Source organism: Mesorhizobium sp. C120A, from assembly GCF_030323105.1.
Lineage (GTDB): Bacteria > Pseudomonadota > Alphaproteobacteria > Rhizobiales > Rhizobiaceae > Mesorhizobium.
Window position 1 is genome coordinate 1,014,247 of sequence record NZ_CP100476.1, and the last position, 115,343, is coordinate 1,129,589.

99 protein-coding genes, 1 tRNA gene and 3 pseudogenes (2 of these 103 only partly in view) are annotated in these 115,343 nt (G+C 63.7%); 69 read left to right on the top strand and 34 right to left on the bottom strand.

Annotation, left to right across the window (positions count from 1 at the left end):
* The 5 genes and pseudogenes from NL532_RS05015 to ppa all read left to right on the top strand — a co-directional run.
* A pseudogene (locus NL532_RS05015) lies at positions 1-283 on the top strand (TPM domain-containing protein); its annotated part reaches 173 nt to the left of the window's first position; the annotation flags it as partial.
* Positions 284-318: 35 nt separating this feature from the next.
* Positions 319-1,182, top strand: coding sequence for a TPM domain-containing protein (locus NL532_RS05020; protein ID WP_023827113.1), 864 nt, complete (start codon positions 319-321; stop codon positions 1,180-1,182).
* 6 nt (positions 1,183-1,188) lie between these two features.
* A complete protein-coding gene (locus NL532_RS05025) occupies positions 1,189-1,827 on the top strand; it encodes a TPM domain-containing protein (RefSeq protein WP_023668621.1) in 639 nt (212 codons plus the stop codon).
* Between the two features lie 168 nt (positions 1,828-1,995).
* Positions 1,996-2,502: a GNAT family N-acetyltransferase gene (locus NL532_RS05030; RefSeq protein ID WP_023668622.1), complete on the top strand. Its 507-nt coding sequence runs from the start codon at positions 1,996-1,998 to the stop codon at positions 2,500-2,502.
* Between the two features lie 123 nt (positions 2,503-2,625).
* On the top strand, positions 2,626-3,159 hold the full coding sequence (gene ppa / locus NL532_RS05035; protein ID WP_023668623.1) for an inorganic diphosphatase: 534 nt from the start codon (positions 2,626-2,628) through the stop codon (positions 3,157-3,159).
* Between the two features lie 225 nt (positions 3,160-3,384).
* Here the strand turns inward: ppa and NL532_RS05040 are convergent, their stop codons facing one another.
* The 3 genes from NL532_RS05040 to NL532_RS05050 all read right to left on the bottom strand — a co-directional run bounded on the left by NL532_RS05040 (position 3,385) and on the right by NL532_RS05050 (position 5,142).
* Positions 3,385-3,978, bottom strand: coding sequence for a hypothetical protein (locus tag NL532_RS05040; protein WP_023681429.1), 594 nt, complete (start codon positions 3,976-3,978; stop codon positions 3,385-3,387).
* A gap of 26 nt (positions 3,979-4,004) precedes the next feature.
* Positions 4,005-4,448, bottom strand: coding sequence for a hypothetical protein (locus NL532_RS05045; protein ID WP_023681428.1), 444 nt, complete (start codon positions 4,446-4,448; stop codon positions 4,005-4,007).
* A 76-nt stretch (positions 4,449-4,524) separates the two neighbouring features.
* On the bottom strand, positions 4,525-5,142 hold the full coding sequence (locus NL532_RS05050) for a TetR/AcrR family transcriptional regulator (protein WP_023681427.1): 618 nt from the start codon (positions 5,140-5,142) through the stop codon (positions 4,525-4,527).
* 73 nt (positions 5,143-5,215) lie between these two features.
* Between NL532_RS05050 and NL532_RS05055 the strand changes: the two genes are divergently transcribed.
* Together NL532_RS05055 and NL532_RS05060 are read left to right on the top strand one after the other, a co-directional pair.
* Complete coding sequence (locus tag NL532_RS05055) at positions 5,216-6,499, top strand: MFS transporter (protein WP_031199478.1); 1,284 nt, start codon at positions 5,216-5,218, stop codon at positions 6,497-6,499.
* 262 nt (positions 6,500-6,761) lie between these two features.
* Positions 6,762-8,336: an alkaline phosphatase D family protein gene (locus NL532_RS05060; protein ID WP_023830139.1), complete on the top strand. Its 1,575-nt coding sequence runs from the start codon at positions 6,762-6,764 to the stop codon at positions 8,334-8,336.
* A gap of 47 nt (positions 8,337-8,383) precedes the next feature.
* Here the strand turns inward: NL532_RS05060 and NL532_RS05065 are convergent, their stop codons facing one another.
* On the bottom strand, positions 8,384-8,662 hold the full coding sequence (locus tag NL532_RS05065; RefSeq protein ID WP_023753187.1) for a hypothetical protein: 279 nt from the start codon (positions 8,660-8,662) through the stop codon (positions 8,384-8,386).
* Positions 8,663-8,859: 197 nt separating this feature from the next.
* On the opposite strand from NL532_RS05065, the gene typA reads away from it, so the two are divergent.
* The 3 genes from typA to NL532_RS05080 all read left to right on the top strand — a co-directional run bounded on the left by typA (position 8,860) and on the right by NL532_RS05080 (position 11,938).
* Complete coding sequence (gene typA / locus NL532_RS05070) at positions 8,860-10,689, top strand: translational GTPase TypA (protein ID WP_023681424.1); 1,830 nt, start codon at positions 8,860-8,862, stop codon at positions 10,687-10,689.
* A gap of 243 nt (positions 10,690-10,932) precedes the next feature.
* The gene (locus NL532_RS05075) at positions 10,933-11,679 is read left to right on the top strand and encodes a M48 family metalloprotease (protein WP_023704967.1); all 747 of its coding nucleotides are present in this window, start codon (positions 10,933-10,935) and stop codon (positions 11,677-11,679) included.
* Between the two features lie 52 nt (positions 11,680-11,731).
* Positions 11,732-11,938, top strand: coding sequence for a hypothetical protein (locus NL532_RS05080; RefSeq protein ID WP_023688850.1), 207 nt, complete (start codon positions 11,732-11,734; stop codon positions 11,936-11,938).
* Between the two features lie 17 nt (positions 11,939-11,955).
* On the opposite strand, the gene NL532_RS05085 is transcribed toward NL532_RS05080, so the two are convergent.
* Together NL532_RS05085 and NL532_RS05090 are read right to left on the bottom strand one after the other, a co-directional pair.
* On the bottom strand, positions 11,956-12,582 hold the full coding sequence (locus NL532_RS05085; RefSeq protein ID WP_023830138.1) for a DUF1062 domain-containing protein: 627 nt from the start codon (positions 12,580-12,582) through the stop codon (positions 11,956-11,958).
* 342 nt (positions 12,583-12,924) lie between these two features.
* Positions 12,925-13,959, bottom strand: a complete 1,035-nt coding sequence (locus NL532_RS05090) for an L-idonate 5-dehydrogenase (RefSeq protein WP_023830137.1) — start codon at positions 13,957-13,959, stop codon at positions 12,925-12,927.
* A gap of 141 nt (positions 13,960-14,100) precedes the next feature.
* Here NL532_RS05090 and NL532_RS05095 point away from each other — a divergent pair, with 141 nt between their 5' ends.
* Entirely contained in the window at positions 14,101-14,712 is a 612-nt protein-coding gene (locus tag NL532_RS05095; protein WP_023830136.1) for a LysE family translocator, read from the top strand.
* A 26-nt stretch (positions 14,713-14,738) separates the two neighbouring features.
* Here NL532_RS05095 and NL532_RS05100 read toward each other — a convergent pair whose 3' ends face one another.
* Positions 14,739-15,302: a peroxidase-related enzyme gene (locus NL532_RS05100; protein WP_023681420.1), complete on the bottom strand. Its 564-nt coding sequence runs from the start codon at positions 15,300-15,302 to the stop codon at positions 14,739-14,741.
* A gap of 131 nt (positions 15,303-15,433) precedes the next feature.
* Here NL532_RS05100 and NL532_RS05105 point away from each other — a divergent pair, with 131 nt between their 5' ends.
* Positions 15,434-20,224 carry an NAD-glutamate dehydrogenase gene (locus NL532_RS05105; protein WP_286487919.1) on the top strand — a complete coding sequence of 1,597 codons (4,791 nt, stop codon included), beginning with the start codon at positions 15,434-15,436 and terminating at the stop codon, positions 20,222-20,224.
* A 62-nt stretch (positions 20,225-20,286) separates the two neighbouring features.
* Here the strand turns inward: NL532_RS05105 and NL532_RS05110 are convergent, their stop codons facing one another.
* A complete protein-coding gene (locus NL532_RS05110; protein WP_023826017.1) occupies positions 20,287-21,477 on the bottom strand; it encodes an integrase core domain-containing protein in 1,191 nt (396 codons plus the stop codon).
* A gap of 341 nt (positions 21,478-21,818) precedes the next feature.
* Here NL532_RS05110 and NL532_RS05115 point away from each other — a divergent pair, with 341 nt between their 5' ends.
* Positions 21,819-23,198, top strand: a complete 1,380-nt coding sequence (locus NL532_RS05115) for an MFS transporter (RefSeq protein ID WP_031203244.1) — start codon at positions 21,819-21,821, stop codon at positions 23,196-23,198.
* Between the two features lie 44 nt (positions 23,199-23,242).
* Here the strand turns inward: NL532_RS05115 and purH are convergent, their stop codons facing one another.
* From purH to NL532_RS05130, 3 genes are all read right to left on the bottom strand, one after another.
* Entirely contained in the window at positions 23,243-24,859 is a 1,617-nt protein-coding gene (gene purH, locus NL532_RS05120) for a bifunctional phosphoribosylaminoimidazolecarboxamide formyltransferase/IMP cyclohydrolase (RefSeq protein WP_023755501.1), read from the bottom strand.
* 106 nt (positions 24,860-24,965) lie between these two features.
* The gene (locus NL532_RS05125) at positions 24,966-26,690 is read right to left on the bottom strand and encodes a heparinase II/III family protein (RefSeq protein WP_023829325.1); all 1,725 of its coding nucleotides are present in this window, start codon (positions 26,688-26,690) and stop codon (positions 24,966-24,968) included.
* A 217-nt stretch (positions 26,691-26,907) separates the two neighbouring features.
* Positions 26,908-27,765 (bottom strand): helix-turn-helix transcriptional regulator, encoded by an 858-nt coding sequence (locus NL532_RS05130; RefSeq protein WP_502882001.1) that lies wholly within the window; start codon positions 27,763-27,765, stop codon positions 26,908-26,910.
* A gap of 99 nt (positions 27,766-27,864) precedes the next feature.
* Between NL532_RS05130 and NL532_RS05135 the strand changes: the two genes are divergently transcribed.
* A complete protein-coding gene (locus NL532_RS05135; protein ID WP_245270306.1) occupies positions 27,865-28,782 on the top strand; it encodes a phytanoyl-CoA dioxygenase family protein in 918 nt (305 codons plus the stop codon).
* A 19-nt stretch (positions 28,783-28,801) separates the two neighbouring features.
* Here the strand turns inward: NL532_RS05135 and NL532_RS05140 are convergent, their stop codons facing one another.
* Together NL532_RS05140 and htpX are read right to left on the bottom strand one after the other, a co-directional pair.
* The gene (locus NL532_RS05140) at positions 28,802-30,187 is read right to left on the bottom strand and encodes an RsmB/NOP family class I SAM-dependent RNA methyltransferase (RefSeq protein WP_023829322.1); all 1,386 of its coding nucleotides are present in this window, start codon (positions 30,185-30,187) and stop codon (positions 28,802-28,804) included.
* Positions 30,178-31,203: a zinc metalloprotease HtpX gene (htpX, locus tag NL532_RS05145; protein ID WP_023726115.1), complete on the bottom strand. Its 1,026-nt coding sequence runs from the start codon at positions 31,201-31,203 to the stop codon at positions 30,178-30,180. The genes NL532_RS05140 and htpX overlap by 10 nt, the downstream gene beginning before the upstream one ends.
* 105 nt (positions 31,204-31,308) lie before the next feature.
* On the opposite strand from htpX, the gene NL532_RS05150 reads away from it, so the two are divergent.
* Positions 31,309-31,515 carry a DUF1674 domain-containing protein gene (locus tag NL532_RS05150; protein ID WP_023688862.1) on the top strand — a complete coding sequence of 69 codons (207 nt, stop codon included), beginning with the start codon at positions 31,309-31,311 and terminating at the stop codon, positions 31,513-31,515.
* Between the two features lie 109 nt (positions 31,516-31,624).
* On the opposite strand, the gene NL532_RS05155 is transcribed toward NL532_RS05150, so the two are convergent.
* Entirely contained in the window at positions 31,625-32,290 is a 666-nt protein-coding gene (locus NL532_RS05155; protein WP_023684076.1) for an HAD-IA family hydrolase, read from the bottom strand.
* 180 nt (positions 32,291-32,470) lie between these two features.
* Here NL532_RS05155 and NL532_RS05160 point away from each other — a divergent pair, with 180 nt between their 5' ends.
* Both NL532_RS05160 and NL532_RS05165 read left to right on the top strand, forming a co-directional pair.
* Positions 32,471-33,340 (top strand): transglutaminase-like domain-containing protein, encoded by an 870-nt coding sequence (locus tag NL532_RS05160; RefSeq protein WP_023726116.1) that lies wholly within the window; start codon positions 32,471-32,473, stop codon positions 33,338-33,340.
* Positions 33,341-33,727: 387 nt separating this feature from the next.
* A complete protein-coding gene (locus tag NL532_RS05165) occupies positions 33,728-34,996 on the top strand; it encodes a class I SAM-dependent methyltransferase (protein ID WP_023726117.1) in 1,269 nt (422 codons plus the stop codon).
* A gap of 66 nt (positions 34,997-35,062) precedes the next feature.
* Here NL532_RS05165 and NL532_RS05170 read toward each other — a convergent pair whose 3' ends face one another.
* The gene (locus NL532_RS05170) at positions 35,063-35,800 is read right to left on the bottom strand and encodes an MOSC domain-containing protein (protein ID WP_023726118.1); all 738 of its coding nucleotides are present in this window, start codon (positions 35,798-35,800) and stop codon (positions 35,063-35,065) included.
* Between the two features lie 9 nt (positions 35,801-35,809).
* Positions 35,810-37,765: an acetate--CoA ligase gene (gene acs / locus NL532_RS05175; RefSeq protein ID WP_023693191.1), complete on the bottom strand. Its 1,956-nt coding sequence runs from the start codon at positions 37,763-37,765 to the stop codon at positions 35,810-35,812.
* 305 nt (positions 37,766-38,070) lie between these two features.
* On the opposite strand from acs, the gene NL532_RS05180 reads away from it, so the two are divergent.
* Positions 38,071-38,343: an usg protein gene (locus tag NL532_RS05180; protein WP_023668649.1), complete on the top strand. Its 273-nt coding sequence runs from the start codon at positions 38,071-38,073 to the stop codon at positions 38,341-38,343.
* Positions 38,344-38,403: 60 nt separating this feature from the next.
* Here the strand turns inward: NL532_RS05180 and NL532_RS05185 are convergent, their stop codons facing one another.
* Both NL532_RS05185 and NL532_RS05190 read right to left on the bottom strand, forming a co-directional pair.
* Positions 38,404-39,438: an aldo/keto reductase gene (locus NL532_RS05185; protein WP_023736831.1), complete on the bottom strand. Its 1,035-nt coding sequence runs from the start codon at positions 39,436-39,438 to the stop codon at positions 38,404-38,406.
* Between the two features lie 43 nt (positions 39,439-39,481).
* The gene (locus NL532_RS05190) at positions 39,482-40,663 is read right to left on the bottom strand and encodes an MFS transporter (protein WP_023749346.1); all 1,182 of its coding nucleotides are present in this window, start codon (positions 40,661-40,663) and stop codon (positions 39,482-39,484) included.
* Between the two features lie 127 nt (positions 40,664-40,790).
* Between NL532_RS05190 and NL532_RS05195 the strand changes: the two genes are divergently transcribed.
* Positions 40,791-41,699 (top strand): LysR family transcriptional regulator, encoded by a 909-nt coding sequence (locus NL532_RS05195; protein WP_023829321.1) that lies wholly within the window; start codon positions 40,791-40,793, stop codon positions 41,697-41,699.
* 50 nt (positions 41,700-41,749) lie between these two features.
* On the opposite strand, the gene NL532_RS05200 is transcribed toward NL532_RS05195, so the two are convergent.
* The 4 genes from NL532_RS05200 to NL532_RS05215 all read right to left on the bottom strand — a co-directional run bounded on the left by NL532_RS05200 (position 41,750) and on the right by NL532_RS05215 (position 44,340).
* Positions 41,750-42,799, bottom strand: a complete 1,050-nt coding sequence (locus NL532_RS05200) for an aldo/keto reductase (protein ID WP_286487925.1) — start codon at positions 42,797-42,799, stop codon at positions 41,750-41,752.
* A 132-nt stretch (positions 42,800-42,931) separates the two neighbouring features.
* Positions 42,932-43,333: a type II toxin-antitoxin system VapC family toxin gene (locus NL532_RS05205; protein ID WP_023827099.1), complete on the bottom strand. Its 402-nt coding sequence runs from the start codon at positions 43,331-43,333 to the stop codon at positions 42,932-42,934.
* Complete coding sequence (locus tag NL532_RS05210; RefSeq protein ID WP_023684084.1) at positions 43,333-43,587, bottom strand: type II toxin-antitoxin system Phd/YefM family antitoxin; 255 nt, start codon at positions 43,585-43,587, stop codon at positions 43,333-43,335. Before NL532_RS05210 ends, NL532_RS05205 begins: the two co-directional genes overlap by 1 nt.
* A 90-nt stretch (positions 43,588-43,677) precedes the next feature.
* Positions 43,678-44,340, bottom strand: a complete 663-nt coding sequence (locus tag NL532_RS05215; RefSeq protein ID WP_023829320.1) for a YggS family pyridoxal phosphate-dependent enzyme — start codon at positions 44,338-44,340, stop codon at positions 43,678-43,680.
* A 148-nt stretch (positions 44,341-44,488) separates the two neighbouring features.
* On the opposite strand from NL532_RS05215, the gene leuS reads away from it, so the two are divergent.
* Positions 44,489-47,110: a leucine--tRNA ligase gene (gene leuS, locus NL532_RS05220; protein ID WP_023829319.1), complete on the top strand. Its 2,622-nt coding sequence runs from the start codon at positions 44,489-44,491 to the stop codon at positions 47,108-47,110.
* Positions 47,097-47,693, top strand: coding sequence for an LPS assembly lipoprotein LptE (locus NL532_RS05225; RefSeq protein WP_023698237.1), 597 nt, complete (start codon positions 47,097-47,099; stop codon positions 47,691-47,693). Before leuS ends, NL532_RS05225 begins: the two co-directional genes overlap by 14 nt.
* 83 nt (positions 47,694-47,776) lie before the next feature.
* Here the strand turns inward: NL532_RS05225 and fsa are convergent, their stop codons facing one another.
* Positions 47,777-48,433, bottom strand: coding sequence for a fructose-6-phosphate aldolase (fsa, locus tag NL532_RS05230; protein ID WP_023688874.1), 657 nt, complete (start codon positions 48,431-48,433; stop codon positions 47,777-47,779).
* Between the two features lie 90 nt (positions 48,434-48,523).
* On the opposite strand from fsa, the gene NL532_RS05235 reads away from it, so the two are divergent.
* The 4 genes from NL532_RS05235 (at position 48,524) to NL532_RS05250 (ending at position 54,864) form a co-directional block, all read left to right on the top strand.
* Positions 48,524-50,707: a primosomal protein N' gene (locus NL532_RS05235; protein ID WP_023829318.1), complete on the top strand. Its 2,184-nt coding sequence runs from the start codon at positions 48,524-48,526 to the stop codon at positions 50,705-50,707.
* A 225-nt stretch (positions 50,708-50,932) separates the two neighbouring features.
* Positions 50,933-53,191 carry a TonB-dependent receptor gene (locus tag NL532_RS05240; protein ID WP_023829317.1) on the top strand — a complete coding sequence of 753 codons (2,259 nt, stop codon included), beginning with the start codon at positions 50,933-50,935 and terminating at the stop codon, positions 53,189-53,191.
* A gap of 15 nt (positions 53,192-53,206) precedes the next feature.
* Entirely contained in the window at positions 53,207-53,581 is a 375-nt protein-coding gene (locus tag NL532_RS05245; RefSeq protein WP_155923829.1) for a hypothetical protein, read from the top strand.
* On the top strand, positions 53,578-54,864 hold the full coding sequence (locus tag NL532_RS05250) for a RhtX/FptX family siderophore transporter (protein WP_023829316.1): 1,287 nt from the start codon (positions 53,578-53,580) through the stop codon (positions 54,862-54,864). The genes NL532_RS05245 and NL532_RS05250 overlap by 4 nt, the downstream gene beginning before the upstream one ends.
* An 11-nt stretch (positions 54,865-54,875) precedes the next feature.
* Here the strand turns inward: NL532_RS05250 and NL532_RS05255 are convergent, their stop codons facing one another.
* The gene (locus NL532_RS05255) at positions 54,876-56,048 is read right to left on the bottom strand and encodes an MFS transporter (RefSeq protein ID WP_031203239.1); all 1,173 of its coding nucleotides are present in this window, start codon (positions 56,046-56,048) and stop codon (positions 54,876-54,878) included.
* 118 nt (positions 56,049-56,166) lie between these two features.
* On the opposite strand from NL532_RS05255, the gene NL532_RS05260 reads away from it, so the two are divergent.
* The 12 genes from NL532_RS05260 (at position 56,167) to lepB (ending at position 70,394) form a co-directional block, all read left to right on the top strand.
* Positions 56,167-57,954, top strand: coding sequence for an IucA/IucC family protein (locus NL532_RS05260; protein ID WP_286487931.1), 1,788 nt, complete (start codon positions 56,167-56,169; stop codon positions 57,952-57,954).
* The gene (locus NL532_RS05265) at positions 57,951-59,015 is read left to right on the top strand and encodes a GNAT family N-acetyltransferase (RefSeq protein ID WP_023829314.1); all 1,065 of its coding nucleotides are present in this window, start codon (positions 57,951-57,953) and stop codon (positions 59,013-59,015) included. The genes NL532_RS05260 and NL532_RS05265 overlap by 4 nt, the downstream gene beginning before the upstream one ends.
* Positions 59,012-60,832, top strand: coding sequence for an IucA/IucC family protein (locus tag NL532_RS05270; protein ID WP_050590974.1), 1,821 nt, complete (start codon positions 59,012-59,014; stop codon positions 60,830-60,832). Before NL532_RS05265 ends, NL532_RS05270 begins: the two co-directional genes overlap by 4 nt.
* Complete coding sequence (locus tag NL532_RS05275) at positions 60,829-62,163, top strand: lysine N(6)-hydroxylase/L-ornithine N(5)-oxygenase family protein (RefSeq protein WP_023829312.1); 1,335 nt, start codon at positions 60,829-60,831, stop codon at positions 62,161-62,163. Before NL532_RS05270 ends, NL532_RS05275 begins: the two co-directional genes overlap by 4 nt.
* A gap of 110 nt (positions 62,164-62,273) precedes the next feature.
* Complete coding sequence (locus NL532_RS05280) at positions 62,274-62,969, top strand: aspartate/glutamate racemase family protein (protein ID WP_023829311.1); 696 nt, start codon at positions 62,274-62,276, stop codon at positions 62,967-62,969.
* Between the two features lie 343 nt (positions 62,970-63,312).
* A complete protein-coding gene (locus tag NL532_RS05285) occupies positions 63,313-63,708 on the top strand; it encodes an AGROH133_08824 family phage infection protein (RefSeq protein WP_023684099.1) in 396 nt (131 codons plus the stop codon).
* Positions 63,709-63,954: 246 nt separating this feature from the next.
* Positions 63,955-64,515, top strand: a complete 561-nt coding sequence (locus NL532_RS05290) for a F0F1 ATP synthase subunit delta (protein ID WP_023688887.1) — start codon at positions 63,955-63,957, stop codon at positions 64,513-64,515.
* The gene (atpA, locus tag NL532_RS05295; protein WP_023684101.1) at positions 64,515-66,044 is read left to right on the top strand and encodes a F0F1 ATP synthase subunit alpha; all 1,530 of its coding nucleotides are present in this window, start codon (positions 64,515-64,517) and stop codon (positions 66,042-66,044) included. The genes NL532_RS05290 and atpA overlap by 1 nt, the downstream gene beginning before the upstream one ends.
* A gap of 34 nt (positions 66,045-66,078) precedes the next feature.
* Positions 66,079-66,963 (top strand): F0F1 ATP synthase subunit gamma, encoded by an 885-nt coding sequence (locus NL532_RS05300; protein ID WP_023668672.1) that lies wholly within the window; start codon positions 66,079-66,081, stop codon positions 66,961-66,963.
* Positions 66,964-67,033: 70 nt separating this feature from the next.
* A complete protein-coding gene (atpD, locus tag NL532_RS05305) occupies positions 67,034-68,605 on the top strand; it encodes a F0F1 ATP synthase subunit beta (protein ID WP_023668673.1) in 1,572 nt (523 codons plus the stop codon).
* Positions 68,606-68,714: 109 nt separating this feature from the next.
* Complete coding sequence (locus NL532_RS05310; protein WP_023668674.1) at positions 68,715-69,122, top strand: F0F1 ATP synthase subunit epsilon; 408 nt, start codon at positions 68,715-68,717, stop codon at positions 69,120-69,122.
* Positions 69,123-69,647: 525 nt separating this feature from the next.
* Entirely contained in the window at positions 69,648-70,394 is a 747-nt protein-coding gene (lepB, locus tag NL532_RS05315; RefSeq protein WP_032892998.1) for a signal peptidase I, read from the top strand.
* 28 nt (positions 70,395-70,422) lie between these two features.
* Here the strand turns inward: lepB and NL532_RS05320 are convergent, their stop codons facing one another.
* The gene (locus NL532_RS05320; RefSeq protein WP_023688888.1) at positions 70,423-71,931 is read right to left on the bottom strand and encodes a mannitol dehydrogenase family protein; all 1,509 of its coding nucleotides are present in this window, start codon (positions 71,929-71,931) and stop codon (positions 70,423-70,425) included.
* Between the two features lie 189 nt (positions 71,932-72,120).
* On the opposite strand from NL532_RS05320, the gene uxaC reads away from it, so the two are divergent.
* The 10 genes from uxaC (at position 72,121) to NL532_RS05370 (ending at position 81,907) form a co-directional block, all read left to right on the top strand.
* On the top strand, positions 72,121-73,530 hold the full coding sequence (gene uxaC / locus NL532_RS05325) for a glucuronate isomerase (RefSeq protein ID WP_023829309.1): 1,410 nt from the start codon (positions 72,121-72,123) through the stop codon (positions 73,528-73,530).
* 38 nt (positions 73,531-73,568) lie between these two features.
* On the top strand, positions 73,569-74,546 hold the full coding sequence (locus NL532_RS05330; RefSeq protein WP_023684104.1) for a TRAP transporter substrate-binding protein: 978 nt from the start codon (positions 73,569-73,571) through the stop codon (positions 74,544-74,546).
* 70 nt (positions 74,547-74,616) lie between these two features.
* Entirely contained in the window at positions 74,617-75,180 is a 564-nt protein-coding gene (locus NL532_RS05335; RefSeq protein ID WP_023668678.1) for a TRAP transporter small permease, read from the top strand.
* Positions 75,181-76,461 (top strand): TRAP transporter large permease, encoded by a 1,281-nt coding sequence (locus NL532_RS05340; RefSeq protein WP_023684106.1) that lies wholly within the window; start codon positions 75,181-75,183, stop codon positions 76,459-76,461.
* 23 nt (positions 76,462-76,484) lie between these two features.
* Positions 76,485-77,261, top strand: coding sequence for a FadR/GntR family transcriptional regulator (locus NL532_RS05345; RefSeq protein WP_023700229.1), 777 nt, complete (start codon positions 76,485-76,487; stop codon positions 77,259-77,261).
* A gap of 23 nt (positions 77,262-77,284) precedes the next feature.
* Positions 77,285-78,142, top strand: coding sequence for a 5-dehydro-4-deoxy-D-glucuronate isomerase (gene kduI, locus NL532_RS05350; protein WP_023688891.1), 858 nt, complete (start codon positions 77,285-77,287; stop codon positions 78,140-78,142).
* On the top strand, positions 78,139-78,906 hold the full coding sequence (gene kduD, locus NL532_RS05355) for a 2-dehydro-3-deoxy-D-gluconate 5-dehydrogenase KduD (RefSeq protein WP_023688892.1): 768 nt from the start codon (positions 78,139-78,141) through the stop codon (positions 78,904-78,906). The genes kduI and kduD overlap by 4 nt, the downstream gene beginning before the upstream one ends.
* 10 nt (positions 78,907-78,916) lie before the next feature.
* Positions 78,917-79,255, top strand: coding sequence for a cupin domain-containing protein (locus NL532_RS05360; RefSeq protein WP_023684110.1), 339 nt, complete (start codon positions 78,917-78,919; stop codon positions 79,253-79,255).
* Positions 79,256-79,519: 264 nt separating this feature from the next.
* A complete protein-coding gene (recQ, locus tag NL532_RS05365) occupies positions 79,520-81,358 on the top strand; it encodes a DNA helicase RecQ (RefSeq protein ID WP_023829308.1) in 1,839 nt (612 codons plus the stop codon).
* A gap of 366 nt (positions 81,359-81,724) precedes the next feature.
* The gene (locus NL532_RS05370) at positions 81,725-81,907 is read left to right on the top strand and encodes a hypothetical protein (protein ID WP_023829307.1); all 183 of its coding nucleotides are present in this window, start codon (positions 81,725-81,727) and stop codon (positions 81,905-81,907) included.
* 770 nt (positions 81,908-82,677) lie between these two features.
* On the opposite strand, the gene NL532_RS05375 is transcribed toward NL532_RS05370, so the two are convergent.
* Positions 82,678-83,616, bottom strand: coding sequence for an AraC family transcriptional regulator (locus NL532_RS05375; RefSeq protein ID WP_023693170.1), 939 nt, complete (start codon positions 83,614-83,616; stop codon positions 82,678-82,680).
* Positions 83,617-83,743: 127 nt separating this feature from the next.
* Between NL532_RS05375 and NL532_RS05380 the strand changes: the two genes are divergently transcribed.
* Positions 83,744-84,637 carry an SDR family oxidoreductase gene (locus NL532_RS05380; protein WP_023755530.1) on the top strand — a complete coding sequence of 298 codons (894 nt, stop codon included), beginning with the start codon at positions 83,744-83,746 and terminating at the stop codon, positions 84,635-84,637.
* A gap of 276 nt (positions 84,638-84,913) precedes the next feature.
* Here the strand turns inward: NL532_RS05380 and NL532_RS05385 are convergent, their stop codons facing one another.
* On the bottom strand, positions 84,914-85,960 hold the full coding sequence (locus tag NL532_RS05385; RefSeq protein WP_023829306.1) for a class I SAM-dependent methyltransferase: 1,047 nt from the start codon (positions 85,958-85,960) through the stop codon (positions 84,914-84,916).
* Between the two features lie 267 nt (positions 85,961-86,227).
* Between NL532_RS05385 and NL532_RS05390 the strand changes: the two genes are divergently transcribed.
* The gene (locus NL532_RS05390) at positions 86,228-88,207 is read left to right on the top strand and encodes a putative bifunctional diguanylate cyclase/phosphodiesterase (RefSeq protein WP_023829305.1); all 1,980 of its coding nucleotides are present in this window, start codon (positions 86,228-86,230) and stop codon (positions 88,205-88,207) included.
* 140 nt (positions 88,208-88,347) lie between these two features.
* Here the strand turns inward: NL532_RS05390 and NL532_RS05395 are convergent.
* Positions 88,348-88,437 (bottom strand) — tRNA-Ser (locus tag NL532_RS05395).
* Positions 88,438-88,806: 369 nt separating this feature from the next.
* Here NL532_RS05395 and NL532_RS05400 point away from each other — a divergent pair.
* From NL532_RS05400 to NL532_RS05410, 3 genes are all read left to right on the top strand, one after another.
* Positions 88,807-89,514 (top strand): 50S ribosomal protein L21, encoded by a 708-nt coding sequence (locus tag NL532_RS05400; protein WP_023693165.1) that lies wholly within the window; start codon positions 88,807-88,809, stop codon positions 89,512-89,514.
* Positions 89,515-89,613: 99 nt separating this feature from the next.
* Positions 89,614-89,883 (top strand): 50S ribosomal protein L27, encoded by a 270-nt coding sequence (rpmA, locus tag NL532_RS05405; RefSeq protein ID WP_015315190.1) that lies wholly within the window; start codon positions 89,614-89,616, stop codon positions 89,881-89,883.
* A 131-nt stretch (positions 89,884-90,014) separates the two neighbouring features.
* Complete coding sequence (locus NL532_RS05410) at positions 90,015-90,602, top strand: GNAT family N-acetyltransferase (RefSeq protein ID WP_023700237.1); 588 nt, start codon at positions 90,015-90,017, stop codon at positions 90,600-90,602.
* Between the two features lie 192 nt (positions 90,603-90,794).
* Here NL532_RS05410 and NL532_RS05415 read toward each other — a convergent pair whose 3' ends face one another.
* Positions 90,795-91,658, bottom strand: a complete 864-nt coding sequence (locus NL532_RS05415; RefSeq protein ID WP_023829304.1) for an endonuclease/exonuclease/phosphatase family protein — start codon at positions 91,656-91,658, stop codon at positions 90,795-90,797.
* Between the two features lie 167 nt (positions 91,659-91,825).
* On the opposite strand from NL532_RS05415, the gene obgE reads away from it, so the two are divergent.
* The 5 genes from obgE (at position 91,826) to NL532_RS05440 (ending at position 97,433) form a co-directional block, all read left to right on the top strand.
* Positions 91,826-92,857: a GTPase ObgE gene (obgE, locus tag NL532_RS05420; RefSeq protein WP_023668691.1), complete on the top strand. Its 1,032-nt coding sequence runs from the start codon at positions 91,826-91,828 to the stop codon at positions 92,855-92,857.
* Positions 92,858-92,859: 2 nt separating this feature from the next.
* Positions 92,860-94,038 (top strand): glutamate 5-kinase, encoded by a 1,179-nt coding sequence (gene proB, locus NL532_RS05425; protein ID WP_023829303.1) that lies wholly within the window; start codon positions 92,860-92,862, stop codon positions 94,036-94,038.
* A 3-nt stretch (positions 94,039-94,041) separates the two neighbouring features.
* Positions 94,042-95,328, top strand: coding sequence for a glutamate-5-semialdehyde dehydrogenase (locus NL532_RS05430; protein WP_286487937.1), 1,287 nt, complete (start codon positions 94,042-94,044; stop codon positions 95,326-95,328).
* 162 nt (positions 95,329-95,490) lie between these two features.
* The gene (locus NL532_RS05435) at positions 95,491-96,078 is read left to right on the top strand and encodes a nicotinate-nucleotide adenylyltransferase (protein ID WP_023815254.1); all 588 of its coding nucleotides are present in this window, start codon (positions 95,491-95,493) and stop codon (positions 96,076-96,078) included.
* Positions 96,079-96,152: 74 nt separating this feature from the next.
* Positions 96,153-97,433, top strand: coding sequence for an MFS transporter (locus tag NL532_RS05440; protein ID WP_023818237.1), 1,281 nt, complete (start codon positions 96,153-96,155; stop codon positions 97,431-97,433).
* A gap of 15 nt (positions 97,434-97,448) precedes the next feature.
* Here the strand turns inward: NL532_RS05440 and NL532_RS05445 are convergent, their stop codons facing one another.
* Positions 97,449-98,303: a mechanosensitive ion channel family protein gene (locus NL532_RS05445; protein ID WP_023736854.1), complete on the bottom strand. Its 855-nt coding sequence runs from the start codon at positions 98,301-98,303 to the stop codon at positions 97,449-97,451.
* A gap of 241 nt (positions 98,304-98,544) precedes the next feature.
* Here NL532_RS05445 and rsfS point away from each other — a divergent pair, with 241 nt between their 5' ends.
* The 8 genes and pseudogenes from rsfS to NL532_RS05485 all read left to right on the top strand — a co-directional run bounded on the left by rsfS (position 98,545) and on the right by NL532_RS05485 (position 106,887).
* Positions 98,545-98,922, top strand: coding sequence for a ribosome silencing factor (gene rsfS, locus NL532_RS05450; RefSeq protein WP_023668698.1), 378 nt, complete (start codon positions 98,545-98,547; stop codon positions 98,920-98,922).
* 62 nt (positions 98,923-98,984) lie between these two features.
* Positions 98,985-99,466: pseudogene (rlmH, locus tag NL532_RS05455) on the top strand (23S rRNA (pseudouridine(1915)-N(3))-methyltransferase RlmH).
* A 122-nt stretch (positions 99,467-99,588) separates the two neighbouring features.
* Positions 99,589-100,946 (top strand): annotated as a pseudogene (locus NL532_RS05460) (murein hydrolase activator EnvC family protein).
* 1 nt (position 100,947) lies between these two features.
* On the top strand, positions 100,948-102,273 hold the full coding sequence (locus tag NL532_RS05465) for a S41 family peptidase (protein ID WP_023668701.1): 1,326 nt from the start codon (positions 100,948-100,950) through the stop codon (positions 102,271-102,273).
* A 183-nt stretch (positions 102,274-102,456) separates the two neighbouring features.
* A complete protein-coding gene (locus NL532_RS05470) occupies positions 102,457-103,638 on the top strand; it encodes a divergent polysaccharide deacetylase family protein (RefSeq protein WP_023829300.1) in 1,182 nt (393 codons plus the stop codon).
* A gap of 2 nt (positions 103,639-103,640) precedes the next feature.
* Positions 103,641-104,156: an RNA pyrophosphohydrolase gene (locus NL532_RS05475; protein WP_023829299.1), complete on the top strand. Its 516-nt coding sequence runs from the start codon at positions 103,641-103,643 to the stop codon at positions 104,154-104,156.
* Positions 104,157-104,427: 271 nt separating this feature from the next.
* Positions 104,428-105,537, top strand: coding sequence for an alanine racemase (alr, locus tag NL532_RS05480; RefSeq protein ID WP_031203235.1), 1,110 nt, complete (start codon positions 104,428-104,430; stop codon positions 105,535-105,537).
* A 93-nt stretch (positions 105,538-105,630) separates the two neighbouring features.
* Positions 105,631-106,887 carry a D-amino acid dehydrogenase gene (locus NL532_RS05485; RefSeq protein WP_023668705.1) on the top strand — a complete coding sequence of 419 codons (1,257 nt, stop codon included), beginning with the start codon at positions 105,631-105,633 and terminating at the stop codon, positions 106,885-106,887.
* A gap of 104 nt (positions 106,888-106,991) precedes the next feature.
* Here NL532_RS05485 and NL532_RS05490 read toward each other — a convergent pair whose 3' ends face one another.
* The 3 genes from NL532_RS05490 to NL532_RS05500 all read right to left on the bottom strand — a co-directional run bounded on the left by NL532_RS05490 (position 106,992) and on the right by NL532_RS05500 (position 110,584).
* The gene (locus NL532_RS05490) at positions 106,992-109,142 is read right to left on the bottom strand and encodes a phospholipase D-like domain-containing protein (protein ID WP_023829297.1); all 2,151 of its coding nucleotides are present in this window, start codon (positions 109,140-109,142) and stop codon (positions 106,992-106,994) included.
* On the bottom strand, positions 109,139-109,579 hold the full coding sequence (locus tag NL532_RS05495) for a phospholipase A2 family protein (protein WP_023693154.1): 441 nt from the start codon (positions 109,577-109,579) through the stop codon (positions 109,139-109,141). The genes NL532_RS05490 and NL532_RS05495 overlap by 4 nt, the downstream gene beginning before the upstream one ends.
* 123 nt (positions 109,580-109,702) lie before the next feature.
* Positions 109,703-110,584: a LysR family transcriptional regulator gene (locus tag NL532_RS05500; RefSeq protein WP_023693153.1), complete on the bottom strand. Its 882-nt coding sequence runs from the start codon at positions 110,582-110,584 to the stop codon at positions 109,703-109,705.
* 364 nt (positions 110,585-110,948) lie between these two features.
* Here NL532_RS05500 and NL532_RS05505 point away from each other — a divergent pair, with 364 nt between their 5' ends.
* Together NL532_RS05505 and NL532_RS05510 are read left to right on the top strand one after the other, a co-directional pair.
* Positions 110,949-112,445: a CoA-acylating methylmalonate-semialdehyde dehydrogenase gene (locus tag NL532_RS05505; protein ID WP_023684131.1), complete on the top strand. Its 1,497-nt coding sequence runs from the start codon at positions 110,949-110,951 to the stop codon at positions 112,443-112,445.
* Positions 112,446-112,648: 203 nt separating this feature from the next.
* Positions 112,649-112,948 (top strand): hypothetical protein, encoded by a 300-nt coding sequence (locus NL532_RS05510; RefSeq protein WP_023728657.1) that lies wholly within the window; start codon positions 112,649-112,651, stop codon positions 112,946-112,948.
* Positions 112,949-112,984: 36 nt separating this feature from the next.
* Here the strand turns inward: NL532_RS05510 and NL532_RS05515 are convergent, their stop codons facing one another.
* On the bottom strand, positions 112,985-113,674 hold the full coding sequence (locus tag NL532_RS05515) for a GntR family transcriptional regulator (protein WP_196813863.1): 690 nt from the start codon (positions 113,672-113,674) through the stop codon (positions 112,985-112,987).
* A gap of 69 nt (positions 113,675-113,743) precedes the next feature.
* Between NL532_RS05515 and NL532_RS05520 the strand changes: the two genes are divergently transcribed.
* Together NL532_RS05520 and NL532_RS05525 are read left to right on the top strand one after the other, a co-directional pair.
* A complete protein-coding gene (locus tag NL532_RS05520) occupies positions 113,744-114,637 on the top strand; it encodes a dihydrodipicolinate synthase family protein (protein ID WP_023698414.1) in 894 nt (297 codons plus the stop codon).
* A 51-nt stretch (positions 114,638-114,688) separates the two neighbouring features.
* Positions 114,689-115,343: the beginning of an NAD(P)/FAD-dependent oxidoreductase gene (locus NL532_RS05525; RefSeq protein ID WP_031197165.1), read on the top strand. It continues 683 nt past the right edge of the window; only the first 655 of its 1,338 coding nucleotides appear in the window; the start codon lies at positions 114,689-114,691; its stop codon lies beyond the right edge, outside the window.

Genomic DNA, 115,343 nt, shown 5'->3' on the forward strand with positions numbered 1-115,343 from the left:
CGTCGCGACGGTTCCCAGCCTCGACGGCGAGGAGATCGAGCCTTACGCCACCCGGCTGTTCAACGCTTGGAAGCTCGGCCAGAAGGCCAAGAACAATGGCGTGCTTCTGCTGGTGGCCGTGAACGACCGCAAGATGCGCATCGAGGTCGGCTACGGGCTGGAAGCCACGCTCACCAACCAGCACGCCACACGGATCATTGAAGGCATGGTGCCGGCCTTCCGCGCCGGGGATTTCTCCGGCGGTATTTCCAAAGCGGTCGACGACATGATCATGGTGATTGAGGACAGTCATGGTGGTTGAGGGGAACTGGTGACGGCATGACAGTACGCGTCTTCAATCCGCCAAGACCTGGCCGCGCAGCCGCGACGATCGGCATCGCGCTGTTGACGATGCTCACCATGCTGTTTGTAGCTTTGGCGGCAGACCTGCCGGCACTCACCGGGCGGGTGGTCGACAATGCCGGTATTATCGACGCCGCGACCAAGGCGGCACTGACGCAGAAGCTCGCGGATTTCGAGACCAAAGGCTCCGACCAGATCGTCGTCGCCACGATCAACAGCCTCGACGGCGAGGAGATCGAACCCTACGCCAACCGGCTGTTCCGCTTTTGGAAACTCGGGCAGGCCGGCGAAAACAACGGCGTGCTTCTGCTGGTGGCCAAGAACGACCACAAGATGCGCATCGAGGTCGGCTACGGGCTGGAAGGCACGCTGACCGACCTGCACACCAAACTGATCATCGAAAACGACATGGTGCCGGCGTTCCGCGCCGGTGATTTCTCCGGCGGCATTTCCAAGGCCGTCGACGACATGGTCATGGTGCTGGAAGGCAACCCGGAAGAGCTGGAGGCGCGCGGCAAGCGCAACCCGGCCGACCGCAGCACGCCCATCGATCCCGTCGTCGCGGTCTTCCTGATCCTGTGGGCGGCGATGTTCTTCGGCGGCCTGGCGATGGCCTTCCTGCCGCCGATCTTCGGCACCAAGCTGTCGCCGGGCGTGTATAAATGGCTGGGCATGACCTTTCGCTACGGCCAGGGGCCGAGCGGATCGTCCTCGGGCTCCAGCAGCTGGACAACAAGTTCGTCGTCGGGCAGCAGCTGGTCTTCGGGCTCAAGCAGCGGCGGCGGGTTTTCAGGCGGCGGCGGTTCGTCTGGCGGTGGCGGGTCTTCAGGGAGCTGGTGAGAGAAGATGGCAACACGACCGATCAGCCCACAGGACCATGAGCGCATCGCCACCGCGATCCGCGCGGCCGAGGCCAAAACCGACGGCGAGATCTACTGCGTCGTTGCGCATGCCAGCGACGGCTATTTCTTTCCCGCCGCCTTCATGGCGACATCAGGCATGCTGATTGCCAGCCTCGCCGTCGCTTATGGGCTGGAAGCCTGGTGGCTGTCCATCCGGCTGCCGCATTTCGTCATTGTCCAACTGCTGGCACTGGCCTCGGTGTTGGTGCTTTTGTGGGCGCTGCCCGGCTTGCGCATCCATCTGGTGCCGCGCCGGCAGCGTTATCAGGCGGCACATCACAATGCGCTCAGGCAGTTCCTCGCCCGCAATGTCCACCGCACCACGGCGCGCACCGGCGTGTTGGTCTTCGTGTCGATCGCCGAGCGTTATGCCGAAGTGGTCGCCGATTCGGGCATCGACAGCAAGGTCGGCCAGCATGTCTGGGACGGCGTGGTGCGCGATCTCCTGCAGCATGCCGGTGACGACCGGCTCGCCGACGGCTTCGTCAAGGCGATCGGGCAGGTCGGCGCGGTGCTGGCCGAGCATTTCCCGGTGACGTCGGGCGATGCCAATGAACTGGACGATCATCTCGTCGAGATCTGAAAAGCCAGCACGCGCTACCCGGACGGACGCCTGACCGCGCCGGCTGGGTGCGTTTTCCAGGCAGGCTTTGCCCATTGTCAGCAGTGTCGCGATCGGCTGTGAGAAAGCGGTCGGCGGGCTGACCTCGACTCTTGCAAATGGCCGATGCGGGTTTATGGTTAACAAATCATGAATACGCTGAGCATCGACATCAGGAAAGCCGAACCGCGCGACGCTGGCGCCATTGCGGACGTGCACCAGCAGGCTTGGGAGGGCGCCTATTCCGGCATCATCCCGCATCGCTCGCTGACCTCGATGATCAACCGCCGCGGCGCCGACTGGTGGGCCAACGCCATCCGCCGCGCCGCCACCGTTCTGGTGGTCGAGATCGGCGGCACCATCGCCGGCTATGCCACGATCGGCAAGAACCGCGCCCGCGAGCTGAAGCAACAGGGCGAAATCTACGAACTTTACCTGCGTCCGGAATATCAAGGCATCGGGCTCGGCAGCCGGCTGTTCAAGGCGGCGCGGGCGCGGCTTGCCGACCACGGGCTGAAGGGAATGGTGGTGTGGGCGCTGGAAGACAACCAGAACGCACTTTCCTTCTATGCCGGCGCGGGTGGCCGTGACGTCGCCGAAGGCGTCGAGATTTTCGAGCAGAGGGCGCTCAAGAAGGTCGCCTTCGTCTGGGAATGACCGGCCTCGGTTACAAATCATCATAAACCGTGCGCTTCCGTTAGCGCTTCGCACCAATCGCCGCATTGCACCATGCCGCGCCGCCCGCTATCGATCTTGGACATCGAGAGAGGGATTTAAGCCATGCGAATCGAAGCCATTGCCATCGGAAAGAACCCGCCCGAGGACATCAACGTCATCATCGAGGTGCCGATCGGCGGCGAGCCGATCAAGTACGAGATGGACAAGGAGGCCGGCACGCTGTTCGTCGACCGTTTCCTGCACACCTCGATGCGCTACCCCGGCAATTACGGTTTCGTGCCGCACACGCTCTCGGGCGACGGCGACCCGATCGACGTTCTGGTCTGCAACACGCGCGCCTTGGTGCCGGGATGCGTCATCAATGTGCGGCCGATCGGCGTGCTGGTGATGGAAGACAATGCCGGCCAGGACGAGAAGGTCATTGCCGTGCCGTCGCCGAAGCTGACGCTGCGCTACGAAAACGTCACCGAATACACGCAGCTGCCCGAGATCACCCGCGACCAGGTCCAGCACTTTTTCGAGCACTACAAGGATCTCGAGCCCGGCAAATGGGTCAAGATCGAAGGCTGGCACGATTCCAAATACGCCAAGAAGATGATCGTCGACGCGATCGCACGGGCGAAGGCGGCGAAGTAGCGCCGAGAGAGGCCTGCGTCTCGTTCAAGTAAGCGGCAAACGCCAGCGCGAGGCACCCCCCTGGCCTGCCGGCCATCTCCCCCTCAAGGGGGGAGATCGGATGTCGCAACGGCTTTCGTCAATTTTCAGCGCCGAAAGAAAAGCGCCGCCAGCGAAGCTGCCAATCTCCCCCCTTGAGGGGGAGATGCCCGGCAGGGCAGAGAGGGGTGCCTTGCACCCACGTGGCTAGTTATCCACCCTGCCAAAAGCCGGGACGTTGCCGATGACGGTGTGCTTGTCCTTGCCACAGGCGAAACTCTTCGCCTTTTCGTCCGCCAGCTTGCGCGCCTGGTCGTTGGCCTGAGGGTTGCCGGTGGCGAGCACGAGGCCGATGGTGCAGCCGTCGCGGGCTTCCATCTGGGCGACCTTGGCGACGAGCAGCACTTCGGTCGGCTTGTTCTCGTCCTCGGGATTGCTGATCGAGCGGCGGTGGATGACGGCAAAGGGAACGGCAACGTCGCCCTTGGTCTCGATGCGCCATTCGACCCTGGCGCCGGACGAGTTGAAGCCGGAAAAGCTCTCCCAGACCGAGGTCATCTCGCCGCCGGGCGGAAACCCGTAGAACAGCGATTCACGCGCATCGTCATAGGCGATCAGCACGGGATAGCCGCGATAGCCGGAGCAGGCGAGTTCGGCCCAGTCGCCGTCACCTTCCTCGGCCTGCGCATAGGTGACGCAATCCTTTTGCGAGTCGAGGTCGGTGTAGACGCTGGATATTCCGTCGGCATGGGCGACCTGGCAGAGGCCGGCAAGGGCAAGCGAGAGCAGAAGAGCGCGCATGGCGAATAATCCCTGTGGTTATTTCGCTATCGGGCTCTGAGCCTCGCAAAAAAATATAGCGCGTACAAAGCGGAAAACGAAGCGGCTGCAACGAACGCCTGGTAGTCCATCCAGCAGATTGCGAGGAGTGACGCGCAGGCGGCAAGCAGGACGACGGGAACAAAAACATCCAGGTATAAAAATACCAAAGCGACTGCGCTTATCGACGCGATCAGAATGCGCGCCGTTTGGGTAATGCCGTGTGCCTTGCCGTCGAAATACATCCCAACATACATCGCAACCGATGCGACCAAAAACAGAAAAAGCACTCTGCGCAGAACGGCCTCCTTGACCCTGTGCTCGTTCAGGTCGAAGACCGTGGCAATATCCCTCTTTTCCTCGTGCGAGATCAACGCCAGGTCGCCCCGCTTCATGTAATTGATCCCGAACATTTTTTTGAGATCGTCCAAAATCGTCTGAGCAATGTTCAAGTCGTTACCTGCGATTCTGTTTTGATCGCTGACATGACGGCGATATTGCTTGCGGTTGGAATGGATCGCAAGAGGTCTATTTCTTCAAGCTCGCCTCGATCAGCAGGTCGGCGTTGCGGGCGACCGCTGCCGCCGGGCCGCCGAGGCCGAAGAGCTGGCCACTGATATAGGCGCCTTCGATCAACAGCAGCAGGCCGTCGCCGAGCGTCTCAGGGTCTTTAGCGCCCATCGCTGCGGCCATCGCGCGCAGGCGGTGGCGCAACTCCTGCTTGTTGGCCTCGCTGACGACGCGCGCCGGATGGCCATGTTCGGGATATTCCACCGCCGCGTTGGTCATGCCGCAGCCGCGATAGTCCGGCCTTTGCGTGCGCTTGCCGACGCGAGTCAGGAAAGCCCTGAGCTGTGCCCGCGGGTCGCCGGGATGGGCAGCCACGGCTTCGTCGAAACGCTCCCAATACTCACGGTCATATTGCCTGAGATAGGAAGCGGCGAGCTCGTCCTTGGAGGGAAAGCTGCGGTAGAGGCTGGGCTTGGTGACGCCGGCGCGCTTGACGATCTCGTCGACGCCGATCGCCCGGATGCCGCGGCGGTAGAACAGGTCGTACGCCACGTCGAGGATTTTCTTGGCAGCCTTGGGCGGTGCGGCTGCATGACCGTCCTTGATGGTCAGTTCAATATTTTTGTCCGTTGGCATGGTATGACTCGATTGACGTGTTACCGATCGGTACGTATACATGTCCTCACCCTGCAACGTACCGGTCAGTAACATGATAGCTCAATCTCGTCCCTTTGGCCAGCGCTACGCTTTCGTCGTGGTTGGCGTCATCTTCCTCTGCTTGTTGATCGCGGCCGGGCTTCGTTCCGCACCCTCGGTGATGATGCTGCCGTTGGATAAAAGCTTCGGCTGGGGGCGCGATACGGTTTCGATTGCCGCCGCGATCGGCATCTTCCTTTACGGCCTGACCGGGCCGTTTGCCGCCGCATTGATGGAGCGTATCGGCTTGCGCCGCACGCTGCTTGCCTCGCTTGTGATCATGTCGGGCTCGACCGCGCTCAGCCTGCTGATGACCGAGCCATGGCATCTGTTCCTCACCTGGGGCGTGTTTTCAGGTATCGGCTCCGGCGCGGTCGCCACCGTGCTCGGCGCCACCATCGTCAACCGCTGGTTCAAGACCAATCGCGGCTTGGTGATGGGGCTGATGTCGGCCTCCAGCGCCACCGGCCTCTTGGTGTTCCTGCCGCTGCTGGCATCGCTCGCCCAGTCGGGCGGCTGGCAGCCCGTCGCTACCGCCGTCTCGATCGCCACTGCCTGTCTTCTGCCGCTGGTCTGGCTGTTGGTTCCGGAGCGTCCCGCTTCGATCGGCATGGTGCGCTATGGCGCCGGGGCGGATGACGTGCCGCCGGTGTCGCCGGCATCGCAAGGCAATTTCCTGGCGCATACGCTCAACACGCTGCGCCGCGCTGCCGGCACCCGCGTCTTCTGGTATCTGTTCGCCACGTTCTTCATCTGCGGTTTCACCACCAACGGGCTGGTCGGCACGCATCTGATCTCCTTCTGCGGCGACATGGGCATCCCCGAGGTGCAGGCCGCGGGCCTGTTGTCGCTGATGGGCATTTTCGACCTGATCGGCACGACTTTGTCGGGTTGGCTCACCGACCGTTTCGACCCGCGCAAGCTGCTCGGCGTCTACTACGGCATTCGCGGCCTGGCGCTGATCTATCTGCCCTATTCCGGCTTCTCGGCGACCAGCCTGATCATCTTCGCCGTGCTCTACGGTCTGGACTGGATCGCCACCGTGCCGCCGACGCTCAGGCTCGCCAACGAGGCCTTCGGCGACCGCAGCGGCCCGATCGTGTTCGGCTGGATCGTCGCCGGCCACCAGGTGGGGGCCGCCACCGCCGCTGCCTTCGGCGGCACCATGCGCGAATTGCAGGGCAATTACGAACTGGCCTTCCTGATCGCCGGCTTGACGGCGATCGTGGCTGCGTGTCTGTCGCTGCTGATCAATACGAGCAGGCCGGCTTTCGATCCGGAGCCGCAAGCGGCGTAAGGCGCGGTACTAATCTCCCCCCTCAGGGGGGAGATGGCCGCGAAGCGGCCAGAGGGGTCCGTGCGACCGGACTCAGCCTCTTGCGCATAGGAGGTCGGCGCTCCAAGCGAGGCGACCCCCTTCTGTCGCCTTCGGCGACATCTCCCCCCTCAAGGGCGGAGATCACCTGTCGATTGTTATCAAAGTTTCATCTTCCCGAGATGTGGCTGAAGCATTGAAGCTGGAGCTTGCTGGCACCGTTCGAAGCCATCAGGAGACAGCCATGAACAAGATCTCGTTGACCCGCCGCGCTTTCGTCACCTCTGCCAGCGCCGCCGGTCTGCTCGGCGCATCGGGGCTCGCTTTGCCCTATTATTCGCGCGCCAGCCAGCGCCCGGCCTTCACCCATGGCGTCCAGTCCGGCGATGTCGATGCCTCGAGCGGCATGGTGTGGACGCGCACCGACCGGCCTTCGCGCGTCATGTTCGAAGTGTCGTCGACGGAAAACTTCGCCAATGCGACGCGGCTGGCGCCGCTCGATACCTCGCCGGCCAGCGACTTCACGGTCAAGCGCCTGCTCACCGACCTCGCCTCCGACCAGGATATCTTCTACCGGATGACTGCCGCCGACCTGTCGGATATCAACGCCGTTTCCGAACCGATCGTCGGCCGTTTCCGCACAGCACCCGCCTCGAAGCGCGACATAAAATTCGCCTGGTCGGGCGACACGGCCGGCCAGGGCTGGGGAATCGATGAGACCGGCATGAAAACCTACGCCACCATCGCCAGGCACACGCCGGATTTCTTCCTGCATTCCGGCGACACCATCTATGCCGATGGCGCCATGAAGGACGAGGTAGACCTGCCTGGCGGCGGCAAGTGGAAAAACGTCGTCCTGATCGACGGCAAGCGCAAGGTGGCCGAGACGCTGGATGAGTACCGCGACCAGTGGAAATACAACATGATGGACAAAAACGTTCTGGCCTTGAGCGCCATCTGCCCGACCTTCTACCAGTGGGACGATCACGAGGTGCTGAACAACTGGTCGGATTCGAAGAATCTCGGCGCCGACAGCCGCTACACCGAAAAATCCGTCCATGTGCTCGCGGCGCGTGCGGCGCGCGCCTTCCATGAGATGACGACGATCCGCTACGAGCCGTCCGAGCCCGGCCGCGTCTACCGCAAGATCGCGCATGGGCCGCTGCTCGACGTGTTCTTCCTCGACATGCGCTCCTATCGCGGCCCGAACGGCCCCGACATGCAGGAGGACATGACGCCGCAGTCACGCATGCTGGGCGAACAGCAGACGAAATGGCTGAAGCGCGAGCTGACGAATTCCAGGGCGACCTGGAAGATCATTGCCGCCGACATGCCGCTCGGCCTCGTCGTCTGGGACGACGGCGCCAAGAAGGTCGGCGCGGAAGCCATCAGCAATGGCGACAATGGCCTGCCCAAAGGCCGCGAGCTCGAGATCGCCGACCTGTTGCGCTACATCAAGACTGCCGGCATCACCAACACGGTCTGGTTGACCGCCGATGTCCACTACACGGCGGCGCACTATTACAACCCCGACAAGGCGCGGTTCCAGGATTTCAATCCTTTCTGGGAATTCGTCTCGGGCCCGATCCACGCCGGTACCTTCGGTCCCAATGATTTCGACATGACCTTCGGCCCGGAGCTGAAATTCATCAAGGCGCCGACCACCGAACAGGGCCAGAACCTGCCACCCTCGGCCGGCCTGCAGTTCTTTGGCCTGGTGGACATTTCAGGGGCGACAGAGCAGCTGACCGTGCGGCTGATGGATCGCGACGACATCGAGCTTTACAAGGTGACGCTCGATCCGGTGCGGTCGGCGTAAGCCTTTGGGTCGGTGCGAAGGATCGCTATGCCTGGAATGGGCAGCCGTCAGTCCGGGTAGCAAACCGTCGGAATCTTCGGCCACACCGCGCTGTCGCAGCCTGCAACCTGCTGCCTCTGCTTGAAAGAGGCGCTGACCGGGCCGGTGACCACGGGGTCGACGCCATCAGGGGCGTCGGCAAACATCTGCTCGGCCGTCCGGTCGGACGACGAAGCCGGATTGGCTTCCTTCACCGTGGCGGCCGATTGAGCGGCATTGGCCGCCAGCACGGCAGCGAATGCGACCGAAGCGATGAGGGGCCAAAATCGGTTGAGTTTGTCGGTCATGAATTTCGAACTACCCGGGCCCAGAAAGGTTCCCGCCTTGGTTAACAAAACCATCTCACACCGAGATGCTTAAGATTTGATGAGTATTTGGTGGTGCGCCTCCTCTTTCGCAATTGCGAAAAACCCTGTATGAGCCGCGCAACCGAAAGAGGCGGCGCCTTTTGGCCTGCTGCCTGCAACGCTCCCGAGACCACAAAATGAAAATTCGTAATATCGCGATCATCGCGCACGTCGACCATGGAAAAACCACCCTCGTCGACCAATTGCTGCGGCAATCCGGTTCCTTCCGCGACAATCAGCGCGTCGCCGAGCGCGCCATGGATTCCAACGACCTCGAAAAGGAACGCGGCATCACCATCCTGGCCAAGGCGACCTCGGTCGACTGGAAGGACACCCGCATCAACATCGTAGACACCCCCGGCCACGCCGATTTCGGAGGTGAGGTCGAGCGCATCCTGTCGATGGTGGATTCGGCGATCGTGCTGGTCGACGCGGCCGAAGGCCCGATGCCGCAGACCAAGTTCGTCGTCGGCAAGGCGCTCAAGGTCGGCCTGAAGCCGATCGTCGTCATCAACAAGATCGACCGTCCGGACGCCCGCCACGTCGAAGTGGTCAACGAGGTGTTCGACCTGTTTGCAGCGCTTGACGCCACCGACGAGCAGCTCGACTTCCCGATCCTCTACGGTTCTGGCCGCGATGGCTGGGTCTCGGAAAATCCGGAAGGCCCGAAGGACCAGGGCCTGGCGCCGCTGTTCGACCTCGTCATCAAGCATGTGCCGGAGCCGACCGTTCATCCCGGCCCGTTCCGCATGATCGGCACCATCCTGGAAGCCAATCCGTTCCTCGGCCGCATCATTACCGGCCGTATCGAGAGCGGCACGCTGAAGTCCAACCAGGCGGTCAAGGTGCTCCACCATGACGGCACGCAGATCGAAACCGGGCGCATCTCCAAGATCCTCGCGTTCCGTGGCCTCGAGCGCCAGCCGATCGAAGAGGCGCAGGCGGGTGACATCGTCGCCATTGCCGGCCTGTCCAAAGGCACCGTCGCCGACACGTTCTGCGACCTGGCGGTGACCGAGGCGTTGCATGCGCAACCGATCGATCCGCCAACCGTGACCATGTCTTTCCTGGTCAACGATTCGCCGCTCGCCGGCACTGAAGGCGACAAGGTGACCAGCCGCGTCATCCGCGACCGCCTGCTGCGCGAAGCCGAAGGCAATGTCGCGCTCAAGATCGAGGAATCGCCCGACAAGGATTCGTTCTTCGTTTCCGGCCGCGGCGAATTGCAGCTGGCCGTGCTGATCGAGACGATGCGCCGCGAAGGCTTTGAAATCGCCGTGTCGCGTCCGCGCGTCGTCATGCAGAAGGGCGAGAACGGTGAATTGCTGGAGCCGGTCGAGGAAGTCGTCATCGACGTCGACGAGGAGCACGCCGGCATCGTCGTGCAGAAGATGTCGGAGCGCAAGGCCGAGATGGTCGAGCTGCGGCCTTCGGGCGGCAACCGTCAGCGCATCGTCTTCCACGCGCCGACGCGCGGACTGATCGGCTACCAGTCGGAACTGTTGACCGACACGCGCGGCACCGCCGTGATGAACCGGCTGTTCCACGCCTACCAGCCCTACAAGGGCGAACTGCCGGGCCGCACCAACGGCGTGCTGATCTCCAACGAACAGGGCGAGGCAGTGGCCTATGCCATGTGGAACCTCGAAGACCGCGGCCCGATGGTCATCGACCCGGGCGTCAAGGTCTATCAGGGCATGATCATCGGCATCCATAGCCGTGACAACGACCTCGAAGTGAACGTGCTGAAGGGCAAGAAGCTGACCAACATCCGCGCCGCCGGCAAGGACGAGGCGGTGAAGCTGACGCCGCCGATCCGCATGACGCTGGAGCGCGCGCTGGCCTGGATCCAGGACGACGAGCTGGTCGAGGTGACGCCGAAGACCATCCGCCTGCGCAAGCTCTATCTCGACCCGAACGAGCGCAAGCGCTTCGAGAAGTCGGCCAAAGTGGTCGGCGCGGCGTAACGGTTTTTGTTTTGGCGAGATGGGGACGACCCAACCCATCGTCTCGCCGAATGGGACAGGCTTCCCACTGGGAGCAGCCTGGCGCCCAGCCAGCCCAGCGGTGTCTCTTCAAAGGACCACAGCGGAAGCTCACAGTGTCATGATATTCTCGTTCCTCTCACTCCTCCGCACGGTATGCTAGCTGTGGGTGGAGGCGAGGAAACGGGTGTGCGAAATGCCGTTCGGGATTTCGTGCGGAGTCTTATGCAAGACGACACGCGGCGAAGGCTCGCAGCCCACAAAAAGCTTGTTGGATTTGGCAACGCGGCACTGCCGGCGATCGAGTATGAGCTGGCAAAGATCGATCTGGGTAAGGTTTCCCATCGCGAAGTTTCAACGGTTGTGGCGGGCCTCGCTACTGCCCTGCACGATATTAACGAAGATGCATCTCGACGATATATTTCGGATTCGCTTGCAGGACCGATAACTCCCCTTATGCGCGCTGCGCTCCGCAGCATCGTTCGCTTTGCGATGGACGACTGGCTGCGGTCTTCAGTTGGCGACATCACTGTTCTGGAGCATGGCAAGCTCGACAGTGGTTTGGAGGCGGCGCGGCACATTGGCCACTGGCTTGCAAATGTACCTGCAGCCGATCTGATTGGCATTTCGCGAATCTATATAATCCCGGAAATCCCCGAACCCGAGTTCGCCGGCACTTACCTCCAGACAGTATCGGTCATCGAGATTGTCTGGCGACGCCCATCCAAACATTGGATTGGCAACGCATTTCGCAGATTCATGATCGAGAAAACGCTCTATCACGAAATAGGCCACCATGCGCTGCAGCATGTCGAAATGGGACAAGACCCCGATCAGGAAAAGCAGGCAGACCGCTACGCATGGAAAATGATGCGCAGGGCACATCCCAATCTATGGATGCTTACTTTTCCTCTGCGGTTCCTTGGCGCGTCTGAACGACGGAAAAATGCCAAGGAGTTGGAAGCCGTATAGGATGCGTTTCGAAAGGTCGGCCAAGGTGGTCGGTGCAGCTTAAGGGCGCGCAATGAGCGACAAACTGGTCACGGCTGCGGTATTCGACAATCGGCCCGAGGCCGCGGTCTGCATATCGATGCTTCAAGCCTACGGGATTTATGCATTTTCGGCGCATCTCGATACGAGCGGGCAAAGCCTGACCCATGTGCAGGTCGCCGACAGCGATCTCGAAGCGGCCAAGGGTTTGATCGCTTCGACCTCTGAAGAGAGCGATTAACCCCTGGCCGCAGCGGCTCATCCTCCGGCCGCCGAGATGATGACTTCGCGATCCGCTTCGCCGGCTAGGTCGATGCGGATGGTCGTCCCCTCGCGAGCCGGCTTGCGCAAAGCCTTGGCTCCCTCCGGAAAGACGGTCAACACCAGCTTCTCCTCCAGTGCCTGAAGCCGCGACCGCGAGATGCCGAGTTCGCCGGCGAGCAGACGGTCGAGCCGCAGCGATGTCGGCATTTCCAGCCCAAGCCTGATTTCAAGCGCGGCTGCGGGTCGGCCTTCGCCGCCGAGCCGGTGTTTGTGAACGGCGACATCGGGAAACTCCTCGACGCGGCCGACCCGGTTTCGCAAAGCCACGACATCGAAGGCATGGCGGCGGGCGAGGGCCGGATCGTTGCTTTCGAGCGCTGCCAGCAGCGCGGGTTCGATGTCGCGGCGGTTGCAGCGTTCGAAAATGCCGAAATTCCACGAATTGTCGCAGTCGATGCAGCGATAGATCAGCCAGACATCAATGCGTTTGCCATTGGCGTTGACGCGGAATTTGTCGCTGCAGCGATAGGCTTTCACGGCGCCGCAGCGGTTGCAGTGGATCAGGGGTCGAGGTGCGATTTCGGGCGCGATTGCCCAGTGGATAGCGAGATGTTGGGACAAGCCGGAAGACCTTCCAGTGTGGAAGTTCTTCAGGTCGGCAATGGCGAGATGCCCATGCGGGCACGGCGTGGCGAGAGCTAGCTATGTCGGAAATCAGCTGTCACGGGCGGCAAAGCGCGCGACAACGGTTCAGCAGTGCCAAACCGGTCTCGAACCGCCGCCTGAGGAACACGTGAAATGGAGCAGGCACCGCTTAATGCGGCGCCCTGCCAAGCGTGATCAGGGGAGTTGGCGAGACCGGCGGTTACTGAGGCAAAATGAAGCTCGAAATGGATGTCGGGACGGCTCTTCTAGCGGCAAGATGCCGAGCGGGCAAGGTTAATAGCGGGTGTCTCGCCATGCTCAGGCGAAGGCGATCTGTACCTTCATCGATTTGTTGCGGTCGCCGGCGATCTCGAAGGCCGCAACCGCCTCGTCCATCGGATAGATGCCGGTCAGCAGCGGCTTGACGTCGACGCGACGGTTGTTGATCAGATCGACGGCCAGCGCGAACTCGTCGTGGAAACGGAAGGAGCCGCGCATTTCGATCTCCTTGGCGACGATGAGATTCTGAGGCAGCGACATGTCGCCGCCTAGGCCGAGCTGCACGAGCACCCCGCGCGGCTTCAGCACATCGAGCCCGGCTCGCACCGCGCGCTCATTGCCGGAGCATTCGAACATGACGTCGAAACTGCCCTTCTCGACATTGTAGCCAGCGAGCTTGTCGGCATCTGTGGCGACATTGATGGTGCGGTCGGCGCCGATCTCGTTGGCCTTGGCCAGAACCGCGTCCATGACATCGGTGACGACGATCTCACGCGCGCCGTGGACACGTGCGGCAAGGATGCTGAGCGCACCGATCGGCCCGCAGCCCGTGACCAAGACCCGCTTGCCGAGCAGCGAGCCGGCGCGGTTGACGGCATGCAGCGTTACCGCGAACGGCTCGGCAAAGGCGGCTTCGTTGATGGAGACATAGTCGGCGATCTTGTGGCACTGCCAAGCCTCGGCGACGAGGCGCTGGCGGAAGGCCCCCTGTATGTGCGGCATCGGCATGGCGCTGCCGTAGAATCGCATGTCGAGGCATTGGTTCTGCACGCCCTGCAGGCAGTAGCGGCACGCATTGCAGGGCCGGCTGGGCGAAATCGCGACGCGGTCGCCGACCACGAGGCTGGAGACGCCGGCGCCAAGCGCCTTCACCGTGCCGGCGACCTCATGTCCGAGGATCATCGGCTCGCGCAGGCGCACCACGCCGAAGCCGCCATGGTTGTAGTAGTGCAGGTCCGAGCCGCAGATGCCGCCGGCCTCGACCGATATTTCGACCTGTCCGGCGCCAGGCGCGCCCGAATCGGTCTCTTCGATGCGCAGGTCTTTTGCGGCGTGGATGACGATTGATTTCACGGCCGCGATCCTTTCTCAAACCGCTGGCACGGGCAAGTCCGATCTCCGAAATGTGTCGCGTTCGTTGGCCCATCAGGCAGAGGGGTGCCAAATTGACGCCGACCGGATATCATTTGCCATCCAACGCTCGAAGGCTCCGCCATGCACCTCACCTCGCTGCTGATCTTCGCCGCCGCTCTCTTCGTTGCCGCCGGCTCGCCCGGCCCATCGATCGCCGCACTGGTTGCCCGCGTCATCTCGAAGGGCTTTCGTGACGTGTTTCCGTTCCTGCTCGCCATGTGGATCGGCGAGGCCATCTGGCTGTCGCTGGCGGTGTTCGGGCTGGCGGTCGTGGCGCAGGCGTTTCATTTCGCCTTCGTCGTCGTGAAATGGGTGGGCGTCGCCTACCTCGCTTACCTCGCCTGGAAGATGTGGACGGCGCCGGTCGAGGCCAGGGAAGGCGAGATGCCGCGTGAGGATTCGCCGCTCAAGCTCTTCTTCGCCGGCATGGCGGTGACGCTCGGCAATCCCAAGATCATGATGTTCTATCTGGCGCTGCTGCCTACGATCATCGACCTCGCTTCGGTGAGTGTCATCGGCTGGGTCGAACTGACGGCGACGATGGCGGTGGTTCTGATCGCCATCGATCTCGCCTGGGTCGTCGCGGCCTCACAGGCGCGCAAGCTGCTCAAAAGCAGGCGCGCCATGAAGATCGCCAACCGAATCAGCGCCACGACGATGGCCGGCGCTGCCGGGGCCATCGCGGCGCGTTGACCTCTCCTACGAGGAGAAGGAAACTTTCACCTCGCCATGGCGTGGTATTCGTCGTTCGGCCGCATGTCGATGGCCGCCGCCACGCGGTTCGACATGTTGAAGAAGGCGGCGGTCGAGGCGATGTCCCAGATGTCGCGGTTGGTGAAGCCGGCGTTGCGCAGTGCTTCCCTGTCCGCCTCGACGATCTTTGCCGGCTCTTCCGTCAGCTTGACGGCGAATTCGAGCATCGCCGTCTGTTTCGGTGAAAGATTGGCAGCGCGGAAGTTCATCACCATCATCTCGCCGAGAGCCGGGTCGCCGGAGAGCTGGCGCACCGCCGCGCCATGCGCGGTCAGGCAATAATAGCAGTGATTGATCGAGGAAACGACGACCGCGATCATCTCCCGTTCCAGCTTCGACAGGCCGGATTCACCCAGCATCAGATCATTGTAGGTGTCGGTAAAGGCGCGCAGCTTCTTCTCGTCGAAGGCATAGGCAAGAAGCACGTTGGGAACCAAGCCGAGCTTTTCCTCGCATTTGGCGAAATAGGCTTTTGTCGCCTCGCTCAGTTCCGCGATACCGAGGTCAAGTGCGCTGATTTTGCCGGACATGGGGTCTCCCTCCAGGTTCACCGCCGCCTGACCGTCGAATTCCTGTAATTCTTATCGAGCCGTCAAACCTTTGTCGCCAAACAGCGGTCATCTGCTACCATAGTCGTAAAAGCATGTGACGGGAGGACAACATGGCGAGCGTGAAATCCGCAGCTAAGCCGAAGAAAACAGCCACTGCCGGGGTGAAACCCGACGGGAAGCCGGCCAGGCTCGCCGACTATCTGCTGGCCCGCGCGCCGGCCGAAGACATTGCCGCCTATGACGCCGCCGACCTGGAGCGCGCCGCCGACCTGGCAGGACGTGCGGTCGCCGCCCACAAGAAGGGCCAAAGTGTCGTCGCCGTCGATGCCGGGTCGGGCGTCTCCCGCGAGGGCCGCCCGATGACGATCATCACCGTCGTCAACGACAACATGCCGTTCCTGTTCGATTCGATCCTCGGCGAGATCACAGAAACTGCCGGCGAACCGACTTTGGTCACCCATCCGGTCATCGTCGTGCGTCACGGCAAGGCCGGCGTCGACGAGATCCTCGGCGACGGCAGCGCCCTCAAGGACGATGGCAATCACGACCGCCTGAGCGTCGTCCATGTCCATATTCCGCGCCTGACGGCGGAGCAGGCCGACGCGCTGGCCGACCGCCTGCGCAAGATGCTCAACCAGGTGCGCGCCGCCGTCAGCGACTGGAAGCCGATGCTCGCCCGTCTCGATCAGGCGATTTCCGAATTCCGCTATTCCGCCGTGCCGCTCGACAAGAAGAGCGTTGCCGAGGCCATCGCCTTCCTTGAATGGCTGCGCGACGACAATTTCACTTTCCTTGGCATGCGCGAGTTCAAATATTCCGGCGGCGCGGAGAGCGGCAATCTGGAGCGCGCCGACAAGCCCGGTCTCGGCATCCTCGCCGACCCGGATGTGCTGGTGCTCCGGCGCGGCACCGAGGCGGTGACGACGACGCCCGAAATCCGCGCCTTCCTGCATGGGCCGGAGCCGCTGATCGTTACCAAGGCCAACGCCAAGTCGCTGGTGCACCGCCGCATTTATCTCGATTATATCGGCGTCAAAACCTACACCGCCAAGGGCACGCTTGCCGGCGAGTTGCGCATGGTCGGCCTGTTCACCTCGACTGCCTACACGCGCTCGGTGATGAAAATCCCGTATCTGAGATCAAAGGCCGAGACCATCATCGCCAAGTCCGGCTTCGACCGGCACGACCATTCCGGCAAGGCACTGATCAACGTTCTGGAGAGCTATCCGCGCGACGAACTGTTCCAGGTGCCGGTGCCGATCCTGAAGAAGCACGCCGCGGCCATTCTCGGCCTGGTCGAGCGGCCGCGGGTGCGGGCGCTGGTGCGCGCCGACCAGTTCGACCGCTTCGTCTCGATCCTCGTCTTCGTGCCGCGCGACCGCTATGACAGCGTCGTGCGCGAGAAGATCGGCACCTATCTCAAGACCGTCTTCGAGGGCCGTTTGTCGGCTTATTATCCGGCGTTTCCGGAGGGCGGGCTGGCGCGTGTGCATTTCATCATCGGCCGCTCGGGCGGCAAGACGCCGAAGGTCGAGCAGGCGGCGATCGAAGCGGCGATCCGCGATATCGTGCGAACCTGGGACGACGCGCTGGCCGAAGCCGCGGAAGCCGTCGGCGGCGATCCATCGCTGAAGGCGATCGCCGCGCGTCTGCCTGAGAGCTATCGCGATTCCTTCAGCGCGGCCATCGCGCTGAAGGATGCGGGGCGCATCGCCGGCATCAGCACCGCCAACCCGATCGCCATCGACTATTACCGCCATGCCGAGCAGAAACCGCATCAGGCAGCGCTGAAGATCTACCACCACGGCAGCCCGGTAGCGCTGTCGCGTCGCGTGCCGGTGCTGGAAAACATCGGCTTCCGCGTCATCAGCGAGCGCACCTTCGAGGTTGGCGAGGACGGCGGCGACACCGTCTTCGTCCACGACATGGAGCTGGAGAACAGCTACGGCAAGCCGATCGACCTCAGCGATGGCGGCGCGCTGTTCGAGGACGCGTTCCTGTCGGTCTGGCGCGGCGACATCGACAATGACAGCTATAACGGGCTTGCCCAGACCGCCGGCCTGTGGTCGGGCGAAGTCAGCATTCTGCGCGCCTATGGCCGCTACCTGCAGCAAGCCGGTATCCCGCAGAGCCAGGATTTCATCGCGGCCGCGCTCAACCGCTATCCCGACATTGCGCGCGGCCTGCATGCACTGTTCGTCGCTCGTCTCGGCCCGACCGCCGAGACGGAAGGCGTCATCGCCGCCAAGCACCTCAAGGCCAAGATCAAGGACGCGCTGGAGGAAGTCCCTAACATTGATGACGACACCATCATCCGCCGCTATCTCAACCTGATCGAAGCCTCGTTGCGCACCAATCATTTCGTTGCGGGAACGAAGGCGCGGGGCCAGTCACTGGCGATCAAGCTGGACTCGCAAGCGGTCGAAGGATTGCCGGCGCCGCGGCCGTGGCGCGAGATCTTCGTCTACGGTTCCGAGGTCGAAGGCGTGCATCTGCGCTTCGGCCCGGTTGCGCGCGGCGGCCTGCGCTGGTCGGACCGCGCCCAGGATTACCGCACCGAGGTGCTCGGCCTGGTCAAGGCGCAGCAGGTCAAGAACGCCGTCATCGTGCCGGTCGGCGCCAAGGGCGGCTTCTATCCGAAGAAGCTGCCGATGAGCGCCGTCCGCGACGCCATCTTCGAGGCCGGCACCTCGGCCTACAAGAATTTCGTTTCCAGCCTGTTGTCGATTACCGACAATATCGGGCTGGACGGTGTCATCCCGCCGGCCGGCGTTGTCAGGCGCGACCCCGACGATCCCTATTTCGTCGTCGCCGCCGACAAGGGCACGGCGACCTTTTCCGACACCGCCAACGCCATCAGCGAAAGCCACGGCTTCTGGCTCGACGACGCCTTCGCCAGCGGCGGCTCGGCCGGTTACGACCACAAGAAGATGGGCATCACCGCCAAAGGCGCCTGGGAAGCGGTCAAGCGGCATTTCCGCGAGATCAACTGCGACATCCAGGCCACCCCCTTCACCGTCGTCGGCGTCGGCGACATGTCGGGCGACGTGTTCGGCAACGGCATGCTGCTGTCGCCGCAGACCAGGCTGATCGCCGCCTTCGACCATCGCGACATCTTCATCGATCCCGATCCAGACAGAGTGGCGTCGATGGCCGAGCGCGAGCGCATGTTCGCGCTGCCGCGTTCGTCCTGGCAGGACTATGACAAGACCAAACTGTCGGAAGGCGGCGTCATCGTCTCGCGCAGCCAGAAGTCGATCACGCTGCCTGCGGCAGCGGCGGCGGCGATTGGCCTCGCCAAGACCACCGCGACACCGGCCGAGATCATGACCGCCATCCTCAAGGCGAACGTCGACCTTCTGTGGTTCGGCGGCATCGGCACGTATTTACGGGCCTCGGGCGAAACCAATGCCGAAGTCGGCGACCGCGCCAATGACGCCATCCGCATCACCGCGCTCGATTTGCGGGCCAAAGTGATCGGTGAGGGCGCCAATCTCGGCGTCACGCAGCGTGCCCGCATCGAATTCGGCATGAATGGCGGTCGCTGCAACTCCGATGCCATCGACAATTCCGGCGGCGTCAACTGCTCCGACGTCGAGGTCAACATCAAGATCGCGCTGGCGTCCGCCATGCGCAAGGGATCGCTGACCCGGCCGGCGCGCAACAAGCTGCTGGCCGAGATGACCGACGAGGTCGCCGGCCTCGTGCTGTCCAACAATTACGAACAGACGCTGGCGCTTTCCATCGCCCGCAAGCGCGGCCTTGCCGACATCGCGCACCAGAGCCGGTTCATGGCGGCGCTGGAGGCTCGGGGCCTGCTCGACCGCGCTGTCGAGACGCTGCCGTCGCCGGCCGCCCTTGCCGAGCGCGAGGCGCGTGGCGAGCCGCTGACCCGGGCGGAGCTTGGCGTGCTGCTCGCCTATGCCAAGATCGTGCTGTTTTCCGACATCGTCGCCAGCGACGTGCCTGACGACGCGCATTTCGACCGCGATCTGATGGGCTATTTCCCTGACCGGATGGCGAAGAAATATGCGGCCGAGATCCATGGCCACCGGCTGCGCCGCGAAATCATCGCCCGCGTCGTCGCCAACGATCTCGTCAATCGCGGCGGACCGTCATTCGTCAACCGGCTGCAGGAAGCCACGGGGCGCAGCGCGGCCGACGTGGTGCGCACCTTCGCCGTGGTGCGCGACGGCTTCGCGTTGCCGGCGCTCTATCGGGAGATCGATGCGCTGGACAGCCACATCGACGGCCAGGCGCAGCTCGATCTCTACCAGTCCGTTAGCCGGCTTATCTTCGTGACCAGCGGCTGGTATCTGAAGAACGATGCCGGCACCGCAGCGCTCGGCCAGCGCATTGCCGAACTGCAAGAGGCGCGCATGGCGCTGGAGCCGAAGCTGCTCTCGCTGCTACCGGCCTTCTCGCGCGAGCGGGTCGAGGAGCAGCGGCACGGCCTCTTCAAGGCCGGCGCCCCGGAAAAGCTCGCCGGGCAGCTGGCAATGGCCGATGTGGCGGGACTGATCCCCGACATCGCACTGACGGCGCGCACGGCCAATGCCGACGTCGTCGCCTCGGCCAAGGCGTTCTTCGCCGTCAGCGATGCCTTCCGCATTCCGCGCGTCGAAGAGGCGGCGCGTTCTATCACGCCGTCGGACTATTACGACCAGCTGGCGCTGTCGCGCGCCACCGACACGATCGGCGCGGCGCGGCGCGGCATCGCGGTGGCGGCTCTCGCCGGCCATGCCGGGACGGCGGATCCTGTGGCGGCCTGGCTGGAAGCCGGCGGCGAGCGCGTGGCGCGCATTCGCGAGCGGCTGCAGGCGCTGACCGAAGGCGGGGATATCACCGTGTCCAGGCTGTCGGTGGCTTCGGGGCTGATGAGCGATCTGACGGGGATGTGAGGCTGTCCAGCCGATAGATGGGTAACACTTTGAACCGGATACATAGGTGACACTTCTCTCCCCTATGCGTCCGCCGCAGCGCCAAGCGGATTGGTTGGCGCGGCGCTGCGGCGGACAAGCTTCATGTGCCGTGTGTCGATGATGCCGAGCGGGTGGGCATGGAATGAGAGTGTCCATTGTCCGTCTTCGGTCTCCAACGCAGCGACCGGTTCGCCCGCCAGCGCTTGCGAGACATATATGAAGCCGCCATTCCATCGGATCTCGCCATTGTGGCGCACGCGGCGGACCGAGGCCTCGGCCGGATAGACGGGCTCGGGTGGTGTCCTGGGCATGGCGCGCTGTGAGGACCGGTAGTGCTGGGCGGGCGTATCCATGCCCAGCGCCTCATGGGGACGTTCCTCATTGTAGCTGTGGCGGAAGGTCTCGAAGGCCTGGCCCTGTGCCGTTCGGTCGGCTTCCGGTGCCTCGGCCATCGGCAGCATGGTCAGGTGAAAGCGCTCGTGACGTCCGTTCTGCTGTGGCCTGCCGGGTGCGATCCGCTCCAGGGTGATGCCGAGCTTGATGAAGCGCACGACAAGCGGCGTCAGCCCGGTGACGCCGGCCGATGCGAAGGGCGGGCCATTGTCGCTTCTGAAGCGATCCGGCAGGCCATGCTCTTCAAACAGCCGTTCGAACACCGGCCAGGCTTCGCTATCGGCCGTCGACCCCGTCGCTTCGAGCGCCAGAAGATAGCGGCTCGACGCATCCATCACCGTCAAGGGTTCGCAACGCCAGCCGTCGCGGGTCCGGAACCAGCCCTTGTGATCGCCAGTCCACACCGCGTTCGGTTCTTGCGGCTGTGGCCAGGGTCCATTGCCGCAGGCCCGCAGGCGGGGTCGCTTGCGGGCGCGGACAAGCCCATGCCGCGCAAGGATCGCGCCGACCGTCGAGGCTGAAGGCCACATGAACTCGGGAGCCGTGCGCCTGAGCCGTGCCACGATCTTCTTTGGACCCCAGAGCGGATGCAGCTCCTTGGCCGCCACAATCCGCTCAACCAGATCCTGAGCTGTCGCACGGCCATGATTGAGCGGGGCTCGCGGCAGGTCGTGCAAACCCTCAGGCCCAAACGTCCGATAGCGTCCTAGCCATTTGTAGCCGTTCTTGCGTGAGATCCCGTAGGCCGCACAAAGCGCAACCATCGTCTCATCCCCAGAAAGACACTCCACAACAAACCGTAGCCGCTCGTCCATGATGCCAGTCTCTCGCCAAACCATCGCCGGTCCTCCGGCGGACAAGAAAACTGTCACCCATGCTATCGGTCCATTCTGTTACCTATCTATCCGGTTCGGACAAGGCTCGGGACTTACCCTCCCCCTTGTGGGGAGGGTCGCTGCGAAGCAGCGGGGTGGGGGTGCGGCACCGACCCCCACCCGGACCTTCGGTCCGACCTCCCCACAAGGGGGAGGTAGGGGCGCGGCGCCTTTCTTCGCGTCTCTATGCAGGTAGACAGCGGCGACATCCAGGTGAGGGGCAGCGCGAATCTTTGGCGGTTTGCATGAGCATTCGAAACATGCAGACATGGCGTCCGACAAGCGCGGTGTCCGAGGGAATCATCATGGCGGCAGTAGAAACAGCGCAGCGGGCATCCGGGCGTGGCATCTGGGGGTGGATGTTCTTCGACTGGGCGGCGCAGCCGTTTTTCACCGTCGTCACCACCTTCATCTTCGGGCCTTATTTCGTCTCGCGCATGGCGAGCGATCCGGTCTCAGGCCAGGCGGCCTGGGGCTACGGCATCGCTGTTGCGGGCCTGGTCATTGCCGTGCTGTCTCCCATCCTCGGCTCGATTGCCGACCAGACCGGGCCGCGCAAACCGTGGATTGCGTTCTTCGCCTCGATCAAGATCATCAGCCTTTGCCTGCTATGGTTCGCCGCTCCCGGCTCGAACCTTTTCCTGGTGGTGCTGTTCTTTTCTCTCGCTTCGGTCGCGGCGGAATTCTCGACCGTGTTCAACGATTCGATGATGCCGCGCCTGGTGCCGAAGAGCGAGATCGGCCACGTCTCCAACATTGCCTGGGGACTTGGTTATCTCGGCGGCATGATCGCGCTGATCTTTGTTGTCGCCTGTCTTGCGGGTTCGCCGGAGACCGGCAAGACGATCATCGGCATCGACCCGCTCTTTGGACTCGACCCGAAACTCGGCGAGGACGCGCGCGCCACCGGGCCGCTGTCGGCTGGCTGGTATTTCCTGTTCATCCTGCCGATGTTCTTCTTTACGCCGGACGCCATCAAGGGGATTCCGATCGGGCCCGCGGTGCGCGAGGGGCTGTCGGAACTGAAGTCGACGCTGACTGAAGTGCGCCGGCGCAAAGGCATCTTCCGCTTCCTTGTCGCCCGCATGATTTATCAGGACGGCGTCAATGCGCTGCTCGCTTTGGGCGGCACATTTGCGGCAGCGATGTTCCACTGGTCGATCACCGAGATCGGCATGTTCGGCATTATTCTCAACGTCGTCGCCATCGTCGGCTGCCTGGTTGCCGCATGGCTGGACACCGCGCTTGGCTCCAAGACCATCGTGATGATTTCGCTCGTCCTGCTCAGCATCGCCACCATCGGCATCGTTTCGACCGGGCCAGGCTACACGCTGTTCGGCGCCTGGATGATACCGGGAGCCGATAGTGGCGGCCTGTTCGGCACGGCGGCGGAAAAGGCCTACATTTTCTATGGCCTGTTGATCGGGCTGGCGTTCGGACCGGTGCAGGCGTCGTCACGCTCCTACATGGCGCGCAGCGTGACCGCGGCCGAATCCGGCCGCTATTTCGGCATCTATGCGCTGGCCGGAAGGGCGACGAGTTTCCTGGCGCCGTTCATGGTGGCGTCGATCACGCTCGCCAGCGGCTCGGCGCGGCTCGGCATGGCGGCCATCGTGCTGTTCCTGGGCGTTGGGATCGCGATATTGACCTGGACGCCGTACCCGGCGGATCAGCCGGTGGAATAGCGACGCACTTTTCCTTCTCCCCTTGTGGGAAAAGGCAGAGGCGCTCAATGCCTGAAATGCCTCACGCCGGTAAACAACATGGCGATGCCATGCGCGTCGGCAGCGGCGATAACGTCGTCGTCGCGCATCGAGCCGCCGGGCTGGATCACCGCCGTGGCGCCGGCTTCGATCGCGGATATGAGCCCGTCGGCGAAAGGGAAGAAAGCGTCGGAGGCGACCACCGAGCCCTTGGTCAACGGCTCCGCGAGGCCAGCTGCTTCCGCCGCGTCGAGCGCCTTGCGTGCGGCGATGCGCGAGGAATCGACGCGGCTCATCTGGCCGGCGCCGATGCCGACCGTGGCGCCGTCCTTGGCGTAAACGATGGCGTTCGACTTGACGTGCTTGGCGATGCGGAAAGCGAATTTGAGGTCGGCCATCTCGGCCGCCGTCGGCGCGCGCCTGGTCACCACCTTCAGTTCGAAATCGTCGACCACCGCGTTGTCGCGGCCTTGGACGAGCATGCCGCCAGCGACGGATTTCACAGTGATGCCGCCGGCGTGCGGATCGGGCAGACCGCCGGTGACCAGCAGTCGCAAATTCTTTTTGGCGGCGATGATGCGGACAGCGTCCTCCGAAGCGTTCGGCGCGATGATCACCTCGGTGAAGGTTTTTACGATCTCCTGCGCCGCTTCGGCATCGAGGATGCGGTTCATGGCAACGATACCGCCAAAGGCCGAAACCGGGTCGCAGGCCAGCGCTCTCGCATAGGCAGCAGCCAGCGAAGCGTCCTCGGCGACGCCGCACGGGTTGGCGTGCTTGATGATGGCAACGGCGGCGCAGCGGTTGGGATCGAACTCGCCCACCAGCTCGAAGGCGGCATCGGTGTCGTTGATGTTGTTGTAGGACAGCTGCTTGCCCTGCAACTGGCGAGCCGTGGCGACCCCCGGCCGCTTGTCGCCATTGACATAGAAGCCGGCGCTCTGATGCGGGTTCTCGCCATATCGCATGACACTTTCCAGCCTGCCCCCGAAGGCGCGCCAGGTCGGATGCTCGATCTCCAGCGTTTCGGCGAACCAGCCGGAGATCGCCGCATCGTAGCTGGCGGTGCGGGCAAAGGCCTTTGCCGCCAGCTTCTGGCGGAAATCCAGCGACAGCGAGCCGATGTTCATCTCCAGCGCGTTCAGCACCGAGGCATAATCGCCGGGATCGGTGACGATGGCGACATAGGCATGGTTCTTGGCCGAGGCGCGGATCATCGCCGGGCCGCCAATGTCGATGTTCTCGACAACAGCGGCATAGTCGGCGCCGGAGCGGCGGACCTCCTCGAACGGGTAGAGATTGCAGACGAGCAGATCGATCGACTCGATACCGTGATCGTGCATCGCCTTGGCGTGTTCGGGATCGTCGCGCACGCCGAGCAGCGCGCCGTGCACCGACGGGTGCAGCGTCTTGACGCGGCCGTCCATGATCTCGGGAAAGCCGGTCAGTTCCGAGACGTCACGCACCGCCAGCCCCGCCTCGGCGATCGCCTTTGCCGTGCCTCCGGTCGAGACCAGCTCGACGCCGGCCGCGACCAGCCCTTTGGCGAAGTCGATCAGGCCGGTCTTGTCGAAGACGGAAAGCAGGGCGCGGCGGACCGGAACGAGGTCGGGTGCCGGAATGTTCTTGGCGGAGACGGCCATGGGCTGGCGGCCTTTCAGGGCTGATTGGAGAGCGTTGCCGGGCCGTAGCACATGAGGTCAGGAAATCAAGCCGGAAGCTCGATCAAGCCGGCGCCGGCAACGACGCTCAGCTGTTCTCGGGATAGCCGGCGATGCCGGTGCGCGTGAGCTGCCAATGCACCTCGGCGATCTCCGAGGCCTTGAAGGCGAGCACGATCTGGCGGCTGCGGCGCGGGCCGCCAAGGCCGGCGAAATAGATCGATTCCTCGACCTCCGGCACCACTTCGGTGCAGGTGAACACCCAGGTGTCGGCTTGGTCGGCGGTCAGCACCAGGCGGTCATGCTCGTCCTGCAAAAGGTTGATGTCAGGGTGGATGTGGAAGCGCACCACGACGAAGTCGCGGCCATTGTTGCGGATCGCCGCACCGCCCGGACGGAGGAAGCGATCCCTGCCGGCGAGCACATTGCCCTCGCTCGACAGTTTCAGCTCGCGCTCATGCAGGAAGCCGAAGCGCTGCACATAGCCGTCATGGCGGGCGATGAAGCCTTGCGCGCCCTTCTGGTCGATGCGCTTGCAAGGCACATGCTGCGGGCCGCCGAGCAAGGGTGAGCCGAGCAGGTCGTTGACGCGCAGCGAATGGGAAAACCGCGCCGACGAGGTGTCGTTGATGGTGGCGGTCGAATGCGCCGCAGTGGCACGGGCCAGCGGCCGGAACTCGGCAGCGCCATAGGTGTCGATGCCGGCATTGACGATATAATGCTGGCGACCGGACGAGAGTTCGAAGGCCAGGCACCCGGCATGCGCGGCGTTGGACACATCGACGGCCGGCGACGGGCCGGTATCGGCAATCACCGTGACGCCGCCCATACACAGCCGCTCATAGCCGGAATGCGGCGCGTGCAGCAGCGGCGCGCCGGCGGTGTCGTCGTGGCGCAAGATGGTGGCAATGCGGTCGTGGATGGTGGCGCCCATGCCGTTGAAGCGGGCCAGGCTGCCATCCTGATGGCGGAAGAAGCGCAGCGCCGGCAGCATGCGGTCGATGGCGCCCATCAGGGCTGCCGGTGGCGTTTCGGCCTGATTGGCATAGGTCTGGCGCAGCGGCAGGAGATCGGCGAGCAGTTCGAGAACCGCCATCGGGTTGCGCGAAATATGGCCGCCGTCGGGAAGGATCTGGCGGTCGAGTTCTTCCGCCAGGTTGCGGGTGGCGCCGCGCAGTGCCGAGGCCGGCGCCGGCAGCGACAGCGCGGCGAAGGCAAGCGCGATACGAGCGCGCAGCCTGTCCTTGCCGTCCGGCATCTCGCGCGCCATCGAGCGGAGATAGCGGATCTGCACGGCGAGCGATTTCAGGAAGGCGCGATAGAACGGAAATTCGGCCCCTTGTAGGACAACCGAGGAGTGTTGCAACCAGGCAATGACTCGCTTGGCTGTGGTGCCGGGCTCCCAGGCTATGCCGGAAATCTGGTTGCCATGCATGGCGATCCAGTCGGAGACAAGCGCGCGTGCATTGGCGGCGGCCAGCTCGGTGCCGGCGGCGCGCATATGGCGCAGCCAACGGAAACCGTGCAGCGTCTTCACCCAGCCGCGATTGGCGACATCGATCTGGAATGGCGATTTGCCGCCGGTCTCGACGAGGTGTCCCGACAGCGGATAGCGGCCATAATAGATCTCGAGCGCGATCTGCGGATCGGCGAGCCTGAGGTCGGGCGGTGCAATCAGGACGCGTTCGGGCGTGCGCCCGGAATAGCGCCAGCGATAGACTGGCCCTGCGCGAAGGCGCCGGCGCGTCTTGCGCCAAAACTCCTTAGCGACAAGCGTCCACAGACGTGTCGTGTTGCCGGCAGCCAGTGCCAAAACCCCTCCTCGTCGCCTGGAGATAGAGCATGCTGTCGTCCGAAAACCGCGTCGCAGGTTTCGGCATCATGTTCCGGTACCCCAGCACAAGCTTATATGATTCAAGAACTTATGCGAAGTCGAATTCCGCCGACGTGAAGCGCCTCACGCTGCCGGCCACCGACCCGCCCCGAAAAAAGTCAAGCGCTTCGCGGGTTTAAGCCCGGCAATCCGGCACTCACTTGCGGTTGTGGCGAGACCGAAATTCGCTGGGCGAACAGTTTTCCCGGTCGCGAAACAGACGGGAGAAATAGAAGGCGTCGTGGATGCCGACGGCGGCCGCAATGGACTCGATGGGCGAATCGGAGGCGGCCAGCATCTGTTTGGCGCGGTCGAGCCTCGTGCGCAGTTGGAAGGCCTTGGGCGACATGCCGGCTGCCCGCGCAAATCTGCGCCGCAAGGTTGCCGGCGACATCGAGAATTTCGCGGCGAAGGCATCGAGATCCACCGAGTCGCACGCGCAGCGGCGCAATTCGTCGACGATGGGCTGCATGTCGGCGGCATCCTGGAGGCTGGGGTTTCGTTGACGGTTGTTCCAATCGATTGCCTGGCGGGCAGCACGCACGACGATGCGATGCATCGTGGCGGCGGCTTCTGCCTGGCTCAGCATCGTATCGAGCGACAGCTCACCATGCAGCCTGTCGAACAGCCGCTGCATTTTGCCGAGGTCGCGCAAGGGGACGACAGGGGCGTCCTCGGCGATGAGCCGCAGCCGGGTGAAATCGCGTATCAAGGCCCCGTCGAAGAGTGCCCAGCGTTCGAGCCAGCCCGATGCGTCCGGGCCGTAGGAATGCATCCTCCCGGGAAGCAGCCAGAACAGGGCCGGCGCTTGGATCGTCTGCATGCCGGCAGTCCTGGTTTCAAGCCAGCCTTGACCGTTCTCAATCAGCACCACGGCGAATTCCGGCAATTTGCGCGCTTGGATCGCCTGCGTGACGCGATGCCGACCAATCCCTGTAACCGACAGGCCGCCGGCCGCGGCCGGTGCGGATCTGTAGAGTGCGTAAGAGAGATCGTTCATGAGCGAAAAGTCCATGGCTTCGTTCCGTCCATGGGCGAGTGTGCAAACAGTATGGCATTTCCAGCTAAGGATGGAAAATCGCAGGTGGCTGAAATGTCAAGCTCAACAGGTGGCATGCAACGACGGAGTCCTGTTGCGTCAATCGATCTGAACGCCAACGGCAAGACATTATCGATGGCGCCGAACCGGTTGGGTCATCTCGTGCCAACCGACGCCGGGATCGGCATCGATGCCATTCGCGGCCTCCTTGCCGAGCAAGGCTATGTCTGGCTGAAAAGTATGCTGCCGCGCCGCGACGTCATCGATTTTCGCGGCTGGGTGTTTTCATATCTGGCCGACACCGGCTTGCTGCAGCCCGGGTCCGATCCCGCGCTTGGCCTGGCGGCGGCCGCCGGCACGTTCGACCGTCAGCTCGCCGATCGCCGGTTGATGGCGCTGGTTCGCTCCACCGCCTATGAAGGGTTCTGCGCACAGCCCCTGATGGCGCGGCTGATGGATGCGTTCGTCGGCGGGCTGTCCTATTTGCACAAGCGCAAGATCATGCGTTTCACCCAACCGGGCACCACAGTGGCGACGCCGGCGCATTACGATCTCGTCTATCTGCGCGGCGGCACCAGCCGCATCGTCACTGCCTGGATCCCGATCGGCGACGTTCCCGTCGACATGGGCGGCCTGGTCTATCTCGAGGGATCGCACGCCATCGGCCTCGACATGGAGGCCCGGTTCGCTAGGGACAATGCCGGGCTGAGCCCGCAGGAGCGCATCAGCGCCTACAACCGGAACATGAGCGAGGGCGGCTGGGTGTCGAAGGACCTGCCCGACATGGCGGAGCGGTTCGATACACGCTGGCTGATCGCGGATTTCGAGGCCGGCGATGTCGTCCTCCACTCGCCCTACATGATCCACGCCTCGACAACCAACCAGAGTGCGGAGGGGCGTATCCGGCTCTCCACCGATATCCGCTACCAGAATGTCGATGATGAGATCGATGCAAGGTGGGGGAAGCACTGGTCCTTGGACGACATGCTTTAGGCATGTCGTCGCGTCGGAGTCAGGCCAGACGTCGCATGCGGGCGGCAAAGAAGCCGTCCAGGCCGGAAACCCCTGGCGAACCACGGTCAAGATCGGCGGGTGTGGTGCGCAGCGTGCCTTGCGGGGTCAGGAAGGCGTCGATGCCGGCGATTTCGCCGGGCTGCAGTGGATCGTCGGCGACGGTTTTGTTGCCGGCCAGAAAGACGCGATACAGATCCTCGCCTTCGATCGGGTCCAGCGAACAGTTGGAAAAAACAATCCGACCGCCCGGTTTGACCAAAGTGACGGCGCGGGGGAGCAGCTTTGCTTGCAGATCGGCTAGCTTTTCGACGTCGGCTGCCGTCTTGGTCCATGGCACGTCGGGGTGGCGCCGAACCGTGCCTGTGGAAGAGCAGGGCGCGTCGAGCAGGACGGCGTCGAAAAGCTCCGCCGGCTGGTATTTCAGCAGATCGGCCTGCACGATCTCGGCGGACAGCCCAAGCCGTTCGAGGTTCTGCGTCAGCCGCGCCAGCCGGTTCTTCGAGGTGTCCAAGGCGGTGACTTTGGCGCCGGCAAGGATAAGCTGAGCGGTCTTGCCGCCGGGGGCGGCGCAGAGGTCGGCGACGCGTAATCCTTTGACATCGCCGAACAGCCGGGCCGGAAAACTGGCGGCGGCGTCCTGGACCCACCATGCGCCTTCGCTGAAGCCCGGCAGTTCGGTGACGGAGGCGCTGAGCTTTTCCACTCGCACCGTGCCGGTCGGCAGCACGATGCCGCCGAGCTTTTCGGCCCACAATTCGGGATCGGCCTTGACCGTGAAATCCACCGGCGCCTCAACGCGATGCGCCGCCAGGATCTGTCTGGTCATCTCGGCGCCATAGGCAGCCTTCAGCCGGTCGGAGAACCATTTTGGCGCCTCATCGGTGGCGGCAAGAGCGGCAGGCAGTTCGGTCTCCTTGGCGCGCGCCAAAGTGCGCAGCACGCCGTTGACGAGGCCGGAAAAGCGCTGCGTGCGTGGGTCCGACTTGGCGTGGGTCACAGCCAAATCGACGGCGGCGCTGTCGGGGATGTCGAGGAACAGGATCTGCGCCGCCGCAACATGCAGGATGTGCGACAGCGCTGTGGCGTTGGGCGGCAGCGGCTTTTCAAGGCGGCGGGCGAGGAGCCCGGCAATGGTCATGCGGTAGCGCAGCGCGGTCACCAGTATGGCGCGCACCAGGCCGCGGTCGCGCAGGTCGAGCACCTTGTATTGCGGATGGCCGTTCTCGTGGTCCGTCAGCCCGTCGAGCGGCGTTTTGGCGTCGATAACGGCGGCCAGGAGCCGCGCCGCTGCCTTGCGCGCGGCGAGGCCGGCGACGAATTCGTCCGAGCTGTTTTCGCGAACGCCTGAATGTGCGGGCCGGGGTCTGGCGCCGCTCACGACCACGGACCTTTGGGTCCGGTCGGATTGCGGCCCCACGGATTGGCTTTCGGCTTGGCCGGTTTGGTCGGCTGCGTGGGGCGTGCTGCCTTACCCCACGGACCTTGCTCGGCATCGGCCGGCAATTCTTCGATCGGCTCTGGCGTCGGCGCCTGGCGCGGCGCCGGCTGGCGGCCTGCCATGTCGCGCGCCATCGCCTGCAGCGCGGCGATGCGGTTGTCGGTGTTCGGGTGGGTCGAAAACAGGCTGTCCATTCGCTCGCCGTGAAGAGGATTGATGATGAAGAGATGCGCGGTCGCGGGATTGCGTTCGGCATCCGGGTTGCGGATGCGTTCGGCGCCGCGGGCGATCTTGTCAAGCGCTGATGCCAGCCAAAGCGGATTTCCAACGATTTCGGCGCCGCGCCGGTCGGCCTCGTATTCGCGGGTGCGGCTGACCGCCATCTGCACGATCATGGCGGCGAAGGGCGCGACCAGCATCGCCACCAGCACGCCGACAAAGCCGAACGGGTTGTTGTTGTCGCGGCTGCCGCCGAAGAAGAAGGCGAAATTGCCGAGCATCGAGATGGCGCCGGCGAGTGTCGCGACAATGGTCATGGTCAGCGTGTCTCGATGCTGGATGTGGGCCAGCTCATGCGCCATGACTGCCGCCACCTCCTCATGCGACAGGCGCTCCAGCAGCCCGGTCGAGGCCGCGACCGCGGCGTTCTCGGGATTGCGGCCGGTGGCGAAGGCGTTCGGCTGCGGATTGTCGATCAGATAGGTCTTGGGCATCGGCAGGCCGGCCTGCTTGGCCAACGCCTCGACGATGGCGTGGAATTCGGGCGCGTTCCTGGCATCGACCTCGACGGCGTGGTTCATCGACAGCACCATCTTGTCGGCATTCCAGTAGCTGAACAGATTGGTGCCCGCGGCGACCAGGAAGGCGATCATCATGCCGCCGGTGCCGCCGATCAGAAAACCGACGCCCATGAACAGCGCCGTCATCGCGGCCAGAAGCATGGTGGTGCGTAGCGTGCTCATCATCTGCTCCCTGTGCGGCCGTGGCAAAAAAAGGTCGATCGGGGTGAACTCATGGCTATATGATGGGAAACGCCGCCCTTGGTTTCAATCCGCCCGGACTATCGCATGACCGACCAACCCAGCAAAGCTGATGCCGACCGGGAGAAGGACCTGACGCCGGCGGCCAGCCGAGCGCTGGCTGAAGCCGAGGCGCGCCGTGAAGCGTATCGCCAGAAGGAAGCTGCGTTGCCGAAGGAAATCGGCGGCCGCGGCGGCAAGGAACCCGGCCGCTACGGCGACTGGGAAGTGAAGGGACTGGCTAGCGATTTCTAGGGGTTCAGGAACGGAAGAACTGGGGAACTGGTGAACTGAAGCGTTGAAGAAAAAGGCGCACAGCCGTTCTCCAGTTCTCCAGTTCTCCAGTTCTCCAGTTCTCCAGTTCTCAGGCCGCGCTGCGCTGTGCCCCCAGCGTCATCCAGCCGCTGTCATCGATGGCGATGGAGACGGTTTCATAGCCACCAATCGAGTTGTGCTGAGTCGTCATTGGATGCTGGTGAGTGGCGCTGATCACCATCACCGACGCTCCCGCTGCTTCCGCGGCGGCGATGCCGGCCGGCGCATCCTCGAAGACCAGGCAATCGCCGATGTCGACGCCGAGCCGTTTTGCCGCCAGCAGGAAACAGTCTGGCGCCGGTTTGCCGTGAGACACATCCTCGGCCGCGACCACCAAGGCGGGAACCGGGATGCCGGCGGCCCGCATGCGCAGCAGCGCCAACGGGCGCGGCGCCGAGGTGACGATCGCCCAGCGCTCTGGCGGCAAAGCGTTGAGGAACGGCACGGCGCCGGCGATCGGCAGCACGCCTTCGACATCGTCCGACTCGGCCTGCAACAGCACAAACGCCTCATGAACAGGGTCGACGCCGGGAAGCGCCAGCCTGGTGATGGTCTCGACCGCCCGCACGCCATGGATCGTCGGCAGGAAGGCTTCGACGTCGAGACCGTGCTTAAGCGCCCACGCCGCCCAGACGCGCTCGGCCGAGGCGATCGAATTGAGCACCGTACCATCCATATCGAACAGGAACGCGGCGAATTTTCTGCCTGCAAACATCAGATTTTCCACGGGGTTAGGGATCGTTTCGGGAGGGTCAAAACATGTCGTGCGACCGTAACGTCGCCACGCCTGCCTGGGAAGCCGCGGGAGAGCCTTTTCGATAGTTCCAGGGAACCATGGTCCCGCCTCTGGCGTTTTGAGCATACTGTTTTCCACGGGATCGAAGGGGCAATCATTGTGCTGATCCGGCTCGGCTACGAAATCGCCATTGAATGCGTCGGCGCCACGCCGGTCATCTCGCTGCTTGATATCCACAGGGATCGTCAGGCCGACATCAAACGGCAGACGCGCGTGCTGACGTCGCCTTCAGTGCCGAGCAAGGTCTATCACGATCTGTTCGGCAATACCTGCCGCCGCTTCACCGTACCCGCCGGCAGTTTCCGCATTCTCTATGACGCAGCCGTCGAGGACAGCGGCGAGCCTGACGCGGTCAACACGCTGGCCAGGGAAGTGCCGGTGGCGGAACTGCCGGACGATGTGCTCGGCTACCTCCTCGGCAGCCGCTATTGCGAGACCGATCATCTGAGCAGTCTGGCCTGGCAGCTTTTCGGCCATGTTCCCTCCGGCTGGGCGCGGGTGCAGGCGATCGTCGACTATGTCCACAACCGGCTGTCCTTCGGCTATGGCTATGCGCGGTCGACGCGCACCGCAGCCCAAGCGCATGAGGAGCAGGTTGGTGTATGCCGCGACTTCGCCCATCTGGCGATCACGCTCTGCCGCTGCATGAACATCCCGGCCCGCTATGTGAACGGTTATCTCGGCGACATCGGCGTACCGGCCGACCCGGCGCCGATGGACTTTTCGGCCTGGATGGAAGTGTTCCTCGACGGCAAATGGTACACGTTCGACCCCCGTCATAATCGTCCGAGGATAGGCCGCGTCGTCATCGCGCGCGGTCGTGATGCCACGGATGTGCCGCTGCTGCACAGCTTCGGCCCACACCAACTCTCGCTGTTCAAGGTCTGGACCTATGAGCAGGAGGGCAAGCTGTTCAATCCGCCCTATCACGGCGTCGACAAGACGGTCAGCGCGCGGATGCTGGCGTGACCGGATTCTGATCCGCTTCGACACACAATCCGGAAATGGAAAAGGCCGCCGCTTCTTGACGAAGCCGGCGGCCTTCCGTGTTTCCGTCCGTGGCGCGGCCAATGGCGGCGACCGAGGTCACCCGCCGCGCTTATCGCGCCTTAACGGGAAGACTGCTTCCCGAAAGTGCAATCCGCTGAGGCCACGTTCTGGAAAACGAAATCACTCGACATCGGATCACCTCCTTTCGATTTGTTGAACACGTACAGATGATGGGGTGCGTTGCAGCAAAAAACAAGATGCCGGTTTGAAATAGCTGGCGAGCCGCCTTTTGCGCCGGGTTGCGAAGAGCCGCGCGGGCGGGCAAAATCCATGCAAGGTGGATTGTCAGGACTCGGGAGGATGGCCATGGAGGCAGCCGAGAAGGCCGCGCGCATCGTGCGAACGGTGATCGAAACGCTGAAGCCGGGTTTTGCGGTCAAGCTGTGGACCGGCGAGCGGATCGGTCCCGCCACCGGGCCCGTGCTCACCATCAACGACCAGGACATCGTCTGGCAGGTGGTGAAGCGGCCATCGTTGTCGACGCTGATCGAGATGTGGATTTCCAAGACGATAGACATCGAAGACGGGACGATTTTCGATTTTTATGCACTGCCGTCGCAAGGCAAGCTCAGGACCAAGCTCAAGTCGCTGCCGAAGCTGGCGATCCTGCGCGACTTGCCGGCGGTGCTCCTGTCACGCAAGCAGATGAGTGCACGCACCGATCTGTCGGGTCGCAACCCCTATGTCAGCGGGTCGAGCCAGGAGGCGATCCAGCATCACTACGACATTTCGAATGCCTTTTACCGGCTCTTCCTCGACGAGCGCATGGTCTACAGCTGCGGCTACTTTAAGGATTTCGCCGATGGCATCGACCAGGCGCAGGCCGACAAGCTCGACCATATCTGCCGCAAGCTCAGGCTGAAGCCGGGCGAAAAGCTGCTGGACATCGGCTGCGGCTGGGGTGCCATGCTGATCCATGCGGCCAAAAATTACGGCGTCGTCGGCCATGGCGTGTCGCTGTCGCAGGCGCAGACCGATCTCGCCCGCGAGCGCATCCGCGCCGAAGGGCTGCAGGACCGCATCACCATCGAAATCAAATCCTATACGGAGCTCAAAGGCTCCTTCGACAAGATATCGTCGATCGGCATGTTCGAGCATCTCGGCCTCGCCAACCACGCCACCTATTTCAAGACCATCCATCGCTTGCTGAAGCCCGGCGGCATCTATCTGCACCACGCCATCACCAGGCGCAGCAAGGGCGACTTGAAGAAAACCTTGCGCAAGGGGCCGGAGTTCAAGGCGCTGCTCAAATACATTTTCCCAGGCGGCGAACTCGACACGATCGGCATGACGCTGGGCAATCTGGAGGCGCATGGCTTCCTGGTCTACGACGTCGAGAATCTGCGCGAGCACTATGCGCGCACCTGCCGGCTGTGGGCCGAGCGGCTACAGGCTCGCTTCGACGAGGCGGTCGCCGAAGTCGGCGAGGCCAAGGCACGGCTGTGGCTGCTTTATCTCACCGGCTGCTCGATCACCTTCGAGCGCGCCTCGGCGCAGATTTTTCAGACCGTCGTCACCAAACGCGCACGCGGGCCGAGCGGGCTGCCGCCGACACGGGCGGATCTGTATCGGTAGGGATAGGATTCGGGGCCGAACCCCACGCTTTCCAAGGTCTGCGATTCGCTGCCTCGCGGTAGAGGCCTACACGAACCGCATCGGCGCGCCGATCTCGACACGGGCAGGCCTGTCCACAGTGCAATAGACGCCAAGATTATGGGCGTTGTGGCGGACCAGATTGCGCAGGATGCCGGGATCGTGGTCAAAGCCGTCCTGGCTGATGATGGTGAAGCCGCAGCGGCGGCACGGCTCCGAGACGGTCACCAGCAGGTCGCCGATGGCAAGCTTGCGGCCAATCCATTCGGTCTCGGGAAACGAGCCTTCGACCGCCGCCATGTCGACGACGATGTTGGGGCGGAAGCGGCGCGGATCGGGAATGCCTTCGGGGTGCAGCGCCTTGAGCCGGGCCAGCGATGCGGTGGTCAAGAGATGGATCGGCGCTTTGCGGTAGCGCGCCGCGGTCAGCGGGCCGGTGTAGCCGGGAGCGTTGTCCTGGCTGAACGGCCGGATCGAGGCGGCGAAGCCGAGATAGGTCGAGACGGCGCTGTCGCATTCAGCGCCCGGCGCTACCAGCCAGTCGCCGTCGGGAACGGCGATCTCCAGCTTGCGGTCCTTGCTCAGCCGGGTGCGGATGCGCGGCACCTTGTGCCACTTGGCGTCGCGGTCGGGCCGCGCGATCTCATTGTCCGAGACATCGACAAGGCCGAACAGCCGGTCGCCGTCGATGGTTTCAAGGCCGACCGAAATGGCGTCCTGGCGTTCGCCGGCAAGCGAACTAGCGGGGTAACGCCAGAGCTCCGTGACTGCGCCCAGTGCAGCCATCAAATCCCCTCAGCCCTTCTTGTTCTGGCGGTTGGCGATCAGATCATCGACCACGGCCGGATCGGCCAGTGTCGAGGTATCGCCGAGCGCGGAAAAATCGTCCTCGGCGATCTTGCGCAGGATACGGCGCATGATCTTGCCGGAGCGGGTTTTCGGCAGTCCGGGCGCGAACTGCAGCTTGTCGGGCGAGGCGATTGCGCCGATCTCCTTGCGGACATGGGCGACAAGCTCCTTGCGCAGTTCCTCGCTCGGCTCCACGCCTTTCATCAAGGTAACGTAGCTGTAGATGCCCTGGCCCTTGATGTCGTGGGGATAGCCGACGACAGCTGCTTCCGACACCTTCTCATGGCTGACGAGCGCCGATTCGACCTCGGCCGTTCCCATGCGGTGGCCGGAAACGTTGATGACGTCGTCGACGCGGCCAGTGATCCAGTAATAGCCATCGGCGTCGCGGCGACAGCCGTCACCGGTGAAGTATTTGCCCTTGTAGGTGGAGAAATAGGTCTGCACGAAGCGGTCATGATCGCCATAGACGGTGCGCATCTGGCCGGGCCAGGAATCGGCGATGCAGAGATTGCCGTCGGCCGCCCCTTCCAGCACCCTACCTTCGCCGTCGACCAGCTGCGGCCTGATGCCGAAGAAGGGCCGCGTCGCCGAACCAGCCTTGAGGTCGGTGGCGCCGGGCAGCGGCGTGATCAGGATGCCGCCGGTCTCGGTCTGCCACCATGTGTCGACGATCGGCACCTTGCCGTTGCCGACGATGTTGAAATACCACTCCCAGGCTTCCGGATTGATCGGTTCGCCGACTGAGCCCAGCACGCGCAGCGACTTGCGCGAGGTCTTCTTCACCGGTTCGTCGCCGGCGCCCATCAGCGCGCGCAGTGCCGTCGGCGCAGTGTAGAAGATGTTGACCTTGTGCTTGTCGATGACTTCCCAGAAGCGCGACTGCGAGGGGTAATTCGGCACGCCCTCGAACATCAGCGTGGTGGCGCCGTTGGCGAGCGGGCCATAGACGATGTAGCTGTGGCCGGTGACCCAACCGACATCGGCGGTGCACCAGTAGATATCACCATCATGGTAGTCGAAGACATATTGGTGGGTCATCGAGACATAGACGAGATAGCCGGCGGTGGTGTGCAGCACGCCCTTCGGCTTGCCGGTCGAGCCTGAGGTATAGAGGATGAACAGCGGATCCTCGGCCTTCATCTTCTCCGGCTTGCAGTCGCCTTTCACCGTGGCGATCTCGTCATGGTACCAGATGTCGCGTCCCTGAACCCAGCCGGTCTTGCCGCCGGTGCGGCGCACGACGACCACCTTATCGACCTTGGTGCCGGCCTTGGCGGCGATTTCGATCGCTCTGTCGGTGTTTTCCTTCAGCGGGATCGGCTTGCCGCCGCGCAGGCCCTCGTCGGCCGTGATGACGAAGGTCGACTTGCAGTCATCGATGCGGCCGGCCAGCGCGTCCGGTGAAAAGCCGCCGAAGACGATCGAGTGGATGGCGCCGATGCGGGTGCAAGCCAGCATCGCGTAGGCCGCTTCCGGGATCATCGGCATGTAGATGGTGACGCGGTCGCCCTTCCTGACGCCGTGCTTCTTCATCACATTGGCGAGCCGGCAGACATGCTCGTAGAGCTCGTTATAGGTGATCTTCTTGTCGTCGTAGGGATTGTCGCCTTCCCAGATGATGGCTGTCTGGTTGCCGCGCTTCTTCAAATGGCGGTCGATGCAGTTGTAGGAGACGTTGGTTTCGCCGTCCTCAAACCATTTGATCGAGACCTTGCCCTCGAAGGAGGTGTTCTTGACCTTGCTGAACGGCTTGAACCAGTCGATGCGCTTGCCGTGCTTGCCCCAGAACTTGTCCGGATTCTTCACGCTGTCGGCATACCATTTGAGGTAGGTGTCGTTGTCGATCAGCGCATTCTTCTTCCACGCCGGCTGGACGCGGTGGATCTTCACCTCGGACATGTCTTCACTTTCCTCCCAAACCACCCCGCCGGCTTGACCTCAGCCAGGATCACGGCGACGCAGCCGCGAATTCGGCGGCATTATTAACAGTTCCGCGCTGACGGCAACATTAGACGTTGGATTCGCGTGGCGGGATGCCGCAGCTCCCGTTTCGGTTGCATCAGCACTCGGCAGCGGTCGCTGCTAACTGCATGTTTTCGTGCATAAAACCCGACTGGGATCAGGAAAATCATAGACAGTTAAGGAACGGCGCGCACAATTCGGTGTTGGGAGGAATGGAGAATCAACTAGGCCAAGGGGCTGTCATGCGCGATCATTCCGAAATGGACCTGATGCTCAAGGGGTATGGCCTGACCACGGCCAAGATTCTGTACCATTTTCCCGACCACCCGCATCTGCTGCAGAGCTTCATCTGGCAGGATTACGATCTGGCGCCGAAGTTTCCGGTGCTGATCAAGTTCATCGAGTTCTGGAAGGCCAGGCTCGACGGGCCGCTGCATTCGATCAGCTACACGCACCAGAAGCTGATCGCGCCGAACGAATGGCGGAAGGTGGATGGGGAGTTCGTGCTGCACTGAGCGGCAGTATAGCTGATCTCCCCCGCAAGGGGGGAGATTGGCAGCTTCAACGTCGTGTGATCACACCGCAGGCGGGTTCAGCCGGGCGAAACCTTCCTGGCGGAGATAGGGGAAGTACGGGTAGGGCGCGGTCACTTCGCTTGCCATGTCGAGCTTTTTGACCTGCTCCGGCGTCAACGCCCAGCCGACGGCGCCGAGGTTCTGGCGCAGCTGTTCCTCGTTGCGGGCGCCGATGATGACGGAGGACACGGTCGGGCGCCGCAACAGCCAGTTGATGGCGATCTGCGGCACGGTCTTGCCGGTCTCTTCAGCCATCGCATCAAGCGCATCCATGACCCGGTAGAGATGTTCGTCCGCGACCGGCGGGCCGAAATCGGCGGTGTCGTGCAGCCGGCTCTTTTCCGGCAGGGGCTGGCCGCGGCGGATCTCGCCGGTCAGGCGGCCCCAGCCGAGCGGGCTCCACACCAGCGCGCCGATGCCCTGGTCGATACCGAGCGGCATCAGCTCCCATTCATAGTCGCGACCGACCAGCGAGTAGTAGACCTGATGCGCGGCGTAGCGCGGGTAGCCATGCTTGTCGGCTTCCGCCAGCGATTTCATCACCTGCCAGCCGGAGAAGTTGGAGACGCCGACATAGCGCAGCTTGCCGGCGCGCACGAGGTCGTCCAGCGTCGACAACACCTCCTCGATCGGCGTGCCGGCATCGAAGGCGTGCAGCTGCAACAGGTCGATGTAATCGGTGCCCATGCGCTTCAGGGCGGCGTCGACGGCTTTGATCAGCCGCGAGCGCGACGAGCCGTAGTCGGCCGGTCTGTCGCCCATCGGCAGCGAAGTCTTGGTCGAGATCAGCACCGCGTCGCGGCGGCCTTTGATGGCTTCGCCAAGCACTTCCTCGGAGGCGCCGTTCGAATAAACATCGGCGGTGTCGAACAGATTGACGCCGGCCTCGAGGCAGATGTCGATCAGCCGCCGCGCTTCCTTGGCATCGCTGTTGCCCCAGGCCCCGAACAGCGGCCCGGAGCCGCCGAAAGTGCCGGCGCCGAAAGAGAGTGCGGGCACTTTCAGGCCCGATGCGCCGAGACGTCGATAATCCATTTTATGCTCCTTGATGATGTCGAAGAAGGATTGCGCGTGATGCTCATGACTGGGCGCAGACCGGCGCCCCGATTGTGGGGGCGCGATCGAGGCGCAGCGCCAGGGCAGCGACGCCAAGAGCCGCGACCGGCAGCAAAGCGGCGATCCAGGTTAGTGAGCCGAGGCCGAGGCCATGGGCAATCACCGCGCCGCCAAGCCAAGCGCCGGCGGCATTGCCGAGGTTGAAGGCGGCGATGTTGAAGGACGAGGCGAGGCTCTGGCCCGCGCCTTGCGCCTTTTCCAGCACCCACATCTGCAGCGGCGCCACGGTGGCGAAGGCGGCGGCACCAAGCAGGCCGACATAGATGACGGCCAGGATTTGGCTGTGGACGGCGAAGGTCATTGTGGCCAGCACCAACGCCAGCACCACGAGGCTGCCGAGCACCGCCGGCACCAACCAGCGGTCGGCGACCTTGCCGCCAAGCAGATTGCCGGCGATAAGACCGCCGCCGAAGACGAGCAGGATCGGCGACACGGCGGCTTCCCTGAAGCCGGTGATCTCGGTGAGCAGCGGGGCGATGTAGGTGAAGACGGCGAAGACGCCGGCGTAGCCGAGCACGGTGGTGGCGAGGCCGAGCAGCACCGGCGTGCGGCGCAGCACGGCGAGATCGGCGCGCAGGTTGGTCTTCTCGGGCGCCGTCTGGCTGCGTGGTACCAGAAGCAGGATCACTGCGAAGGCAGCGAGACCGACCAGAGCTACCGCCCAGAAGGTGGCGCGCCAGCCGAAGGTCTGGCCGAGCCAGGTGCCGAAGGGCACGCCGAGGATGTTGGCGATGGTCAGGCCGGTGAACATCAGCGCGATCGCCGAGGCTTTCTTGTTGGGTGCGACCAGGCCGGTGGCAACCACCGAGCCGACGCCAAAGAAAGTGCCATGGGCAAGGGCGGTGATGATGCGGGCGCCCATCAGCGTCCAGTAGTCGGGGGCGATCGCACAGGCGAGGTTGCCGAGCGTGAAGATCGCCATAAGGGCCAGAAGGACGGTCTTGCGGGGCCAGTTGCCGGTGGCGATGGTCAAAAGCGGCGCGCCGATGACGACGCCCAACGCGTAGCCCGAAATCAACTGGCCGGCGGCCGAGATCGAGACTCCGAGATCTTTGCTGACATCGATCAGCAGCCCCATGATGACGAATTCGGTGACACCGATGCCGAAGGCGCCGGCAGCGAGGGCGTAGAGAGCAAGAGGCATGGCGGTTTCCAGTTCGAACTCGAATGAGCGCGCTGTCCAGACCCGCGCCCCGACCGCAGAGATCGTGTTGCCATGCCTTGTGAACCAGACTTGCTTTGGGCATATTTCCTGTGAAATAGATTCACAAATGGCCAGACCCGATATCAACCGTTCCGGCGAGATCGAAGTGTTCGTCCGCGTCGTCGAGGCGAGCAGCTTCTCGGCTGCGGCTCGTTCGCTGCGTATGACACCGTCGGCGGTGAGCAAGCTGATCGCGCGACTGGAGGCAAGGCTCGGCGCGCGGCTGGTCACCCGCTCCACGCGCAAGCTGCAGCTGACGCCGGAAGGGACGGCGTTCTATGACAGCGGGGTGCGCATCCTGGCCGATATGGCGGCGGCCGAGCGCGAGGCGGCCGTGGGTGCCGCGCCGCGCGGACGGCTGCGCGTCAACTCCTATGTGCCCTTCGGGGTGCATCGGCTGATCCCGCTGCTGCCTGAGTTCCTCGAACGCTATCCCGAGATTTCGGTCGATCTGGTGCTTACCGACAGCGTCATCGATCTGATGGCTGAACGTGCCGACGTCGCCATCCGCGCCGGGCCGCTCGGCGAGTCGCGGCTGGTGGCGCGCAAGCTCGGGCAAACCCGGATGACAGTCGTTGCCGCACCGTCCTATCTCAAGACACATGGCACACCGCTGACTCCAGCCGATCTCAGCCGGCACAATCGCATGGCTTTCGGCTTTGTCCGGCATGTCGATGGCTGGCAGTTTGTCGACGCAGCTGACAATGCCATCACGGTTCCCATCGTGGGAAACACGCTGGTCGGCGATGGCGAGTCGATGCGGTTGATGGCGGTCGGCGGCGCCGGCATCGCCCGGCTGGCACACTGGCATGTGGCCGATGACATCGCGGCGGGGCGGCTGACGGCGCTGCTGGAGGATTTCAATCCGGGCGACGAGGAGCCTACCCACGCCGTCTATGTCGGCCAGGGCCGGCATTTGCCCGCACGGGTGCGGGCGTTTCTCGACTTTCTGGTCGAGAGCGTGCGGATGAGCTGAAAAGACGTTGGGGAGCCAGATGACCCCCAAGCATCAGGCGACAGCGATGACTATTTCTTCGGGGTGAACGGCGCCGGGCGGCGACCGGCGCCCTGACGCTCCAGCATCCAGCCGGGATATTCGGCCGGCAGCGCACTGACCTCATCCAGTCTGGCGAGATCGTCGGCGTCGAGCTTCACCTCGGCCGCGGCAAGGTTCTGCTCGAGCTGCTCCATGCGGCTGGCGCCGATGATGACGCTCATGACGAAAGGTTTGGCCAGGACATAGCCGAGCGCCACCGTGGCGACGCTGACGCCGTGCTTCTGGGCGATCTCGCGCATCACGGCGACAGCCGCCCAGGCTCGGTCCTCATCGACCGGCGGGAAGTTGAAGGTGGCGCGGCGGCCTTCGCCATTGCCGGGCGCGCCGGGACCGTATTTGCCCGACAGCAGGCCGCCGGCCATCGGCGACCACACCATCAGGCCGAGCTTTTCCTCGTTGATGAGCGGCACGATCTCGCGTTCGAGGTCGCGACCGGCGATCGAATAGTAGGACTGGATGGTCTCGAAGCGGGAAAAGCCCTTGCGCTCGGTAATGCCCAGAGCCTTGGCGATACGCCAAGCCTGCCAGTTGGAGACGCCGACATAGCGGACCTTGCCGCTGGCGACGAGGTCGTCGAGCGCCCGCAGCGTCTCGTCGATCGGCGTCACCGTGTCGGTGCCGTGCAACTGGTAGAGATCAATATGGTCGAGCTGCAGCCGCTCCAGGCTGCCTTCGACCGAATCCATGATGTGGCCGCGCGAAGAGCCGCGCTCGTTCGGGCCCTGGCCCATGGCGCCATGCACCTTGGTGGCGATGACGACGTCCGAGCGCTTCACGCCGAGATCCCTGAGCGACTGGCCGAGCAGGCGTTCGGACTGGCCGAAGGAATAAACGTCGGCCGTGTCGAAGAAATTGACGCCGGCGGAGATGGAACGGCTGACGATGTCGTTGACGCCCTTCTGGTCGAGGCTGGCGATCAGGCCCCATTGGGCATTCTCGCCGGCGGCGCCGAAGGTCATGGTGCCGAGGCAGAGTTCGGAGACAAACATCCCCGTATTTCCGAGTTGATTGTAGCGCATGGTGGCTCCAGCAGATTGGTGATGACGCCAAGCAAATAGGAACGGCGCGTTTCGTTTCCAGTCGTGGCGCAATGATGGGCCGGCTCTGGCTCAACCTGCGGCCGACCCCAACACCGAATCAACACAGGCGGGTCAGGCTTCCCAAGGGTTGAACATTGTGACGCGAGTATCGTCGAAATCGGCGACGTTGCGTGTGACCAGTATGAGGTCGTGGAAGAGCGCCGTCGCGGCTATAAGCCCATCTGCGTCGCCGCGCGTGCGGATCGCGGAGATGCGACCCCATTGGGCAGCGATGCTCTCGTCTATGCCGAGAATTCGGTTTTCGTAGCTGTGGCGCAGACCGTGGAACCACGCTGCTAAATGGTTTGCAGTGTCGGGGTCGTTTCGCCGCTTCATTTCGATTCCGCGTGCGATTTCACCGAGCGTGATGACGCTTAGAAACAGAGACTGGCGCTCTTGCTTGATTATCCAATCCGCCACTGGCCCCTCTCGCTTTCGCGCACCCGACACGACGTTCGTGTCCAGAAGAAACATCAGAGGTCCACGTCTCTGCCGGGCCCCTTGGAGCGGCGATTGACCTCTTCGACGAAGTCGTCGTCCCACTCGGGACCGGAAAGAAGGTATTCCGCAAGTGAGGGCTTAGAGCCGACGAGCCTTTCGTATTCTTCAGCGGCCAACACGACAGCAGCGGGCTTTCCACGCAAGGTGATGGTCTGCGGGCCCTTTTCACGAGCCTGCTGAACCAGCTTCGAGAGATTGTTTTTTGCGTCCTGCAGATGCCAGTTCATGGAAGTATACCTAGCTAGCTTGGCTAGATATAGCATTGCTGCAGCGATGCAGCAACAAATGCTACTGTTAGGGCCGCGAGATCACCGAGGTTATCGGCCGCCAAAAATCGCCGAGCCGACGCGGACGCTGGTGGCGCCGAAGGCTATGGCGGTCTCGAAGTCGCCGGACATGCCCATCGACAGTTTTGCGACCCCGGCCTCTTTGCCGAGCTTTTCCAGCAAGGCGAAATACGGGCCGGGGTTTTCGTCGGCCGGCGGGATGCACATCAGGCCTTCGATGGCGAGGCCATGGACATCGCGGCAGCGGGCGACGAAGGCGACGGCGTCGCGCGGCTCGATGCCGGCCTTTTGCGGCTCCGAACCGGTATTGACCTGGACATAAAGCTTTGGTGCGCGGCCCTGGCGCACGATCTCCTTGGCGAGCTCGGCGGCGATCTTCTCGCGGTCGACCGTCTCGATGACGTCGGCGAGCGCAACGGCTTCCTTCGCCTTGTTCGACTGCAGCGGGCCGATGAGATGAAGCTCGATGTCGGGGAATTCGGCTTTCAAGGCCGGCCATTTGCCTTGCGCTTCTTGGACGCGGTTTTCGCCGAAGACGCGCTGGCCAGCCTCGATGACCGGGCGGATGACGTCGGCCTCAAAAGTCTTCGACACCGCAACCAGCGTCACCGAACCGGCGTCGCGGCCGGCCTCGCGCTCGGCGGCAGCGATCCTCGTCTTGACGGCGAAAAACTGTTCGACGGCGCTGGCCATGTCCATATCCTGCCTGTCTTTAATCGTCTTGGCCGGCTCGCCGCAGTTGACGGGTCCGGCAATCCATGGTGAACACCGCGACGACATTTACCTTGGCCACCGGGCCTTGTCCGGCGGTCTGCGCCTGCTTTTAAGTGAAAATCATCCGATGGCAACCGAACGATACAATCCGCGCGCGTCAGAGCCCAAATGGCAGAAGGCCTGGGCCGAAAAGAAGCTGTTCGAAGCGCATAACAACGATCCAAAGCCGAAATACTACGTGCTGGAGATGTTCCCCTATCCCTCGGGGAAGATCCACATCGGCCACACCCGCAACTACACGATGGGTGATGTGGTGGCGCGCTACAAGCGGGCCAAGGGCTTCAACGTGCTGCACCCGATGGGCTGGGACGCTTTCGGCATGCCGGCTGAAAACGCGGCGATGCAGAACAAGGTCCATCCCAAGGAATGGACCTACGCCAACATCGCCGCCATGCGCGAGCAGCTCAAGATGATGGGCCTGTCGCTGGACTGGGCGCGTGAGTTCGCCACCTGCGACGTCGACTATTACCACCGCCAGCAGATGCTGTTCCTCGATTTCGTCGAAAAGGGGCTGGTGACGCGCAAATCCTCCAAGGTCAACTGGGACCCGGAGGACATGACGGTGCTCGCCAACGAGCAGGTCATCGACGGCCGTGGCTGGCGCTCGGGCGCGCTGGTCGAACAGCGCGAGCTGACGCAGTGGTTCTTCAAGATCACCGACTACGCGCAGGACCTGCTGGACTCGCTGAATGGTCTCGGCGAGTGGCCGGAAAAGGTCAAGCTGATGCAGCAGAACTGGATCGGCCGCTCGGAAGGGCTGCTGATCCGCTGGCCGCTGGCCGCTCCGGTTGGCGATGCGAAGGAACTGGAGGTCTACACGACCAGGCCCGACACCATTTTCGGCGCGTCGTTCATGGCGGTTGCCGCCGACCATCCGCTGGCCAGGAAGGCCGCCGAGACCAATCTCGATCTGGCCAAGTTCATCGACGAAATCAGGCATATGGGCACGTCGGTGGCCGCACTGGAGACGGCCGAGAAGAAAGGTTTCGACACCGGCATCCGCGTCGTGCATCCGTTCGACGACTCGTGGACCCTGCCGGTCTACGTCGCGAATTTCGTTTTGATGGAATACGGCACCGGCGCCATATTCGGCTGCCCGTCGGGCGACCAGCGCGACCTCGATTTCGCCAACAGATACGGCCTGCCGGTGATCCCGGTGGTGATGCCGGAAGATGCCGACGCCAAGACCTTCCATGTCACGGAAGAGGCCTATGTCGATGACGGCGTGATGATCAATTCGCGTTTCCTCGACGGCCTGAAGCCGGAGCAGGCGTTCGACGAGGTGGCAAAGCTCCTGGAGCAGAAGACCATAGGCGGGCGGCCAATGGCGGAGCGCAAGGTGAACTTCCGCTTGCGCGACTGGGGCATTTCGCGTCAGCGCTACTGGGGCTGCCCGATCCCGATGATCCATTGCGAGGATTGCGGCGTCGTGCCGGTGCCGAAGGCCGACCTGCCGGTCAAGCTGCCCGACGACATCGAGTTCGACCGTCCCGGCAATCCGCTCGACCGCCACCCGACCTGGCGGCATGTGAAGTGCCCGCAATGCGGCAAGGATGCGCGCCGCGAGACCGACACGATGGACACGTTCGTCGATTCGTCCTGGTATTTCGCGCGCTTCACCGCGCCCTGGGCCAATGAGCCGACGGAGCCCAAGGCTGCCGATGACTGGCTGGCCGTCGACCAGTATATTGGCGGCATCGAGCACGCGATCCTCCATCTGCTCTATTCGCGCTTCTTCACCCGCGCCATGCGTGCGACCGGGCATCTCGACCTGGCCGAGCCATTCAAGGGCCTGTTCACGCAAGGCATGGTGGTGCATGAGACCTACCGCGTCGGCGGTGCGTCGAACCGCTGGCTGTCGCCGGCTGAGGTCAGGATCGAGGATGTCGGCGGCAAGCGCCGCGCCATCGAGATCGCCACCGGCGAAGAGGCGGCGATCGGCTCACTCGAAAAGATGTCGAAGTCGAAGAAGAATACGGTAAGCCCGGAAGACATCACCGACGGCTACGGCGCCGACACCGCACGCTGGTTCATGCTGTCGGATTCGCCGCCCGAGCGCGACGTCGAGTGGACGGACGATGGCGCCGCCGGCGCGCACCGTTTCATCCAGCGTGTCTGGCGCCTGGTGTCGATCGCCGCCGAGACGCTCGATGGCGTCAAGCCACAGGCGGCGCAGGATGGCGAGGCCGGTGCCGTTTCCAAGGCCGCACACAAGATCCTGAAAGCGATCGGCGAGGATATCGAGAAGCTCGGCTTCAACCGGGCCATCGCCCGCATCTACGAACTTGCCAATGCCTTGACCGCGCCGCTCAACGACGTTGCCGAGGGCAAGGCCGATGCGGCGCTGAAAGGCGCCTGCCGCGAGGCGGTGGAGATCCTTGTGCATGTGGTCGCGCCGGTCATGCCGCATCTGGCCGAAGAGTGCTGGCACACGCTCGGCGGCACCGATCTGGTCGCCGAACGGCCATGGCCGGTCTACGACCCGGCGCTGGTGGTCGACAACGAGATCGTGCTGCCGGTTCAGGTCAACGGCAAGAAGCGCGGCGATTTGACAATTGCCCGCGACGCGGACCAAGGTGCGGTCGAAAAAGCGGTTCTGGCTCTCGACTTCGTGCAGAAAGCGCTGGAAGGTAAGGCGCCCCGCAAGGTGATCATCGTGCCGCAGAGGATCGTCAATGTCGTTGCCTGATTTCAAAAAGACGGGGCTTGACTTCGGAAAGACGACGCATGTGCTGCGCCGCACCGCGCTCTGCGGGCTGGTGGCCTCGATGACGCTGGTTTCGGCCTGCACGGTCAGGCCGCTCTATTCGAGCGCGCCGCTGACGGCAGGCTCGACTGTCAGCGCGTCGGCGGAGCTCGCCTCGATCGCGGTCAAGCCGGTCAAGACCCGCTATGCCCAGCAGGTCCGCAACAATCTGATCTTCGCCTTCGGCCAGGGTGCCGGCGAGACGACGGCACCGGTCTACATGCTCGATCTCGGTGTCACCGAACTGGTCGAATCGGCCGCGGTGGTGCAGATTCAGACCGACGAAGACGAGCCGACGGCAGGCACGGTAACGCTGACCGCAAACTATGTGCTGACCGATGCCAGGACCGGCGTGGTGATCGCCACCGGCAAGCGGTCGATCCCATCATCTTTCGACAAGCCGACGCAGGAGTTCGCCTCCTACCGGGCGCAGCTCGACGCCGAGAACCGCGCCGCACGCGAACTGGCTGAAATGGTGAGCCTGTCGGTCGCCCAGGATTTGGTCAGGCACGGCAAGAAGGCCTGAGCGTTTCCTAGCCTTGCCAACTCGACTTTAGCAGTCCGCAATAAAAAGGCCGGTTTCCCGGCCTTTTTGTATCGAACCCGATCTCAGCCGATCTTCTGGCCGGTCTTGGCCCAGTCGGCAGCGAACTGATCCAGGCCCTTGTCGGTCAACGGGTGCTTGACCAGCGCCTTCAGCGTCGCGGCCGGCGCGGTAACGACATCGGCGCCGATCAGGGCTGCCTGCTTGACGTGGTTCACGGTGCGAACCGAAGCGACGAGGATCTCGGTGTCGAAATCGTAATTGTCGTAGATCTGCCGGATCTCCTGGATCAGTTCCATGCCGTCCGCGCCGGTATCGTCGACGCGGCCGACGAAGGGCGAGATGAACGAGGCGCCGGCCTTGGCCGCCAGCAGCGCCTGGTTGGCCGAGAAGCACAGCGTTACATTGACCATGCGGTTCATCTCGGTGCGGATCGTCTTGCAGGCGCGCAGGCCGTCGAGCGTCAGCGGCACCTTGATGCAGACATTGTCGGCGATCTTGGCCAGGATGTTGGCCTCGGCCATCATGTCCTTGTATTCGACCGCAACAACCTCGGCCGAAACCGGGCCCTTGACGATGTCGCAGATCTGCTTGGTGACCTCGGCGATCTTGCCGCCGGATTTCAGGATCAGCGAGGGATTGGTGGTCACGCCGTCGAGCAGCCCCAGGTCGTTCAGTTCCTTGATGTCCTTGATGTCAGCGGTGTCGACAAAAAATTTCATGGGGGTCTCCTGAAAGATTTCCATGTGCATGCCATGCACATTCGGGGTTGCCCTTTGATCTAGACCAAAGTCGGGGCAAGGTCACGCCCGATGATCGAAGATTCGCCCTTTGTCGCAGCCGCGCCGGTGCTGGTGCCGATGCCGGCCGAACGGCCCTACACCTACGCTGTGCCTGCCGGCGTGCGCGTGGTGCCGGGCTCGATCGTGCGCGTGCCGCTCGGTCCGCGCCAGGTTGCCGGCATCGTCTGGGATGGTGCGGTCGAGAATATCGACGCCAAAAAGCTGCGCCCGATCGAACAGGTCTTCGACTGCCCGCCGATCGACCGCGGCATGCGCCGCTTTGTCGACTGGCTGGCGCAGTACACGCTGTCGCCGCCCGGCATGGTGGCGCGCATGCTGTTGCGCGCGCCGGAGGCGTTCGATCCCGAACCATGGATCGAGGGCCTGCAGCGGACCCTCGTCATGCCCGACCGGATGACGGATGCCAGGACGCGCGTGCTGGAGACGGCGGAAGGGGGGCTCGCCTGGACGCGATCCGGCCTGGCGCACGCGGCGGGCGTGTCGTCGACGGTGGTCGAGGGGCTCAAGGCGCAAGGCGTGTTCGAGACGGTGATGATCCCGCCTCGACCGGTGGTCGCCGCGCCCGATCCCTCCTACGCCATGCCGGAGCTGATGCCGGACCAGGCAGACGCGGCCGCCATGCTGCGCGCCAATGTCGCGGCCGCTGCTTTCAACGTCACGCTGCTCGACGGCGTCACCGGCTCGGGCAAGACGGAAGTTTATTTCGAAGCGGTGGCGGCAGCCCTGGACCAGGGCAGGCAGGTGCTGATCCTGCTGCCGGAGATCGCGCTGACGCATGCCTTCCTCGAACGCTTCCAGCAGCGTTTCGGCGCCAAGCCGGCGGAATGGCATTCCGACCTGCCGCCCCGAATGCGCGAAAACGTCTGGCGACAGGTGGCGGAAGGCGGCGTGCGCGTCGTCGCCGGCGCACGCTCGGCGCTGTTCCTGCCGTTCCGCGAGCTCGGGCTGATCGTCGTCGACGAGGAGCACGACCCCGCCTACAAGCAGGAGGATCGCGTCTTCTACAATGCGCGCGACATGGCGGTGGTGCGCGGCCATATCAGCGGCTTCCCGGTGGTGCTGGCGTCGGCGACGCCATCGGTCGAAAGCCGGGTCAATGCGCAGCAGGGCCGCTACAGCAGGGCGGTGCTGTCGGCGCGCTTTGCCGAAGCCGCGCTTCCCGATCTCAAGACGATCGACCTGCGGCGCGCGCCGCCGGCCCGGGGCGGCTTTCTGTCGCCGCTGCTGATCGACCAGATGCAACGTACGCTGGAGAAGAAGGAGCAGTCGCTGCTGTTCCTCAACCGGCGCGGCTATGCGCCGCTGACGCTGTGCCGTGTCTGCGGCCACCGCTTCGGCTGCCCGGTTTGTTCGGCCTGGCTGGTCGAGCACCGCTTTCGCGGCCAACTCGTCTGCCATCATTGCGGGCACAATGAGAAGCGGCCGGAGGCTTGTCCGGAATGCGGCACGCTCGACCATCTGGTCGCCTGCGGGCCTGGCGTCGAGCGGATAGCTGAAGAAGTCGTGGCGCATTTCCCCGACGCGCGCACGATCGTCCTGTCGTCCGATTTGATGGGTGGAGTGCGCCGGCTGCGGCTGGAGCTCGAGGCCATTGCCAATGGCGAGGCCGACATCGTCATCGGCACGCAGCTGGTCGCCAAGGGCCATAACTTTCCCAACATGACGCTGGTCGGTGTCGTCGATGCCGATCTCGGCCTCGCCAATGGCGATCCGCGCGCCGCTGAGCGCACCTTCCAGTTGCTCAGCCAGGTGACCGGCCGCGCCGGCCGCACCGGCAAGAAGAGCCTCGGCCTGCTGCAGACTTTCCAGCCGGACCATCCGGTGATGCGGGCGATCGTCTCGGGCGATGCCGAGGCCTTTTACGAACGCGAGATCACTGAGCGCGAACGGGCAGCCCTGCCGCCCTTCGGCAGGCTTGCCGGCGTCATCGTCAGTGCGGTGACGCGGGCCGAGGCCGAAGGCCACGCGCGCGGCCTGCGCCGTGCAGCACCCCAGGCCAGCGACCTGTTCGTGCTCGGTCCGGCCGAGGCGCCGCTGTCGCTGCTCGGTGGGCGCCATCGTTTCCGTTTGCTGATCCAGGGTGAAAAGCGCGCCGACATCCAAGGCTTCATCCGCACCATGCTGGCCGAAGGGCCGAAGCAGCGCGGCTCGGTTCGCGTGCAGGTCGACATCGATCCGCAGAGCTTCTTGTAAGCACAAAGGCTGACGCCGCCGCCGGCCGCCCGTAAGCCGTTTGTCAAGAAAACTCAGCATCTTAGTGCCGGCTAAAATGCGCGCCGTTCATGTACCCGGCTCCCATCCGTTCGCTGACTAATCCTGATTTGAAAAGCCACAAAATAATGTTGACTCGTTTTATCATGAATTATAACTGGGCCTTTCCGCTCTGGCGCTGGGGACCAGGGCATGGATGGGGACAGCATGCGCAGATTTTTCAGTACGCTTCTTTGGTCATCGGCTTTGGGTTGGTCGATCCTGGCAGGCGCGGCATTTGCCCAGGAAGCCGCTCCGACGGACCAGCAGGGAGCCACCGTGCTCGATCAGATACTGGTCACCGGCCGCAATGAAAGGTCGATTTCCAGCGTCGCTCAGTCTGTCCAGGTCGTGGAACAGGAACAGGTCGAGGAAGCCGCGGAGGAAAATATCGACGCCGCGACCCTGATCAGCCGCATCGTCCCCGGCTACGCGCCACGCAACCAGACCATTTCCGGCGCTTCGGAAACCTTCCGCGGGCGCAGCGTTCTCATCATGGTCGATGGTGTGCCGCGCAACACACCGCTGCGGGACGTCTCACGCATCCTGTCGATGATCGACCTGAATTCGGTCGAGCGCATCGAAGTCATCAATGGCGCGTCCAGCCTTTATGGCGCCGGCGCCACCGGCGGCACGATCAACTTCATCACCAAGCGCGGCGACAGCGACAAGCCGAAGGTGACGGTGCGCACCGGCGTCGCCGCCTTCACCGAAAACCCCGGCAAGTCGGCCGGGCCAAGCACCAGTGTCTCGGTCGAGGGCAAGAAAGGCGATTTCGACTATTTCTTCTCGGCGTCCGGTGATCTGTCGCGCCGCACCTATGACGGCCACGGCAACGAGGTGGCTTCGGACGCCATGCTTGGGCAAGGCGGCGGCGACCGCACCGGCACGGGCAATCTCTTCGGCGTGGCCGGCTACCAGTTCGATTCCAGGCGCTTCGAGGCCAGCGTCGACTGGACCTATGCCAACCAGAAGCCGGACTGGTTCACCGATTACAGGACCAATCCCGTCTCCCCGGATTTCGGCGATCCCTATGAAGGCAAGCCGCTGAAGGAAGATTCGAAATATCTGACCGCCAAATACACCGACAGCGACTTCGCGCTCGGAAACCTCGAGGTCAAGGCGTTCTACAACGACATCTTCAAGCAGTCGCCCTTTACCAAATTCTCGGCCGTCAACAGCCAGGTGTATTTACCGACGAACCCGACGCGGCCGGTGATCCTGCCGCCGGGTACGGACCCAACCGCCGACTTCAACCAGACGGCGCTGCAATCGCGGCGCAGCGGCGTCAACCTGACCGTCAACACGCCGATGGACTTTATCACTCAGGGCAGCACGCTGACCTGGGGCGCCGACTACGTCTTCGATGCCACCGATCAGCAGCTGACCAACGGTCAGGACGCCATCTCGCCCACGACCCAGAACTCGGTTGCCTTGTTTGCGCAAGGCGAAATTCCGGTGACGGATCGCTTTCGCATCAGCGGCGGCGCGCGCTACGACCAGTTTTATCTCAATGTTGAAGACTTCACCCGGCCTGCCGCTGCCGTTCTGCTCGGCCGCAACATTATCGGCCTGCCGGCGATCCAGGTGACCGGCGGCTCGTTCGACTACGACGCCGTCACCTTCAACGCCGGCGCCGTCTACGATCTGACCGAAAGGATGCAGCTTTTCGGCAATTTCTCGCAAGGCTACAGCCTGACCGACATTGGCGGCTTCACCCGCCGGGCCGGGTTGAACTCCAACGCCGAAACCTGCGACGCCTATGGCACCGCCATCCGGCCGCTGCTGCCATGCACCAACGCGCCGGATTACGCGATCAGCTATGCCGATATCGCGCCTGAACCCCAGCTGGTGAACACCTGGGAAGCCGGTCTGCGCGGCGATTGGGGCGACTATCGCGGCGGCGTCAGCACCTATCTGTCGACCTCGGACAACGGCGTCAGCTACGACATCGTCAACAACCGGGTATCGCAGCAGAAGGAACGTATCTGGGGGGTCGAAGCCAATCTCGAGGCAGACCTCAGCGGCATGTTCACGCTGGGCGGATCGGTCGGCTATGTCGAAGGCAAATACGACGCGGATCACGACGGCCACATCGAAGCTAACGAATATCTGCCCAACAACCGTATCCCCTCGACCTACAAGGGCCTGGTCTATCTCACCACCCGTTTCGAGAACGAGCTGACCCTGCGCAGCGAGTTGGAGCTGTTTTCCGGACGCGACCGCATCGCCACCCAGGAACTGGACGGTGCAGCACTGGTCAATCTCGCCGTCTCGAAGACGTTCGGCAATGAAAGCGTGCTGAACCTTGCCGTGCGCAATGTGTTCGACACCTACTACATCAACCCTTCCGCATCGGCGACCCGCGGCGCCGACGTTCCGGGTCTGGGACGTTCGGTTGCGTTGTCCTACCAGATCACATTCTGAGGGGCGGCGGTGGCGGTGTCTCTCCAACGAAACGGTGCATTAGTCTCGCTGCTGGCAGAAGCGCCAGCCGATCCGGCGGATGGCGCGCGCTATATCGAGGCGCTCGGCCGCCTTTCGCAGGAACGGGAGCCGTTCGTGCTGTTGGTCGATATCCGCATCGAGATCGCGCTGAGCGACGCCCAGCGCAAGGCGCAAAACCTCTGGTACAAGGCGGAACGCGAGCAGCTCGAAAAAGCCTGCCGCGCCTGTGCGCTGGTGCGCCCCGCCGCCGACGAGAACATGCAGCGCGTCTGGCAAAGCCTGTTCGGCTTTCCAGTGCTCGTCACCCGCAGCCGGGCGGAGGCCGGCGCCTTCCTGAACGGTTACGCACCGAAGGACTATGTCAAATGAGCGCCGACGCAGACCGGCCGGCGCCCGCCGGGCTTTCGCGCCTGCGGCTTTTCGTCGTTCTCGCCTGCCTTTATCTGGCGCAGGCCATCCCGAGCTATCTGTTTGCCGCGGCGATCCCGCCGATCCTGCGCGAGCAGGGCGTGTCGCGCACCGCCATTGGCTCGATGGCGCTGCTGATGCTGCCGCTGGTGCTGAAATTCCTGTGGGCGCCGCTGGTCGACCGCTTTCGGCCAATGGCCCGCGCCCATCGCGCCGGCTGGGTCATCATCACCCAGATCGGCGTCATCGCCGGCATCGCCGCCATGCTTTGGATCGAGCCGACCGATGTCGCCGGTATCTTTGCCGTCGGCCTTGTCGTGAGCCTGTTGATGTCGACCCAGGACATCGCCACCGACGGCTACGCGGCCAAATATCTCGACCCGAAGGACAGGCCGATCGGCAATGCGATCCAGGGCGGCGCCGTCGCGCTCGGCGTCGTTCTCGGCGGCACGCTCGGCCTGTTGGCTTATCATCATGCCGGCTGGCAAACCATGGTGGCCATGGTGGCCGCGCTGTCCATCATCCCGCTGGTCGCCGCCTTCGCCATGCGCGAGACCGATCCCGTCGCCAGCGCGCCGCAGGCGGCCATCGATCGCCCCTCGATCCTGCGCTTTCTGCGCCGGCCGGAGGCACGCCAGATCCTGTGGATCGCGCTCATCTACCGCGCCAGCGAGGGGCTGGTGAAGTCGATGGAAGGCTCCTATCTCGTCGATGCCGGCGTGCCGCTCGATATCATCGGTTATCTCTCGGGCGGTGCCGCGCTCACCGTCGGGCTCGGCGGCTCGGCGCTGGCGGCGTGGCTGCTGCACAAAAGGGGCGCCGCCTCGGTGCTCGGCCTGCTCGGCGCGCTGCGAACCATCTGCTTCCTGATCTTCGCGCTGCACGCTTTCGGCGCTATCGCCGGCTTCTGGCCGATCTTCGGCGCCTCGTTCCTGCAGACGCTGGTGCGCTACATGGAGATCGTGGCGCTCTACAGCCTGTTTATGGCCGTGACGTCGTCGGACCAGCCGGGCACCGACTTCACCATCCTGTCCTGCGCCCAGCTTATCGTCTACCTCGTCGGCTCCATGCTTGCCGGGCGCCTCGCCGACATGCTCGGCTACTCCGCGCTGTTCACCCTGGCGACCGTGCTGTCGGGCATAGCCGTGGTGGCGACCTATCGCATGTTGAATGCCCATTTCGCCGATACCGCAAAAGCCCAACCGGGTACTCCGATGCCGCCATTGCCGGAGGTCGCCGAATGAGCGCGGTCTTCCTAACGCCCGGTCTCACGAACCATGGCAGCGAGACAGGCGGCGGCCAGCGCCAACGCCGCGCAGCCGGCCAGCGGCGCAAAGGGCCAGAGCGTGAAGGCGAAGCCGCCGGCCAATGCGCCGATGCTCTGGCCGAGCACATGGGTGCTGGTGAGCCAGCCGGCCGCCGCGCCCTGCTCGCCGGGCTCCAGGCGCTTCATCAGCCAGGCGGTGTAGCCGGGTGTAGCCAGGGAAATGCCGGCCGCTGCCACCACCAGAGACGCTGCCGAGGCAACATGGCTGGCCGTGACGGCCAGCGCCGTCATGCCGACGCAAACCATGAGACAGCCGACGATGACGCTGTTGCGCTCCGCCAGCCGCAGGCGCGCCATGAGCAGTCCCTGGACCAGAACCATGACGACGGCGACCAGCATCAGGGCCAGGCCGGTCAACGTCGTGGCCTGCGTCGCACCAAGGCCAAAACGCTGCTGGACCATCGGGCCGAGCATCATCTGTGCCTGTCCGAAGCCCAGAGTCAGGCACAAGCCCATCGCCAGGCAAGGCAGAGCGCGGCGATCGAAGGGCGATATTCCACGGCCGACGTCGGCCGCCCTGCCGTCGGTCCGTCCGCCGGCTTCCCCTTTGCCCCGCGCGAGCCACAGCAACAGCGGGCTGAACAGGAACAGGATGGGCGGCAGCAGCGGCGACAGGACGGCAGCCGTTGCCGCCAGCGCGCCGGCCAGCCGCCCCATGCTGACGCCGGCGCCAAGCAGTCCCAGCGCGGCCTGTCGCCTGTCATCGGCAACCGAGCGGCTGGCCCAGACCTGCGCCGTCGGCATGACGCCGGACGCGGCAAAACCGTACACGGTTCGCGAAAGCATCAGCAAAGCGATGCCCAGCGCGGCTCCCGTGCCGGCTATCAGCAGAATGGCGAACACCGCCTGGCCGGCCAGTATGGCGAGGCCGAGCAAGCGCAGCAGCCTGGCATGGCCAAGCCGCTCGCCCATGCGGCCCCACAGCGGCGAGCCGACCAGAAAGGCCGCCGCGCCGACAGCAGTTGCCGCGCCGATGGCAAACGTGTCGACCCTCAGCCGCTCCATCACCAGGGGAACGAGCGATACGAAGGCCGACTGGCCGAAGCCGATTGCCGAGACCGCGATTGCCAGGCGGCGCAGAAGCGAAGATCGATTTTTCACCCGGGTCGTCATAAGGCGAAGCTTATTTCTTGTCTAGAATAGATAATCAACAGAAATGTTTAAAGTCGACACGTATAAATGTAATGCATGCAGTATATTATGATTTATGAGGATGCACATGGAACAAGCAAAACCAGATTCTTCCTCTGCATTAAGCCCGTTCCTCAACGCGTTGCTGCGGGAATGGGATGGCTGGGAATTCGTCGACGCCAGGCAAACCGGGCTGTTTCGGCCGCAGGCAGCCGTGCTGCGTCTGAATTTCCCTGCCTCGCGCGCGGCGGTGCTCGTCGAGGCGCGGCATCGCTCGAAGGTTGGTTACCACGATTTAGCGATGCCGCTCTGGCGCCTCGATATTAGTAACGAGGGGGCCGATGGCGAAGCGACCGAGATCGACCTTTTCAGCCTTTTGGCGCTGATCCTGGCGGATCCCGACATTGCCGGCCGGGCGACAGCGAAAAGCCGACTGACCTTCCTGCGCCGCAGCCTGGCCAGCATCGCCGCAATCGCTGACGCGACTGCGGCGCGTGGATCGTCGCGGCCCTTCTCCGAAGGCGATCCTGATTTCATCGATGCCGAAAGCGCCCTGCGCTTCGGCCATGCCGTGCATCCGGCGCCGATGAGTCGCGAAGAGTTCACGCACACGGATTCCGCGCGCTTCGGGCATGAATACTGCAATGCGTTCAAACTGCGCTGGTGGGCCGTCGACCCGACCATCCTCACTGGAGGCAGCGTCGAGCCGCTAGATGTCACCGAGATGGTCCGCGGGCTTGCCGCCAGCGATCCGCAGCTGCTTGCTCGGGCTGGCAAGCAACAGGGCAAGGTTCTCGTTCCGATGCATCCGTGGCAGGCCGTACGGCTCATGCTGGAAGACCGCGTCGAGCGCCTGTTTCGCGCCGGTCGTATCGTCGATGTTGGGCTCGGCGGACCAGCGTGGCGGGCCACGACCTCGCTGCGCACGGTTCATTCGTCTGAAGCCGAGTGGATGCTGAAATTCTCGCTCAGCCTGCGCCTGACCAATTCCAGGCGCATCGTCGAGGAGCATGAGTGCCGGCGCGGCCTTTCGGTGCACCGGCTGGTCAAGGGCAAGCTCGGCTATGCCTTGCAGCGGCGCTGCCCGACCATGACGGTGCTGGGTGAGCCCGCCTGGTTCGGCCTGCGTGACGAAGACGGCCGGCTGATGACGGATACCATCGTCTCGTTTCGCGAAAATCCGTTTCGCGGCACGGGCAATCCGCCGGCTGCCGTTCTCGGCGCGCTTTGCGAGCGCCATCCCGGCCGTACCGAAAGCCATCTGTCCGACCTGGTCCACCGTATCGCCCGCGACGAGAAGCGACCTGTCGAGGAAACGGCGCGTTTGTGGTTCGAGCGTTTCCATCATGCCGCCATCGAGCCGTTTATCGTTGCCTTCTCGGAATTCGGCCTGCTGTTCGGCGCCCATCAGCAGAACCTCGTCGTCGGTCTTTCCGGAGGCTGGCCGAATGCGCTCTATTTTCGCGACTGCCAGGGCACCGGTTATGTCGAGGAATTTCTGCCCAGGCTGCGCGAATTCGTGCCCGAGGCCGGTCAGGCGGGCGATCATGTCTTCCCAGCGGAAGCGGCCGCGAAGCTGTTCGGCTACTATCTGGTCGTCAATGGCGCTTTCGCCGCCGTCGCAGCCCTTGCCGCCGCTGGCCTCACCAACGAAGACGATCTGCTGGCGATATTCCGCCGCTCGCTCGAGCGGCTGGCCGCCACGCCGATGGCTGACCGGTCCTGCGTCGACTATTTGCTCAACGCGCCGACGCTCGCCGCCAAGGGCAATTTCCTGATCGCGCTGCGCGACATCAATGAGAACACCGAGGTGACCGACCCGCTGGCCGGTTACGTCGAGCTTCCCAACCCCCTGCATGTGAGAGAATACGCATGAACATCGAGGCTGCGAAAAACTGGTCACCCGCCACCGTCGCCGGCAACGAAGGATGGCAGCATCTGGCCTCGGCCGCGGAGCCGCTCGCCATCCGTGCCGGCGATGGCCATGTCAGCCTGGTCAACGCTGAGGGAACAGCGGTGGGACAGGCCCGCATCTCCATCGCGGATGGCCGCCTGCTCATCGATGACGTCGCGTTCACGGGAGGCCGTCTCGATCAGCCGCAGGTCCTGGCGGGCCTCGTCGACGCGGCACTGTGCCTGCATCCTACCTTCGACCGCGCCTTCCTGCCGGCGGCCAAGACGCTGTGGCCGGTTTCGGCGCTGGCCACCGAGACGGCCGCAGGCGAACCGGAGCGCGCCGTCATTCATCGCTCGGTCCTGCGCCAGCTGCCGCTGCTGTGGCGCAGCCAGGCCTCGCATGTCACCTATCCGGCATTGACGACCGCTATCGGCCCGGAAGACCGGCTGCCGCCATTGCGCCAACCGCGCCCCTGCGGCCCGATGTACGAACGCTGGATTCCGGAAATCGGCCTCACCGTGTCGCTGCGGCCGATCGACCGCCGGACCGATCTCGACCTCTTCCATCGCTGGATGAACGATGGCCGCGTCGCCTTCTCCTGGGAACTTGCCCAGAGCCATGAGGATCTCGACAAATATCTCGCCGAGCAGGAAAGCGATCCGCATATTTTCGGCGTCATCGCCAGCTTCGACGGCGAGCCGACCGGCTATTTCGAGTTCTACTGGGCCAAGGAGGACCGGCTCGGGCCCTATTATGAGCCGCACGACTGGGACCGCGGCTGGCATGGGCTGATCGGCAATATGCGCCATCTCGGCCGGCCGAAGACGCTGTCACTGTTCCGCTCCGTCACCCACTATCTGTTCCTCGACGAGCCGCGCACGCAGCGCGTCGTCGGCGAGCCACGCGCCGCGCACCAGAAGATGCTGAGCTATTGCGCCGGCGCCGCCTACGACAAAGTCAAGGAGTTCGACTTCCCGCACAAGCGCGCGGCGCTGGTCTGCTGCGAACGCGAGCGCTTCTTCCGCGAGGTGCCGCTGTGACGGTGCAGCAACCGATTGCCAAAGCGGGGGAGGCGACACGCTGGGCCGCGATCAACCGCGACGCCGTCGCCAAGGCCATTTCCGAACTGACCTTCGAGGAGTGCCTGTCGCCGCGCGAGCTTTCGCCCGGCCGATGGGAGCTGACGCCCGGCCCCGGCGTGACCTATCGCTTTGCCGCGACGCGGCGCCTGTGGGGCCAGATCGCCATCCGTCCGGAGACGCTGACTCGCGACGCCGGCATCGAGCTGCCGGTCGACGATGCGGTCGCCTTCTTCGCCGACGCGCGCGAGACGCTCGGCATGTCGCCGGCAACATTCTGCACCTATGCGAAGGAGCTTTACAACACGCTGATGGCCGACATGCGGATCGCCAAGGCACGCGGCAATCGACCGGCCGCCGATCTAGCCGCGCTGCCGGATACCGAGTTGCAGGCATTGCTCGACGGCCATCCGAAGGCCCCTGCCAACAAGGGACGGCTTGGCTGGGGACGGGACGACTTCGAGCGCTACGCGCCAGAATCGGCCACCGCATTCCAGCTCTTCTGGCTTGCCGCCGCCAGCGATCGCTGCCTGCTGGCGCTTGACTGCGGGCTCGACGAAGAGGCGCTGCTGCAGGCCGCACTCGGCGACTACGAGCGCGCAAGGCTCGAAGCGGCTTTCAGCGCCGCCGGGATCTCGCGATCGACGCATAGGCTGCTGCCGGTCCACCCCTGGCAGTGGCAGGCGATGATCGCCTCGCAATATGGTAGCGAGATCGCCGCCGGCCGGCTGGTGCCGCTTGGCCAGTTCGGCGATCCGTTCCTGCCCTTGCAGTCGCTGCGCACGCTTGCCAATGTGGCACGGCCCGAGGCGCTGCACGTCAAGCTGCCGCTGACCGTCCTCAACACCTCAGCGTGGCGCGGCGTGCCGGGCAAATACATGGTGATCGGCGCCGATCTGTCGCGCTGGCTGGCCACGGTGGCGGCCGCGGACCCGGTGCTCAAGGACGTCAAGGTCTTGCAGGAAGTCGCCGGCGCCTTCTATTCGCATCCGCACTATACCGGCGTTGAAGGCGCGCCCTATCAGTTTTGCGAGATGCTGGGCGCCATATGGCGCGAAAGCCCCGAAAAGGATCTGACAGCGGGCCAGCGGCCGATGATGATGGGCGCCCTGCCGCAGCGCGACGCCCATGGCAGGCCGATCGCCAGCGCCCTCATCGAGCAATCCGGCCTTGGTCCGGAGGCATGGCTGGACCGCCTGTTCTCCACGGTGTTCGTGCCGCTCTACCACTTCATGTGCCGTTACGGCGTCGGCTTCATCGCCCATGGCCAGAACGTCACCATCATCCTCGACGGAGCGGCGCCTCTCGGCGTGGCGGTCAAGGATTTCCAGGGCGACCTCGATCTCGTCGACCAGCCGTTTCCCGAACTGGCCGGCCTCGACCCCAAAATCCTGTCGACGCTGAAGCGCCGGCCCCCGGCACATCTTCTCCAGCATCTGCAAACGGGACACATCGTCAGCGTTCTGCGTTTCCTGTCCGAGGCGCTGGCCGCCTATGACCGCTTCGACGAGAGGACTTTCTACGCCATCCTGGCCGGCGCCATCCGGCGCTACCAGGCGCAGAACCCGGATCTGTCGGAACGGTTCGCGCTCTTCGATCTGTTTGCTCCGAAGATCCCACGCATCGCCATCAACAAGGTGCGCTTCGCCATCGGCTACGGCGACAGCGGCGAACGCCCTCTGCCCGACCTTGGCACACCGCTCGACAATCCGCTTAACCCCGAGTCAGCCCGGCGATCTCCCATCAGCCCAGCCAGCTCCATAAGGAGTTCGCCATGACCCATACGCTTGACCTCGCAGGCATCGGCATCGGGCCGTTCAATCTCAGCCTCGCCGCCCATCTCGATGCGGTGGACGGCGTCGAAGCGCGCTTCTTCGATCGGGCGACGCGGCTCGAATGGCATCCGGGCATGATGCTGCCGGGCGTCGAACTGCAGACATCCTTCCTCAAGGATCTCGTCACCGCGACGCATCCGACCAGCCCATGGTCGTTCATGTCCTATCTGGTCGCGCAGAAGCGGTTCTATGAATTCCTCAACGCGGATTTCTCAGCCATCCCGCGGCCGGAATTCGCCCGCTATCTCGGATGGGTCGGCGAGAACTTGTCTTCGCTGCGCTTCGCCAGCGCCGTCGACCGGATCGACTTCGACGGAACGAATTTCAGGCTGCGTATCGGCCGCGAGCAGGTGAACGCGCGCAATCTCGCCATTGCCGTCGGGCTGGTGCCCAACATCCCCGCCTGGGCGCGGGCGGCGGCCTCCGATCAATGCTTCCACAACGCCCAGGCCGCCAACCGCCTCGATCGCCTGAGCGGACAGCGTGTCGCCGTGATCGGCGGTGGCCAGAGCGGCGCCGAAGTGCTTCTGCATCTGATCTCCTCCGACCGCTTCGCCGGCCGCGAAATCGAGTGGATCTCGATGCGGCCGAATTTCCTGCCACTGGACGACTCGCCTTTCACCGACGAACTCTTCACGCCGGGCTATGTCGAAAACTTCCATCGGCTGCCGCAAGGGCGGCGCGGGACGATCCTGGAACAGCAGCTGCTTGCCGGTGACGGCGCATCGACGAGCACGCTGAAGGCGATCTATCGCCAGCTTTACACGCTGCGGCACCTCTCGGAGGAAACGACGGCGGTCAACATGACGCCGCACCGCGAAGTGCTGAACGTGACGCGGGAAGGCAGCGAATACCGGCTGATCATGCGCAACGGCTTCGACGGCGCCATCGAGACGCGCACCGTGGATGCGGTGGTTCTGGCCACCGGCTATGCCTTTGCCATTCCTGATTGCATGGCACCGCTCATGAACAGGATCGCGCTGGACGAGCGCGGTCATTACAGGCTCAACGCCAGCTTCGAGGTCGAATGGGACGGGCCCGACGACCGCCGGATCTACGCGCTCAATGCCGGCCGGCTCAGCCATGGCATAGCCGAGCCGCAGCTCAGCCTGATGGCTTGGCGCAGCGCCAAGATCGTCAATTCGCTGCTCGGGCGGGCACAGTTCGATCTCGATCTGCCCGATCCGCCGGTTGCCTGGAGTTCAAGGCACACGATACAAAGCCTGCATCATCTCGGCGCCAATGCGAGGATGACCGAATCGGGCGCGCGGTGATGTTTGTGGAGGCGGGCCGAAGAGCGTGGTACGGCGCGCGTTAAGATTGACATCGACCCGTAAAGCTTTTCTGTGAGAGAGATCGTTCGGTCCTGCTGGAGGCTCAGCGCATGAAAACCCTTGGCCTCATCGGCGGCATGAGCTGGGAATCGACGGCGATCTATTATCGCCTGCTCAACGAGATCGTGCGCGAGCGGCTGAGCGGGCTGCATTCGGCAAAGCTGTTGCTCTATTCCTTCGACTTCGCCGAAATCGCCGACCGGCAGCATCATGGCGACTGGGACAGTGCGGGCGTGCTGCTGGCGGATGCGGCGCGCAAGCTGGAGGCGGGCGGCGCAGAGGGGCTTTTGATCTGCACCAACACCATGCACAAGCTCGCCGACCGGGTGCAGGCGGCGGTGTCGATCCCGCTTATCCACATTGCCGACGCCACGGCCGTCGCGGTCAAGGGCGCCGGCGTCAAGCGGCCGGCGCTGCTGGCGACCCGCTTCACCATGGAGCAGGATTTCTACAAGGGCCGACTGACGGAGAAATACGGGCTGCAGCCCGTGGTGCCGGACCAGGCCGGGCGCGACATGGTGCACCAGGTAATCTACGACGAGCTCTGCCGGGGCATCGTCAGCGCGGCATCGAAGGCGGCCTATATCGACGAGGTCGCCCGTCTGCGACGCGATGAGAAGATCGATGGCGTCATCATGGGCTGCACCGAGATCACCATGTTAATTGGCCAGCGCGATTTCGACATTCCGGTGTTCGACACCACGCGCATCCATGCCGAGGCGGCGGTCGCATTCATGCTGCCCTGAAGGGCCAAAACAGAGATCAGGGCTGGGCGGCCACGGCGACATTGCCGCTGCCGACAACTTTCAGCTTCCATCGATCTGCTTCCGTGCCGGCCAGATTGAGGTGCCTGGTCAGGAAATAAAGGCGATCGGTGTCGGGGCCTTTGGCTGTGCAAAACCGGTCCTGCAGATAGGAGGGAGGCGTCGCCTGACAATACAGGTTGGCCACGATGCTGGGCGGACGCGCGCGCGGCCTAAACAGCCTTCCGCTCCTTCACGAATTGCGTGCCAAAACTGCCGCGCGCTTGACTTCTTTTTGCAGCGACATTCAATGCATCCGGCATTGCTGTGAGGGGATGAAAGCAAGATGGAATTTGCGTTTCCGTGGCCGACCAGCCAGGGCGAATGGCTGGCTTGGTCCAGCGCCGTCGTCACCTTGGCGCTCGGTCTGCTGTTTTTCCTCGCGCCAGGGCTGGCATTTCGGATTCTGCGGCTGCAGGTCCGGCCCGAAAGGGCAGCGGCAATCGCGGAAGGGCGCGGCCGGATGTCGGGCTTCTATCTCGGCGTCAGCCTGTGCTGCATTCTGTTGGCGCAGCCGTGGCTCTATATGGCACTCGGCTTTTCCTGGCTGTTCACCGCTTTTGGCCGTTTGCTGTCGATGATGTCGGACGGCGCCAACACGCCTTTCAACTGGGCGTCGATCGTCGTCGAACTCGTCCTGGCCGCGTTGCCGCTTGCCTTCGTCTTCGGCTTTCTGCCCTGAATCGGCAGCCAATCCAAAGGCTTCGGTTGAACTCTGCGGCCGGATGCGACAATAGTGCCCGAAAAGCATGCGGGACGACGCATTGCGGTCTTAAAATGCCTGTGCTAGACGGCAATCGACTTTCGGCCGGGGATAGCGGAAGCCGCGCCTCCGTGCTTGGAAAAACTTAGTAAGGTCAAAGATTTAGCCAGAGTTTTTGCTCGCGCCAACAATCTGCGGCCCCTCAGACAAGAGAAAAGACGGTCCGTGGCTCAATCGTCATCGCCAATCTCGGGTGTCGCAGAACGCTACGCGGGTTCGCTGTTCGAACTTGCGCGGCAGTCGAATTCGGTGGCCAAGGTCGAGGCCGACCTCGACAGTTTCGCCAGGATGCTGGATGACAGCGCCGACCTGACGCGCCTCATCAACAGCCCGGTGTTCTCCAGCGAGGACCAGGCCAAGGCAATCGCGTCGATCGCCGACAAGGCCGGCATCACCGGCCTGACCGGCAATTTCCTGCGCGTCGTCGCCCGCAACCGCCGGCTCTTCGCGGTGCCCGGCATGATCAAGGCTTTTCGCAAGATCGCCGCCGAACAGCGCGGTGAGACATCAGCCGAGGTCACTTCGGCGCATGAACTGACGGCTGCCCAGCAGACCGAACTCAAGGCCGCGCTGAAAGGCGTCGCCGGCAAGGACGTGGCCATCACTGTTACCGTCGATCCGTCGCTGCTCGGCGGGCTGGTGGTCAAGATGGGCTCGCGCCAGATCGATACGTCGCTCAAAACCAAACTCAATTCGCTCAAGCTTGCACTGAAAGAGGTCGGCTGATGGACATCCGCGCCGCGGAAATTTCCGCAATTCTCAAAGACCAGATCAAGAATTTCGGCAAGGAGGCCGAGGTCTCCGAAGTCGGCCAGGTGCTGTCCGTCGGTGACGGTATCGCTCGCGTCTACGGCCTCGACAATGTCCAGGCCGGCGAAATGGTCGAATTCCCCGGCGGCATCCGCGGCATGGCGCTCAACCTCGAAGCCGACAATGTCGGCGTCGTCATCTTCGGCGCCGACCGCGACATCAAGGAAGGCGACATCGTCAAACGCACCGGCGCCATCGTCGATACGCCTGTCGGCATGGGCCTGCTCGGCCGCGTCGTCGACGCGCTCGGGAATCCGATCGACGGCAAGGGCCCGATCAAGGCGACCGAACGCAAGCGCGTCGACGTCAAGGCGCCAGGCATCATCCCGCGCAAGTCGGTCAACGAGCCGATGTCGACCGGCCTCAAGGCCATCGATGCGCTGATCCCCGTTGGCCGCGGCCAGCGCGAGCTGGTCATCGGCGATCGCCAGACCGGCAAGACCGCGATCATCCTCGACACGATGCTCAACCAGAAGGCCGTGCACGACAACGGGCCGGAAAAGGAAAAGCTCTACTGCGTCTACGTCGCCATCGGGCAGAAGCGCTCGACGGTCGCGCAGTTCGTGAAGGTTCTCGAAGAGCGCGGCGCCCTTGAATATTCGATCATCGTCGCCGCCACAGCTTCCGATCCGGCGCCGATGCAGTTCCTGGCGCCGTTCACCGGCGCCACCATGGGCGAATATTTCCGCGACAACGGCATGCATGCGCTGATCAGCTATGACGATCTGTCGAAGCAGGCCGTCGCCTATCGCCAGATGTCGCTCTTGCTGCGCCGCCCGCCGGGTCGCGAAGCCTATCCGGGCGACGTGTTCTACCTGCATTCGCGCCTGCTCGAGCGCGCCGCCAAGCTCAACGACGATCTGGGCGGCGGTTCGCTGACCGCGCTGCCGATCATCGAGACGCAGGCCAACGACGTGTCGGCCTACATCCCGACCAACGTGATCTCGATCACCGACGGCCAGATCTTCCTCGAAACCAACCTGTTCTTCCAGGGCATCCGTCCGGCGGTCAACGTCGGCCTGTCGGTGTCGCGCGTCGGTTCGTCGGCGCAAATCAAGGCGATGAAGCAGGTCGCCGGCTCGATCAAGGGCGAGCTCGCGCAGTACCGCGAAATGGCTGCGTTCGCGCAGTTCGGCTCCGATCTCGACGCCGCCACGCAGCGCCTGCTCAACCGCGGCTCGCGCCTGACCGAACTGTTGAAGCAGCCGCAGTTCTCGCCGCTCAAGGTCGAGGAGCAGGTCACGGTGATCTTCGCCGGCGTCAACGGCTATCTCGACAAGCTGGCGCTGAACCAGGTCGGCAAGTTCGAGCACGGCCTGCTCAGCCATATGCGCTCGGCCGGCAAGGACGTGCTGGACGGCATCCGCAAGGAAAAGGCGCTGTCGGACGATCTGCGCGCCAAGCTGAAGGCCGAGATCGACGCCTTCGCCAAGACCTTCGCTTGAGAAGAAGCCGGACGCTCGGGATCAGGTTTGAAGCATGCCTTCATTAAAAGACCTTCGTAACCGTATCGCCTCGGTCAAGGCGACGCAGAAGATCACCAAGGCGATGCAGATGGTCGCCGCGGCGAAGCTGCGTCGCGCGCAGGAAGCAGCGGAGGCGGCGCGTCCCTATTCCGAGCGGATGGGTGCGGTGCTGGCCAATATCACGCAGGCGATCGGCGGCGGCGGCGATGCCCCGGCGCTGATGACCGGCACCGGCAAGGACGATGTGCATCTGCTCGTCGTCTGCACGGCCGAGCGCGGCCTGTGCGGCGGCTTCAACTCGCAGATCGCACGTCTGGCCCGCGACCATATCCGCCGGCTTCTGGCCGACGGCAAGCAGGTCAAGATCATCTGCGTCGGCAAGAAGGGTTTCGACATTCTGCGCCGAGACTATGCCTCGCTGATTATCGACCGCGTCGACCTACGCGATGTCAAGAAGCTCGGCTTCGTCAATGCCGATGCGATCGCCCGTAAGATCATCCATCTGTTCGGCGAAGGCGGCTTCGATATCTGCACGCTGTTTTATTCGCAGTTCAAGTCGGTGATCAGCCAGATTCCGACCGCGCAGCAGATCATTCCTGCCGGCGTGGCTTCGGCTCCCGCCGAAGCGACCGCCGGTGGCAATGCCGTCTACGAATACGAGCCGGAGCCGGGCGAGATCCTCACCGACCTCATTCCGCGCAACATCTCGGTCCAGGTCTTCCGCGCGCTGCTCGAAAACGCAGCCGGCGAGATGGGCGCCAAAATGAGCGCCATGGACAATGCAACGCGCAATGCCGGCGACATGATCAACAAACTGTCGATCACCTATAACCGCCAGCGGCAGGCGCAGATCACCAAGGAACTGATCGAAATCATTTCGGGCGCCGAAGCGCTCTAGGCGCGACCGCCAGGAGGTCATCGACCTTCTGATGGAGCGTGAGAAACAAAGGACGAGAAGGGTAAAGACGATGGCGAAAGCAGCGACCCCCGCGAAGACGGCCCCCAAAGCGGCCGCAAAGGCTCCGGCAGCAGCGGCGAAGGCCGCTCCGGCCAAGAAGGCGGCCGCGCCCGCCAAGGCCGCGGCCCCGGCAGCGAAGACGACGAGCGTTGCCGTCAAGAAGACCGGCGCCATCGGCAAGGTTCGCCAGGTCATCGGCGCCGTCGTCGACGTGCAGTTCGGCGATCATCTGCCGGCCATTTTGAACGCCATCGAAACCTCCAATGTCGGCAACCGCCTGGTGCTCGAAGTTGCCCAGCATCTGGGCGAAAACACCGTGCGCTGCATCGCCATGGATTCCACCGAAGGCCTGGTTCGCGGCCAGGACGTCTATGACACCGGCGCGCCGATCACCGTTCCGGTCGGCCCGGGCATGCTCGGCCGCATCATCAACGTCATCGGCGAGCCGGTCGACGAAGAAGGCCCGGTCGACGGCATCGAGATGCGCGCCATCCACCAGCCGGCGCCTACCTATGTCGAACAGTCGACGGAAGCGCAGATCCTGATCACCGGCATCAAGGTGCTCGACCTTCTGGCGCCCTACGCCCGCGGAGGCAAGATCGGCCTGTTCGGCGGCGCCGGCGTCGGCAAGACGGTTCTGATCCAGGAGCTGATCAACAACGTCGCCAAGGCGCATGGCGGCTTCTCGGTCTTCGCCGGCGTCGGCGAGCGCACCCGCGAGGGCAACGATCTTTATCACGAGTTCATCGAGTCCGGCGTCAACAAGAAGGGCGGCGGCGAAGGCTCCAAGGCGGCACTGGTCTATGGCCAGATGAACGAGCCGCCGGGCGCGCGTGCCCGCGTCGGCCTGACCGGCCTGACGGTCGCCGAATATTTCCGCGACCAGGGCCAGGACGTGCTGTTCTTCGTCGACAACATCTTCCGCTTCACGCAGGCCGGTTCTGAAGTGTCGGCGCTGCTCGGCCGTATTCCTTCGGCCGTGGGTTACCAGCCAACGCTGGCCACCGACATGGGTGCGCTGCAGGAACGCATCACCACAACGACCAAGGGTTCGATCACTTCGGTGCAGGCGATCTACGTGCCGGCCGACGATTTGACCGACCCGGCGCCTGCGACCTCGTTCGCCCACCTGGACGCGACGACCGTGCTCAACCGCGCGATCTCGGAAAAGGGCATCTACCCCGCCGTCGATCCGCTCGACTCGACCTCGCGCATGCTCGATCCGCTGGTCGTCGGCGAGGAGCACTATGCCGTCGCCCGCCAGGTGCAGTCGATCCTCCAGCGCTACAAGTCGCTGCAGGACATTATCGCCATCCTTGGCATGGATGAGCTGTCGGAAGAGGACAAGCAGACGGTGGCCCGCGCCCGCAAGATCGAGCGCTTCCTGTCGCAGCCGTTCTTCGTCGCCGAAGTGTTTACGGGTGCGCCGGGCAAGCTGGTCGACCTCGCCGACACAATCAAGGGCTTCAAGGGCCTCTGCAACGGCGACTACGATCACCTGCCGGAAGCCGCCTTCTACATGGTCGGCGGCATCGACGAAGCGGTCGAGAAGGCTCAGCGCCTGGCGGCTGAAGCAGCGTAATCAAGGCAATAGGGAGTAGTCAGTAGTCAGTAGTGAATAGCGGCCGGGTGATCAGGACAGCTGTCCTCTCCCTACTCCCTACTCACTATTCCCTACTCACTAAATTGACATGGCTGAAGCTTTCAAGTTCGAACTGGTCTCGCCGGAGCGCCTCCTGGTTTCCGAGCAGGTCGAGTCCGTCGTCATTCCAGGCGCCGAAGGTGAAATGACAGTCATGGCGCACCATGCGCCAGTCATGACCACGATCAAGCCGGGCGTCGTCACGCTGAAGACCGCCGGCGGCAAGGAAGAGCGCTATGTGGTGTTCGGCGGCTTTGCCGACATCGTCCCTGCCGGCTGCACGCTGCTCGCCGAATCGGCGGTCGCCGTCGGCGATATCGACCGCGCCGATCTCGCCCGCCGCATCCAGGAAGCCAAGGAAGACGCCGCCGACGCCAAGGACGACCAGAGCCGCAGCAAGGCGGAGCAGTTCCTTAGCCAGCTTACCACGCTCGAAGGCGCGCTGCTGCCGGCGTAAGCCGCAGAATGACTTGAAGAAAAGGCCGGGCTCAGCCCGGCTTTTTTGTTGCGGCCGCCATCCTGGATCGTCTCGCATAGGCGCAGGGCCTTGGCGGGATTTCAGGGCGGGCAGCCAGCATGATCAGATCGGGTGGCGGCATGCCGGCTGCCAGTCAGGGCGAGATGAGCTTGTATTAGGCGATGGCGCCGGCGGAACCGCGATTTGGCTGCGGCGGTACAGTCGGATCGGGGCTTGCCCCTGCTTTCTGGTTGTTCGACAGTCCGGCTGTCTATCGATTTGGGGTGGCCGATGACGGAACAGACAACGCAACCGGAAGCGGCCTCGCGATCCCGGTGGACGACGGCGCTGATCGCGGCCTTTGGCGGTCCGTTCGGCGGGTTCCTTTGGATCGGCGCCGGCCGGCCGGCGGTTGCCAGCCTGGTGGTGATCAGCGCCATAAGCATTGCGCTGACATATGTGGGATTCCCGGTTCTGCCGGGGGTCGATCTCGCCTGGCTGGTGGATCTCTCCAGTTTAGGTCTCATGGTCCTGTGGGTAGCGCTCGTCGTGCCTTTCGCGTCACGATACAGACCGAACCGGTGGTATTCACACGGCCTTTCGGTGCTGCTGTTGGCCGTGCTGACCTCCTACGGAGCCGCGTTAGCGATCCGCACATTCCTCTTCCAGCCGTTTTCGACCCCGGCAGGCAGCATGACACCAACGCTGGAACTCGGCGACTATTTCTTCGTCTCGAAGTTTGCCTATGGTTACAGCCGCTACAGTGTTCCTCTTGGGCTGCTGCCCTTCGAAGGCCGGATCTTTGCCGCCGAGCCGAAGCGCGGAGATATTGTGGTGTTCAAATTTCCAGCGGATCCGAGCATCGACTACGTCAAGCGGGTCGTTGGACTGCCGGGCGACAAAATCCAGATGGTCGACGGAATCCTTCGCATCAATGGTGTGGCGGTCAAACTCGAGGATGTTGGTCCGTACAGCTCCGAGGACTCTCCCCAAAGCGCCAGACTGCAACGTGAAACCCTCCCCAACGGCGTTTCCTATTCCGTCATCAGTCTTACGGACAATTCAATAACCGACAACACGCGGGTGTTCGACGTGCCCGAAGGCCACTATTTCGTGCTTGGCGACAACAGGGATAATTCCTCCGATAGCCGGCTCAGTGTCGGCTTCGTTCCTGCCGAAAACCTGGTCGGCAAGGCAGTGCGACTGTTCTGGAATTCGCAAGGCACGGAGTATTCGTCGCGGCAGAGGCTGGACGCTCCGGCGGGACAATAGGCTTGAAATGGGCGGTTCCGGACCAGCTTCAGCCTACGTTTGTCGGCTCCGGTATGCCGAGCGCTGAGAGCGCAAGCACGATCCCGCCTTGCAGGATATGCTCGCGATGAGCGGCGACCAGTTCGATCAGCGTCTGCCGCTCGGGCTTGCCGCTGGCGAAGCCGGCCCAGTCGAACACCGCCGCTACTCGTTCCAGCATCCGTCGTTCGTCGAGCGCCGCCAGCGCCGCGTCGAGCGGATCGGTAAAGTGGGCTTCCGGCAGGTCCTTGCCGCGCGCCTCGCAGGCGGCGATCCAGGCGGCGATCACCAGCGTCAGATGCTCCGGGACCAGGCCGGCCTGGATGCACTCGATGGCGGTAGCGACAATGCGCTGCGGCAATTTCTGGCTGCCGTCATTGGCGATCTGCGCGGTGCGGTGGGCCAGCGCGGTGTTGGAGAAACGTTCGGCAAGTTCGGCCGTATAGGCTGACGTGTCGAGCCCGGCATCCCCAGGCAATGTCGGGATGGCCTCGGCCCAGAGCCGGTCGACGAACGCGCGGATCGCGGGATCCGCGAAGGCGCGGTCGACGGTGACGTGGCCGCTGAGCAGGCCGATATAGGCGATGCCCGAATGGGCGCCGTTGAGCAGCCGAAGCTTCATGTCCTCGAACGGCCGGACATCCTCGACCATGGTGACGCCGAATTTCTCCCAGGCCGGGCGGCCGGCTGGAAACCTGTTTTCGATCACCCATTGCCGGAACGGTTCGGTCATCACCGGCCAGGCGTCCTCGAGGCCGAGTTCGACCGCGATGCGCGCCCGGTCGGCATCGGTGGTTGCCGGCACGATGCGGTCGACCATGCTCGATGGGAATGCAACGTCATCGGCTATATGACCGGCGAGGGCAGCGTCGCCTGAAGCAGCAGCGCCGGCATCGCGCAGTTTTGCAAACCCGACCAGCAGCCGGTGCAGCGTGGCGCCATTGGCCGGCAGGTTGTCGCAGCAAAGCACGGTGAAGGGCGGCGTGCCGGCGGCCCGGCGTCGCACCAGCGCTTCCGCCAGGAATCCATGCGCTGTCCTGGGAGATCCGGGATTGCCCAGATCGTGGACGATATCGGGATGGTTTTCGTCGAGGCTGCCGTCGGCGGCCCTGAGATAGGCCTTTTCGGTGATGGTCAGGGTGACGATGCGGGTGCGCGGGTCGGTCAGCGCGGCCAGCACCGCGCCGGGGTCTTCCGGCGCGACCAGCATCGACTGGATCGAGCCGATAATGTGCAGCGCTTCGCCATCGCTGCCGCGCACCGCCAGCGTGTAGAGCCCGTCCTGTGGCGTCAGCGCATCGCGCGTGTCGGGGCTGCGCAGCGAGACGCCGACAATGCCCCAGCCGGTCTCGCCGGCCGCTAGGCAGTCATCGACATAGGCGGCCTGATGGGCACGGTGGAAGGCTCCAACGCCGAGATGGACGATGCCTGGGGCGACACTGGCGCGATCATAGGGGGGGACCGCGACCGAGGCCGGCAAGGATTGCACTGTTGCGTTGGAAAGGCGTCTGCTGGTCATGGCTTGGCTTGTTGGGCGCGGCTTGTCGCTGGATGGTGTGCGGGGCGGGATCTGCTAGCGGCGTAACATCCGCTCTTCCGCCGCACAATGACCTGACGCCGGTTAAAAGTCATCATACAACAATCCAGTTTTTGTATGTTGACATTATTTCTTTCCAATCCTACCGATATCGCCCCTGGGAGGAACGACGTGGCGGGACTGACCGATCCGGATCTGCTTTTTGCCGCCGAAGGGCGCGCGCTGTCGATCGCGCGCGATCTCCATGCCGGCATCAAGGACCTGCCGATCATCAGCCCGCACGGCCACACCGATCCGCGTTGGTATGCGCTCAACGAGCCATTCCCCGATCCCGCGCAATTGCTGGTGGTGCCCGACCACTACATTTTCCGTATGCTGTTCAGCCAGGGCGTGCGGCTGGAAGATCTCGGCGTCCCGACCCTCGACGGCTCGCCGGTCGAGACCGATCCCAGGGCGATCTGGCGGCGCTTCGCCGAGCACTATTACCTCTTCCGCGGCACGCCGACGCGGTTGTGGCTCGACCATGTGCTCGAGCATCTGTTCGGCATCGAAGAGCCGCTCAACGCCAGCACCGCTAGCCGCCATTACGACACCATCGCGGCGCTTTTGCAGCGCGACGATTATCGCCCACGCGCGCTGTTCGAGCGCTTCAACATCGAGGTCATCGCGACGACCGAGGGCGCACTCGACGATCTCCAATGGCACAAGACGATCCGCGACAGCGGCTGGCAGGGCCGCGTCATCACTGCCTACAGGCCGGATGCCGTCGTCGATCCCGACTTCGAAGGATTTTCGGCCAATCTCGATCGTCTGGGCGAGATCGCCGGCTGCGACACCGGCACATGGGCCGGCTATCTCGACGCGCATCGCCAGCGCCGCGCCTTCTTCAAAAGCTTCGGCGCAACCTCGTCGGACCACGGCCATCCGACGGCCGAGACCGCCAATCTTTCCGATGCGGCGGCGGAAGAGCTGTTCGACCGCATCCGCCGCGGCTCGGACGACGAGCGCGAGCGCAAGCTGTTTCGCGCCCAGATGCTGACCGAAATGGCCAAGATGAGCCGCGACGACGGGCTGGTCATGCAGATCCATCCCGGCTCCTGGCGCAACCACTCGCCTGGTGTTTTCCAAAAATTCGGCCGCGACAAAGGCTTCGATATTCCGACCCGCACCGACTATGCCGCGGCGCTCAAACCCTTGCTCGACTGCGTCGGGCTGGAGCGCGACCTCTCCATCATTCTGTTCACGCTCGACGAGACCAGCTACGCGCGCGAACTGGCGCCGCTGGCCGGCGTCTATCCGGCGTTGAAGCTCGGGCCGGCCTGGTGGTTCCACGACAGTCCGGAAGGCATGCGCCGGTTCCGCGAGATGACCACCGAGACCGCCGGCTTCTACAACACCGTCGGCTTCAACGATGACACCCGTGCCTTTCCGTCGATTCCCGCCCGTCACGATGTGGCGCGCCGGGTTGACTGCGCCTTTCTCGCCCGTCTCGTCGCCGAGCACCGGCTGCGTGAGGACGAGGCGCATGAGCTGGCGCGGGAGCTTGCCTACACGCTTGCCAAGAAGGCGTACCGGCTGTGAGCCGGGCGCGTGGAATTTTAAAAGGGAGGAAGACAGTCATGTTGCATTTTTCAAAACTGATGGCAGCCACATTCGCCTTCGGCTCGCTGATGATCGGCGTTGCCGGCGCCCAGACCGTACTGCGCTCGGCCGACACCCATCCGGACGGGTATCCGACCGTCGAGGCGGTCAAATATCTCGGCGAGCTCATCAAGGAGCGCACCGCCGGCCGCTATTCGGTCGAGGTCTATCATTCGGCGCAGCTCGGCGAGGAAAAAGACACGATCGAGCAGACGCAGACCGGTGTCATCGATCTGAACCGCGTCTCGATGGGTCCGTTCAACGGCATCGTGCCGGAAACCGCGGTGCCGTCGCTGCCCTACATGTTCCGTTCGGTCGAGCACATGCGCCATGTCATGGACGGGCCGATCGGCGACGAGATCCTCAAGGCCTTCGAGACGCATGATCTGGTCGGCCTTGCCTTCTACGATTCCGGCGCCCGTTCCTTCTACAACACCAAGAAGGACATCACCTCGATCGCCGATCTGAAAGGCATGAAGTTCCGCGTCATCCAGTCCGACGTGTTCGTCGACATGGTCAACGCGCTTGGCGCAAACGCCACGCCGATGGCCTATGGCGAGGTCTATTCGGCGCTCGAAACCGGCGTCATCGACGGCGCCGAGAACAACTGGCCCAGCTTCGAATCCGCCAAGCACTACGAAGTCGCCAAGCACTATACCGTCGACCAGCACCAGATCGTGCCGGAAGTGCTGGTGATGTCGAAATCGAGCTGGGACAGACTGACGCCGGAAGACCAGGCGATCGTCAAGCAGGCGGCCAAGGATAGCGTCGTCAAGATGCGCGAATTGTGGGACGCGCAGGAGAAGAAGTCGCGAGAGATCGTCGAGAAGGCCGGCGTCAAGGTCAGCGAGATCGACAAGCAGCCGCTGATCGATGCGATGAAGCCGGTCTACGACAAGTATCTGAAGACGCCGGAGCTCAAGGACCTCGCGACGCGCATCCAGGCGACCAAGTGATTTTCTGGCGGGGCGGCATGGCGCCGCCCCGCCAATCGCTTTTAGGGGACGGAAAGACCGGGAGGATCGGATGACTGCGGGAACGGCCAGGAGCGGAGCGCCACCGCGCTTCAGCGCGGTGCTTTCGAAGATTTGCGACGGTGCGCTCTATCTCGCGGGCATCGGGATGGTCGCCATGACCGCGCTTGTTGCCTACCAGGTGTTTTCCCGCTTCGTGCTCAACGCGTCACCGAGCTGGACCGAAGTCACCGCCATCATGCTGATGAACTGGTTCATCTTCCTGGGCGCTGCCGTCGGCGTGCGCGAGAATTACCATATGGGCTTCGACGTGCTGCTCTATATCCTGCCCAAGGGCAGCAAATGGGCGCTGCGCACCCTGTCCGACCTGATCGCGTTCGGCTTCGGCTTCGGCATGGTCTGGTACGGCTGCAAGCTGGTCGGGCTGACCTGGCACACTGTCATCCCGGCGCTCGAACTTCCCGGCGGTTTCGACTATCTGCCGCTGGTTGCCGGCGGCTTTCTGATCTGCCTGTTCTCGGCCGAACGCATCGCGCTGCGCTGGTCCGGCGCCGACATCGACAAGGATATCAATCTCGAAGAAGTGCCGGAAATGCCGGCCGTGCAGGAGGCCTAGATGGAACTCTGGATCCTGTTTGGCGTCTTCACGCTTTTGATGTTTGCCGGCACGCCGATCGCCTTTTGCCTGGGTGCGGCGTCCTTCGCCACCGTGCTTTATCTCGGCCTGCCGCCCCTGGTGGTGTTCCAGCAATTGAAGTCGGGCATGTCGGCGTTCTCGCTGATGGCGATCCCGTTCTTCATCTTTGCCGGCGACCTGATGGTGCGCGGCGGCATCGCGCAGCGCATCGTTTCCTTTGCCGGCTCGCTGGTCGGTCATGTCCGCGGTGGGCTCGGTCAGGTCAACATCATCGCCGCGACGTTGTTCGGCGGCATTTCCGGCTCGGCGGTGGCGGAAGCCGCTGCCGTCGGCGGGCTGATGATCCCGCAGATGAAAGCGCGCGGCTACGGAGCCGACTATGCCGTCAACGTCACCTCGATGGCGGCGCTGATCGCGCTGCTTCTGCCGCCGTCGCAGAACATGATCATCTATTCGATCGCCGGCGGCGGCAAGATTTCGATCGCCGACCTGTTCACCGCCGGTATCCTGCCGGGTCTGCTGTTCGCCGCTTCGCTGATGGTCACCGCCTATTTCGTCGCCCGCAGCCGCGGCTACCCGGTCGAGGCTTTTCCCGGCTTCTCGCGTGTCGGCCAGCTGGCGGTCATCGCCATCCCCGGACTTCTGCTCATCGGGATCATCTTCGGCGGCGTTCGCTCGGGCATTTTCACGGCGACGGAAAGCTCCTGCATCGCCATCATCTACGCTTTGCTGGTCACCGTCTTCGTCTACCGGTCGATGGCCTGGGGCGATTTCGTCCATGCCACAAAGGGCGCGGTGCGCACGACCTCAATGGTGCTGCTGATCATCGGCACGGCGGCCTCGTTCAGCTGGCTGATGGCCTATCTCAAAGTGCCGGTGTTGCTGATCGCAGGCATGAACGCCATCTCCACCGATCCGCTGGTGGTGCTGCTTCTGCTCAACGTCTTGATGCTGCTGCTCGGCACCTTCATGGACATGGGGCCGATGATCATCATCTGCACGCCGATCTTCCTGCCGCTGGTCACCCATTACGGCGTCGACCCCGTGCATTTCGGCGTCATCACCATCCTCAATCTCGGCATTGGCCTCAACACGCCACCGGTCGGCACGGTGCAGTTCGTCGCCTGTGCCGTCGGCAAGATTACGGTCTGGGAAGCGATGCGCTCGATCTGGCCGTTCTATGGCGCGGGCATCGTGGTTCTGGGGCTGGTGACCTATATTCCGGCGATTTCGCTCTGGTTGCCGAGCGTGTTCAAATAGGCGTCTTCAAACAGGGGTGCGATATGGCATCGGATAGCGCTGTTGATCTCAGGGTCGAGAGAAAACCCAAACTGTCGGAGACCGTCGTTGCGGCGATCCGCAAGCAGTTGCAGGCGGGCGAGATCCTGCCCGGCCACAAATTGCCGACCGAGGGCCAGCTGACCGAGACCTTCGGCGTCAGCCGCACCGTCATCCGCGAAGCGCTGGCCAAGCTCGCCGCCGACGGGCTGGTCGAGGCGCGCCAGGGCGCAGGCGTGTTCGTCACCGAGCACATCTCAACGATGTTCGGCGCGCTCGCCGCCGACATGGGCAGCAAGGATTCCATCGCGCTCAATGTGCTCGAAGTGCGCCTGGCCGTCGAAATCGAATCGGCCGGGCTCGCCGCCATTCGCCGCAACGCCGCGCAGGAAGCAGCGATCCAGGAAGCGTTCTTCGAATTCGAACGGCTGCTTCTCAACAGCGAGCCGACCGGTCCGGCCGATCTCGCCTTCCACCGGGCAATCGCCAGCGCCACCAACAACCCGTTCTATGTCGAGATGCTCGATGTGCTCGGACGCCGCGCCATTCCCTGCGACGTGACCTCGCCCTGGTCGACGGAACTTGTGCAATCCGACAGCTATCAGCGCGGGCTGCAGCGCGAGCATCTGGTGATCCTGAATGCGATCACCTCAGGCGACGCCGAAGCCGCGCGCGAGGCGATGCGCGCTCATCTCACCGCCAGCCAAGAGCGCTACCGCGAGCGGCTGCACGCCCGCCAGGTCTACTACGCCGACTCGGTCAAGGCGTCGGCAACCAAATAGCCATTCATTCAGCTGGAGCAGCAATGACTCAAAGTCACCCGCATACCGATTTCACCTCGCGTTTCGCCATCGACCCGGTCGCCGCTGCTTCCATGGGCACCGACGAACTGCGTCACAATTTCCATATTGACGACCTGTTCCAGCAGGGACGCATCAGCCTGACCTACACCCACTATGACCGCATGATCGTTGGCGGCGCCGTGCCGGCGGCAGCGCCGCTGCCGCTGGAAGCGATCAAGCCGACGGGCACCAAGAATCTTCTCGATCGCCGCGAGTTGATCATCGTCAATATCGGCGGCGCCGGCTCGGTGACGGCGAATGGCGAGGCCCACCAGTTGCAGGCGCGCGACATGCTCTATCTCGGCATGGGCAGCACCGACGTTTCGTTCGCATCGGCCGATGAGGGCGCACTGGCCAAATTCTATCTGCTCAGCGCGCCTGCGCATCACACCCATCCCAACCGGCTGATCCGCATTGGCGATGCCAAGCGCCTCGATCTCGGCAGCAAGGAAACCTGCAACGAACGCTCCATCTTCCAGTTCATCCATGCCGATGGCGTCAAGACCTGCCAACTGGTGGTCGGTATGACCCAACTGGCGCCGGGCTCGGTGTGGAACACCATGCCTTGCCATGTGCATGACCGGCGCATGGAGGCCTATCTCTATTTCGACCTGCCGGAGACGGCGCGCGTCTTCCATTTCATGGGCGAGCCGGACGAAACGCGGCATCTGGTGATGGCCAACGAGGAGGCGGTGCTTTCGCCGGGCTGGTCGATCCATTCGGGGGCCGGCACCTCGAACTATGCCTTCATCTGGGCGATGGCCGGCGACAATGTCGACTACACCGATGTCGACCCGGTGCCGCTGGGTGAATTGCGTTGAGCGGCTCTTCCTCCTTCAGCCTGGCCGGCAAGCGTATCCTGGTCACCGGCGCGAACACCGGCATCGGCCAAGGCATCGCCGTCTCGATCGCGCGCGCCGGCGGCACCGTCATCGGTGTCGGCCGCTCGGCGATGGACGACACGGAAAGACAAGTCGCGGAAGCCGGTGGCCAGTTCGAGGCGGTGCGATGCGATCTTGCCGACCATGCGGCCGCCAAGGCGATGCTCGACCAGGTCTGGGAAAAGACCGGCCCGATCGACGGGCTGGTCAACAATGCCGGCATCATCCGCCGCGCCGATGCGGTCGATTTCTCCGAGGCCGATTGGGACGACGTCATCGACGTCAATCTGAAGACGCTGTTCTTTCTCAGCCAGGGTTTTGCCAGGCGCGTGCTGACCGACCCGAGGCGGCGCGGCAAGATCGTCAACATCGCCTCGGTGCTGAGTTTCCAGGGCGGCATCCGCGTCGCCTCCTACACCGCGTCGAAACATGGCGCGCTCGGCATAACCCGGCTGCTGGCCTGCGAATGGGCGGCAAAAGGCATCAACGTCAACGCGATTGCGCCCGGCTATATCGAAACCAACAACACCGAGGGGTTGCGCGCCGATCCCGACCGCAGTGCTGCCATCCTGGCGCGCATTCCGGCGGGACGTTGGGGCGGGCCGGAAGACATAGGCGATGCCGCCGTGTTCCTGCTGGCGCCAGCGTCCGACTATATGCATGGCGCGGTGGTTCCCGTGGACGGCGGCTGGCTGGCGCGATGAGGAGATGGTCATGATTGAAGCCAAGATTTTCGCACAGCCCGGCGAGAGCGCCTGGACGCCGACGCCGGACGGCAACAGACGCCGCGTTCTCGTCTCCACCGATGAGCTGATGATGGTCGAGTTCGGCTTCGACAAGGGCGGCGTCGGCGCACTGCATTCGCACCCGCATGTCCAGGCCAGCTATGTCGCCGAAGGTCGCTTCGAGGTGACCATCGACGGCCGCACCGCGACCATCGAGACCGGCGGCAGCTTCATCGTGCCGTCCAATCTGGTGCACGGCGTCAAGGCGCTGGAGGCCGGGCGCCTGGTCGACAGCTTTACCCCGCACCGCGCCGATTTCCTGGCCTGAACCTTTTTCGGCAATTCCAGAAACAGGAAACCCGCGCCTCCTGGGGAGGCGCGGGCTGTTGCCTGTGCGCTCGTGGCGCAGCGGTACTCGAAACATCGCCGCAGGGTTGGACGGTGCCGCAACATGGTGAAGATAGGTTTAACGATGCCAATCAGGTCGATCGCCGGTGGGGTGTTGCTGCTGCTTGTTGTGGTCACGCAGGGGCTGCGCTAATCGTTCTGTCCACGCCGCTGCTTCGGGCGGCCGATCGCAAAAACATCAGTGATGCAGATATCGACGACAAGCGTGCCGACGCACGATCCCAAACGGCGCGTCCTCAAGGACGTGTTCGGCTTCGACGATTTCCGTCCCGGACAGGCCGCGGTGATGGAGGCGCTGCTTGGCGGCCGCCATGTGCTGGCCGTCATGCCAACGGGTGCCGGCAAATCGCTGTGCTACCAGGTTCCGGCGCTGGTCAAGGGTGGGCTGACCATTGTCGTTTCGCCGCTAGTGGCGCTGATGCAGGATCAGGTCGCGGCACTGCGCCTCGCCGGCGTCGCCGCCGATACGATCAATTCCTCGATCGACCGTGATGCCAATGTCGCGGCATGGCGCCGCGTCGCGTCGGGCCAGACGCGGCTGCTCTACCTCGCGCCGGAACGGCTGATGACCGAGCGGATGCTGGATGCGCTTGCCAGGCTCGATGTCAGCCTGATCGCCATCGACGAGGCGCATTGCATTTCGCAGTGGGGGCCGGCGTTCCGGCGCGAATATGAAGACCTGTCGCAGCTGCGTGGCATCTTTCCCGACGTACCGATCATTGCGGTGACGGCGACGGCGGACGAGACGACGCGCGCTGACATCGAGACGCGGCTGTTTGGCGGGCGTGTCGAAACGCAGGTGCTTGGCTTCGACCGGCCCAACATCAAGCTTGCCATCGAGCCCAAGCAGGACAGCAAGCGGCAGTTGCTCAATTTCATCGGGCGCCATCAGGGACGCAGCGGCATCGTCTATTGCCTCTCGCGCAAGAAGACCGAAGAGATGGCGGCGTTTCTCGAAAAGAACGGCGTGACCGCGCTCGCCTATCACGCCGGCATGAGCAAGGAGGCGCGTGATGCCAACCAGAACGCCTTCATGACGCTGTCGGGCGTCGTCATGGTGGCGACCATCGCCTTCGGCATGGGGATCGACAAGCCTGATGTCGCGTATGTCTTCCACACCGACCTGCCGGGCAGCCTCGAGGCCTATTACCAGGAAATCGGCCGCGCCGGTCGCGACGGCCGGGCGGCGGAGGCGCATATGCTTTACGGCCTTGGCGACATCCGCATGCGCCGCATGTTCATCGACGACGAGGACGCCGCTGTCGAACACAAGCGCCGCTCGCATGGCCGGCTCGATACGCTGATCGGCTATTGCGAGACGGCCGAGTGCCGCCGCCAGGTGCTGCTCGGTTATTTCGGTGAAGAGGCGGTCCCTTGCGGCAATTGCGACAATTGCCTGGAACAGGCGCCGCGCGCCGACGGCACCGCCGAGGCGCGCCTCATCCTGGCGGCGGTGGCGCAGAGCGGCGAGCGCTTCGGCGCCGGCCATGTCATCGACATCCTGATCGGCCACGAGACTGAAAAGATCGCGGCAAGGGGGCATCACAGGCTGGCAGCCTTCGGCAATGGCGCCGCGCACAAGAAGGATTTTTGGCAATCTATGATTCGCCAGCTGGTCGCGAACGGTTTCCTGATGCCGGACCCGGCCGGCCATGGCGGGTTGGCCATCGCGGACAAGGGCCACGCACTCGGCCGGGGCGAGGTGCCGTTCCAGTATCGGGTCGAGATGCGCACGCGCGCCGCGCGCCGCGCGGCTCGTGCCGGGCAGAGCCCTCAGAGCGAAAATGTCGATGCGTCGCTGCTCGCGGCGCTCAAGACGCTGCGGCTGCGGCTGGCCAAGGAACGCCAGGTGCCGGCCTATGTGGTGTTTTCGGATCGTACACTGATCGACATGGCCGAGCGTCGTCCGCAAGACCTCGACGATTTCGCCGGGGTCAACGGCGTAGGTGCGGCCAAGCTCAAGGAGTTCGGCGCGATTTTTGTCAGCGCCATTGCCGCGCACCTTTCCGAGACGCCAGGCTGAAAGGGGTTTTGCTGGACCAAAGCCCGATCCGGCATCAGTACGCCTTCAACTTGCCCGCCCGCTTATCCTTTCATTTTGGCGCTACCCTGCCGTAGGGGAATGGCCTTCCAAATTGTATGGAACCGTGACGACAACACACATTCCTGAATCTATGCGGTCGATTCTTCGGATGTAGCCGTGACTATGGAAACCCGCTGTTGCGCGCGGATGGCGGTTTTCTCGGCCTTGGAGACGCTACGTCGGCAGCCGCTATCCCTGACCCGAATGGTATGATTCAGACCATCTTTGTTGTTGAAAACCCGCTTTCGACGGGAGTATAAAACTCGAGGTTACCATTGCTTTTCGTATAGAGGCTGTGGTGGAAACGTGGGTCCAATCCGCAAAGCATTGCCTTGCGGGGAAGTGGTCGAAGCCGGCGGCGAATGGTCCGTTCCTGTGGCCAAGGAAGACCAGGAAATTACCCGATCATTCGTGATTGAACCGTTTGCGCTGTCCTATGCTGAGGGCCAGCGGATACGCCTGCTTCTCGACAAGTTCGTTCGTCTGTAGAGAGGCTAAGCCCGATGAAAGACCGGTGGGAACCTGACCACCAGTTCATTGAAAGCGCCCGCCGTAGCCAGCTCCGAGCGGAGAGCCAACTGGACTCCCTGCAATCGACCATCGCCGAAACGCGACGCGTCCTAGAGGCTTCACGGAAGCTCTTGGAAAAGATTGCCGAGCGGGAACACCATACCCAGCCATAGGGAATGGCCGGTGCAGGTTGGGCATGCTTGTGGGGCTTCACCGCACCGGCCACTGCGGGAAGATATGAGGCCCCCCCGCGCCGCCTAAGATATAGGCATATTAGCAATCGCGCAATTAACCCTATTGCGCTACCCAGCCGTAGAGGCAAGGAAATCGGAGAAGTTGGTGCCGGTTAACCGCCAGCACGCGAGCAAGTCATTCTGAAAGCATGAAAAACGCGATTTTGCTCGTGCCAATTGAGCGTCTGAAATCTAGTTCCTGCTGCCGATTATCCCTAAGTTAACTGAAATACTTATATTCCCGAAGGGTTGCGAATCAGTCGATTGTCAAGCGCATGCCATGGAGCAAGCAAGGGATCGATCTGAGCAGAAGGGCCGCAGCGGTCGAAGCGCGCTGGGAAATCCGAGCGGCTTCGGCAATTGTCCGCTCTGGCTCGCCCGCTACAACTCGACTCGCGCAGTGTGGACGGAATCACCGGCCATGTGGACGAGAACCATCTGGCGATGTCGTTCACCGAGTTTCGTTCGCGCTTCAGCCTTTAAGGGCAAGGTGATCAAGGCGATCGGATCGCCGCCTCAGGCGGCTTCGCGTTCGGCCTGCGCAGTCAGGTCCGGCTCCCGGCGGCTGTACTGCCGCGGCGAACAGCCCATGACGCGCTTGAATGCCGTGCTGAAGGCGCTTTCGGATTCGTAGCCGAGCGCCAGCGCGATGACGGAAACCGGATCGCCGGAATGCATCAGCCTGTCGCCGGCCAGCATCATGCGCCAGCGCGTCAGATAATCCAGGGGTGAGGCCCCGACCGTCTGCTTGAATCTGAGCGCAAAAGTCGATCGCGACATGCCCGCGCGCTCCGCCAGTTGCTGCAATGTCCAGCCATGCGCCGGGTCCTCGTGCATGGCGCCGATCGCCGCGCCGATCTGCCTGTCGGTAAGTGCGAACAGCCAGCCGACATTGCCTTGCGCGGTCATATGCAGGCGCAAGGCCTCGATCAGGATCATGTGGGCGAGGTGCTCGACGATGAGAAAGCCGCCGGGACGCCGCTGGCGCAATTCCTGCATCATCCGCTCCACCGGCCAGCGAAGCGCCGAATGGTCGCTCTCGCCGCGGATGTGGACGATGGGCGGCAGCATCCGCAAGAGGATGCCGGCATGGTCGCCGGACAGCGTGAAGCGACTGCTGACCAGGAGGAAATCGCCGCCGCCATTATGGACGGTGATGCCGCCGGTCCGCGCCGGTGAAAAGATCGTTCGCGCATCGACCGTCGGCAGGCCGAGATCGCTGGCAAGGCGGAAAGGCCGGCCGCGCGGCAACAGGAAGCAGTCGCCCACGTCCAGCCGCACCGCGTCAGGGACGCCCTCGACCGACAGCCAGCATCGGCCGGACACCACGGCGCCGCATTTGATGGCGGCCTGCTGGTCAGGGAACTGGATCGCCCAGTCGCCACCGGTTTCCAGCCCAGCCGACAGGTAATTGCGCGGCTTCAGTAGCGACAGCACGTCTGACAGCGGATCCATGAGCGTTCTCGGACGATTGCGAAGATATCTCGGATTTTACAGTATAGATCGTATGATCGCAACCTTCTATCTCCTTCGGCAACAGGCTGCCTGTACGGCCTTCGCCGAAAACCAAGGAGAAATGATCATGCGTGTGTTCGTTACCGGGGCTACCGGTTTTGTCGGTTCGGCTGTTGTGCGGGAATTGCTCGGGGCGGGCCATCAGGTGCTTGGCCTCGCGCGGTCGGAAGCAGGTGCGGAGTCGATCGTGGCCGCGGGCGCCGAGGCGCATCGCGGCGATATCGAGGATTTCGAGAGCCTGCGCAGCGGCGCTGCCCAATCGGATGGCGTCATCCACACGGCCTTCAACCACGACTTTTCGAGATTCGCCGCCAGTTGCGCAGTTGACCAGCGCGCCATCGAAACGCTCGGCGCGGCGCTCGAGGGTTCCGAGCGGCCGCTGCTTGTCACCTCCGGCCTCGCCGGTTTTGCGCAGGGAAGGCCGGCAACCGAAGACGACAAACCCGCGCCTCCATCGGCCGCCATGCCGCGCGCTTCGGAAGCAACGGCCGTGGCGCTCGCAGCGCGCGGGGTGCGCGCATCGACGGTGCGGCTGGCGCCGACCGTCCATGGCGAGGGCGATCACGGTTTCGTGCCGATGCTGATTGCCATTGCGCGTGAAAAGGGCGTCTCGGCCTATGTCGGCGACGGCGCAAATCGCTGGGCGGCGGTGCACCGGTTCGACGCCGCCACCCTGTACAGGCTGGCGCTGGAGAAGGGGGCGGGCGGCGTCAGCTATCATGCGGTTGCCGAACAGGGCGTGGCGAGCAAAGAGATCGCCGAGATCATCGGCCGCCGGCTCGGCCTGCCGGTCGTTTCCATAGGCCCCGAGGACGCGGCTGCGCATTTCGGCTTTCTCGGGCATTTCATCGGCAGGGACTTGTCGGCGTCAAGTGAGCAGACCCGCACTGCGCTGGGATGGCAGCCGACCGGGCCGGGGCTCATCGCCGATCTCGATCCTGCCCGCTATTTCGAGGCCTGATCAGGCCGGCCAGTCGCGTTGCATTGCACGACCGACAGCCTGGCGATCAGCGGCAGTGCCAGCAACACGGCCAGACACAGCCCGCCGAGCGGGCAGCACCGTCGTGCTGCTGGAACCGCCGCCACATCTGTATGGCGGCAAGCAGAACGAACACGGCGTAGGCCGCCCGCAGCCCGGACGACCTGCTCGCCCGTCGCCGGAAAGCCGGCGAAGGCATGGCCTCGTCATGGCAGACCTACCTTGTTACGGGGATGCGCGCGCGATTCCCGCGCCTAGTTAGAGATCGCCCTTCCTCACCTTGCCGTAAACGATATTCCGGTTCGAGCCATAGTAGACTTTCGCGTCGAAAGGACTCCCGCCGAGGGCGGCATTGATGATGTCCCACATATCGTCGGCCGAACGTAGGATGAGCGGCCAATCCATGAAAGTCTCCATGTAACCATCCGTCGTTATCTCGTCGCTGAAATTGGCAAACAGGAATTCGCCACCGGGCTTGACTAGTTCCATGGCTCTTTGAAGCAGGCGGACGCCGATGGCACGCGGCAGGTAATCGTAAAGCCCCGATGCGTAGACGAGATCGAATGTGCCAAGGGCGTAGGCGCGGCGCAGGATGCCGCGTACGGAACCCTGGACTGCCTCGACTGCCGTGCCGGCAAAGTCGTGGTTCACCGTGGCTACGCTGACGGGGTCCTGATCCAGGCCGATCCAACGTTGCAGTTTATGCCTGGCCAACGCGTCGGAGCGTTCGGCTTCCCTGAGGTGGCCGCATGCAATCGCCAGCACCTCAGCCTTTTCCACACTGCTGGCTGTCTCTTCCACGGTCCTGGCCAGAATATCCCGCCGCTCGCGCCCCGCCACCGAACTGGCAGCTTCACTGGTGTACGCATAGATTTGCCGACCAAGTAAGGTCGACGAGGCCACGATCTCGTCGGCGATCGGATGCTTGTAGTAAATATCCAGCAGGCCTGCATCGCCCGAATACCCGCGCGGTTTTTCGACCGACCACCGCGTGAACGGGTCCTGGAGCAAATATTCCGCAACCCGATGCTGCTGAGCCAAAGGAACGAGTTTCTGCCAAACCGCGGGAGCAACCTGCCGGCGGAGCTTGTGGAGTCGCCCCGCCAAACGATGGACAATGGGGGCGGCCGGTTTGTGTCGCGCAAAGGCTTGATGAGCAAGGTCCAGTATCAGGGCGAGCTGGGCCGTGCTGTCCCTCAACTCGTCGGAGTCAGCTGCCTCTTCGGAGGTCGCAACATGTTTCTTCATCAGCCTGGTGGTGACCAGGCTGTATTGGTCGAGCTGCAGTTTTGGCTTGATAGGCATGCCGTTTACTCTCCGGTTACCGCCCCGGTCCCCGGTCAGCAGCATAGGTGCGCCGCCAACCAATGCTAACAATTTTAATAAAATTTTAATAAAATTTTAGTCGATGGAGCGGCCATCAATTCTGCAAAACTGGCTAAATCCGAACCACCCGTTTACCCTCGGTTAGCGACATCTGACTTTTCCTGCGGACAGGGGCGTCTTCATTCCCCGACCGCAGGCGACGTCGGCTGTTGCATTCGCTACTGCAGATCGCGGAGGAGCGTTGCGATGCAACTGAGCGAGGACGTTGCCCAGAAGGTGGCGGCAGCGATTGGACGTCCGCGGTGGCATTCCGCCGATCCGGAACTGCTGGCACTGTTCCTGCAGAAGGATGCCGATGAGAATCGCAGTCTTGTGCGATGGGGTATTGCGGCTGCTGTATTCAGCTATGTGGCCTATGGCCTTTTCGATTGGTTTCTTTTTCCGGATATCGCCGGCCGGCTTGTTTTGACGCGCGTTACGCTAGGGATCACTTCCCTGGCGCTTGTCGAATTTGTCGCCCGACGGGGCTTTGCCCTTGCCACCTTGCACCTTGTAGCAGCGCTGGCGATTGTCTCCGGTGCCCTTGGGTGGCTCGTCTCCGCTGTTGGAACAGAGCATCAGGATGCCCTCTCCCATTTCATGGTTTTTGGCACCGTGTTCATCCTGGGTGCGAATCTGTTCTTCAACTTCCGTTTTTGGCTTTCAGCCCTTGCCTCCGCGACGGTCGCCGCAAGCTTTGTGTACGCCGCGATGTTCTCCCTTCAGGCCGACATCGCCGGTCGGGTCGTGTTGTCGGCCTATTTCGTGAACTGCCTCGTCTTGTCGCTTTATCTTTCCTGGCGGCTGAGCCTGGAGCGTTACCAGACCTTCCTGCACGCGCTTCGGGCACAATTCCAGGAGCAGGCTGCTATCAAGAAGGGGCAAAAGCTAACCGAAATCGCCGACACCGATCCGCTCACGGGAATGAAGAACCGCAGGGCGATCATTCGAGAATTCTCGGAGCTGCGCGAAGACTGGGCCGCGGACGACGACGAGATAGGGCTCATTCTGATCGACGTCGACTACTTCAAAAGGTTCAATGACGGACTTGGTCATCAGGCCGGCGACGATTGCCTGATCAAACTCGCCCATGTCCTCTCCGAGATGGCGGCTGCCAACAACGCCATCGCGGCCCGCTATGGCGGAGAAGAATTCGTCATTCTCTGCAAGGTCACCGGGCGGGCTCACCTTCATGAGATAACGAAGAAATTCTGTCGCGCTGTAGAGGATTTGGATATCTACCACCCTGATCGGGGCGACAAGCTCAACATCGTAACGATCAGTGCCGGGGCGTCGTTGACGCGCGCCGATCAGAGCATAGAGCTTAGAATCCTGCTGCAGGAAGCTGACCGCGCGCTCTACGCGTCCAAGTTTGCCGGTCGGGCTACGTTCACGATTTACGACCCGCACGCCACCAGCCAGGATCGCTCCGGCGAAAATCTTTCAGAACTGCTGAAGGTGGCAGTTTCCAACCAGCTCGTTTCTGTCGCCTACCAGCCAATTCGCGAGCTGGCGTCGGGCCGCGTGCTGGGGCACGAGAGTCTGATGCGTGTATGCGACTTCGACGGCACCATGATCAGTCCGTCCGTGTTCATACCCGTTGCCGAGCAGACCGGAGCGATCGTGGAACTGGGTACGTGGCTGATCGATCGAGCCTGCGGTGACATGGCGGAATACGGATTGGGCTCGGTCGTGACGGTGAACGTCTCCGTTCTTCAGCTCAAGGCTCCCAACTTTTCACTCCGGATCACCGAGATCCTTGGCAGGCACGGCCTTGCGCCCCAGAAACTGGCCATCGAAATCACCGAAGGCAGTGACATCTTTCTGGAGGCGCAAGCGGTAAGAAACGTGGAGCGGCTGCGAAAACTCGGCGTTCAGATCTGGCTGGACGATTTCGGAACGGGATTTGCCGGCCTTACATGGCTGCGCCGGTTCAAATTCGACGTGGTCAAGATCGATCGCAGCTTCCTCCACGATTGCCAGACCTCTCGCGGCTTGAGCCTGTTGCGGGACATGGTCGGACTGCTTCGCAATCTCGGCCATGTCGTGCTCGCCGAGGGCGTCGAAACCGAAGAGCAGTACATATTGCTGCAGCGCCTGGGGGTAAATTTGATGCAGGGCTTCCTCACCGGGCATCCAGTCCCGATCGAAGAGGTAAACCAAATGAGGCAAGGCCTCGTTGCCTAGCGGCAGCCCCTTCGCTGAAGCTTCGGAGGGCATCCTGCTTCGTTCCGGTCCCCCTACGCTACTTCGTAGCTTCGGGCGACACTCCTACGCCCAGATGCGGTTCCGGGTGGCCTGCCACCCGAAGCCCGCAGGGCGTAGGGTGGCGGAGAGGGAGGGATTCGAACCCCCGATGGGCTTGCACCCATGCCGCATTTCGAGTGCGGTGCATTCGACCACTCTGCCACCTCTCCGCGGTCATGGTCGGCCGTTGCCGGCGCGGCGCACTAGATAACGGCTGGGCGGGCAGGTTACAAGGCCAAATCCGCGGGGGAATTCAGCTTCCTGTGCGGGCTCTGCCGGGAGGGCTGCGTTGCGGCCACGTCGGCAGATGGGGCTAACCGGTCCTCGACCGGAGGGATCGGGGGCGGCAAGGAGGCGGCGTGGCCAAGGATTCCGCCCGTTTGCCTTGACTCGTACCGAACCTTCGGTTAGGGGAAGCGCGCAATCGGCGTGGAGGGTTCTTCCACGCCGCTTGTTTTTCGAACCCGCAGACTGACAAAAAGACGGCCGAACCGCGTGACGCGGCTCATCGAGGCCGACCGAACAGCGAAAGGCAAAAAATGTTCGCAGTCATTAAAACGGGCGGTAAGCAGTATCGCGTTGCCGCCAACGATCTCCTGAAGATCGAGAAGCTCGAAGCCAATGTCGGCGATATCGTCGAAATCGGCAGCGTCCTCGCCCATGGCGAAGGCGAAAATGTCACCTTCGGCGCCCCGTTCGTCGATGGCGCTCTGGTCACGGCGGAAGTCGTCGAGCAGGGCAAGAACCGCACCGTCATCGCTTTCAAGAAGCGCCGCCGGCAGAATTCGCGCCGCAAGATCGGCCACCGCCAGCTTCTGACCACCGTGCGGATCGCCGAGATCCTGCTGGGTGGCGCCAAGCCTTCCAAGAAGGCCTCAGCCAAGGTGGAAGCCAAGGAAGTCAAGGCTGACGTAGCGCCCGAGGCGAAGGCCGAGGCCGCGCCGAAGGAAGCCAAGGCGAAGAAGGAAGCCAAAGCCGAGGCTGCTCCGAAGGATGAAGCCAAGACGGAGACCGCCGTCGCCGCGCCGCTGTTCAAGGCGCCGAAGGGCGAGCCGGACGATTTGGCCGTGATCAAGGGCATCGGCCCGGTTGCCGCCGGCCAGCTGCACGAGCAGGGCATCACCACCTTCGCCCAGCTTGCCAAGCTGTCGGACAAGGACGTGGCCAAGATCGACGCGCACATGCCCTTCAGCACCGACCAGATCAACGACTGGCGCGAGCAGGCCAAGGAACTGGCGAAGAAGTAAAACGATCCGGCGACAAGGTCGCCGGATCGGACTTGAAACGGAACGCGAACGCGTTCATAAGACCATTCAAGCGCCCCAGGGCGCATCGGAGTTAGTTAGATGGCACACAAGAAAGCTGGCGGCTCGTCGCGCAACGGTCGCGACTCGCATTCCAAGCGTCTGGGCGTGAAGAAGTTCGGCGGCGAAGCCGTCATCCCGGGCAACATCATCATCCGTCAACGCGGCACCACCTGGCATCCCGGCGTCAATGTCGGCATGGGCACGGACCACACCCTTTTTGCGCTCGAGACCGGCGCAGTCACCTTCAACAAAAAAGCCAACGGCCGAACCTACGTATCGGTCAACCCGATTACCAAAGCCGCGGAGTAGCCGGTTCCGCACTATAAAACCGGCGCCCATCTCGGGAACCGGTGTCTGGCCAAACCAGTGAATGGAGCCAGGAAAAGGATCAGGGAGATGGGTTTTCCATCTCCCCTTTTTTCTTGCCTGGAGGACGTCGAATGGTTGCCGAAGCGGAAGACACCGAAGACGAAAGTTACGCGATAGATTGCCCGGTGCTGGCCACGGAGCGGCTGGTGATGCGCGCTCCCTGCGAAGCCGACATCGCGCAACTGGTCGAGCTTGCCGACAACCGTCACGTCGCCGAGATGCTGGCCCGCATGCCGCACCCCTATGGTGAGGCAGAGGCACGCGCCTTCCTGGCTATGACGAGATCGCGCCGGGCCGGCATCGCCTATGCGCTGACGCTGGCCAGTACCGACATTTTCGTCGGCTGCGCCGGCCTCAACATGACCGACCGCGGGCTGGAGCTCGGCTACTGGATCGGCGAGCCCTACTGGAAGCGCGGCTATGCGACGGAGGCCGCGCACGCGTTGGTCGACCTCGCCTTCCAACGGACCTCGATCCAGGTGCTGCAGGCTTCGACGCGGGTGATCAATCCGGCCTCGCGCCGGGTCATCCACAAATGCGGCTTCCAGTATGCCGGCCAGGGCATGCTGAACTCGATCGTCGCCGGCCAGGTGCCGGTCGAGCGGTACCGGCTGGACAGAAAGACCTGGATCAGTCTTCGAAACTGGGTGCATTTCTAGGTGTTTTGATATTCAGGTGAGGCCGGCCTGCAAACGCGGGTTTTATGCGCTTCCGGTGCACGTACTTAAGTACACTCCGCTCCGGTTCTCGAAGACCAGTGTTTTCGGCTCGGCCTGACCTGAATCTCAACACACCTAGCGCGTGCCTCCAAACGACAGGTTTGGAAACGTTGGTTGTGGATCGGGCTCAACTCAGCCCATCTCGACCCAAATCGGGAGATGGTCCGAACCGACCGCTTGCGGGTCGACCCACAGGCGCTTCAGCGATCCGGCGAGCGAGGCCGAGGTAAAGATGTAGTCGATGCGCTTGTGGCGGCTTGTGTCTTCGGGTCGCGTGGGATCGACCCAGGTGACGACGTCTGGTGTGTTCAGGCGCTGGGCGACGTCGACGGCGAGATCGGCGGTCAAGGGCATGCCGAATTCATGATCCGGGCGGCCGACGAGTTCGACATATTCGGGCGAGCCGGGCAGCATGTTGAAGTCGCCCATGACGATGAAGGCTTCGGGATAGGGCAGGTCCGGCAGGCCGATCTCGGGAATGCCGGAGAGGCCGCCGCCCTCGAAGGCATAGTTCAACAGGCGCTGGCGCAGGAAACGGATCTGGCTGGCGCGTTCAACCGGACTGCGATGGTCGAGATGCGTGGAATAGAAGCGGATGAAGCCGAGCGGGGTCTCGACCAGCGCCTCGAGTGCGCCGCGCTGGAAGTTCATCGCCTCAAGGCTGCGGCTGCGCGGCAAAAGCAGATTGCGCGACAGATGGATCGGCGTCTTCGACAGCACCATGTTGCCGAGCTGGAAAGTGGTGGTGACGGCGCGGCCGGCCTCCAGGCGCGAGCCGACATTGACCTCGAAATTGCTGCCGTAGGCGGCAAAATATTCGGGCAGCGCCTCGCCGATCTCGGCGACCATGTCGCGGTTGCCGTTCCTCGGATTGTTGCGGGTCACTTCCTGCAGCGCGATCACATCGGCGCCGCGAACCGCCGCGGCGATGCGGCCGAGATCGTAGCGGCCATCCAGACCGATACCGTACTGGATGTTGTAGCTTACAACCTTCATTCCCGCGCCCCTCAAGCTCCGTCCGCGAACACTGCTACCGCGTCCCCGGCAAAAGGGCATCCGGCGCTTTAGTCGCAAAACGGCCTCGCCCTTGGCCGCGCCTTGGTTTAGAGCAAGGCGCAAGATCTAAAGCAAAGCCGCAAGGCCAACAGAAACTGCGTAGTCCAATGAAATTTCTCGATCAAGCCAAGGTTTATATCCGCTCCGGCGACGGTGGCGCCGGCTCTGTGTCGTTCCGGCGCGAAAAATTCATCGAGTTCGGCGGCCCGGATGGCGGCGACGGTGGCCGCGGCGGCGATGTCTGGCTGGAAGCGGTCAATGGGCTGAACACGCTGATCGACTATCGCTACCAGCAGCACTTCAAGGCCAAGACCGGTGTCCACGGCATGGGCCGCAACATGACCGGCGCCAAGGGCGCCGATGTGACGCTCAAGGTGCCGGCCGGAACCCAGGTGTTTGCCGAGGACAATGAGACGCTGATCTGCGACCTGACCGTGGTCGGCCAGCGCTTCCTGCTGGCCAAGGGCGGCAATGGCGGTTTCGGCAACCAGCATTTCAAGACCTCGACCAACCAGGCCCCTCGCCGCGCCAATCCGGGCCAGCCCGGCGAAGAGATGAATGTCTGGCTGCGGCTGAAGCTGATTGCCGACGCCGGCCTGGTCGGGCTGCCCAATGCCGGCAAGTCGACTTTTCTGGCAACCGTCACCGCAGCCAAGCCAAAGATCGCCGACTACCCCTTCACCACGCTGCATCCAGGTCTCGGCGTTGCCCGCATCGATGCGCGCGAATTCGTCATCGCCGACATTCCGGGCCTCATCGAGGGCGCGCATGAGGGTGTCGGCATCGGCGACCGGTTCCTCGGCCATGTCGAGCGCACGCGTGTGCTTTTGCATCTGGTTTCGGCGCAGGAGGAAAATCCGGGCAAAGCCTATAAGACCGTGCGCGCCGAGCTCGACGCCTATGGCAATGGGCTGATCGAGAAGGTCGAGATCGTCGCGCTCAGCCAGGTCGATATCCTAGATGCCGATGAGCGCAAGAAGAAGGTTGCGTCGCTCAAACGCGCTGCCGGCCGCGCGCCGATGCTGCTGTCGGCGGCCACCGGCGAGGGCGTCGAAGCGGTGCTGCGCGCGCTGATGGCGGTTGTCGGCGAAGCGCGCGACAGGGCTGCCGCTCCCGTCGAGACCCGCTGGGACCGATAGCGATGACGGCGCAGTCGCTGACAAAATACCGGCGCATCACGGTCAAGATCGGTTCGGCCTTGCTGGTCGACCGCACCAGCGGCCTGAAGCGCGACTGGCTGGCTTCGCTTGCCGAGGATATTGCGGTGCTGGCCAATGGTGGCGCCGAGATCCTGGTCGTGTCCTCGGGCGCCATTGCGCTCGGCCGGACCATTCTCGGTCTCGGCAAACGGGCATTGAAGCTGGAAGAAAGCCAGGCGGCTGCGGCCGTCGGCCAGATCGCGCTGGCCGGCGCGTGGTCGGATGCGCTGGGCAAGGGCTCGTTGAAATCGGGCCAGATCCTGCTGACGCTGGGCGACACCGAAGAGCGCCGTCGCTATCTGAATGCCCGCGCGACGATCTCGACGCTGCTCAAGATGAAGGCGGTGCCGGTCATCAATGAGAACGACACGGTGGCGACCTCCGAAATCCGCTATGGCGACAATGACCGGCTGGCGGCCCGGGTGGCGACCATGATGGGCGCCGACCTGCTGGTGCTGCTCTCCGACATTGACGGGCTCTATACGGCGCCGCCGGCGCGCGATCCCGCTGCGAAATTCATTCCGGTGGTCGACCGCATTACACCCGATATCGAAGCAATGGCGGGGGCGGCCGCTTCCGAACTGTCGCGCGGCGGCATGCGCACCAAGCTCGATGCCGGCAAGATCGCCACCGCCGCCGGAACCGCCATGATCATCACCTCGGGCACCAGGCTGTCGCCGCTGATGGCGATCGAACGTGGCGAGCGCGCCACCTTCTTCAAACCAAGCCCCAACCCGGTGAAAGGCTACAAGAGCTGGATCGCAGGCCAGCTCGAACCGGCCGGGCGGCTCACCGTCGATGCCGGCGCCATCGGCGCGCTGTTGTCCGGCAAATCGCTGCTGCCGGCCGGCGTCAGGCTGGTCAGCGGCAATTTCTCGCGTGGCGACACGGTGGCGATCCTGTCGCCCGAGGGACGCGAGATCGCGCGCGGGCTGGTTGCCTACGATGCCGCCGATGCCGTAAGGATCGCAGGCCTGAAGACAGCCGAGATCGAAACCGTGCTCGGCTATGAGGCGCGCTCTGCGATGATCCACCGCGACGATCTGGTGGTGAGCGATCCGGGTGACCAGATACGGGCTGCCGGCCAGGTATGGGCCGGGGGCGAGGTAAGCGGAGGATGAGACATGCTGAAGTTGCATGAACAATCCGGGGATGACACCGTCGCGCTGATGGCTGATATCGGCCGCCGCGCCCGCGCGGCCGCCCGACCGTTGGCGATTGCGACCGCCGCCGCCAAGGATGCCGCACTTCTCGCCATGGCCGACGCGATCATCGCGCGCCAGCAGCAGATTCTCGATGCCAACGCCATCGATGTCTCTAACGGACACGAATCGGGCTTGTCCGGCTCCTTCATGGACCGGTTGAAGCTCGATCCGGCGCGCACCCGTGCCATGGCGGATGGCATCCGTGAAATCGCCGGGCTCAGGGACCCGGTCGGCGATGTGATTGCCGCCTGGGATCGCCCCAACGGCCTGCAGATCGAGCGCGTGCGCACGCCGCTCGGCGTTGTCGGCGTCATTTATGAAAGCCGGCCGAATGTGACGGCGGATGCCGGCGCACTCTGCCTCAAGGCCGGCAATCCGGTGATCCTGCGCGGCGGCTCGGACTCGCTCAATTCATCCGCCACCATCCATGCCTGCCTGGTCGAGGGGTTGAAGGCCGCCGGCCTGCCCGAAGACGCCATCCAGCTGGTGCCGACCACTGACCGCGCCGCCGTCGGTGAGATGCTGAAAGGGCTTTCCGGCAATCTCGACGTCATCATTCCGCGGGGCGGCAAGAGCCTGGTCGGGCGCGTCCAGAGCGAGGCGCGGGTGCCGGTCTTTGCCCATCTTGAAGGCATCTGCCATCTCTACATCGACCGCTCGGCCGATCTTGACATGGCGGTCAGGATCGCCGTCAACGCCAAGATGCGGCGCACCGGTGTCTGTGGCGCTGCAGAGACTTTGCTGGTCGACCGCGCGGTGGCCTCCACGCATCTGGTGCCGATCCTCGACGCGCTACGCGCAGCCGGCTGCGAGATCCATGCCGATCAGGAAGTGATGAAGCTGTTCTTCGACGCCAAGCCGGCGACCGATGCCGACTGGGTGACCGAATATCTCGACGCCATCATCGCGGTAAAGCTGGTAGACGGGATTGCCGGTGCCATCGACCATATCGAGACGTTCTCCTCACATCACACCGAGGCGATCATCGCCGAGGATGCAGAGGCTGTGCAGCGCTTCTTCAACGAGATCGACTCGGCGATTCTCCTGCACAATGCCTCCACCCAGTTCGCCGATGGCGGCGAGTTCGGCATGGGCGCCGAGATCGGCATCGCCACCGGCAAGATGCATGCGCGCGGACCGGTTGGCGTCGAACAGCTGACCTCGTTCAAATACCGCGTGCGCGGGTCGGGACAGGTGAGGCCTTGAGCGCTGGCCTTACCCTCCCCTTGTGGGGAGGGTGGCGAGCGCAGCGAGCCGGGTGGGGGTACGACGCTGAATTCTGCAATCCCCCCACCCCGCTCCGCTTCGCGGATCGACCCTCCCCACAAGGGGGAGGGTGGGGCGCCTCTTTCCTCGCACTACCTCCGCATGCCGCATGCCGAAAAGGGCCTTGCCGTCGGCCTGTTCGGCGGCTCATTCAACCCGCCGCATGCCGGCCATGCGCTGGTGGCGGAAATTGCCTTGCGGCGCCTCGCGCTCGACCAGCTCTGGTGGATGGTCACTCCAGGCAATCCGCTGAAGAGCACGAGGGAATTGGCGCCGCTGAGCGACCGGCTGCTGCAGTCGGAGCAGATCGCCAAGAACCCGAAGATCAAGGTCACCGCCTTCGAGGCGGCGCATCATATTCGCTTCACCGCCGACACGCTGGCGCTGGTCAAGGCACGCAATCCCGGCGTCGACTTCGTCTGGATCATGGGCGCCGACTCACTCCGCGATTTCCACCGTTGGCAGCGCTGGCGCCAGATCGTCATGACCTTCCCGATCGCCGTCATCGACCGCCCGGGCGCGACGCTGTCCTTCCTGTCCTCGGTCGTGGCCAAGACCTTCGACTATGCCCGCGTCGACGAGGGTGACGCGCCCCGGCTCGCCCGCATGAAGGCGCCGGCCTGGACCTTCATCCACGGCCCACGCTCATCGCTGTCATCGAGTGCTATTCGCCAGCAAGCCAAGGGGTAACTCCGTAAGACCAGATCGCCGATGTCGCTTTTACGGCGGCCTTTCGCGATTGGCTGGGCGATGCTGCGCTGGATATGGCCACTTCAGTGAACCAGACCGACATCGACCCCAATCATGGCGCCCCGCCGGCGCCCGTGATCGCCATTGCCAGCGTAATCGTGTCGATGGCGCTGATTGCGGTCGGGAATGGGTTGATGTTCGCCTATATCCCGGTCCGGCTTGGGGTCGAGCGCTTCGATCCGACCTGGGCCGGGCTGATCATCACCGGCCTTTCCGCCGGCGGCCTTGCCGGCTGCATCCTGACCGGGCCGCTGGTGCGCCGCGTCGGGCATGCCCGGGCCTTCATGGTGCTGTCGGCGTTGATTGCGCTGTCCAATGCTGCCATTGGCGCCGGCACCTACCCGCTGCTGTGGATCGCCGCGCGCGCGCTTTACGGTTTTGCCATATGCGGCCTGTTCATCGTCGCCCAGAGCTGGCTCAACGATGCCGTCGCAAACGCCATTCGCGGCCGGGTGATGGCGGTGTTTTACGTCGCCTATGTCGCCGGACTTGGCGTCGGCTATGCCCTGCTGGCGGCGGTCGACATCGCGACGGCGCAGGCGCCGCTGATCGGCATTGCCTTCACCGCAGTGTCGATCCTGCCGGTCGGCATGACGCGGTTGGCTCAACCGCCGCCACCTCGCGCAGCCTCCGTGGCGCTTGGCCGCGCCTGGCGGATCTCGCCGGTCGGCGTGGCCGGCATGCTGGCCGTCGGCGGTCTGTCGATGGCGATCGCCGGGTTCGCACCGATCCATGCCACGGCCAAAGGCTATAGCCAGGCCGATGTGGCGCTGCTTTTGTCGGCGATGCCCGTCGGCACGCTGATCCTGCAGATACCGCTCGGCTGGATTTCCGACCGTACCGATCGCCGTTACGTGCTGGCCGGCGCTGCGGCACTGGCCATCGTCGCCGGTATTCTGGCCATCGGCTTCGACGGCGGCGCGCTGATGGTGCTCGTGGTGATCTACATCGTCTGGGACGGCGCCTCGGAATCGATCTATTCGCTGGCCAGCGCGCATGCCGCCGACCGCGCCGGCAAGGACGACATGGTGGCGCTGTCGAGTTCGTTGCTGTTTGCCTGGTCGCTGTCGGGGTTCATCGTGCCGGGTATCGTGACGGCCCTGTCGGCTGTCTATGGCACGCAGGCCTTCATTTATGTGGCCATCGTCATCGCCACTGTCTTCTGCCTGTTCGTGCTGTGGCGAGTGGCCACCACGCGCGCCGTCCCCGCTACGGAGACCAGCAGTTTCGCGCCGATGTCGGCGCAGGCGCCGCTGCCGGTGGAGCTCGCCTACGCCCCGGAAGATAAGCGCTGAACGGTTTCACAGCTCCTACTGCCTGGTAGCGGCAGTTTCCTGTCGAGCCTCCGGCGGAGGTGCGGGAACCGAAATGGCTTCGGCGTCGAACGCCTGCTTGACGCGTTTGGTGAGATCGATCTGGGTGGCGAAGAAATCCGCCGCCGTGGTCCAGTAGCGCAAGGTGATGGCGACGCTGGCATCGCCCACCGTGGCGACGAAGGCGATCGGCGCCGGCTCTCGCTTGACGCGGCGCTCGCCGCCGGCAACGCCCAGCATGGTTTTCTGCGCCAGGTCGATGTCGTTCCAGGAGCCGATGCTCAGCGTGATGTCTCCGCGGCGCACACCGTTGCGGGTAAAATTGCGCACCGGCTGGTTCCACAGCGTCGAATTGGGCGCCAGCACATAGACGCCGTCTGTCGTGCGGAGCTTGGTGGCGAACAGGCCGATTTCCTCGACGGTGCCGGAAATGGCGCCGACCTCGACATATTCGCCAATGCGGAATGGCCTGAGCGCCAGAAGCATGATGCCTGCGGCGATGTTCTGCAGCGTGCCTTGCAGCGCCAGGCCGATTGCCAGCCCGATGGCGCCGATGGCGGCGATGATCGAGGCCGTCTGAACGCCGAACTGGCCGAGCACCATGATGACCACCAGGATCAGGATGGCGTAGCGCACGATCTTCGAGAAGAAATGGCGCAGCGTCGCGTCGAAACCATGGATATGGCCGAGGCCGGCTGAGATCGATCGTTCTGCGAGCCCGGCGACGAGATAGCCGACGACCAGCAGGATGATGGCGCCGATGGCGGAGAAGGAATAGGAAACGATCAGTGTGCTGAGTTGCGCAAGGCCAGCCTGCACGGTGAGCAGCGTGTTCTGGGGGTCGATTGGCATCAGGAAAATCCGTTTGGGGGGTGTGTCGATAACCCCTGCCGCGGCCATGGGTTCCGATTTTTCTCAAGGCTCCGGAACCGGAAGTCGTGCACTGCGTTCGCGGTGGCAGGGCCTCCCGTCTTGAAACTGCAAGGGAACTCTGCCTATCTATAGGGTGTCACCTGATTTCGTGGGTGATTTGGTTGTTCTTGCTGCGAAAGGAAATACACTGAGAACAGCATTGCGGAAGAAGGCTGACATCATGCCTTCGCCGGCCAGGATCAGCGTAGATGACGCCGTGTCCCGTGCCATCAAGACAGTCCTTGCCAGTCTGGAAGACTCCAAGGCCGAAAATATTGTCTCAATCGACATTCAGCGGAAATCGAGCCTCGGCGACTATATGGTCATCGCGTCGGGCCGGTCACACCGTCATGTCTCGGCTGTCGCCGACCACCTGCTCAAGGCGCTCAAGGATGCCGGTCTCGGCACGGCGCGCGTCGAGGGGCTGTCCGGCGCCGACTGGGTCCTGATCGATTCAGGCGACATCATCGTCCATGTCTTCCGCCCAGAAGTCCGCGAATTCTACAATCTTGAAAAGATGTGGCAGGCGCCGGACCTCGAGGAAGAGACCTTGCACTGAGCTCCGTCTCATGTCGTAACCATCCTGGGTGCGACATGGATTGAAAGCTCGCCGAGGCAGGGATGAAGATAGCAGTTCATGCCGTGGGCCGGATGAAGGCCGGCCCGAGAGAGAGCTCGCCGACCGCTATTTCGAGCGTTTCGCCAAGAGCGGCCCGGCGATCGGGTTCGAATTCTCTGGTGTCGCCGAGATCGCCGAGGGACGAGCCCAGAACCCCAATGAGCGCCGCCGCGAGGAAGGCCAGAAGCTGCAGGCACAGTTGCAGCCGGGCACGGCGCTGTTCCTGCTCGACGAACGCGGCAAGAACCTGTCCTCAGACGATTTCGCCAACCGTATCGGCCAGTTGCGCGATGGCGGACGCAAGGCGTTGGTCATCGCCATTGGCGGCGCCGACGGGCACGACCAGTCGGTTCGCGATCAGGCTGAGCTGATGGTCTCGTTCGGCGCGGCGACCTGGCCGCACCAACTGGTGCGTGTCATGCTGGGCGAGCAGCTCTATCGGGCGGCAACGATTCTTTCGGGACATCCCTACCACCGTTCGTAAATCAGTGGGTCGAGGGTCAATCGTCCGGATTTCCGCCCCAATGCGCGGCTGTTTTGTGCTAGGCTTCGGTTCGATCATGGTTGATGGTTCGTTAACGAAGCCACGCATAGAGTCGGGCTTCAATGGCTGACAACGGGAAATCACGAACGGGCTTCCGGCACGCGCGCTGCGGCATCGCTGCGGCGGTGGTTTTGCTGTCGCTCGGGCTTGCACGGGCCGAAAATACGCTGGACGTGGCGCCCGACCCCGATCTGAGCCGTGCCGAATATGAGAAGGTGTCGGCCGAGATCACGCTGTCGTCCGAACGGCTGGCCAAGCTCGCCGCCGACATTGCTTCGGTCAAGAAGGACCATGCCTCGATCACCGCGGCGCTTATCCAGTCGGCTATGACCGAGCAGAAGCTCGGCCAGGACATCGAGGATATCGGCGCCAGGCTCGAAGGACTGAAGGGCGAGGAACAGAAGATCCGTGTCTCGCTGGCGGCGCGGCGCGACGTGCTGGCCGAGGTGCTGGGGGCGCTGCAGCGCATGGGGCTCAATCCGCCGCCGGCGATCCTGGTCAAGCCGGAAGACGCGCTGTCGTCGGTGCGCAGCGCCATCCTGCTCGGCGCAGTGGTGCCGGAACTGCGCCAGCAGACCGACAAATTGCTGGCCGACCTCAGGGAACAGACCCGGGTGACGGCCTCGATCGAGGCCGAGCGGACGAGGCTGACGGCGGCGGTCGGCGAGCAGACGGCGGAAAAGAAACGCCTCTCCATGCTGCTCGAAGCCAAGCAGAAGCTCGAGGCGGACACCTGGACGGCGATGGCCGCTGAAAAGCAGCGGTCCCAGGCGCTTGCGGCCAAGGCCGGCAGCCTGAAAGAGCTGATCGCTTCGCTTGAAGCCGACAAGAGCCGCAAGGCGGCGGATGCCGTCAAGGCAGGCGAACAGAAAGCGGCCGACAGCGATAAGCCGGACGCCGATAACGCCGATGCAGGCACAACCGCGTCGACGGAGCTGGCTTCGCTGCCCGTGCCGGAAGGCAACCGCCTCACCGCCGCCGCGCCGTTTTCGGCACTTCAGGGACAAGTCTCGCTGCCGGTCACCGGCAAGATCAAGCTGCGTTTCGGGGCCGATGACGGTAACGGCGCGGTGATGCTTGGCGACATGGTTGCGACACAATCGGGAGCCATCGTCACGGCACCGGCGGACGGAAATGTGCTTTATGCGGGGCCTTTTCGCTCCTATGGTCAACTCTTGATCCTCAATGCGGGAGACGGCTATCATGTCGTCCTGGCGGGGATGAGCAGAATCAGCGTCGCGTCTGGCCAGTCGGTGCTCGCAGGAGAGCCGGTCGGCGCGATGGGAGAGGCCCGGGTGGCAAGCACCTCGGCCTCGAAGAATGGAAATGCCACGCCGGAACTCTATGTCGAGTTCCGCAAGGATGGAAACCCGTCGATCCGACCCCATGGTGGGCGGACCGCTTCTCTGGAAGGACGTGAAATGATGCGGAAACTGTCGCTTCTTATTGCCGGTGCGCTGATGGGCGCGTCAGCGATGAGCCTGGTCTATGGCGCGCCCGGCTCGACGGCGAACGCTGCAGGCTCCGAGACCTACAAGCAACTGGCGATCTTCGGCGACATCTTCGAGCGCGTGCGGGCGCAGTATGTGACGCCGCCGGACGACAAGTCGCTGGTCGAAAACGCCATCAACGGCATGCTCACCTCGCTCGATCCGCACTCCTCCTACATGAATGCCGAGCAGGCGCAGGACATGCGCGTGCAGACCAAGGGTGAGTTCGGCGGCCTCGGCATCGAGGTCACCATGGAGAACGACCTGGTCAAGGTGATCACGCCGATCGACGACACCCCGGCTGCCAAGGCAGGCGTGCTGGCCGGCGACTATATCGCCAAGATCGACGGCCAAGAGGTTCGCGGCCTGACGCTCAACGATGCGGTCGAAAAGATGCGCGGCCTGGTCAACACGCCGATCAAGCTGACCATCCTGCGCCAAGGCGCCGACAAGCCGATCGAGTTGACGGTGGTGCGCGACATCATCAAGGTCAAGGCGGTCAAGTTCCGGGTCGAGAACGACATCGGCTACATGAAGATCACCTCCTTCACCGAAAAGACCTATGACGACCTCGAGAACGCCATCGACACCATCAAGAAGCAGGTGCCGAACGACAAGCTCAAGGGCTATGTGCTCGATCTCAGGCTCAACCCGGGCGGCCTGCTCGACCAGGCGGTGAGCGTGTCCGACGCCTTCCTCGACCGTGGCGAGATCGTCTCGACCCGCGGCCGCGACCCGAAGGACGTCACACGCTTCGACGCCAAGGCAGGCGACGACATCGGCGCCAAGCCGCTGATCGTGCTCGTCAATGGCGGTTCGGCCAGCGCCTCCGAGATCGTCGCCGGCGCGCTGCAGGACCTGCGCCGCGCCACAGTGGTCGGCACGCAGTCCTTCGGCAAGGGCTCGGTGCAGACCATCATCCCGCTTGGCGAGAACGGCGCGCTGCGCCTGACGACGGCGCTCTATTACACGCCGTCCGGCAAGTCGATCCAGGGCAAGGGCATCACGCCCGACATCAAGGTCGACCAGCCGCTGCCGCCCGAACTGCAGGGCAGGGACCTGACGCGCGGTGAATCTGACCTCAAGGGCCACATCAAGGGCGCCGACGAGAGCGATACCGGTTCGGGCTCGGCTGCCTATGTGCCGCCGGATCCAAAGGACGATCTGCAGCTGATCTATGCCGAACAGCTGCTGCGCGGCCAGAAGACCGACCCGGCATTCCCGCCGAATCCGGAGAAGGCAGTGCTTAACCAATAAAATCGACTGGTAGCTCTGGCTGCCCAATCGAAGCGATGCAATGCTGCCGGGACCGTGAGGTTCCGGCAGTTTGATTCGGGGGCAGCTGGGCGCTGCGCCTCAAAAGGCGCAGGGGACGCGCCGTCAGTTTTGGATCTGCGCATGGCGAAAAGATTTCGCTGATCACGCGCCCGGGGATGCGGCTTGGCTGACGTCGGCAAGGACATCGAACGCCCGCTCGGACAGACCGTCCGACCGCGTGCTGCGTCGCGCGGGATCAGCGCTGGCGCCGTCGCGGCGACGCTGGTCGTGCTGGCCGCGGTCGGCATCTCCGGCGCGATCGCGCTGCGCGAGAAGCCGTTCCGCAAAACGGAAGCAATCGCGGTCTCGACGCCAAAGGTGACGGCGGCGGCCGAGCCCGCGGCCGCAGCACCCACTGCTCAAGCGACGGCGGCAGCGCCGAAGGCGGAAACGCCCAAGGCCAGCGGTCCGCAGATCATCCATGTGCAAACCCAGGAGGGTGACGGCCCGCCCAATGCAGCCATCGTCATCCATGACCCGTCGACGATCGGCCAGAACCTGAAGATCGCGCATATCCCCGACAGGGCGCTGATCGAGGCCAGCGACACCGGCCCGTTGCCGGTTCGCGCCGCTGACGGCCGGCGGCCGTTCGATGTCTATGCGCGGCCGTGGTCGGGTTCGCGTGGCGCTCGCGTGGCAATCGTCATCGGCGGGCTTGCCGTGTCGCAGACCGGCACGCAGGCGGCGATCGCCAAGCTGCCGGCCGAAGTGACGCTGGCTTTTGCGCCGCAAGGCAACAGCATTAGCCGGTGGATGCAGGCGGCACGGCAGAGCGGGCATGAAGTGGTCATGCAGGTGCCGCTCGAACCGTTCGACTATCCCAATGTCAATCCTGGCCGCAACACGCTGACAGTGGCGGCAAGCCCGGACGAGAATCTGAAGAATCTGCGCTGGGCGCTGTCGCGGACCACCAACTATACCGGCGTCATGAACTATATGGGGGCTCGCTTTTCGGCCGACGCGACGGCGATGGGGCCGTTCATGGCCGAACTCGGCAAGCGCGGCCTTGCCTATGTCGATGACGGCTCGTCCGCACGGAGCCTGGCGTCCGATCTCGCCTTGAAGGACGGTGTGCCGTTCGTCGCCGGCGATACGGCAATCGACGCCGTGCAGGACCGCGGCGCCATCCTGAAAAAGCTCGACGCGCTGGAAGCGACCGCGCGCGCCAAAGGCTCCGCCGTCGGCATCGGCTCGGCCTTCGACCTCACCGTCGATACCGTGGCGTCCTGGGCGGTCGAAGCGAAAAAGCGCGGCATCGAGATCGTGCCGATCTCGGCGGTGGCCATCGACCCGGAAAAAGGCTGATCATGACGAAGAAACCTGTGGACCCCGAGACGCTGCCATACCGCCCCTGTGTCGGGCTGATGATCCTCAATGGCGACGGGCTGGTCTGGGTCGGGCACCGCATCGCCGAGCCGGACAGCGAATTCGCCGGCACCACGCAGCTCTGGCAGATGCCGCAAGGCGGCATCGACGAGGGCGAGGAGCCGCTGCAGGCGGCCGGGCGCGAACTCTATGAAGAGACCGGCATGCGCTCGGTCACGCTGCTCGCCGAGGCGCCGCACTGGATCCATTACGACCTGCCGCCCGATCTGGTCGGCATAGCCCTCAAGGGGCGTTATCGCGGCCAGACGCAGAAATGGTTCGCCTACAGCTTTCACGGCGGGACCAGCGAGATCCAGATCAATCCGCCGCCGGGCGGCCACACCGCCGAATTCGATGAATGGGCATGGCGGCCAATGCAGGACCTGCCCGATCTGATCGTGCCGTTCAAACGCAAGGTCTATGAGGATGTGGTGGCGGCGTTCCGTCATCTTGCCTAGCTGGATGTGACGGTTCGCACGGCAGCTGATTCGTGCTTTATTGATCGCGACACCCGCAGCCACGAGACCCATATGAACGACGCCGGGCAATGGCCTCTTAGCGCAGCGTCTGGGCTGCCCCTCACCTGCCTGCCGACTTTCGTCACTCGAAAAGCCAAGCAGTTGGCTTTTCGTCCGCTTTACGCGGACCGCTCCTCAACTCCCCGTATAGGGCCGGGGAGAAATATCCGGCAGGACAATGAGGGGCAGCGCCGACTTCAGCGGGTCTGCAATGCATAAAGCCAAAGATACGATCAGCGAAGCGGCGGCCGGCGCCATTCTCACCATCGATCTCGGCGCGGTCAGGGAGAATTACCGGCGGCTCAAGGCAAAGCTCGGCGGCGTACGCTGCGCCGGCGTCGTCAAGGCCGACGGTTACGGGCTCGGCGCGCGGCAAGTGGCGGCGGCACTGGTTGCCGAAGGCTGCGACAGCTTCTTTGTCGCTCATCTCACCGAGGGTGTCGCGCTGCGCGACGCACTCGGACCGAAGCTGGAAATCCATGTGCTGAACGGCCTGCCGCCGGGCTCGGAACCCGAAGCGGTGGCCGCCGACCTTGTTCCCGTCATCAACAGCACCGGGCAACTGAAGGCGTGGAGCGAGGCAGGCCAAAAGGCCGGCCGCAAGCTCAAGGCCGCCATCCAGGTCGACAGCGGCATGTCGCGGCTGGGCATGGCGCCGGCAGAGGTCGAGGCGCTTTCGGCCGATGCTTTCGCCGGCGTCGATGTCGTCCTCGCCATGAGCCATCTGGCCCGCGCCGACGAACCGACCAATGCGGCCAATGATGCGCAACTCAGGGAGTTCGAACGGCTGCGCAAAATGCTGCCCAAGGCGCCGGCGTCGCTCGACAATTCCTCCGGCATCTTTCTTGGGCCGCGCTATCAGTACGACCTCGCGCGTCCGGGCGCTGCGCTCTACGGCATCAATCCGACGCCTGATGAGGCGAACCCGATGCTGCCGGTGGTGCGGCTCGAGGCAAAGATCATCCAGACACGCGGCATCGATAAGGGCGCGGGCGTCGGCTACGGACATGCGTTTCTGGCCAGCGGTCCCTTGCGCGCGGCCACGATCTCGCTCGGCTATGCCGATGGCTGGCACCGGCGCGCGGCTTCGGCTGCCTGGCTCGACGGCGTGCGACTGCCCTTTGTCGGGCGGGTGTCGATGGATTCGATCATCCTCGACATCTCGGCCCTGCCGGCCGGCCGGCTGCGCGAGGGCGACCTTGTCGAACTCCTGGGCCCCTCGCAGAGCGTCGATGACGCCGCCGGTCATGCCGGCACGATCGGTTATGAAATCCTGACCAGTCTCGGCCCCCGCTTCCACCGCCGCTATATCAACGAATAGAGCCGCGACACGCCGCCCCTTGGCGGACGCCGCAGAATCCGGCAGACAGGAGGCGGCGGCCCTCTGACGGAAGTCGTCGTGGAGAGTGATGCGATGAAGATCTTCGTGTTGGGCGGCGGCGTTATCGGGGTCACCACTGCCTATTATCTCGCTGAGGCCGGCCACGAGGTGACGGTGTTCGACCGCCAGAAAGGGCCGGCGCTGGAAACCAGCTTCGCCAATGCCGGCGAGATCTCGCCGGGGTATGCTTCGCCCTGGGCCGGCCCCGGCATTCCGCTGAAGGCAATCAAGTGGCTGTTGATGAAGCACGGCCCGCTGGTGGTGCGGCCGGCCTTCGATCCGTATATGTGGACATGGCTCATCAAGATGCTGCGCAATTGCACCGCGGATCGCTACGCCATCAACAAGGCGCGCATGGTGCCGCTCGCCGAATACAGCCGCGACACGCTGAAGGCGCTGCGCGAGGCGACCGGCATCGCTTATGATGAGCGGACCAAGGGCACGCTGCAGCTGTTTCGCACGCAAAAGCAGCTCGACGGCACCGGCGGCGATGTCGAGGTGCTGAAGAAATATGGCGTTCCCTACGAGTTGCTCGATCCCGAAGGCTGCATTGGGGCCGAGCCGGCGCTGGCCGGCGTGCGGGAAAAGTTTGTCGGCGGGCTGAGATTGCCCGGCGACGAAACTGGCGACTGCAAGATGTTCACCGATCGGCTGGCCGAGCTCTGCGTGGCGCGCGGCGTCACGTTCGAGTACGGCACGCAGATCCGGCGCTTCTCCAAGAACCGCAATCGCATCGTCAGCGTCGGCACCGACCAGCGCTCGCGCGCGGCCGACGCTTATGTGCTGGCGCTGGGCAGCTATTCGGCGCGCTTCATGCGCCTGCTCAGGCGCCCGATCCCGGTCTATCCGGTCAAGGGCTATTCGATCACCGTTCCTATCAAGGACGCGGTCGCCGCCCCGGTGTCGACGGTGATGGACGAAACCTACAAGGTGGCGATCACCAGGCTCGGCGACCGCATCCGCGTCGGCGGCACGGCGGAGATTTCCGGCTTCGATCTCAGGCTGCATGAATCGCGCCGGCGCACCCTCGAACATTCGGTCGGCGATCTGTTCCCGGATGGCGGCGACCTCAAGGCGGCGTCCTTCTGGTGCGGGCTGCGGCCGATGACGCCGGACGGGCCGCCGCTGGTCGGCCGCACCGAGTTCTCCAACCTCTATCTCAACACCGGGCACGGCACGCTTGGCTGGACGATGGCCTGCGGCTCGGCCAAGGTGCTGTCCGACATCATCTCCAGCAAGGTGCCTGATATCGATGTGCGGGAGTTAGGACCGGAGCGGTATTTGAGGTAGGGGTGCTTTTTAAAGCTCGCGGGCCAGCACCCCCTCTGTCCTACCGGACAGAGGGGGTGTAAAGGATCGCTACAGAACGGCATTCCTTCAGCCTCGCCAGCCCTTCAAAACGCCTCCTTCACCCAACCCTTCGAGAACAGCCATCGGTAGGCCCACGGTATCGTCACCTCGGTCGATACCTGGTTCGAATGGGCGACATAGTCGTCATAGACCGGCTGCATCCTGGCGTAGAAGGCAGGGTCGAGCACCGTCATGCCGTTCTCCAGATCGTGGAAGAAACTGCGGTTGTTGAGATTGACCGACGAGATCGTCACCAGCCTTTCGTCGATCATCATGATCTTGGAGTGCAGCACGACATCGGGCGCCTTGAATTCGCGGATGTTGATGCGGTCGCCATATTTCTCGACGAACAGCTTGTTGAGCGCGGTCAGCAGCTTGCCGCCAATATCGCCCTTGAGGTCGATGCGGCCGACAATGTCGATCCTGACGCCGCGCGCCAGCGCCCGCTCGATGGCCAGGCTGAGCTTCGGCGTCAGATTAAGGTAGGGATTGACGATCTCGATATGGTGCCGGGCAGTGTCGATCAGCTCGACGAAATAGGTCTCGAGCGCATGGTTGTCCTCGTAGGGCACGGAAATGAAATGGCGCACCGTGCCCGGCGGGCGCCGGCTGTCGGAGCGCACCGGAATGGAGAAGGGTCTTGCGATGTTGGTGTCGGCGTCGCGCAGCCACAATGTTGAGAGATGCGCGGCCAGCGTCTCGACCGTGGCCGGGTCGGCAAACTCGATGTCGAAATCGCTCCAGTTCGAATAGTAGTTGAGCGAGAGGCCGTCGGTCTTGCCGTATTGCTCTAGGTTCGGATAGCGCGACAGGTCGATTGGCTTGTGGAAGAGGAAGCCGTCATGAATGTTGCGGCCGCCGATGATGACGCGCGAGCGGGCGGGATCCTCGGCAAGTGTCGCCAGCATCTTGACGTGATGGGTCTTGTGCAGCTGTGACAGTTGCTCGTCGACCGGCGCGCCGTGGTCGGCCCGCCAACGATATTCCTGCAACTCGACATTGGGATAATCGGCCGCCAGCCGGTGCAGCAGGGCATCGTCCTTGTCGCGCTCCAGCACGTCTGTGACCATGATGCGCACTTTGGTGCCGAGGGCTGCGTGATGGCGGATCAGCCGCTCGATGACGCGGCCGGAAAAATCGGCCTTGAACTCCAGCGACGACAGATAGACCAGCTTGAGTTTCGGCGCGCGCGAGAAATCGAGCGGCAGTTCGGGGTCGGCCTTGTCGAAGGCGCTGTCGGGTAAAGGCGCGCCGAGCAGCGCTTCGACCTTGGCGTTAAAGCCGTCGCGCGACTTGCGTAACAGGCGCGGTGACCCGAGCGGCAGCGAACAGCTCTGCGACAGCCAGCGGCCGGCGTAAAAGACGCTGGCAAGCTTATCCAGGCGGGATGGATCGGGCACTGGACAACGCTCGTAGCGGCTGTCGAGCGCGGCTATCGCCGGATAGGCAACCTCTTCGCGCAGGATGGTGAGCGGGGCGCCTGCCGGCGCCAGACTGGAGCTGAGCTTGAGGCTGCAACGGTTCAAACCATCGCTGGGGAACAGGCTGGCGGTTTGCCCGGCCGACAGGCGGAGGCGGAAGGCGGCACCGCTCGCCACGCTGCGCGAGCCACCGCCGGCGCGAATCGCCAGCGCCCCGTCGCAGGCGCCAGATATCTCAACCGGCTGCTTTCCCGCCTGGCGCATCACGATCTCGATCGAGCGCGCCTGCAGGCCGGAAAAGCTGAACGTCTTTGGCGCGGAGGGCCGCGCGGCGGCGTTGACATAGAGCGTCTGCCGCGACACGCGCCAACGGCCGTTGAAATGGCCTTCGCCGGTGCCCCTACCTGCCGGCATCTGTTCGGCGCTAACCGGCTTCGCCAGCTGTTCCAGCGTCCGGTAGGTGGCCTGGAAATCGCGGTTGGCGATGGCGTGGCGGTCATGGCCGAACGGACCGGTGCCGTTCGCCCTGTCGATGGCGCCGATCTGGTTGTGGGCGAGCAGCGCCAGGAACTGCCTTTCATAGTCGCTGGCACCGGCATCGCCGAAAAACGCTGCTGCTGCAGTCTGCGGTCCGGGCGTGCCGGCCGATACCGACGGCCGGCCGCAATCCTTCGCATCGGGGAAGAAATCGCAGCTGTGCCGGATCGGGGCGGCGCAACCGACAAGGGCCGCCAGCCCCAGCCCGGCCAGAGCCAGGCAGATGGCGCGGTTCATCCCGTGGCCCCGTTCATCGTCTTCAGCTCAGCCGGGTCGCGCGGCGGCATAAAGCCTTGCGGAAAGACCTTGCAGACGGGAAGTGCGAAAGTGGCGATCAAAAGCTCGGCCTCGCCGCGCACCTTTTTCGGCGCTGTCTTGTCATCACGGATCGCCTTTGCCGAGGCGACGAGCGCGCCGTCGCAGTCGCAATGATTATGGCGCGCGATGTAGCAGGCGTCATGGATTTGGCAGGCGCTGTCGAGGCGATTGACAGGGCGAGCCGAGAGGTCGCCGGTGCGGGTGCCGGGACCGCAGTAATTGCCGAAGACGAAAGGCGACGGGCGGGCCATTGCGATGCGGACCGGCTTGGGCAGTTCGGCTTCCGGAACTGCGGTCCATGGATTGGCGCAGGCGGAAAGCGCGACAAGCGGCAAGATGGCGAGCACCGCTCGCATTTTGATCCGCACCAGCTTTGCAAAAAAGTGTCCCACCCGGCGCAGCCAATCCCTAATGATAGGCGACATCGCGCTTGTTGCCACACTGGCCGATTTTGTGGCGAAGGCAAGGCGGCGCGGCCATCAGACAAACAGCCCGCGCTCTCTCTCGACCGCCTTGGTGATGAAGTTGGCGACGATCTGCACGCGGCGCAGCGGCCGGACCGATTCATGATAGACCAGCCAGTAGGCGCGGCGGATCGGCGTCACGATGTCGACGGGGATCAGCTCCGGCATCGAGCGGGCGACAAAGGTGTGCAAGATGCCGATGCCAGCGCCCGACCGCACCGCTTCGGCCTGGCCCAGCGCTGAGGAGATGGCGAAGCTGGTGCGCCAGTCCGGGCTGAACTCTGCCGCATAGTCGAGCGACGGGCTGACGATCAGGTCTGGGACATAGCCGATCAGCGTATGCTGGCCGAGTTCGGCAGCGGTTTCGGGTAAGCCGTGCGCCTGCGCATAGGCGCGCGAGGCAAACAGGCCGAGTGTGTAGTCGACCAGCTTTCCCGCCACCAGCCTGCCTTCGCTCGGCCGCTCGACGGTGATGGCGATGTCGGCCTCGCGCCGCGACAGCGAGAAGGAGCGCGGCACCGGCACCAGTTGGATGGTGAGTTCGCGGTGCAGCGCGGTCAGCGCGCCAAGACGCGTGGCGAGGAATGCGACGCCAAACCCGTCGGGCGCGCCGATGCGCACGGTGCCTGAGATATCGTCGCCTTCGCCCGACACGGCGGAGCGCGCGGCGATCATGTCGGCTTCCATGCGCTCGGCAATGTCGAGAAAGCGCTGGCCGGCCGGCGTCAGCTCGCTGCCGGTGGTAAGCCGGCGAAACAGTTTTGTCCGTAACGCATCCTCAAGCGCTGCGATGCGGCGCGAGACGGTGGCGTGATTGAGTTCCAGCCGCTTGGCGGCGCCAAGGATCTGCCCGGCGCGGGCCACGGCGAGGAAGATGCGGACGTCATCCCAGTTCATGGGGGTGGTCCGGGCTAGCGGCGAACGCGGCGTTCCCGCCCACCCCCTCTGGCCTGCCGGCCATCTCCTCCGCAAGGAGGGAGATTGGCAGCTCCGCCACCTGCGTCTCTTTTGCTGCGTTGAAGATTTGCGAAGGCGGCGGCCACATCTGATCTCCCCCCTTGCGGGGGAGATGTCCGGCAGGACAGAGGGGGGTGTGACGGAGCGCAACCTTCGGGCCTTTCAGCAATCTGTAATTTGCGGCAATTAATGCACACTCGTCCTTCGTTGTCTATTTCTTGCACAACGGTTGCGTTTCCCCTCGCGTTGCCTTCGCGCCTGCAAAGGCGTTGAATGCTTCATCACAAACTCAGGGAGAGAAACCATGATCGAATACGGTCATTTCATCGGCGGCAAGCATGTCGCCGGGACCAGCGGGCGCAAGCAGGACGTCATGCAGCCCATGGACGGCTCGGTGCGCGGCACGGTGGCGCTGGCGTCGCCGGCGGAACTGCGTGCGGCTGTGCTGAACGCCAAGGAAGCACAGATCAAATGGGCTGCGACCAACCCGCAGCGGCGTGTGCGCGTGCTGATGAAGTTTCTTGAACTGGTTGCTCGCGACTATGACGAACTGGCCGATCTCCTGGCGCGCGAGCACGGCAAGACCATCGCCGACGCCAAGGGCGACATCCAGCGCGGCCTCGAAGTGGTCGAAGTCTGCATCGGTGCGCCTCACATGATGAAGGGCGAGTTCACCGACGGCGCCGGCCCCGGCATCGATGTCTATTCGATGCGCCAGCCGCTTGGCGTCGTTGCCGGCATCACCCCGTTCAATTTCCCGGCGATGATCCCGTTGTGGAAGATTGCCCCGGCGCTGGCCTGCGGCAACGCCTTTATCCTGAAGCCTTCCGAGCGTGACCCTGGCGTGCCGATGCGCATCGCCGAACTGTTCCTCGAGGCTGGCCTGCCGGCTGGCGTTCTCAACGTCGTCAATGGCGACAAGGATGTCGTCGACGCCATCCTCGACGATCCTGATATCAAGGCTATCGGCTTTGTCGGCTCGACGCCGATCGCGCATTACATCTACTCGCGCGGCACGGCCGCGGGAAAACGCGTGCAGTGCTTCGGCGGCGCCAAGAACCACATGATCATCATGCCCGATGCCGACATGGACCAGACCGTCGACGCGCTGATCGGCGCGGGCTACGGCTCGGCCGGCGAGCGCTGCATGGCGATCTCGGTTGCCGTTCCCGTCGGCAACGACACCGCCAACCGGCTGATGGAAAAGCTGATCCCGCGTGTCGAAAGCCTCAAGGTCGGCCCGTCGACGGATTCGTCCGCCGATTTCGGCCCGCTGGTGACGGCGCAGGCATTGGAACGCGTCAAGGGTTATGTCGACACCGGCGTCAAGGAAGGCGCCAAGCTGGTCGTCGATGGCCGCGGCTTCTCCATGCAGGGCTACGAGGATGGCTACTATATGGGCGGCTGCCTGTTCGACAATGTGACCGCCGACATGCGCATCTACAAGGAAGAGATTTTTGGCCCGGTGCTGTCGGTGGTGCGTGCGCCGACCTATGAGAGCGCCATCAAGCTAGCCAACGATCATGAGATGGGCAATGGCGTCGCCATCTTCACCCGTGACGGTGATGCTGCTCGTGATTTTGCTTCGCGCGTCCAGGTCGGCATGGTCGGCATCAACGTGCCGATCCCGGTTCCGATCGCTTACTACACGTTCGGCGGCTGGAAGGCGTCGTCCTTCGGCGACCTCAACCAGCACGGCCCGGACGCGTTCCGCTTCTACACCAAGACCAAGACGGTGACCTCGCGCTGGCCCTCCGGCGTCAAGGACGGTGCCGAGTTCGTCATCCCGACGATGAACTGACCGGACGATTTCGAAGATCGGCAAGAAGGCCTGGGTTCAACGTCCTGGGCCTTTCTTTGTACGAAACCGACATTGGCCATCACGTTAAAGCGATGGAACCAAGAGCCTGTCATCTGCCTTAAATTGCATTCCTGCCGTGGTGCAGGCCATCAAAATAGCGCCGGTTGCAGCCGGGGTTCTCGTCTGGCGCAAGGAGGTGTCAGATGACACGACGTCTTGTGGCGGCGATGTTCTTTGCGGTGTTCGCGATGTCCGGCATCGCCCAGGCCAAAGCCGATCAATGCGCGGCGCGGACCGACCTGGTCAAGGCGCTCGGCGAGAAGTTCCACGAAAGCCAAGCCGCACGTGGCCTGGTGAACCCGAATGTGGTGCTTGAGATCTTCGTCTCCGACCAGGGCACCTGGACCATCCTGGCCACCGACACACGCGGCCAAAGCTGCATCATCACGGCTGGCGAAGGCTGGGACGGGGCGGCTATGGCAGCAGTCTTGCCGGGCACCTGATAAAGACCGGTCGGAAGTCTGGAGCAGAGACGGAGTTCAGCGTGTGGCGGCCACTTCGGCATGGCCGCGCAGCAGTGCCATAAGGCGTTTGGCGTCCTTGGCGGCAGCCTCTTCGTCACCGGCCAGGATCGAGCGGATTAGCGCGACGTGGTGTTCGGCCGATTCGGCCAGTCCTGTGTCGGCCTTGTAGCGGAACCAGAAGCGGCGGCTGTGGGTCTGCAGGGGCGCGGCCAGACGGGCCGCAAACGGGTTGTCGGCGGCCATCGCCAAGGCCTCGTCGAGCGCCTTGTCGGCCTGGATGAAGGCCAGCACATTGCCCGAGATGACGGCCTTCTGCATGGCAAGGGCTGCCTCATGAAACAGGTCGGCGGCCTCACGGGTGACGAAGCGGGCGGCCGAGCGCGCCAGCACCACCTCGACACCGCGCCTGGCATCCAGCACGCGCAGCCAGTCGCCGGGATGCAGCGGGGCAATGGCGATGCCGGCGCGTGGCCTGACATCCAGCAGTCCTTCCCAGGCGAGGCGCTGGATCGCTTCGCGCACCGGCGTGCGTCCTAGCGCCAGCTTTTCGATCAGCGCGCCTTCCGTCACGAAGCTCGCCGGCGCCAGTTCCAGCGTCACGATCATATGCTCGAGTACATGGTAGGCCTTGGCGGCGGCCGGCTCGGGGTATGCTGTCTCACTGAATATCAAAGGTGGGCTCCTGATATATCTTCCATATATCACAACGGATTCCGCATTGACAGCCGGTTTTCCAACAGATATACGCCTGATATATCAGATGGAGAGACGATCATGTGGACCGGAGTTTTCCCCGCCGTCACGACCAAATTCACCGAAGACGACCGCCTCGACCATGCCGAAATGGAGCGCTGCTTTGCGTTGCAGATGGAGGCAGGCTGCGACGGTATCATCGTCTGCGGTTCGCTCGGCGAAGGGCCGATGCTGTCGCATGACGAGAAGATCGAGGTGCTGAAGACTGCCCAGAAAGTTGCCGGCAGCAAGCCGGTTCTGCTGACGGTCAACGAGGCAGGCACCCGGGAGGCGGCGAGCATCGCAAAGCGCGCGAGCCGGGAAGGCGCCAACGGGCTGATGGTGGTGCCGAGCCCGATCTATCACACCAACCCGGAAGAGACGGTCGCCGCCTTGCGCGCCGTCGCTCAGGCCGGCGACCTGCCGGTGATGATCTACTCCAACCGCCTCGCCTACCGCGTCGACGTTACCGTCGGCCAGATGGAAGAACTGGCCGCCGACAAGCGCTTCGTCGCCATCAAGGAGTCCTCCGACGACATCCGCCGCTCGACAGAGATCATCAACCGCTTCGGCGACCGCTACGATCTGTTCACCGGCGTCGACAATCTCGCCTTCGAGGCGCTGTCGGTGGGCGCCATCGGCTGGGTGGCGGGTCTGGTCGTCGCCTTCCCGCGCGAGACAGTCGCCATCTACCAGTTGATGAAGCAGGGCCGCCGCGAGGAGGCGCTTTCGATCTATCGCTGGTTCCGGCCGCTGCTCGATCTCGATGTCTCGACCTATCTGGTCCAAAACATCAAGCTTGCCGAAGTGCTCGCGATCGACACAAATGACCGCGTGCGCATGCCGCGCCAGCCGCTGTCGGGCGAGCGCCGCAAAGCGATCGAGAAGATCGTCAAGGACGCGCTGGCGGTACGGCCGAAGCTGCCGCAGTTCTGAAGGCTTTCTTCTCCCCGTGCACGTGCACGGGGAGAAGATGGCGGCAGCCAGATGAGGGGCAGCGCCGACGTGCAAGGAAATTCCAGGGACACAGAGGAGGGCCGCCGCCCCTCATCCGCCCTTAGGGCCCCTTCTCCCCGTGAACGGGGAGAGAGGGTAGATATCGCCATTGTCGGTGGCGGCATTGTCGGCATCTGCGCGGCGGCCATGCTGGCCGAGGCCGGGCGCAGCGTCACGGTCTTCGACCGCACCGGCATCTGCAAGGAGACGAGCTCCGGCAATGCCGCCGCCTTCGCCTTCTCCGACGTGCTGCCGCTGGCGCATAAGGGCATGATGCGGCACTTGCCGAAATGGCTTGCCGATCCGCTCGGGCCACTCAGCATCCCGCCGGCCTACTTGCCGAAGCTGTTGCCTTGGCTGTTGCGCTTCTGGCGCGCTGGCGCACCAGAAAAATATGAGGCGAGCCTTGCTGCTCAGGCAGGCATGATGAAGCTCGCCGAGGCTGAATGGATGGGCCTGCTCGACCGTTCCGGCACGCGGCTGATGCTGCGCGAGGACGGCTCGCTGGAGCTTTATGAAAGCGAGGCCGAATTTCAGGCCGGGCTGCCGGGCTGGGCGGCGCGCGAGCGCTTCGGCATCGGCTTTCGCCATGTCGAAGGCGACGAACTGGCGCGGCTGCAGCCGGGACTGTCGCCGCGCTTCATCA

Excerpts from the sequence above, each read along its gene's own strand:
- fsa (WP_023688874.1), bottom strand. The coding sequence starts at position 48,433 with ATGAAATTTTTTGTCGACACCGCTGACATCAAGGACATCAAGGAACTG.
- NL532_RS05060 (WP_023830139.1), top strand. The coding sequence starts at position 6,762 with ATGAACAAGATCTCGTTGACCCGCCGCGCTTTCGTCACCTCTGCCAGC.
- NL532_RS05300 (WP_023668672.1), top strand. The coding sequence starts at position 66,079 with ATGCCTTCATTAAAAGACCTTCGTAACCGTATCGCCTCGGTCAAGGCG.
- NL532_RS05490 (WP_023829297.1), bottom strand. The coding sequence starts at position 109,142 with ATGAACCGCGCCATCTGCCTGGCTCTGGCCGGGCTGGGGCTGGCGGCC.
- NL532_RS05025 (WP_023668621.1), top strand. The coding sequence starts at position 1,189 with ATGGCAACACGACCGATCAGCCCACAGGACCATGAGCGCATCGCCACC.
- proB (WP_023829303.1), top strand. The coding sequence starts at position 92,860 with ATGACGGCGCAGTCGCTGACAAAATACCGGCGCATCACGGTCAAGATC.
- NL532_RS05385 (WP_023829306.1), bottom strand. The coding sequence starts at position 85,960 with ATGCCTATCAAGCCAAAACTGCAGCTCGACCAATACAGCCTGGTCACC.
- NL532_RS05100 (WP_023681420.1), bottom strand. The coding sequence starts at position 15,302 with ATGTCCGGCAAAATCAGCGCACTTGACCTCGGTATCGCGGAACTGAGC.
- NL532_RS05030 (WP_023668622.1), top strand. The coding sequence starts at position 1,996 with ATGAATACGCTGAGCATCGACATCAGGAAAGCCGAACCGCGCGACGCT.
- NL532_RS05335 (WP_023668678.1), top strand. The coding sequence starts at position 74,617 with ATGACTGCGGGAACGGCCAGGAGCGGAGCGCCACCGCGCTTCAGCGCG.
- NL532_RS05360 (WP_023684110.1), top strand. The coding sequence starts at position 78,917 with ATGATTGAAGCCAAGATTTTCGCACAGCCCGGCGAGAGCGCCTGGACG.
- NL532_RS05215 (WP_023829320.1), bottom strand. The coding sequence starts at position 44,340 with ATGGCCAGCGCCGTCGAACAGTTTTTCGCCGTCAAGACGAGGATCGCT.
- NL532_RS05130 (WP_502882001.1), bottom strand. The coding sequence starts at position 27,765 with ATGGACTTTTCGCTCATGAACGATCTCTCTTACGCACTCTACAGATCC.
- recQ (WP_023829308.1), top strand. The coding sequence starts at position 79,520 with ATGCAGATATCGACGACAAGCGTGCCGACGCACGATCCCAAACGGCGC.
- NL532_RS05115 (WP_031203244.1), top strand. The coding sequence starts at position 21,819 with ATGGCGGCAGTAGAAACAGCGCAGCGGGCATCCGGGCGTGGCATCTGG.
- NL532_RS05505 (WP_023684131.1), top strand. The coding sequence starts at position 110,949 with ATGATCGAATACGGTCATTTCATCGGCGGCAAGCATGTCGCCGGGACC.
- NL532_RS05165 (WP_023726117.1), top strand. The coding sequence starts at position 33,728 with ATGGAGGCAGCCGAGAAGGCCGCGCGCATCGTGCGAACGGTGATCGAA.
- NL532_RS05380 (WP_023755530.1), top strand. The coding sequence starts at position 83,744 with ATGCGTGTGTTCGTTACCGGGGCTACCGGTTTTGTCGGTTCGGCTGTT.
- acs (WP_023693191.1), bottom strand. The coding sequence starts at position 37,765 with ATGTCCGAGGTGAAGATCCACCGCGTCCAGCCGGCGTGGAAGAAGAAT.
- NL532_RS05330 (WP_023684104.1), top strand. The coding sequence starts at position 73,569 with ATGTTGCATTTTTCAAAACTGATGGCAGCCACATTCGCCTTCGGCTCG.
- kduI (WP_023688891.1), top strand. The coding sequence starts at position 77,285 with ATGACTCAAAGTCACCCGCATACCGATTTCACCTCGCGTTTCGCCATC.
- NL532_RS05275 (WP_023829312.1), top strand. The coding sequence starts at position 60,829 with ATGACCCATACGCTTGACCTCGCAGGCATCGGCATCGGGCCGTTCAAT.
- NL532_RS05150 (WP_023688862.1), top strand. The coding sequence starts at position 31,309 with ATGACCGACCAACCCAGCAAAGCTGATGCCGACCGGGAGAAGGACCTG.
- atpD (WP_023668673.1), top strand. The coding sequence starts at position 67,034 with ATGGCGAAAGCAGCGACCCCCGCGAAGACGGCCCCCAAAGCGGCCGCA.
- NL532_RS05105 (WP_286487919.1), top strand. The coding sequence starts at position 15,434 with ATGGCGAGCGTGAAATCCGCAGCTAAGCCGAAGAAAACAGCCACTGCC.
- purH (WP_023755501.1), bottom strand. The coding sequence starts at position 24,859 with ATGGCCGTCTCCGCCAAGAACATTCCGGCACCCGACCTCGTTCCGGTC.
- NL532_RS05240 (WP_023829317.1), top strand. The coding sequence starts at position 50,933 with ATGCGCAGATTTTTCAGTACGCTTCTTTGGTCATCGGCTTTGGGTTGG.
- NL532_RS05345 (WP_023700229.1), top strand. The coding sequence starts at position 76,485 with ATGGCATCGGATAGCGCTGTTGATCTCAGGGTCGAGAGAAAACCCAAA.
- NL532_RS05440 (WP_023818237.1), top strand. The coding sequence starts at position 96,153 with ATGGCCACTTCAGTGAACCAGACCGACATCGACCCCAATCATGGCGCC.
- atpA (WP_023684101.1), top strand. The coding sequence starts at position 64,515 with ATGGACATCCGCGCCGCGGAAATTTCCGCAATTCTCAAAGACCAGATC.
- rpmA (WP_015315190.1), top strand. The coding sequence starts at position 89,614 with ATGGCACACAAGAAAGCTGGCGGCTCGTCGCGCAACGGTCGCGACTCG.
- NL532_RS05500 (WP_023693153.1), bottom strand. The coding sequence starts at position 110,584 with ATGAACTGGGATGACGTCCGCATCTTCCTCGCCGTGGCCCGCGCCGGG.
- NL532_RS05190 (WP_023749346.1), bottom strand. The coding sequence starts at position 40,663 with ATGCCTCTTGCTCTCTACGCCCTCGCTGCCGGCGCCTTCGGCATCGGT.
- NL532_RS05320 (WP_023688888.1), bottom strand. The coding sequence starts at position 71,931 with ATGACCAGCAGACGCCTTTCCAACGCAACAGTGCAATCCTTGCCGGCC.
- NL532_RS05050 (WP_023681427.1), bottom strand. The coding sequence starts at position 5,142 with ATGCCAACGGACAAAAATATTGAACTGACCATCAAGGACGGTCATGCA.
- htpX (WP_023726115.1), bottom strand. The coding sequence starts at position 31,203 with ATGAGCACGCTACGCACCACCATGCTTCTGGCCGCGATGACGGCGCTG.
- NL532_RS05225 (WP_023698237.1), top strand. The coding sequence starts at position 47,097 with ATGTCGTTGCCTGATTTCAAAAAGACGGGGCTTGACTTCGGAAAGACG.
- NL532_RS05510 (WP_023728657.1), top strand. The coding sequence starts at position 112,649 with ATGACACGACGTCTTGTGGCGGCGATGTTCTTTGCGGTGTTCGCGATG.
- NL532_RS05445 (WP_023736854.1), bottom strand. The coding sequence starts at position 98,303 with ATGCCAATCGACCCCCAGAACACGCTGCTCACCGTGCAGGCTGGCCTT.
- typA (WP_023681424.1), top strand. The coding sequence starts at position 8,860 with ATGAAAATTCGTAATATCGCGATCATCGCGCACGTCGACCATGGAAAA.
- NL532_RS05375 (WP_023693170.1), bottom strand. The coding sequence starts at position 83,616 with ATGGATCCGCTGTCAGACGTGCTGTCGCTACTGAAGCCGCGCAATTAC.
- NL532_RS05340 (WP_023684106.1), top strand. The coding sequence starts at position 75,181 with ATGGAACTCTGGATCCTGTTTGGCGTCTTCACGCTTTTGATGTTTGCC.
- leuS (WP_023829319.1), top strand. The coding sequence starts at position 44,489 with ATGGCAACCGAACGATACAATCCGCGCGCGTCAGAGCCCAAATGGCAG.
- NL532_RS05250 (WP_023829316.1), top strand. The coding sequence starts at position 53,578 with ATGAGCGCCGACGCAGACCGGCCGGCGCCCGCCGGGCTTTCGCGCCTG.
- NL532_RS05430 (WP_286487937.1), top strand. The coding sequence starts at position 94,042 with ATGCTGAAGTTGCATGAACAATCCGGGGATGACACCGTCGCGCTGATG.
- NL532_RS05205 (WP_023827099.1), bottom strand. The coding sequence starts at position 43,333 with ATGTTTCTTCTGGACACGAACGTCGTGTCGGGTGCGCGAAAGCGAGAG.
- NL532_RS05495 (WP_023693154.1), bottom strand. The coding sequence starts at position 109,579 with ATGCGAGCGGTGCTCGCCATCTTGCCGCTTGTCGCGCTTTCCGCCTGC.
- NL532_RS05210 (WP_023684084.1), bottom strand. The coding sequence starts at position 43,587 with ATGAACTGGCATCTGCAGGACGCAAAAAACAATCTCTCGAAGCTGGTT.
- NL532_RS05095 (WP_023830136.1), top strand. The coding sequence starts at position 14,101 with ATGCACCTCACCTCGCTGCTGATCTTCGCCGCCGCTCTCTTCGTTGCC.
- NL532_RS05080 (WP_023688850.1), top strand. The coding sequence starts at position 11,732 with ATGAGCGACAAACTGGTCACGGCTGCGGTATTCGACAATCGGCCCGAG.
- NL532_RS05110 (WP_023826017.1), bottom strand. The coding sequence starts at position 21,477 with ATGGTTTGGCGAGAGACTGGCATCATGGACGAGCGGCTACGGTTTGTT.
- NL532_RS05135 (WP_245270306.1), top strand. The coding sequence starts at position 27,865 with ATGCAACGACGGAGTCCTGTTGCGTCAATCGATCTGAACGCCAACGGC.
- NL532_RS05410 (WP_023700237.1), top strand. The coding sequence starts at position 90,015 with ATGGTTGCCGAAGCGGAAGACACCGAAGACGAAAGTTACGCGATAGAT.
- NL532_RS05075 (WP_023704967.1), top strand. The coding sequence starts at position 10,933 with ATGCAAGACGACACGCGGCGAAGGCTCGCAGCCCACAAAAAGCTTGTT.
- NL532_RS05520 (WP_023698414.1), top strand. The coding sequence starts at position 113,744 with ATGTGGACCGGAGTTTTCCCCGCCGTCACGACCAAATTCACCGAAGAC.
- NL532_RS05065 (WP_023753187.1), bottom strand. The coding sequence starts at position 8,662 with ATGACCGACAAACTCAACCGATTTTGGCCCCTCATCGCTTCGGTCGCA.
- NL532_RS05180 (WP_023668649.1), top strand. The coding sequence starts at position 38,071 with ATGCGCGATCATTCCGAAATGGACCTGATGCTCAAGGGGTATGGCCTG.
- NL532_RS05280 (WP_023829311.1), top strand. The coding sequence starts at position 62,274 with ATGAAAACCCTTGGCCTCATCGGCGGCATGAGCTGGGAATCGACGGCG.
- ppa (WP_023668623.1), top strand. The coding sequence starts at position 2,626 with ATGCGAATCGAAGCCATTGCCATCGGAAAGAACCCGCCCGAGGACATC.
- lepB (WP_032892998.1), top strand. The coding sequence starts at position 69,648 with ATGGTCCTGTGGGTAGCGCTCGTCGTGCCTTTCGCGTCACGATACAGA.
- NL532_RS05235 (WP_023829318.1), top strand. The coding sequence starts at position 48,524 with ATGATCGAAGATTCGCCCTTTGTCGCAGCCGCGCCGGTGCTGGTGCCG.
- rsfS (WP_023668698.1), top strand. The coding sequence starts at position 98,545 with ATGCCTTCGCCGGCCAGGATCAGCGTAGATGACGCCGTGTCCCGTGCC.
- NL532_RS05390 (WP_023829305.1), top strand. The coding sequence starts at position 86,228 with ATGCAACTGAGCGAGGACGTTGCCCAGAAGGTGGCGGCAGCGATTGGA.
- obgE (WP_023668691.1), top strand. The coding sequence starts at position 91,826 with ATGAAATTTCTCGATCAAGCCAAGGTTTATATCCGCTCCGGCGACGGT.
- NL532_RS05185 (WP_023736831.1), bottom strand. The coding sequence starts at position 39,438 with ATGGATTATCGACGTCTCGGCGCATCGGGCCTGAAAGTGCCCGCACTC.
- NL532_RS05200 (WP_286487925.1), bottom strand. The coding sequence starts at position 42,799 with ATGCGCTACAATCAACTCGGAAATACGGGGATGTTTGTCTCCGAACTC.
- NL532_RS05195 (WP_023829321.1), top strand. The coding sequence starts at position 40,791 with ATGGCCAGACCCGATATCAACCGTTCCGGCGAGATCGAAGTGTTCGTC.
- NL532_RS05260 (WP_286487931.1), top strand. The coding sequence starts at position 56,167 with ATGGAACAAGCAAAACCAGATTCTTCCTCTGCATTAAGCCCGTTCCTC.
- NL532_RS05265 (WP_023829314.1), top strand. The coding sequence starts at position 57,951 with ATGAACATCGAGGCTGCGAAAAACTGGTCACCCGCCACCGTCGCCGGC.
- NL532_RS05485 (WP_023668705.1), top strand. The coding sequence starts at position 105,631 with ATGAAGATCTTCGTGTTGGGCGGCGGCGTTATCGGGGTCACCACTGCC.
- NL532_RS05465 (WP_023668701.1), top strand. The coding sequence starts at position 100,948 with ATGATGCGGAAACTGTCGCTTCTTATTGCCGGTGCGCTGATGGGCGCG.
- NL532_RS05020 (WP_023827113.1), top strand. The coding sequence starts at position 319 with ATGACAGTACGCGTCTTCAATCCGCCAAGACCTGGCCGCGCAGCCGCG.
- NL532_RS05400 (WP_023693165.1), top strand. The coding sequence starts at position 88,807 with ATGTTCGCAGTCATTAAAACGGGCGGTAAGCAGTATCGCGTTGCCGCC.
- NL532_RS05310 (WP_023668674.1), top strand. The coding sequence starts at position 68,715 with ATGGCTGAAGCTTTCAAGTTCGAACTGGTCTCGCCGGAGCGCCTCCTG.
- NL532_RS05040 (WP_023681429.1), bottom strand. The coding sequence starts at position 3,978 with ATGCGCGCTCTTCTGCTCTCGCTTGCCCTTGCCGGCCTCTGCCAGGTC.
- NL532_RS05170 (WP_023726118.1), bottom strand. The coding sequence starts at position 35,800 with ATGGCTGCACTGGGCGCAGTCACGGAGCTCTGGCGTTACCCCGCTAGT.
- NL532_RS05055 (WP_031199478.1), top strand. The coding sequence starts at position 5,216 with ATGATAGCTCAATCTCGTCCCTTTGGCCAGCGCTACGCTTTCGTCGTG.
- NL532_RS05435 (WP_023815254.1), top strand. The coding sequence starts at position 95,491 with ATGCCGCATGCCGAAAAGGGCCTTGCCGTCGGCCTGTTCGGCGGCTCA.
- NL532_RS05155 (WP_023684076.1), bottom strand. The coding sequence starts at position 32,290 with ATGTTTGCAGGCAGAAAATTCGCCGCGTTCCTGTTCGATATGGATGGT.
- NL532_RS05415 (WP_023829304.1), bottom strand. The coding sequence starts at position 91,658 with ATGAAGGTTGTAAGCTACAACATCCAGTACGGTATCGGTCTGGATGGC.
- NL532_RS05285 (WP_023684099.1), top strand. The coding sequence starts at position 63,313 with ATGGAATTTGCGTTTCCGTGGCCGACCAGCCAGGGCGAATGGCTGGCT.
- alr (WP_031203235.1), top strand. The coding sequence starts at position 104,428 with ATGCATAAAGCCAAAGATACGATCAGCGAAGCGGCGGCCGGCGCCATT.
- NL532_RS05475 (WP_023829299.1), top strand. The coding sequence starts at position 103,641 with ATGACGAAGAAACCTGTGGACCCCGAGACGCTGCCATACCGCCCCTGT.